Source organism: Chitinophaga eiseniae, assembly GCF_012641265.1.
Classification (GTDB): Bacteria; Bacteroidota; Bacteroidia; order Chitinophagales; family Chitinophagaceae; genus Chitinophaga; species Chitinophaga eiseniae_A.
This window is the reverse complement of record NZ_JABAHZ010000001.1, coordinates 1,211,103-1,326,445: the sequence shown is the minus strand read 5'-3', so window position 1 is coordinate 1,326,445 and position 115,343 is coordinate 1,211,103. Positions and strand designations below refer to the sequence as shown.

Genomic DNA, 115,343 nt, shown 5'->3' with positions numbered 1-115,343 from the left:
TGGACTTCAATAAAGTGTTCTTTACAGAACAGGACCTGGACAAAGTGTGGAGCACCAACTATTTAAAGGACGATGGCAGCGCCCTGAAAGTATTTGACCGTACCAGTGGCAGCGACGCCTATACCGCTACTGAACAGCTCAATGCCGGCTATGTGGCCCTCAGCCTCTTGCCGTTGAATGGCAAGCTGGACGTGTATGGCGGCCTGCGGGTGGAATATGACCGTCAGAAAGTGGCTGGCGCTATGCCTGGTTCCAACCAGGGTAGCATCAACTATCCGGTGCTGGTGGATAATAAGACCACCAATTATCTGCCCTCGATTAATATCAGCTATCGTCCCTCTCAGCAATTCGTGGTACGGACGGCATACGGGAAGACCGTGAACCGGCCGGAGTTCCGGGAGTTGTCGCCCTACGGTGAACTGGACCAGTTGAATAACCAGACCGTGCGGGGTAATCATCTCCTGAAACCAGCCAATGCCACCAACTATGATGCGCGGATAGAATGGTACCCCAAAAACAATGATAAAGCTGAAACTTTCAGCGTGGGTGTTTTTTATAAAGAGTTGACCAATCCCATTGAAAGAATGATTACACGCAGTCTTTTTTCCGGCGGTCCGGCCAACATCAGTTTTGGAAATGCGGATAAGGCAACCGTACAGGGACTGGAGATCGATCTACGCAAAAACTTTGGATTTATACCGGTGCCGTTTTTCAGGAATCTTTCCTTCATCGGTAACCTTAGCCTGATCAAAAGCGAAGTGAATAAAGGCCTCGATACTTTAGTGCTCAAAAATCCCGACCCGGCAGTAAACCCGCATTATACCCGTCAGTTGCAGGGGCAGGCGCCCTATACGGTAAACCTGGGCTTGTACTATGATAACGCTGGAACAGGAACCAAATTGGCGCTATCCTGGAACAAGATCGGGCCGCGCATTTATGCCGCTGCCAATGGCGCGCCGTTCAGCATAAAGTACCAGGGCGCCGTACCGGTGGTAACGCCCGGAAATCAGGGAAGCCTGATTGAACTGGAACGGGAGGCGCTCGACCTGGCGTTGACACAGCGTATCATCAAAAGCCTGCAGGTAAAGTTCAGCGCCCAAAATATCCTTAACCAGCCGATACGGATGGCGGAAGATGAAAACTTTACCTACAAGTATGAAAAGGCTTTCATTAAGCGGACCGGCGAGCCGTATCAAAGTGATACCAATGGCGACATGATCAGTAGTGAATACAAACCTGGGCCTCATTTTATTTTATCGCTGACTTATTCGTTTTAAAAAATTCAATTCTAGCTACATGAAGTATAGCATCATAAATCAGTTAACGGCGCTGCTGTTGGGTAGTTGTTTGTTGAGCGCCTGCTACAAAGCAGATAATTTTAAAAACAAGCTGGATGCCCTGCCACAGGTAAGCTATCAGACGGAATACAGCTATCGGGCCAGCTATACCGTGGGCGATACGATGACCATCACCGGCAGGCTGCAACCCAATAACGGTCTTAAAATACAGATAGGTAATGAAGAGGCGGTGATTGTAGCTGCTGATAGCCTTCATTTCAGGCCCTTCACCGGCGATACGGCCACAATTCCCATGGATTGGGTAAAGGTGCTGATAACCGATAACATGGGCTCCGGTTCCGGCATACCCGTCACCATTACTTCAGGCGGACATATTGTCAATGCTGCAAACATTAATATCTACGGCCGCTATGGAGAGGGTAGCTTTAAAAACAAGCTGGGGCTGGAGGTACATGCTGATATCACCAGCGCTTACAATGTATTTCTGAATTGTGTGAACGGAAAAGGCGACCTGTATTTTTATGAAGCCACTACCGGCAACCTGCAGCATATAAAAAAGGATGGCACCACTGAAACCCTGCTAACAAATGCGCAGCTCACCGCGGGGCTATATAATATCAAAACGTTTATAGCGGGTGGCGTCAATCCGCAGGGTACAAAAGCCTGGATATCTATACAGACAGATACTACCTACGCATTGGTGGAAGCCGACCTGGCTGCTAAAACCATTAAAGTATTAAACCATACTAAAACTTTCTCTGCGCCTTTTGTAGGCGGAATCGGCGCCGTGAGCATGAAAGCCAAAGCGGTTTATGCAGACAGCAAGGGACATGTTTTCCTTGTTACACCCGGTGTACAGTGGGGGCGGGAGACGGATTACGGCGCGGTGGCAAAATACAATAGCGCAGACGGTATGGTCAGCTACCAGTTCCGGGCAGGCATGTTACCGCCCGAATTACCAGGCGTAGATATGAGTGACCCGGATAATCCTTATACAACTGCCTTACCCCTGATTCAGGCCGAGGAATCGCTGATGTATTTGCCGGGTTATAACAAGTTAATGGTGTACGACCTGCAAAGCAGGACGCTGATCAAAACGGTAAAAATACAGGGAGAGAATTATGGTGTCTTACCTAACAGCTATACCGGCGCCTTTAATGGTATTAGAATAAACTTCAACAGTTATCTGGGTAACAACAGCGCGCCGGAAACAGGTTTTGGCTTTTTACCCAAGCCGGGCCAAAAGTTGGTCTTCCTGTTGTACCAGTATCTGAATGGGAGGTCCCTGGGTATGGACAATGGGAATATGGCGCCGTTAGTGGGCGGTCCTAAATGGATGGTCTTTGATGTTGCAGAGAACCGTACCTATCAATATGCACCGCAGGCAGATTTGTCTGATTTTGCCTTTGAGCCTTTTGATTCCCCGGGTAAACCGAGAAGTATATTTCCGGACCAGTTACTGAATTATGATGAAACAGGGCATTTGTATGCCACCGCCAATGGACGTAGAAAAATAGTAAAGACCATCTTAAAATAGCATCATGAGAACGCGTTTATATAAACTTGCTTTATGTGGTATGATTGCCAGCATATTTGCCTGCAATAAGGATGTACAGCCGGAAATACCAGCGAATGGGAACATCAGCAAAATAAATTTTTACTCTTCTTCCGATGTCCTGGCTTTGTACAATATGGGAGGTATCGGGTTGTTTATTGATTCACCGGTGGTTAAAAGAAACGGATTAATCCCTTTTTTTAATCTGAGCGCCAGCCCGCAAAAAAAGGAATATCCGACGGTATATAGTTCGATGCCCAGTATTGTATATACCAGTTTCCGGGATGGCAAACATCAATTCCGGTTTAACTATATGGTGCCTGATACCACCACAACGATGGAGGGTATACTGCCTCACAGGATGCTTATCGACAGTTCCATCTCTTTTGATCGCGGAAGGGAGATGTTGTGTTATCTCGCCGATAAGCCGTTGGTGGCAGAGGGGCAGGAACCGGCTTTTCAACTGCTCCATGTGCAGTTAGAGGGCACTGCCCAAAACGATGCCAATACCGTCTCCCTCTATATCCTGCACCAGGCTGCGGACGCAGGACTGCTCCGTTGCAGCAGTGTTCTTCCTGATGGTAGTCTGAGCACGGAGAAAGTACCTCAAAGCCTGGCATATGGACAAACCACCGCTGCCATCACGTTCAACACTAAAGACGCATCCAATGGCCTTTTTGGGCTACGCTTCTACGATGCCACCACAGGGCAGGAGCTGGTGAATACGGCTATACCGGCGAATGGCGGCCATGCCTATATACTCGCGATACAGGGCTTTAAAACCGCCCACCAGTTTAAGATACCCGTGAGTGTAAACCAGGATAAAACCGTTAACTATAGTACGAAAACCGTGACCGCCAATCTGCGCAGTGACCTGAGGCAATTATGGTAATAACAACACAAGTAAAATTGACATAAATGAACATCATACAATATAATAAGCAAATATTGGTGCTGGCTACTGTATGCCTGCTGTTAGCCGTAGCCTGTAAGAAGGAGGCCGCACCAGACCTTAGTCCGGCTTCCTTCGGGGCCAGGACCATTAGTATTATGGAGTTAAAAGCACTGAGTAAGGTCACTGAGGTGCGCGTGCCGGACGGTGCTGACGGAAGACAAATAACGGGGGTTGTGATCTCTGAGCGGGAAGGAAAAAACACTGATCCCAAAACGGTTGTCCTGCAAAGTGATGGTCAGGATACCGCCGGTATCGTCGTACAGCTGGATACAATTTCGCCTTTTAATCCGGGCGATTGGTTGTCGATCAACGCCTCCGGGCAGAAGTTACAGCAGGTGAACGGAGAAGTTGTTTTAAAAGACATACCACTTTCCCGTGTTCAGCATATTGGTAAGGGAGTTGTTAGGGTGATATCCGTTTCTGTGGCAGAAGCGCTTACGAATGCCGGCAGATGGAACGGCGCCCTGGTGCGGTTGTACGATGGACACTTAAGCGGAGGTAACGGAAAATACAGCGGTATCCTGAATTTTAAGGAAATGGACAGCAGTGCCGTTATCCAGTCGCGGGTATTACCTGGCGCCGTGTTTGAAAACAGGGCCTATCCGGCAAACATCAGCACCTTTACCGGTATTTTAAGGACCGATGGGGCCAATCCGTATATACAGGTCCGGAATGCCACTGATGTAAACAGTACGGAGGTTACCCGCCTGGTAACAGACGAGATGAATATCTATGGAATGAACAATCAGGACAATACCTGGCAAAATCCTAATATCACCTTCAGCACCCCAACACTTGAAACAGGGGTGACCAGGTATACGGTTGGAGATATCGTTGGCAATTTGCCTGCATTTGCATCAGACGCCGGTTTTCTGCCATCCAGGAAGAGCTATCTTTATCTCATGTTAAAGAAACCAGCTTATGTATGGGACTTTAAGAGCGCTGTGAATTTGGTGGCGCAGCCTGGTATCAAGGAAATCCGCGTTACCTTCGCCGGCAGTCAGGTAACCGGTTTAATTACTAAAAGCAATTATGGAGATGTACTGACTGTAAATCCATTTAACCCGGCAACCGATAGTTTTAAAGTGGCTTTACGTTATACTGTTGGCAGCTATGTCGCCGATACCATATCGGCTGCTTATTCAGAAACAGGTAAACTGTATACAGCGGTATTCCGCGTGCCTTCCAGGCAGCAACTGTTCGGGGCAGTATCGACATTGGACCCTTATGGGTACAAACTCCCGGTGGAGGAATTCCTCCAGGAACCTAAGTTCAGCATTGTTAACTACTCGGACCGGGTTGATCCTAATCCGGACCCATGGGCAATGCCAGCTTCAGCCCCTATTGTCATTACCAAGATAGAATATGGTTATTAGCGGGGATATATTGTGTATTGACCTTGCTATGCTACAAATGAAGCGTTGTTCCTTTTAGCAAAGGAAAAGGTTACCCTTTCACCGAGATGTTTTTCGGATATGCTGAAACATTTAGTGGGGTTAACTGCACAACAATACATTCATGATAAACTGATTGAACGCCCAGGTGGCGAATGAACCGGGATTAGAGAATCCCCGTTCATTCAATAAGCTGTTTCGGCAAAAGGTACAGATGTCTCTATCGGTATTCAGAAAATCGTTGCGATAGTCTTGCGATTTTTTCACTAACCATTTTGTCCGCTGATCACCGACGCTCTTATTCATACGTAGGTTATAGATGTGGTCAACTTTCCCTTGATGAGTGGTAGCAAAAAAAAGGAGGAATAAAGCAAAATAGCAGTGGTGGGAGATAGGTTGTACTTCTATCTTTATATTGAGTTGAGCAATTATGTGTTGCCTTCAAGGGTAATGATATTATCCCTTGTATTGGGCATATTGGGGGATTTGCATTAGGATTGAAAATTAAGAGGTGCCTGAGAAAAATAGGGTTATGAATGTTAAATGTTGGAAAAAATCACATGAGATATAAGATTAAGAAGTGGTCATTTCTGGGCCAATGTGCTTTCATTCTTTTGGTAGTTATTTATTCACCAGGTGCAATTGGACAAAACCTAAAGTTTTCCACCAGGTACTGCTCCATTACGGTTAATAACAAAGGCTTTATTACCAGTATCAAACGAAATCAGACAAAACAAGAGTATTGCCCTTCCAATATGTCATCAGCATTGATGGCTTTGGAAAAAGAAGGAAATTATTTGTTGCCTGTTTCGGCTCGGGCAAATGGGGAAAAAATAATACTGAGTTATGCTAATGGCTCGGTAGCTACTCTTAAAACTGAATCTAAGGGTGATTATCTTCGGTTTGAACTGGTTTCGCTTAAACCCCGCAATAACATCGACAACGTTGTGTGGGGACCATATAAGACGAACATATACCAATATATAGGTGACGAGATTGGTGTTGTGCATAATCAGGATTTCGCTTTTGGCGTTTTTTCTTTAGATGATAATACTACCGGAGGTTTGCCTTGTGATGGCGATTTATCTCAGGGATATTATTATGTTCATTCAAGTGATTCAGTGAAGCATCCGCTTCCTTCACATCTCAAAGAAGGACAACGCTTTCGTTTTGGGGGGGATGGAATAAGTGATGTAGACATGTCGTCACAACCGGAGGAATATTTTAAAATTAACGGCGGTATCGCAGCACAATTGGAACCCGCTTTTGGGTCCAGTGTTACAATGCACGCGCGGGATCGGAGAAAAAGGCATTTAGATTTTATAACCTTATTACCAGGATATGATAAAATGAATTTGCCCCGTCATCAATGGGTTGATTCGATTGATGCTGATTTAATGGGTTCTTCAATTGCAATGTTTGGCTGTCCGGATTCTGTCACCCTTCAATTAATAGAGAAAGTTGTTATCAATGAAAAATTACCTCATGTTAAGACGAATGGAGGTAAATGGATTAGAGATCCATCAACTTTTAAGACTGATATTGCCTGGTCAGGAGTACACGATAGCTTGATTAGTTATGCGCGGCAGCTAGGTATCCAATCAGTACAAGACGAAGGATTAGGCGAATATTATCCCAATCCGGCAAACCGTTGGGGGAATAAAAAGGTTGATTTCAAGCATAGCAACATGTCAATTGCTGATTATACAAAACAAACCAATAAACATGATATTGCTTACGGGTTACATACGTTGTGTGAATTTTTGCAACCGCACAATAGTGATGTATCACCAGTACCGAGTGATAGCTTAGTCGTACTTTACGCTACCTTTATAAGTAAGAATATTTCTGCGACTGATACGATTATTTATGTTTCTGATACTACATTTTTAAATGAATATGGCGGATGGGAGGGTAACCACACCAACGTACTCAAAGTAGGGAAAGAACTGATAGAATATAATGGGGTGACAGACGTTTCTCCTTATACATTGAAGCATGTAAAGAGGGGGTATTATAACACCATTGCTGCCTCCCATTCAGCAGGAGACAGGGTTGACAAATTGCAACCAAATTGCTATCGCGGATTTGCCCCCAATATTTATCTACAAGACAAATACGCTGAGTATTATGCGCAATGGTTGATTGACGGAGGTATGACTTATGTTGATTTCGATGGATTAGAAAGTTGTGCTTACCAGGCCCAGGGGACTTATTCATACAAAAGATTTTTCAGAAAGCTATTTGATACTTATCATTCTTTAGGTGGAGGATATCTTCGGGTAATGGGTTCAGGAATATCTGAGGGAAGCTGGTTATATATGAGTACTAACAACGTTGGAGGAAATAACAATATGTATAACCCAATTACTGATGCATGGGGAATTGAAGGAAAGGATATTCGTAATCTCAGTTTGAGTAATTACCTTCCTTGTACCTTTGGGATTCAAGATTTTCAAGCTAATTGGACGTTCAGGCAGGCGGATATTTTACAATCCAGGGCAATTGGATGGAATGCCATGTATATGCTTGGTTTAAGTGAATCCGCCGTAGAGAGTTGCAAAGATAAAATACAATTCTTTCAAACTTTTCGCGCATGGGAAAACGCCCGGAAAGCTAATGTATTCAGTCATACCCTTAAAAAGGAAATGCGTGAGGAATCAAATCATTTCCACCTGGAGCAGATTGATGCAAATACATGGAAATTATATCGGGTGGATGTATCGGGTAAATGGAGTACTCCTAAGATTCTAACAGCAAGTAATGCGTTGTAAATCCCTTAACTTATAAGGGATGCCCTGATAAGCTGCTCCTGTAAACCAAAGTTTAGCGCTTCCTGATAGTAATAAGCCTTCAAGTCCTAAGCCTTGAAGGCTTTTATATTCGGCTAATTTCTCCATTTCAGCATGCAATACTAAGTTCATGAACGGTAATATCCTCCCTCACTTCATTTAACTGACTGCCGATATACTGAGGGAACCGCATCACACCGCATCAATTCCCCATTGCTGCATGGCATCATTACTGAAAATCCGCAGCATGTCAGGGTCTACTATCCTCGCACGCGCTGCCAGAAATTGATCGAGGTTGGCGCCATACATCTGTCGTACACGTGTAGGCGTTAGCGTATTCATCTTCCCCCAATGAAAGGTAAAAGGAATGTTCAGCTGATCAAGCATATTCCAAACGGCTTCATAAAAGTGCCCGGTTTCGGGTGATAGTACGCCATCCAGTTCCAACACACAGGTAACAGGGGCAAAATGTGTGAATGCCATGGTGGCTTTGGAAGCTTTTACAAAGCGGAAAGCAAATAGTCCGGCAAACGGGCCATCTGTTTTATTCACCTGCAGCAATCCGGTTATTACCTTGTCTATTGCGGAAACGGGGAGGCCTACTGCTGCACTGGATACTTTACCACGGAGTGTGGTGTTGTTGAATATTTCTCCCAGCCGCCCGTATTGTTGTTCACGTAGCGTGAGACTTGTGGCCAGTACTTTATTGACCAATAGCGGTACGGCCGCGGGTAATACGCCTGCCAGTTTACCAATAAAGCACGGGGCATCGTCGCCTGGGCCGATCCCTGCGCCGTTTGGTTTGGGTTTGGTGTAGTCGTTACGGTAAGGACGCTTGTACATAGTGGTCATATAGGCGCCTTTGTCGAGGTCGTACGGATTGATAAGCGACTGAAAGTGGAAAGGGATAACATTCGGATAGGGCAAATGTGCATACGTGAAATCGAGGGTGGTTAGCTGGTGAATAAGGGCGTCGTCGTAGGGTACGCGGCGCAGATAGTATTCCAGCAGGTAATCATCTTCTGCTTCGATCATAACGCCATGTATAAAACCAAATGCGCCAAAGCTAACGACGGCGGCATTGAAAGCGTCGTCGTCACGCACTATTGCTGCTCCCAGTTTGTTGGCAAAGGAATCGGCCACAACAGGATAGGAGGCTCTTTCCAGCCAGATGTGCTTATCGGGGCCGGTAATGATATGCAAACCCACCACGCCTTCCTGTACGGCGCCAAAGCCAATGGCAGCGCCATGGGTGCCTGTGGCAATGGCCCCTGCAATCGTTTGGCCGTTGCTGGCGCCACAAGCCGACAGGGATAGCCCCCGCTGGTGGAGGAAGTCGTTCAATTCCCAGATCCCGTTACCGCATTGTGCAAGACAAAGTCGCCTGGCATCGCCGGTATAGGCTGGGGCAGTGCTGCTACGGTTAATGGTAAAACGAATATTCAGTGGCTTGGTGTTGAGCAAAATGCCTTTGGTGGATGCTATCGGAGAAAACGACCAGCTCCCGCCCAACGTACGAAGGGACGTGTTATTTTGTATAGCATCTTTGATGATTTGCTGAATGCCGCTGGTCGTATTATTGTAATTCTGTAACGTTGTGCCGGTCACATCATTGGCCAGGTCATAGAGATCGGTTACCTGTTGCGTAAAGGTATTATGCAGATTGCTCCAGGGAAAGCTGCCGTGCTTAACAATTTTCATAGCAGATGAATAACAGGGTGAGGAGATGAATTACAACGAATCTACCTGCGCACAGGGCTTGGCGCATTTCCATTCTATCCTGACCGGGCAATAAATGCCCAGCGTACAAATGGTCAGCACCGCATTGCCGAAATTAGTTTTGACCGTTACCTCTGCTACACCGTTTACACCCAGTGAGTCGCATACCGGTGTGCTGATCACCTGGGGGTTGTTAAGCAGGCCCCAGAACAGGCTGTAAGCCCGCTTGCTGTTTATCGGGGACGTATCTGTGGAGGGGAGCGCGTGGGACGCCACACGATAGGAATAACAACTGTTGATACACAGCATGCCGGCTATCAGCAGCAAAGGCATACCGTATCTATGGAATTTGGGGCTACACATAGATTTATATTTTCTTAAATATACTATTTGTAAAGGAAATACCTACTGCAGTTTCATCATTGAGCAGCCGAAAGCAGGTAACTATCCTGCGGTCGTTGAAAGAAAAAAAATCATCCCATAGGTCCTAAATCCTCATTTGCGCGTCTTATTACAAAAGGGGAATATTTCACGTTTGAAAAACACACCAAAATCGCCCCGTTAAAAGTTGTAAAACCAAATGAAACAAACGAAGTTTATCGGGTTATTGCTCATTAACCTGCTCTTGTGCCATCTTGCTTTAGCTCAAAATGTAAAAATCATTTTTGATACGGACATGGATTCGGATGTGGATGATGTGGGGGCGCTGGCCATGCTCCACGGTTTTGCCCATCAGGGAGATGCGGAAATACTGGCTATTATGGTATCCAGCCTTAACCCCTGGTCGCCGGGGGTAGTGGATGTAATCAATACCTGGTACGGCAGGCCAGACATTCCGATTGGCGCAGTGCAACGATTTGGGGTATACCATAAGTCCAAGTATGCACGCAGCCTTTGCGGTGAGTTTAAGCATAACCCCCAATTAGAAGAGAATACCCCGGATGCTACCATGCTGTATCGGAAAATACTGGCCTCCCAACAAGATACCAGCGTGGTGGTGGTTACAGTGGGGGATCTTACCAATCTTTCCAACCTGCTAAAGTCAGGACCGGACCAGTTTAGCGGGTTGAATGGCAGCGACCTGGTAAAAAAGAAGGTAAAACACATGGTTTGTATGGGAGGCCGATATCCAGCCGATCTGGATCCAAATCCTTGGGGCAATTTTAAACCAGACCCCCGTTCTACCCAGCATGTGGTGGCGGAATGGCCCACGCGCATATATTTCACCGGAGGAGGTGCTTTTGCTGATAGTATACAAACGGGGAGGATTTTTTTCCAGGAAAAATATAAACATACCCCGATGGCGCATGCATATAAACTTTTCCTGGAAGGCTGGAACAGGAGCTGGCACCACAGTGCCGACATTATTGCCGTGTATGTGGCTGTCAAAGGATATCTGCCTTATTTCAGGTTAGAAGACCGTGGCTATAACCATATTTTCGAAGATGGGACAAATGTATGGCGTTTGGCGCCAAGAGATAATCGGCATTATCTGATCAGTGAGTTTGCTGCAGGTATTGATCCCGGCAGGATTGCGGAAAAGTTCGATTCGTTGATGACGCCGTAAAGGTAGCGGCGTTGATGAGTGCTGAAAAAATGACTTTTCGCAATTTTTGCATTGCAAAGTATCAGTTAAATCAAACAGTATCGAAGGTACCTTTGCAGCATGAAAAGATCAATAGTTTCCCGCCCGCGGATCCATTTTACGTCTAACCACGAGTGGATCGATGTTAACGGATCAGTCGGATTTGTGGGTGTTTCTTCATTTAGATTAAAGGGTATTGAAAATATTATTAATATAAAATGGTTCAGTCCGAAAGGCATTATTGACCGGGGAACCGTGGTGGCTGAAATCCATACCCCCAACGAAATCATCCCTATACTTGCTCCTATTCCCTGCAAATATCTCGGACAGAACCAGCAGCTATCCGGAAATCTAAACCTGATCCTGGAGAGCCCACAAGACAAAGGATGGGTATTTTTTGTAACGCCCCTGAAATTTCACAACCAGGAACCTCTCTTGTCACCAGAAAACTACCAAAAGTTAATTCGGAGTAGCGTAGCGCATTAATTATTTCTAAAGAAAACTGCCAGCCAGGTAATAAGAGAAAGAAGATGAAAAGACATAGCATGAAGAAATCGAGTTTTATTTCAAGTATTCTAAAGAATAAATGCCCACGCTGTAGAAAAGGGAAGTTATTTAAGAACGATAATCCCTACGATTTAAATAAAGTACTGGATATGCAGGATAATTGCCCGGTTTGTGGCCAGCGAACAGAACTCGAGATTGGATTTTGGTACGGAACGGGATATGTAAGTTATGTGTTGGCAGTTATGTTTTCCATTTTTAATTTAACCTGGTATTGGCTGATATTTGGTATAACGTGGAGAGATAATAGTATTTTTCATTGGCTAATCGTGAATGGCATTATACTTACCCTATCAATGCCTGTGCTGATGAGGCTTTCCCGGACTTTATACCTGACCTTTTATATAGGTTATGATCCTGAGGCCGAAGATCGGCATTGATTTTTCCTGTCCCGTATTTTGATCCGGTGAACCATCTTTGAAAATCGAACACGGAATGCATCATAAAACATGGCAACGACAAGTGTAACGGAAGGGATGAAAAAAGTATAATATTTTAAATGTAGGAAGATATATCCTCCCAAAATACATCCGGTAAGAAAGAAAAATATGATCACCAGCCGTAGCATAATTTTCTTTCGAATGCTGCCATTATTTTTAGGTGATGTTGACATCAGCGCATAAAGGTCAATCCCCAAATCTGTAAACATGCCGGTTAGATGCGTAGTTCTAACTACATTGCCTGAGATGGTGGATACCAGGGCGTTTTGCATGCCCATCGCGAAAAGAAGACTGCCAGCAAAATATTCCGTTTTTATAATCGAACGATCAAAAGTATACCCGAAGCTACCTACGAGCACAAGGATAGTAATTTCAGCTATTATGGGAACTGTATAGCCCAATCTTCTGTTTTGTCCCGATCTTCCGATACAAAAACTGGAAAAGAATGCTCCGGCCAGAAAAAGTACCAGCCATAAACCCACCATACGGGCCGATCTCAGATCACCTGTGGCCAGTTTATGTGCCAGTAGTGCCGCATGCCCGGTTACATTAGTAGTTAATACGGAGAACGCAAATAGGCCGGCTGCATTCACCATTCCCGCGGTGAAGCATAGAAGTACTGCTAATCGTAAATTATGTCGGTAGTTCCGTTTTCTGCCTATATGACGAAGCATCTGTATTTTGCTTGTGCAATCTTACTGTTCTGATGGAAAAATTTAGCTGCTTATCCTCACACTTAATGCTGTTAAAGAGGGCTTTTTTATATAAATTAGCGCATAGCGAAAACATGCCCATTGAGTGCTGTTCCAATCAAGGGGAGACAGACGCTCTAGCCAGATCTGTAGCTGCGAGATGAAAGTTTTTTGTATTCCCTGGTATCCGGCATGTGCAATACCATTGAAGGCAGTTGAAATGATCAGCTCTACCTGCTCATTATTTTGGGCCAATTTCAATTTTTCCGTCACTGATAATAAATAACTATCCTTATCCGCTGTCATTATCTGAATTTTAATTATTAGTTGTACCTATCTCTTTATCCACATTTTTAATAAGAAGTCTACTGTAGCATCCACTAATTGATAGCTGGGAGGGATTTCATCTTCCATGCTGTGAAATGTTACCAGTCTTGTGCCGCTTGGTTTATTCTCCAGGGATTTAAACATATAACCGGCGTAATAATTATATAAGCTGGTGGAGTATTCTATTTGCTGATCTATCTGCCCTTCATCAACCAGGTTTTCAAAAAAAGAGTTGTAAAAATAGAAATGATCATATTCGTCAAAGTCTACCTGGGTGAAATTGCAGTTGATGAAATCAACATTTCCCCTACACGTTACTTCCCTGGCGGCCTGCGCGAAATGAAACAGTTCTTTTCGTTGCTCAACGCCCGAGAATGTTGCTTCGGGGAAAAAATATCCTCCTATTAAGCAAAACTTGCCAACACCACTTCCGATATCCAGGATTCTTTTTCCTGCCCCGCCGGACAAAAATTTAGCTGACTTTTTTGCAACCTCCATGGGCGTCCAATGCCGCTTTGATAATTGCTGTATCCTCTCCGGGTATAACCAGTCAAACGCCGCATCATTTGCATACCAAATGGGCTTCGACGACATATTGTCTAAAGTTGATTTGATCATAAATTCTGAGTAAACTGAATGTTAGCGTGAGCAATAAAAGGCAAGTGGCTACAAATGGTAACAGCAATTCATCAGGTAGCTAGCTTTCAGAACAATAACGCGGGGCAAAGCTAGGTTATATCTCTTCTCTTTTAATTGATACTTTTCAAGAGAAAAATTGAGAAAAATCAATTTTGACTCATTATTCTCATTTACCGGCAGGTTATAAAAAAAGTGTGCATGGCTGCGTTGAGAGCCATACACACTTTTTTTATAACCCGGGGGCATAATGACCTGGTTAGCGGCCCCGGTCAATATTTACAGCGCCTGAATATGCAGGTGATCGAGCGCATCGGCAAAGAGGTAGCGGATATTCACCCCTCGTCCCTGGGCATTATTGATGGCAGTGCGCAGGGTATTGCGTGATGTTTCATTGGTGATATGATTTAAGTCGGTAGCCGTGCTGCCGGTAGGCGAATGTTCGTTCCAGCGGTTAGGCAGGAAGAAGTTACCTGTGGTGGGCAGATCCTGGTACTGTGTCATCAGGGTAGGTGGGTGGGTATCGTTATACACCGTGATATGCCTGTTGTAGGTGGCAAAATCATGTTCTGCACCGGCTCCATCTGCATACGGCGGCCGCGGTAGCCCTAATGCGTAAGCGCCGGGAGCCAGGTTGTTAATGGCCACCACTACGGCATCCAGGCATTGCTGCTGGTTGCGGACGTCTATGCGTTTTCCGTCAATATGGCTGATATCTACGGCCGTGCCATTGGAGTGATGGGAGGACGCCGGACGTATATAGCTGAGGATACTGAAGGCCGGGTTAGCGGTTTTGTTATGATCCAGTGAGAAGTACATAATCTGCGCGATGCTTTGCAGCAGCGGGAGCGACGGCGTGAAGGTGTTACCATTCAACGTATAGTTGCCGTGATCCCTGACATATTCCAGTTGTTGCCGTATCGCCTGTGGGATAGATGCCCTGTTGGGGCCGGAAAGGATATCGCTGGCAAATTCCTGGATAGTGCTGCTGTTGGCTCCCGACACAGCTGGCGCGCCTGTGCTGCCGTTGCCGGCAGGCGCTGGTGTTGATGGCACATCAAAACGGGTAAGGTTGTTACGGTCAATGAGCTGCACAAGGGTGTCGCCATAATTGGGATCGGTGGCATATCCTGCCCGCGCAATCTCCCTGGCAAACTGCCGCCCATCGTCTGTATGGTTGAATGCTGGCCGGTACCGGCTGTTGTTGACAAGGAAATTGCCATGGTCAACGAAGCTTTCTGCAGCATTGGCGTAAGACCGGAAGGTATCTTTTACCCGCCACCGGTATTTGACGTTACCGTTGTTGTCGGTGAATTGTTCTATGGAGATAACTTCCGGGTAGGGGTGCCTGCTGCGGTCATTATCGCTGTGCACTTCTGTAGTGGTTAACAGCTGTGTGGCGCCTGTCCAGTGCGCGCCCGCTTTAATGCCGAAGAAGTTGAAGCCGGGTGCATGCCTGCCCCAGCCTGATTCCAGTGCGGCTTGTGCGAGGGTAACGGAAGCGGGTACACGTGTTTGACGCATACTATCTGTGGCATTCTGGCCATATTGCTGGATAAAATCGGACTGTACAGAAAAGTCTTCCGCAAAACGTTTGGCTTCGGCCATATAACTGGTATAGTCCAGGGAGAGCGACTGCGCAGCACCTGATACTGGCGTATTATACAGCGCAATTTCGGCATTGCGGCGGTTGATAAGCCCTTGTGAGTCCACCAGCGCACCATTCTGCCGTATCTTTACCCACTTGCGCATTTCTGTGGGAACGGCGCTGTAATTGCCCTGATTGAGCAGCCGGCGTAAGGTGGATCTCCGGAAATTATCAGTACCAATATTATATACAAAGCTCACCAGGGCATCAAACTGGTTCTGGTTGAGCGTTACAGTTACCTGTTGGTTAATTGCCTGCTGGAAGTCGTTGAGGCGGGCAGTAAGCAGTGCGGTAGCCCTGGCATCATCAATGCCGCTGAGATAAGGTTGTTCTGAAGGATCGCTACCGTTACAATTACCTTTATGGATCAAGGTGCCATAGCCGATAGTACAGTGACCGGCCTGGTCGTTGTACCGCTGTGCCCTGAATCCTTCCAGTCTTTTAATAAGATCTACGCCCCCTGATGAAATGACGGACATTATTTCCGTATAGTTATCATCCGACAGCGAATGAGCGGTAGCAGTTGCTGCAGCGAAATGTACGATTTGTATCCTGCCATCCCAGGCCTGGCTTACACGTACTTCTCTTTCAAATTTTACCAGGAAGTCGGCGAGCTTTTCCTGGTAGGTAGTGCCGCTTGCCGGGTCAACAATGGTAAGTTGGGTATCGTCGGCATTGCCATTACCGCGGATGGCGGTCATGAGACGCGCATGTATACCAAAGTGGGCGTCGGAGCCTTCGGCGGTAGTGACCCATATGGGGCCATAGCTGCGCAGCAGATGCTCCCAACCGGCAACAGTGAGACTTTGCGGGTATTCGAACTGCATGCCGGCAGCCGTCAGGAAGGGTATTTTTTCTGAGGCGCTAAGGCCCTGGTTGTTTCTGAATTTCGTGAGATACATGGCGCCAATGTTACCCATGGCTGTTTCAATGGAGAGAGACGCCTGCCGCCGCCAGCTGATCATCATGGTGGCAACAGTAGCCCAGCACACCATGCCGGTTGGCTGCCGTAGCGGGGCTACCAGGCCGGGTACGGTATAGTCTACAGCATCAAATGAATTAGCAAATCTATCTACAATAGATGCAGCACTGGCATAGCCATTACGCCTGCGCTTTGTGCCTATCTGGCTGTCTATTTCGATGAAACGGTTTTCCATTTTAAACGGATTGTATAACTGAGAAAATTAAATTGTTTTGCCTAGTTCAAAATGCATCCCATCTTTATGCCCGTTGAAGTGGCCTCCCCAGAAGAACCCATGTTGATTGGCGATAGCCACCAATTCTCTTACGCAGCCTGGTTGCCCCATCTGTGCAGGTTCCTGGCCAAATGGGTTTTGAGAGGCATTGATGTCGAATGCAGTGCCCCAGGAGTGATTGCTCAGCGGCCTTGGGCTGCGGTTTTCTGTGTGCCGTATAAAGCGTGCAGCATATCCACCTTCAAAGGAAAGCACCCTGTCCAGTAGTCCCGCGGCTTCCCACGCTGCCCAGAGGCGTTGTAGCCTGTCGGCTCCCGCGCGGTGGAAGAGGATAGAGCCATGTTGTATCGGGTGTCCGTTCGCCTGCTTCCCATTCAACTGTGGTATGCTCACACTCATGATGTTATCGTGTACCCAATTATCTGTTACGCGGATACCATCGCCATTGAAGGTAGTAGGGTCTGCCACATAGGCGAAGGTGCCAAATTCCGCGGCGCGTTCGGGTGTGTGTAACGGGCGTAAGTTGGTGGGCCTTGGAGGGAAATCCGCCGCAGTAGCGCCGGGAGGGCTCATCTGTGTACTGGGCGCCGGCTGCGCTTCAACAGTGGCTACAGGCTGCCCCTGACCTTGCTTACGCATTTCATCGAGGTCGCGTATGAATTCGGTGGGATCAAAGTCTTCCTGCTGGCTCACCGGGGCAGGTGCAGGAGCTGCCGGCGGGGCAGGAGTGGCCGGGCGTTTGGCCGGTGCTTCCGGTACTTTGTCGAAATCATTGAAACGATTATTCAGTTCTTCTGTATCTACCTGTATGGTGCCAAGATTGTAGGCATTGGCATACTTCATATTTTGCGCGATGCGGTCAAAAATAGCATGCTCGTTTTTGGCGCCAGGATCGGGCGCTGGCGCAGGTTTGTTGTCCTCAACAGATTGTTGCTTACCAATATCCTCCCGGTTGACCGTTTTCTTTGAAGCCGGATCATACACCTTTTTGCCGGAAAGTATGGCCTGCAGATCGTTCACTATTTCTTCCTCCCGCGACGACAAGGAGCCGCTGTTGTCGGCAGGGGCAATACTGGTTGGAGGGTTTTGTTGTTGCAACCCTTTAATATCATTGATCAGTGCATCTGTATCCGGTTTGTCGGAAGAAGGAGCGTCTGCGGCTTTTTCGGTGGATAGCGGATCCAGTACATCAGTTTGCAGGTCCTGGTTCTGGCTAACGGTGGAGGAAGTAGATATGAAGTCGGTTCCCTGGTAAGGGGATTCATAACTATCATCATTATACGAAAATGATTGCACTACATATTCTTCACCGCTATTATCTTCCGCAACGGAATAAGATTGTACCACGTATTCATCGAAAACATCTCCATCCTTATCCAGGGAGCTTGCCACAATATATTCCTGGAAAGGCTCGCTGTCTTTCCCGGGGAGTATTTCACCATTGTCAAAACTCATCGTCAGGGTCTTCCTTTTCTTCCTGGGCGGGCGATGACAGCCATAATAGCTGCTCAGCACATCATCGTAGCAAGTGTAAGGTATTTGTTTCTTCTTCTTCATATACGGTTAGCATTTTAGATCCGGATATTCATTTTTACCAGCGTATAAGGATCAAATGTCATAATCAGCTCCGATTCATTTTGTGTGATATGTTGTCTGTCCAGCAATATTTTCACCTCATGGGTATTAAACTCCATCACTTCTGCCAGCTGGTTGTTGATCACCGTTACTGGTGGATACCGTGGATCAAGTGTGAAGTTTTCGCCTTTTACATGCAGGTACGGACGCTTGTTGTCATCCAGCGAGAGGCTTACCCCATTTACTTTTGGAGGCGTCATGTTCCTCCTGGATTTCTGGATCTGGTTAGCCAGTGTTTTGTAATCAATTTCGTTATCGGATGCCCGCTGTATGTCTACCTGCCTTTTTTCTACCTGTTGCAGGTCATCAACAGAATTGACGCCCATCTTGCGTAATTTATTGCGTGTTTTCTCATCTACGCCTATATCGTCTATCTTGGTATCATTCTTCAATCCAGAAATTTTGGTGGTAGCCCGCACCTGTTGGTCGGTAATGGACCCCAACTGTATATTCACTTTGGATGCTCCCTGCTGCCCTGGCTGTGCGGTAATGAACCTGATCGTATCTCCATCAAAAGTGGGGAAGATGTTGAGATCAATAGCCAGGTCTTTCACCGTGTAGGTCAGCGGTTTATTGATAGCTTTGATGGCCAGCGTTTCGCGGGTTTTATCCAGCTCTACGACCAGCGAGTCGACAAAGTCTTCAAGATTCCAGTATTTGTTGTCATTCGCCATGTTCCGGTGCGATGTATTTTTCAGCTTTTATCGTAACACTATGGTAAGACGGCAGGAAACTGGTAGCCACCCGGTACATCGGAGGGATGCTGCCTATCGTCACTTTACCGTTTTCATCTACACTTACATCCAGTTCTATCGGCGTTCCTATTTCTATTTCATAGATGTAGGAATGAACACCATTTTCTTCATCGGTAAAATCTCCCGGGATATCCAGCAGTTTGTCCACGATTTCCCGGAAGGAGATGAATGCTTCGTCTATCATGATACTTTTATTTTTGTAACCGGGTTCAATACCACTTTTACATTTACTTCTATCTCAAAGCCTTCAAATTTGTAGGCATCCGCAGCATCATCCTGCTTTGTTTCGTTGCTGTCGTCGTCCGACAAACCATATATATAAGGGTAGTTCATATGCTTATTGATTATTTGATTTGAGGCCTAATATCCTGACACTTACCGGCAGTGGAAATTTTACTTTAGTGTTCGTCGTCTGGTTTACATATCCTTCCGGGCTGAGTGATTCCACCTTACCCAGCGTGATCTCGAAAAGCCTGAATACCGGTACTACCCATACCATACCCTGTTCGTAGGTTCTGCCTCTCAGCTTAATGTTATAGATCATTTCCGCTGTGTTGGATTTTGCAAATCCGGTATTCCGGATAGCGCTGAGCTGTTCGTTCTCCAATGGAGTATTGCCATCCCATCCGCCGAGCAGCTTGTTAAGCTCGGTGATACTCAACTCTATGCCGGCCTTCATCCTGCCGGAAGTCGTGTCGGTGAGACTTTCCTTATCCTTTTCATCGATTGACAGCTTCGTAGGGGTGATACCGTTAGCTGTATGATCGGCGGAAAGGGATACGGTGTACCTGGCGTCTACATTTAATTCCCAGAGCGATTTTGATTTTCCCAATGAGGGCGACTGCCATACTTTGTTCCAGAACGACCGGTATACTTTCATGTCGGTCAGTTCTTTTTCGCCGGAAACAGCGTCTCCCTGGCTTTGCACAAAATAGCGTTGTACAAATACCGCGGTGGTGTTGCCTATTGCTTTATATACTTTCTCCCCGGATGTTTTCCAGCGCATTTCCGCGAATATTTCGATATTCCTGTTCAACGGGATGCTGCTGATTTCATTTTTCAGGAATTCAAACTCCATAATGGTATTAGCTACAATATCCTTTTTCCGGAATGTTTTTTCCAGGAGAAGTTGTTTGGTAGCTGGATCCTTGAAGTAGAAAGTATAGATTGCCCGTGGTAATGGGTTTTTGGGAGATGAACTTACATTTAATTTTATTTTGAAGATGATTTTATCAGACTGTTGCAGTAGCAATACATCTTTGCCATTGTGCGGTGTAAGTTTCAGCGATTCGAAAGTAAGTATTACCCCGTTGCTGAGTGAATAGACGCTATTGTCCAGTGAAAGGGACTGTGCGGCAGCCGCCGGGGCAGGAGCCGGGGCTGGCTGCGGTTGCGCGTTCTGCAACTGGGCCAGTAATTGCGCCAGTACAGCGGGATTGATATTGGGCGTGCCTCCTGCAGCAGGTTGGTTCTGCATCAACTGTTGCATCATCATCCTGCGCTGCACATCGCCGGCCAGTGTGCTCATGAGCTGGTTGTTGGCCTGCAGCGTTTGCAGTTTATGCTGATTGGCGGCATTGATCAGCTGCGGCAGCAGCTGTAACCCTTGCTGGATAATAGGTCCGGCCATACTGGCCAGGAGCGCATCGTCAATACCAAATACGAACGGTTTCGAAAATTGGTTGTTGCCGGGCAGGTCATCGCTATAGTTGCCGAAACGGTTATCACTGTCAGCAGCATAGCTTATTGACTGTTGTCCGCTGAACCCGGGTATGGATGGCGCTACGGCGCGCAGTACGGCGCCGAGCAGGTTGGTAAGCATGTTGGTATTGCTGTTGTTGCCTGAAGCACCACTCCCCGGAGCAGCGGTAGTGGTTTGCGGGTTCAGGTAGCTGATGGCTGCCGGCAGTACCGCCCTGACAAGGCCTCCGAGGATATCCTCCACAGAAGTTTGCTGCGACAGCGACTGTTGCTCGGCGGTTATATTCCTTACGGGGTTGAAATCTGTAGTGTCCATCATAGTACTTGCTGATGAGGAGAGATTAAAGTGCATTGTATTGATCTGCTGCATGGCAACAGGTATCCTGATTACTTTGGAAACTGCCGGCGCTCTGCCGTTGCTGTCTTTGGCACTGCACAGCTGCACGAGGCAGTTTTCGCGGTCAAAATACTTTTTGGGTAGTGTTACTTCTTCTTCACTGTCTCCCAGGAAGGTGAGCTTCTTTTTTCGCTGGAAAGGCGTCACCTTCGAAATGTCATCCACCCATTGGATCCCGGCCCTGGTAATGATCTGCTTGCCTATCTTGAACTGGTAATATTCGTTGGTACCGATATCTATCTTAAAGTGATAGCTATGGTTGTCTGCCGATTCCCAATGTAAAATAGCCAGGCTCATATCCGAAAGTTATTAATGAGGTGCGCCAACAGCCGGCGCTGCAATAGCAGGGGTGTTACCAGCAGGTTTAAGGGCTGCCACGCCGCCGTCTGCGTACATATTGGCGAAGTTGTCCAGTTTGAAGTAGTCTGTTTTGAATTTGATGTTTACATGTCCTTTGAGGTTAGCGGTGAGGTCATCGGTCGCCTTTTTATCGGACGTGTTTACCTGGATATTGGTGTTGGTGATATCGGTGGTCATACTTGGTCCGCCGAATATAGATCCCAGTATGCCGCCATCTGCTTCCACATGCGTGTTCACCGTGTTGATGTTCTGATCGTCGTGGTGGGCAGTGCTGGCGCGGGTGGCTTTGATGCTGAATTCCACCTGTGCGTCTATTTCACCTTTTTCTACAACGAGGCGGGTTACGCCCATAAGTAATACTTCACGCAATGCGGCACGGTGTTCTTTCGCCATATTTATTTTGGCTTCCAGGATATGTTTTTTCACTTCCGCATCTTCGAGATCCTGTTTCTCGCCTTCGGGATTGGTGAGCGCCAGTTTGGAGCTGCCGTCGGCTTGCTTTTCAGTGGTTACGTTGTATTTATCGCTCCGTGATTCAGCCAGCCGTGCAAAGGTGTCGTCATCCTTTACTTTTTTGATGAAGTCGGCAGTAGATTTGGTGGCTTCCTTCATCAGTTTGATATAGCTGTCTGTTTGGCTTTTCATTACTTTGAGGTTAGCGTCGAACACTGCTTTCAGCAGGTCGGCCACAAATTTTGGGAAGTCCACAGAGTCCACCAGTTCCTTGAAAGACTTCGTGTCGCCCTGGAAGCCGGGGTCATAGCCTTTGTAGCCCATATCTTTTCCGCTGTCGGTGGCCATACTTTCTTCTATACCGTGTTTTTTCATCTGTTTGGCGGTATAGTCATCTATCAGTGACAGGTAGATGCTTTTCTGGTCTTCCAGGGGCATATTCCTGAACACATCGCTGCTGCCCAATACTTCTCTTGCCTGCGCCCTGGCAAATTCCCGGATCTGACCTTTGGATGGTATTACATTGATATCCATAGCTGGTTATACTTTTGAATGATTGATTAATTGAACAAATGCCTGGTCTGTCAAAAGTCCCACTCATCCTTGCCGGCAGGCGCGGTGGCTTTTTCCGGCGCTTTGTCGTCGCTGTCGGTATCGCGGTCCCTGTCACGGCCTTTGATACGTTTATGATCCTGGTCATCTTTGGTGCTGGTGTCGTCATCATCGTCCCTGTTTTGCAGTTGCGCCTGGCTGATGATGAAGGCATCCACATTACTGATAAAGGTGGAGAAGCGGGTGTCGTCTTCAAAGGTTACCGGGTTGTAATCGGCGATGGAGTTAAGAATAGCATAACCCAGTTTGGCTTTATTGTAGAGGATAGTTGTCTTCGGACGTTGGTGCTTCATGCCTTCATAGAGCAGTTCCACTACCTTCCACCAGTTGCCGCCCGCAGGTACCAGTTGTTTCACTATTTCAGGGTGACTGAGGATGCGTTTGATAACGAAGTACAGCTCATCGTAGATAATCGGTGATATCACATTAGCCATACCGGAGCAGTGGGTAGAGAGATTATATTGCAGATCTTCCACTGCCTGCATCACTGTTTGACGGGATACGTAGCTGTCGGGGTTTGGACTATCCTGCGCTTTCTGGATATACTTGGCTACTTCCATAATGAGTATACGCCAGTATTTTGGAAACTCTTTATTCACTACCACATCTTCTGTAACCGGTGCATTGCCGTAGTTGAACACCTGTTTGTAGAACATCATGCGCTCTGCAGGGCGGGTTCTGTCTACGATCTTGCCGGTTTTGGGGTTAGTGAATTTATTGGAGAAAACATACAGCTGCAGGTCTTCCCGGAGCTGCTGGTCGGAGATCTGTATATTTCCCCTGACCATATATTTGTGCGTGAAGAAATTAACCACATTAAACACATCCAGCTCGTCGCCCAGGGTCATGGAGTAGAACATCTGGGCCGCGCAGCGGATATTGTCGGAGAGGATCTGTACCACGGCATTATCTTCATCGAGGAAGGTAACGCTGAAGTCAGGCGCACCCTGGCTGGTGCTGGTATCAGTATCTGAAGTATCGTCCTGCCATCCGGGCGTATTTTCAATGTCGTTCATGAAAATGGGCAGGAGGGTATCGATATTGGTTTTGGTGACTGGCAGCACAGATGCTTTGATCATCCTGATGAGGCGGGGAATCATCGCTGCCGGTATATCATCATAGTATTTCGATATTTTCAGCAGATCCAGTTCTTTGCTGTTGCTCACATAGTTTGCTACCGTGGTTTGTATGAAGGGGTAGAAGGATTGTGAGGAGAAAGAAGGATTGTTTTTGAGGATATCCTGGATGATCTGGGCGGTGTCGGTATTGTATTCTACGTCTACTTTTTCTGCGTGGATATACTCGCGTGCGGCGCTTACCTGCCCGTAACTGATGATGTTGCGGTTACCGGATCTGTTGCCAAAAATGAAATTGGTGAGACCATTGATTTCCTGGTATCCTGCGTTATAGCCCATGGCCAGCAGGTAGTTGACGATACCGGAATAGTTGAGTATGGTGCGTGGATTGATGTCGAGGTTATTCCAGTTATTCATCAGCCTGTCGGAGAAATCGAACTTCAGCAGGGAGAGTTTATCTTCTGCATCGATGTATTCTTCGAGGCTGTAATGGACGGTGCTGCCGTTGTTGAGGTAGCTGTTGGCATTGATAGCCCTGTAGATATTGCTAAGGAGGCTACCTTCTTCCCATTGCAGTTCATCTTTGTACCTGCTGCCATAGCGCCTGGTTTTCAGCGAGGCAGTTATAAAGTCCTGGATAAACGTACCATCTGGTCCGGTCCATTCTCCATTGTCATCTTTCTGGTAGATGGGTTTACTGAGGAGATCGTTCAGATACACCAGCTGCTCTTTCACATTGGCATCAATATCAGCAGTGACGCCATTTGTTGTGACATTTGTTCTGCGTATTTTAACGCCGTTTGTAGGGAAAAAATTGAGCGTTGCCATTGACTTTTTGTTTAAAGAATTTATGATAAAATAGCGTTTAACAGTTTGAATGAGTCTGCGAGGTTAAGCAGGCCGAATCCGGCCTTCTGATCCCTTACTTTGCTGGTGAGCCTGTCAGATGTATTTCTCAGGATATAATTGATATCTGTATTTGTAAGCTTGCGGCCTTTTTCGTAGGCCAGTGATTTCATGAGGGCCACTGCTCCGCTCACGAACGGCGATGCCTGGGAAGTTCCGGAGGAGAGGGCATAGCCATTGTTGAGGTAAGAGCTGTAGATGTTGGAGCCGGGTGCTACTACCGTGATGCTGGCGCCATAGGAAGTGAAACCTGTTACCTGGCCGGAGCCATCTACTGCACCCACGGCAAAAACGCCGTCCAGCGCGCCGGGATAATATTTTTCATCAGTGCCATCGTTGCCGCTGGCGGCTACAATCGTTACGTTTTTACTAAGCGCATATTTTACGATGTCTTCATGTGGAAGTCCTCCGCCGGAATGCTTTATGCCCAGGCTCATATTGATTACGTCGGCGCCATGATCTACAGCCCATTTGATACCGTTGTTGATATTATCAACAATGCCCGCACCTACGATACGGTTGCCACTTTTCATAGCGGCGAGTACCCGTACTACCATGAGGCTGCACGAGGGGCAAACGCCTTCGTTCATTTTTAATCCTTTGGCCGCCAATATGCCGGATACGTGTGTACCATGGCCTACCTGGTCTTCGGGTAGCGCATCTACATTCAATACGTCTCCAATGAATGCGGAGGTATCGAGTCCTTGCAGATCGACGAAGTTTTTTCTGAGTACAATTTTATTTTCCAGCTCAGGGTGACTGAAGTTGGCGCCGGTGTCCAGCACAGCTACGCGCACGTCTTTCACGCCCCGCGTCCATTCTTTGGCATAAGGCAGATAGATCAAATCACCGGGATCGGTAACGGCCATGGTGAGCGTGCCCGCTACTTCGCGGGGAAGCTCGGTAGTGCCTAACAGCAGCGTGCGTACCTGCACAATGAACGGAAGTTGCCCGATCCGCTGTATCACTTCATCGGGTAACTTCCCATCTTCCTGGAGAATAATCCGGAAAGTGAGATGCAGGCCGGCGTGCATTTCATCAGCACTCCATTCCGCGGTATGCGGTTTATATTCCCGTGTGGTCCAGAACTTACGGTTCACATCATTAAAGATGCGGTCCACGTCGGGGTGGAATCTTTCCACTACAGTTGTTTTATCGTTGATAAAATCAATCCAGTAGGGAATGTTGGCCGGAAGTTGATCCCGGATGCTTCCTGCAACTTTAATAATGATATGCTCTTTCATAGAGGCAATGATTATCCGTGTCGTTTGATAATCGACAAGCTAATGATAATGATATGGTAATGTGCAACTATAGGGCAATAGCAGTAGGATTCAGGGGTAGACACATCTAAATAATCGACAACACGGTCCTAGCTACATAACGCCAGTACGATACGACTTGATTTGCGGTTAAAGTTTACAAAATGTTGAAATTAAATTGTACCAGATTCCGACAATTCAAAAAGATATGCTTTAAAAACACCAAACGCTGAAATTCTTGAGGTTACATCTCCAAAAACTATTGTAAAAAAGGGGCTCGAACTTGTATTGTAGGCTCTGGAATATGAAGCTAGGAAATATTAAGGATATCTGCAAAAAAAAAATGGACAAACGAAATTGTTTGTCCAAATACAGTAAACCTTAACCAGGTTATCAGCAAAAAATATTTACCCTATTCATCCATTAAACATTGGCCGGCCTGTTTTAATGATGAGGAGCACGCATTACCACTCATAGGTAATACCAAAAGACCAATAGAACTGGTTATGCAGAGGTTCTACTTTTACCGTTGATTCTTTGGTAGCCAGTGTTGTTAAGGTAAGTACTGCCGGATGCAATGGAATAGCATAAGTTGGTTCAAACGAGAAACTGAGCCGTTTATGAATGGTATAAGATATGGGTAAGCTCAGTTCATCATCTAAAATAGTAAAATTGGATGCATTGCTCATATCTGCTGTCACCGCAGGTGGTTGGCGTTGCTTCTTTTTCTTGCTTACATTTACCACAGGACTGAGGCGACGGTTGTTATAATAGTTATCATAATAATGTTGTGTTCCGGCATTAGCTGCTACGGTAGGGGTGATGTTCAGGTGATCGTTGAACAGGTCGAAACTATGTTCCAATGCAAGCTTTGTTAGATAGTCGTTTTTTGCCCCGAAATTCATATACCCGTCTGCTGCCGCTGTGATAATTCCATTGAAATCATAGGCAAGGCTGGCATGCGCATCACCCTTTACTTCCGACCGTACGTTATCACTCAGCGTATTATAGAAAAATTTGGAGGCACTGATTTCTCCATCAAAATTACCCTGTGAAAACATATATCCGGCTGTAAATATGCCGGCGTCCACACGGGTACTATTATTCATTAACATAGAAACGGCGCCCTCCGCGTATAGCCCGGATTTATGATAATAGCCTAGTGTAGCGGACAAATACGGGATGCGGGCGGCGTCTTTCCGGCCGGCATATACGTTGTCGCTCAGGTATTCCAGGCCCGCACCAAAACGTGGTTTGGGTCCTTCGTTGCGGGCTGTTATCATTTGTTCGTTGCCAGTAGTTGACAGCGAATCGTGTTGCTGCGCCAATAAAGGTATTGAAGGCAGGAACAGCAGGCATAGTGATAAAATTTTCATGTGCTTTTACAGATTATACTATATAGTGATTGTAGACTTTATTATAATCAAAAAGTTTAATCTGTAAATAGTTATTGATGTTATATGTTGATTAGAATTAGATTAGAAAATAAGCAGAGGAAGCATCCTGATCCTGTTAGAAACTTATATCCAGGAAATGTTTGCCCTGGTATTTGATATCGATTTTTTTTGAGAACCATCCCACTTTCCCTGCCATGGTACCAGAAAACGACACCAGCACAGAATCGGCCATATTGATGCCGCTATTGCCCAGCTTTGCAAAATCAGGCTCCTCTATCACAGGCACAGTGAAGGTAGCATGGGCAGGTATGTTCATCACGGTGTCGAGTTTTACATGTCCCAGGTAAAATGTATCCAGCCGGAGGTCCAGCTCTCCGCCGGTAAAGGTGAAGCCGTAGTTGTTGGGATTGTAGTATACACCCGTAACCCGTAGTGCTGCCCTTTGCGGGGTGATGTTGAAAACCTTAACAGCCAGCTTACGTGGCAGCCTTGCCTCCGGTGTTTTGAAAAATGAACAGGACGATAGGGCAATGGCGGCAGCCATTGCCAGGATTGTTATCCTGAATGTTCCCTCGCAAACTTTCATACGCTTATTAATTTTGGTTGATTAATGATATTGCAGTATAAAAGGCAAGCGTCACGGGAAAAAGGGTGAAGAGGACGAAAAAAAGCGCTATATAATTTCCCTGGAAAATATCAGCCCGGCAATTATTACCGCTACAATTATCCGGCAACTGTCAATAAGGGCGATCCGGCACACTGGTCTCCACTCCACCTTATAGGTGGAATAAGTCTGTAAAAGATAAGTACAGCTGATCAGTAACAAGGGAATGGCTGTTAACACAATAACAGGCTGTACAGTCCATTTTACCAGCAATGTTATACCTACACTCTGCAATATCTTCTCTGTCAAAACAGGTATAAATTTAAAGTCCTTCTTATCGCGGGCCACCAGGTGGAAATTTTGCTCAAACCATTTTGGTAGCAAAATGGCAAATACAACAGCTCCGCTGCCAAATAACCACAAAGAGGAAAGCAGGATAGATAATAAAGTTTGCATAAAGCATTTGTTTGTAATGGTAAAGAACGTATCAGTTTTATTTGATGATCTAAAGCTAGTACCGCATTATGACAACCCTATGTCAGGAGTGTGCCTTTCATTTTCCCGGGGATCAAAAAAGCATAGGCAATTATCAAATTAATGGCAGTAGATCTAAGCACAGGCTTGTAATTTCATTGATTGATCAGAAAAATGTTTAAAGCATGAACGTCGGCAATACACCTAGTTTTAGGTATGGGTTAGTTATTTTTTGGGTTTTATTACTGGAACTCCTTATTGCTGGCCAATTTCTAATGGCGCAGTTGCCTACTTATGGTACTGGTCAGTGGAATGAAAAGGAGTTTGGCGACCACCGGGCAGTAATAGAAGTCGGGAAACCTGGTAACGCGGTGAAAGTCCATGTACCGTGGCGGAGAAGGGATGATCCCACCAGAAAAGGTTTGATAATAGTGGATGCATTTAGCGGAAAGCCGGTGAAGAATGTTTATACCCTCACCATAAATGCGGAATATGGCGACATTATTTTTGAACCGGTCACAGGGCCTGGAGAGTATTACCTGTATTACATGCCATATAAATTGGGAGGGAGCTGGTATTTCCCCAGTACGGCATACCTGAAGCCAGATAGCTCCTATAGTACAACCTGGCAACAGCAGCTAAATATAAAAGACCTTCCCGACGCAAAAGTGTTGCGCTTTGAGGCGATTAATTCCTTTAACAGTTTCTATCCCATGGAGATTATGGCTACTCAACAGGAAGTGAAGGAGCTACTGGAGAAGAATAAAGAGAAGGACTTTCTACTGTTTCCTGAAGATAGAAAATTTCCGGTGAGAATGGACTCCGCTATCTGCCAGCGTTGGATAGAGAAAGGAGAAGGGGGCACATTTTACGGACTGGCATCGCGCAACGAATTTTATGTTTACCAGCTTGGCGTATTCGCGGCTTTTCATGCACTCAAAAACCTACGTCTTCAATTTTCAGATTTAGAAAATCCAACAGGTGGAAAAATTTCTGCTGCCGCTATCAGGTGTTTTAACCTGGAAGGTAAAGATTGGTTAGGCCAATCATTTAAAAAGGAAGTTTTGGTAGACAAAGGGGATGTACAGTCCCTATGGATAGGAGTGGATATCGCGAAAGATCAGCAGCCGGGTGTGTATCATGGACAGGTTAAAGTATCCGCAGAGGGTGTTAAAGAAAGAAGCGTCCCCGTACAACTAACGATAAAGGACATGATCCTTGAAGACAGAGGTTACAATGAATTACCTACACTCGCGCGACTGAACTGGTTAGATTCAGATATCGGGCTGGATGATAGTGTATATCGGCCGTATACACCTGTGGTAGTAAAACAACGGACGGTCAATATATTGGGAAGGACGCTGCGATTTGACAAGTATGGTTTCCCCGACAAAATAACCAGCAGCTTTACGGGATCTAACGACGGCGTTAATGGCCCGTCAAGAGACATCCTCAATGGCGCGGTAAAAATGGTGGTGGTACGAGATGGAAAAGAACTTGAATGGAAAGGGCCGGCGCCTGCCGTTCATCAGCCATCTGCCGGAGCAGTGAGCTGGGAAACGCAATTAGAAGGAGATGGGATTGTGCTGAAGGTTTGGGCAAAAATGGAATGCGACGGTTATATCAACTACCAATTAACAATGAAGGCGCTGAAAGATTGTATGGTAGATAATATGGAACTGAGAATTCCATATGCACGGAAAGCTGCTATTTATATGATGGGGCTCGGTTGTAAAGGAGGAGTACGGCCGGAGCGATGGGACTGGAAATGGGAAAAAAAGAAAGCCAACAATATGCTGTGGATGGGAGATGTGAATGCAGGATTACAGTGTAAACTGAAAAATGAGACACCGGACTGGGCTTTATACAATTTTGATAAAACAGGACCCTACAAAGACTGGAGTAACGATGGAAAGGGAGGGTGCCATGTCCTTGAAGAAGCGGACAAGGTGATGCTAACGGCTTTCACGGGGCAGCAGCAGCTTCGGGCGGGACAGATCATCCACCTGAATTTTGGGTTATTAATCACACCTGTAAAGCCGCTCAGCCAGGAGCATTGGAGCGAGCGGTATTTTCAGGCAGATCCGCCGCTGGCAAACTGGAGGAAGGAGGCATCAGAAAAGGGTGCTACTGTTATGAATATTCACCAGGGCAATATGCTGAATCCCTATATCAATTATCCGTTCCTGGCTACAGATACGTTAACGAAATATGTGACCGCTAACAGGAGTGCCGGAATCAGAACCAAATTATACTATACCGTTAGGGAGTTAACTAATTATACCCGGGAGATATGGGCCTTGCGTAGCCTGGGTGATGAAATTTTCTCACCAGGTAAAGGGTCACAATTGGCAGATCAGTTTGCAGATGATGGTGTCGGTGGAAATTTATTCTCGACTGGTGGGCCCTGGCTGGTAGAGCACCTGGGAAAGAACTACGATGCTGCCTGGCATACTCCTTTGGAAAATTCGGAATATGATATGTCCATCAGAACCCAGGGACTTAGCCGCTGGCACAACTATTACCTGGAAGGGCTGAATTGGTTGGTGAAAAATGTAGGCATAAGGGGTATTTACCTGGATGGAGTAGGATATGACCGGGATATTATGAAAAGGGTTAGAAAAGTAATGGACAGAGCGGCCGACAGTTGTTTGATTGACTTTCATTCCGGCAATAATTTTCATCCGAGTTATGGCTTGAACAGCCCGGCTAACCAATATATGGAACTATTTCCCTGTCTCAATAGTTTATGGCTGGGTGAGGGTTATAATTATAACGAAAACCCTGATTACTGGCTGGTGGAAGTATCAGGTATCCCATTTGGATTGTATAGTGAAATGTTGAATAATTGTGGAAATGCTTATCGTGGTATGCTATTCGGAATGACCTCACGACTGGGGTGGACTGGCTGTGATCCATCGGCACTCTGGCGGTTGTGGGACAGGTTTGATATAAAGAACGCCAGGATGGTTGGTTGCTGGGATCCCGCCCTTCCTGTAAAATGTAGCGACAGTAACGTAAAGGTCACTGTCTACCGCCAGCCGAAGAAGCTATTGATCGTTTATGCCAGTTGGGCAGAAAACAACACGAACATCAGGTTGGATGTTGACTGGAAATCACTGGGATGGAATCCTAAGCAAGTAAGCATTTATTTTCCGGAAGTAGAAGGTTTGCAGAAAGGCCCATTAGTTGGTAACTTGACTGACATTAAAGTCGAAAAAGGAAGAGGTGGATTTATAATCATCGAAGAAAAATAGGTTTAAGGGAAATATTCTCCCGGCATAAAACGGCTTGTAAGCGATCGCTTACAAGCCGTTTTACATCACACTCAGGCCGGTGTATTTCCTTTTAAGCAATAATCCGGAGAGCACCTTTCTAGTATAAAGGTGCTAAAGATTGTTGAAGCAATATTTCTTTGCCGATTTTTTCGAGGTTGCGGTAAGTCGCTTTGTATAAAAAGCCCGCCATGCTAATGCGTTTGACGCCACACGCGGCTAATATTTCAACAGATGAAATTTGGGGGAGCCCCACCACATTTACCGGTAAAGTAGTAGCAGTCACTATTTTTTTGATAGTGGCAGTATCTTGCAGGCCTGTTACAAATAGCCCGTCAGCGCCCGCATCCTGGTATCGTTGCGCCCTGCTGATAGTGGTTTCCAGGGGAGCTGGCAATTTTTGTAAAAAAGCATCTGTCCTGGCATTGATAAATAGCTGCTGATGAGTTTTAAGCAGGTAGTTTTTAATAGTGCTCAGTTTTCTGAGATAAATATCTTCGCCTTCATGATCTTCCAGGTTTATACCCGCAACACCTGCATCTATTAATTGCCGGATGTTTTCAAGGAGTACTTCCATATTATTTGTATAACCTCTTTCCAGGTCCACAGAAAATGGGATGGAAGTGCTTTTTTTGATGCGTTCAACTATGTAGCATAGTTCAGCAAAAGGAATTTGCTCGCCATCTTTGTAACCAAGTGATTCAGCAATGGCGCCACTTGACGTTGCCATTGCTTTAAAGCCACAGTTTTCCACTATTTGTGCGCTTCTAACGTTCCATACATTGGCTAAAATAAAAGGGGAGGACTGATGATGCAATTGATGAAATTCCATATGGTAATTATTTTAGTATTTTTTCCCATTAACTATCGCGGATGATATTTGTCCGCAATGGTGTGCATTATGAAAAAGGATGATGGAATAAAGCCTTATTCTTGGAATTTTTCCAAACCAGGGTGTGTCAATTTCTTCCAACCAGCTGTTAACACTCGTTGTATGAACAAGTTTTCTAAGTATATCGTAGCCTTTTTCAAATAATGCTTTACTGGTGGTTAAATCATACTCCTGACCAGTATCTGGTTTTCCCATCGTGGTACCTTGAACATCAGTTGGAACGCCGAGAAACTGTGCTAACAAATGAATGGTCTCGCCTATATGTCTGTAATTGAAACCAACAGATCGCGTATTTTCTGACAAGCGAAAAGATGCATTTTCGGTATGGATGTTTTGTAAGGTGCTAAGGCATTGTGCCTGGCTTTGTTCCAATTGTAACAATAAGATGTGCTGTTCCATTGTGATCTTTTTTATATTATGTAACTTTTAGGTTACAAATATATGCGTAACTTTTAAGTTACTCAATTTTTTATGCAATTTTTTATTCTGATACGAAAAAGACCTGGCAGTTTTAGCTGACAGGTCTTTTTATTTTAGCGTCGTTTTTAACTTCTCGTGAAAACGTTAAATGGTATGCTAGTGCCGGTAATCTTCAACACCACAACCCCATGTGGTGGCAGTTGGTAAACAGGTGGTTTGCCAGGAGAAAGCCTTGCCTCTTCATGTTTCCAAAGATCGCGTACGGTAACCGGTTTATCGGGGTTTAAGCCGATGGTGCCAATACTCAGCTCCGCCGTTACCGGCATATTGGTGGTGTTTAGCAGTGCGACCGCCACCTGCCCGTTGCTCACGCTGATCAGTGGCTTGGCCCAAATTTGCACGCCCAATGTATCGCGAAATTTCCTTGCCTGGTAGCAGAGTGGATCCTGGTTTAATGCAATGACTTCCTTATTGGTAACGATAGATAATGTTTGTGAGGAGATCTTCCGGAGATCGTTGCCGAGCAGCAGGGGAGAGTTCATGATACACCACATGGAGAAATGGCTTTTGTCTTCATCATAACTCATACCGCGACCTACCTGTAGCATGTCCATATCGTTGAAATGTCCCGGGGAGCAGTAGGACCAGAGGTCAGCATTGAGTGCAATGATCCTGAGAATGGACGCGAAATTGTTGTCGATATCGCCGGAGATCCGCCAGGAATCGGCCACCAGCGGCGCCCATTTGCCGGGAAATTGCCAGCGGCAGATGTTGTAAACCACCTCTGGTTTGATGACCCTGATCCAATTGGAGATCTGTGTATAGCGCAGTTGCTCATCGAGGCCCAGGTCTTTCCCGCCACACCAGTCTACTTTCAGAAAGTCGTATCCCCATGTTTTCAATAACAGGGTCAGGTCTTTTTCATCGTGTCCATAGAGCCCGGATCCCGATCCGATGGTGTCCTGGTCCCAGATAGATGCGCAGGTGTTAACGCCGGCCTCCGCATAGATGCCTGCCTGCAAGCCTTTGCTATGTATATAATCCGACAGTCGCTTCATGCCACCAGGAAAGCGCTGGGCATTGTATTGCAGTTCCCCCTTTTCATTCCGGCCGCCAGAGAAGCCATCATCAATGTTAATGTACCGGTAGCCAGCTGCTTTCAGCCCGTTTTGCGCCATGGCATCGGCCTGTTCCCGGATAAGCTTTTCATTGATGTGGACGCGGAAGTTGTTCCAGCTGGCCCAGCCCATAATAGGTGTCCGCGGTTTGGCCGGCGTATTTTGGGCAACGGCCATGAGGGAACACCACATCAGGCAGATAGCCAGTAAAGCCCCTTTAATTTTCTTATTTATCATTGTCGACTGTTTATTCCGGGTTGGATATTTCAGCTGGTATAGCACTACATTTGAAAGATATTGAACTTATGACCGTCCGGATCAGCAAACACGAAACCGTAATAACCTTTTCCAAATTCCGCTGGCCTGGAAACAATTGTTCCACCAGCTTGTTGCACTTCTTTTTCACAACTATCCACCTCTTCCCGGGTAGCAACAGCAAGGGTAAATATAATTTCATTTCCAGTAGTTGAATCAATAATTGGTCCCATCATGGCGGGTTCAAGTATATCTTTCAAAAAGAAATGGATGATAAAGTTTTCTTCACCAAAGAAGAAGCTGGTCAGTTGATCCGATGCGCCGTTGTGTTTAAACCCAAGTTGCTGGTAGAACTTAGTGGTACGTTCTAAATCCTGAACGCCGAAATTAGCCCAAATCTTTTTTGTTTTCATATACTGACGGTTTTATGGTTAACAGCTTTTTTATTCGATACGCTGCAGCGAAGTTGTATACTGGCTCGTCAGCGTTCTCAAAAATAGCCTATAAACTCGTCAAACAAGGTAGTTGTTTACGAAATTTTTCGGGGCATTTCCGTCATTCGTATGATAGGATAGAAGTTGATCCCTTCTTAATTTTCTTAATAGGACAGTAATAAAATAAATTACTCCCGGCCCTAATTGCCGGGAGTAATTTATTTTACCACTATTTAGTGACACTTATTGAAGATCCGTAGGTTTGTAATAGTTATTTTTCTGTATAGGAAAATCGTTGGCAGTAAGCATAGCGCTCCAAACCCGGCCAGTAGGTACCACTGCGCCATGGTTGTCTTTGGGGTAGGTCATCGTTGAGGTATGACCGTAACCGAGCATATGTCCCATTTCATGGATGGTAATAAAGCAGGGGCTGGAGCTGAGATATCCGCCCAGTACGCTGTTACCTACTCCGAATACGGACCCGCCACCAAGGCCATCAACATGCGTAACCACGCCCGTTTTCATGAAGGATATATCCTTGTACTTCTGAAACAGGGTCTTCTTTTTGTCGGCGGTTATAAATGTAACGCCATCATTTTCTGTAATCGGTTCATCGACATATAATCTTTCCAAAGAGTCATTCATGAAATGGTAAGCCATATTGATGAACAGACCTGTATATCGGCGAAAGTCTTTTGCTGTGGGCGCGATTTTCCAGTTTGAAGCAGGATCCTGGCTGGTATTATAATCGTTGAATCTTATTACCCATTTGATACTATCTATCTTTTTGAGTTTTTTTATCAGGTCTGTTTCGCCATCAAAATCAAAAGATGCGTTGGCCGGAGGTATCCCAGTTGTTTTATAGGAAGACATATCTACCTCCTGGTTATTGGTGTTCAGGCATTTCGCAGTACCGGTCATAAATGGATACCGGATCTTTTGAATCGCGTGCGCCCTGATAGCTTTGATATGCAGCAGGTGGAGAGGGGTAGGCATACCGCTTACGGTCATCAGGATTGAAGCGTCAGTAATGTCTGTCGGCGCAAAATTGGCTATTTCTATAGTATCGGCGGTTATTGCTCTTACCCGAATGATTTTAGCTACTTCAAACTGCCTGTCTGTCGAGGTCATTACCGACAACGGCTCATTATCCTGGAACATCAAACCGGAATTATTGTCACTGTCAAATGAATATTCTGGCGTTTGCTGTGTGTGGACCGGATCTTTTTTACAAGAGAAAAATGCAACAAGGCAAAGAAGCATTAAACATTTCTTCATAGAAATTTTTTGCGGTGGTTAATGTTTTAGTCGTAGGAAGTGTATCCTATAATCATTTTTTAACATGTCATAGGATAAAGGGTATGGAAAATAGGATGAGTAAAGATAAGGGAGGTTTCAATGTACAAGGGGGTAAAAAGATGTTTATTTTGAGAAGTACGTTTCTACGCTGTAGCGGACAATTACCCCTGGCGCGAGGGCCAGGGGTAAATTATGATGTGATTATTTAATGCCAATAACAGTTATGGCCGGCGAGAGCCCTTCGCCCACTGCTTTCACAACGAGTTTACCTTTTGCGCCTTTCTTTGCTTTCACGATCACTTGTGCCATGCCATTAAATGCCGGACGGTCGTGGCTTTGAAAGGGCACGAAAGAAGTAGGGTCACCATTGTCTGTAGCAACGATTTCGCCAGGTCCTTCTACTGAAAAAGTAACCAAGGGGTGAGAGCGGGGCACCATAATACCGTCTTTGTCCTGCACGCGGAGGGTTATATAACAAAGGTCTTCACCATTATTGACAACACTTTTGCTTTCAGGTTGTAGGGAGAGTTTGACCGCGCTGCCAGCAGTTTTTATTACATCCGTTGCCCAGGGCTTACCATCCTTGTAAGCCACTACTTTCAATTCTCCGGGAGTATATTTTACATCATTCCAGATCAACCTGAAATCTACTCCTGGTTGCTTCGCTTTCCTGCCCAGGCTTTTACCATTTAGGAATAGTTCCGCTTCGTCGCCCGAAGTATATACATGAACGGGAACAATAGAATCTATCCTCTCCGGCCAGTTCCAATGCGGGAAGAGGTGCGCCATGGGAAGATTGGGCCGCCAGTGCGCCTGGTAGTTGTAGAAGCGGTCTTTCGGAAACCCGCAGAGGTCCACGATGCCAAAATAACTGCTACGGGAAGGAGGATTATTTTTCCTGAGTGCTTCCAGCGCTTTTTCAAGTTCTGCACGCTTGTTTGGGTCATTGCGGAAGTTGAGCAGATTGGTTTCATCTGAGTTATAGGGAGTAGGTTCGCCGAGATAGTCAAAACCGGTCCATACAAATTCGCCCAACAGGTGCGGATATTTGGCGTTGGTGCGGAATTGCTCATCGGGTGTGCATCCCCAGCCGGGTTTAGCATTATCATAGGAAGATACCTGCCAGTTTTTATAATCTCCGTCAAAGAAATATTCGCCACGTGTGCTCACACAGGAAGAGGTTTCGCTGCCCATGGTGGGCATGTCTTTATACCTGGGATCGGCGTCCCATTTAGCCTGTTCGGAGAAGAAATAGTTGACGCCCATCAGACCCAGGGCCATCGCAGCACCTGAATCACGGCCTCCGTCGGGGTCGTTGTAAGCATTGGATACGGGTCGTGTGGAGTCTTCTTTACGTACAATATCTGCCAGTTCTTTGGTGATGGCTACATCCCTTTGGTCCATCACTTCATTGCCAATAGACCAGATGACCACGGACGGATGATTGCGATCGCGGTGAACCAGCGCCTGCAGGTCCTTTTCCCGCCAGTCGGGGAAAAGTTTGTTATAGTCATTTTTTCTTTTTCCATGCTTCCAGGCATCGAAGGCTTCGTCCCATACCAGGAATCCGAGCTGGTCGGCCAGCTCCAGCAACTCTGGTGCAGGAGGATTATGCGAAGTACGAATGGCATTACAGCCCATTGCGCTTAATATTTTTAATTGCCGGGTCAAGGCGCTTTTGTTGATAGCAGCGCCCAGGGCGCCCAGGTCATGGTGGTTACATACGCCTTTTATCTCTACCCGCTTTCCATTCAGCCGAAACCCGTCCCGGGGAGTGAATGCGATGGTACGTATGCCGAACGCCGTGTTATACGTATCCACCGTTTTGTTGTTGACCGTAACAATGGTTTGCGCCAGGTAACGATGAGGGGTTTCAATGCCCCACCGTTTAGGGGCAATGACATTTGCAGTAGCGTTAGTCATGGCATTATTGCCTCCAGCAATGGTGATAGCAGCTGGCAAGGTAGCCGTAATTTTCTTTACGGGTTTATTGTGGACGTCCAGTTCGTAGATATCCGTATGTACTAAAGCCTTTACGGGTGAGCCCCCCTGGTTATCTATGGTTACCTTCACCTGTACGGACGCTGCTTTATCTGTTACCGTAGGGGTGGTGATGAAGGTGCCCCAGTGGGCTACGTGTACCTCGTTTGTTTTCACGAGCCAAACATGGCGGTAGATCCCGGCGCCGGGGTACCAGCGCGAATCCCAGCTCTCCGTATCTAACCTTACGGCTATCACATTTTCCTTGCCCACATGGAGGTAGGGGGTAATATCCATCCTGAAGGAATTATAACCATAAGGCCAGGTACCCACGTACTGGCCATTCACCCATATTTTGGCGTAGGCCATGGCCCCATCGAAGTCCACAAAGATGCGTTTGCCGGCGTCGGCAGCGGGTATATTGAAATGTTTTCTATACCAGCCAATACCTTTCCAGGGCAACTTACCGGAATTACCGTCGAGCTCTATACGGAATGGTCCTGTAATGGCCCAGTCGTGTGGTAAGTTAAGCTGTTGCCAGGCGCCATCCGCGAGGTGTTCATCTTCCAGGTGCGCCGGTTCTTCTTTACGGGAACCATCAGCCTGTAATCCAAAACGGGAGAACAGCCATCCATTGTCAAACAAGTGGGTGTTGGCAGCGCCCATCCTCGCTATGGAGGTCTGTGCCTGGACGGATGTGCCGATGGTTAACAGATATAACCATCCTGTCAGTACCAGGCGGAAAGCCATACGCTTATTCATTGTTCTATCAAATTAATGTGGTTAAATTACCTGTATCCTGCCATTTATCCTTAGAAAGCCGGTATACAATTGTTTTTGAGGAACAGGCATCCTGCAAAGGAAGGAAATATCCGGCGGATGGGGTGCTACAGTTTTAGCTTTTTCTGGCGTTATATTGTCCAGTTTCTTTCACCACCATTACAACAATCGGTTACAATGGCCCGCCTTAAAAATTTTGACAAAATCCTGTAACCTTTTATAACCTCCTCTCTCTAATCTTATACAAACAAAAATCTAATACTATGGTTATCATATAACCATCAAATACCAGGTAAACATGCAGACAGATTTTGCGAAAGAACCGATTGTAGCACACAGTAATATAGCATTGACAAGCGAAGAGAAGATTAAAGTGATCCGGTATCACTTCCGTGAGATTATGCTGGCCCTTGGCCTCGACCTCGAAGACGACAGCCTGAAAGACACCCCGGGCAGAGTAGCTAAAATGTTTGTGAATGAAACTTTTTCGGGCTTGAATCCTGTGAATGAGCCTTCCGTAACGCTGTTTGAAAACAAGTTTAAGTACAACGAAATCGTACTGGAAAAAGATATTCCCTTATACTCTTATTGCGAGCATCATTTCGTTCCCATCATTGGCAAGGTGCATATTGCCTATATTTCTAAGGGTATGGTCATTGGTTTGTCCAAGTTGAACCGGATCACGGAATACTTTTCCAAGCGGCCGCAAGTCCAGGAACGGTTAACTATCCAGATCGCCGAATACCTGAAGAAGGTGATGGCGACGGAAGACGTAGCTGTCATCGTTAAAGCAGCGCACCTATGCGTAGCTTCCAGGGGTGTTAACCATACTGGCTGCTCCACGGTTACACAGAGTTTGCATGGCGAATTCCTTAAGAAGGAACGTAGCAGTGAGCTTTACAGTCTACTGGCTATTTAATTCATTATTTAACAGCGAAATTGAATGATGGCCCCTGCAGACATGGGATTGTGTATCTGCAGGGGCTGATATTATTTTTTTACCGCCCAGAGGCCCGTGGTGCCTGGTTTCCTTTCATCCGTCGCCTTTTTCAGTAATGTATCTCCGGCAGTTATATTACCAAATATTTCCACGCCGGCGTCAACAGTCATTCCCTGGCGGACATCTACCCATTCTGCTTTTCCGTCTTTTACACGGATAACAAATTTCTTTTCCTGCGTGGTGGCCACCGATGAGAAGGGAACAACAAAAGAAGGTGCATTTCTTTCCAGTGGAATCTTTACATAACAGAAAACACCTGCTTTTAACCGGTGGTCGTTATTATCTACTTTGAACTCCCATAACTCAGTGCGGGTGTTAGGATCTATTGTTTCTGATTTGCGGGCAAGCGCTGCTTTAAAACGTTCTGTGGGGTAGGCATCTACCCTGAAGTCAATATTCCTAATGCCCCCGGCAGTGGCGACATATATTTCAGGAACGGCTACACGTAAACGCAGTACATTGTTGTTCTGCACGGTCAGTAACATGGCGTTGGTGCCTACCAGTGCACCGGGATCTGCTTTACGGGCGGTAACTACGCCATCGAAAGGAGCGATGATGTAGAGATATCCTGATACCGCTTTATAGGATTGGGCCTGCCGGCCTGCCGCTACGAAGGTGGCGCTGTCGGCCTGCATTTGGTTGCGGCTGCGTTCCAGGTCTACCGGGGCAACAATACCCGGTGTATTGGCCTGTGATGCCCGGTACAACCTTTCGTAATTATCTTTACTGGATGCCCATTTCGATTTAGCTGCCTGCAGGGCGGCTTCAGATTCAGCCAGCCGGCTGTTTACCTCTGGCGCTTCGATCACTGCCAGCACCTGGCCTTTCTTCACCCGGTCGCCCATGTCTACCTTCACTTCTTTGACAAAGCCCTGGACTTTCGCAAACAGTTCGGCGTTTTCATAAGGTACCAATTCGGCGGTAAATTCTGCTGTTTTTTTCAATGTGTCCTGTTTCAGGATAAATACCGGCACGGTATCCGCAGCGGGCGTATTTGTACCGGCATCCGGCGCGGGCGTGTGCTGGCCACATGCCGAAATAATGAGTAGTAAAGAGAAAGAAGCGATTATCCGCATATAATTGATTGATGTGTTATGATTGTTTGTCATAGTAAGTACTTTTTTCATCGTCAGGATCCAGGGAAACATATTTGTATGCTTTTCTTCCGGCCACCCATTGGTAAACATGCGGAAGAAAGAACAGTACACTGATGGCAGAGAATAATAAACCTCCTATTACCGCAATGCCCAGGGGGGCAGTTTGATCGCCGCCTTCCGATAGTCCCAAAGCCATAGGGATCATACCGGCAATCATAGCGGCGCTGGTCATGAGAATGGGCCGGAGCCGGTTTTCAGCCGCCTGCAGTTGTGGGTGCTCCACGTTATTTTTCCGGTAATGCTCTGCATTGGTAATAAAAAGTACGGCGTTGGCAATGGCTACGCCCACCGCCATGATAGCTCCCATGTAGGATTGTATATTCAACGAATTACCGGTCAGGAGTAAAAAGAGCAGTGCACCCGCTACCACCGCCGGAATAACGGATAACACGGTGAAGGCTACACGAAATGATTGAAAATATACCGCCATTACCAGGAAGATGACCAGGATGGCGATCAGTAAGCCAAACTGCAGGCTGGTAAGGGTTTCCTCCAGGAGAATGGGTTGACCGCGCAAAATTATTTTGGCGCCGTTGGGCAGTTGCCCGACGCTGGCTATTGCCTGTTTTACCTGTTTAAAAACGGAGCCCAGGTCCTGTTTATGAACGTTAGCCGTGATGGTGATGTAGCGTTGTTGATTCAGCCGGTCGTATTCTCCCGGCATGGATACCCGTTTCCAGCTGGCCACTTCGCTTAGGTAGTGCGTGGTGCCATTACCGCCGGAAACGGGGATGGCTTCCAGCTGACTGGTGCTGTTCATTTTAAATTCAGGATACTGTACCTGCACCTGGTAGGCGGTACCGGTGGCTTTGTCCAGCCAGTAGTTAGGTGTTGTAAAGCGACTGGAAGAAGTAGCGGCTACGGTAGACCGGGCAATTTGTTCGGTGGTCAGCCCCAGTTGGCCGGCCTTTACGCGGTCCACTTCCAGCCGGATAGCCGGATAATCTGTAGGCGTGGCTATCTGAAGATCACGCAGGGAAGAGATAGCAGAAAGCTTTTTCAGCAGCTGTTCCGCTGTTTTTTTACCTTCCGCCAGGTTCTTGTTCACCACCGCAATTTCTATGGGGTTGCTGCTGCCGAGGTTTAACACTTGTTCTACGATATCGCCGGGTTCAAACGATAGTTTAGCACCGGGAATAGCTGCTATAGCCGCTGCTCTAAATTTCTCCCGGAAGGTGGCGATAGGCATTGCCCCCCGGTTGAGTTTTATTTTTAATACCGCTTCCTGTGGCCCGCTGGTCCACAGGTGAATGTAGTTCACCGGGTAGCTGGAGGGCTGGGTACCTATGAAAGCGGAGGTGATAGCTACGTTTTGTTTTCCTGCAATGCTGTCTGTCAGCGATAACAGTTTCCGGGTAGCATCCTCTGTTCTTTCAAAGCGGGTGCCGACGGGCAAGCGCAGCCGCACTTGCGTTTGTCCGCTGTCGGTTTGCGGAAATAATTCGGTACCGGTGAAGGTGAAAAGAAGGATTACTCCTCCGATAGAAACCAGGAGGAATAAGACGGTATCTAACCGGAAGCTGAACTTCCGGCGTTCACCGGCGGAAACATAACGTTGTTTTAACCGGTCGAAAAATCCGGGTGCTTTTCTTTCCTGCTGTGGTAATGATGGTTTGAATAACCAGTTGGCCACTACGGGTACAAATGTTTGCGATAAAATAAATGATGCGATCATCGCAAAACCTACGGCCAGTGACAACGGCATGAACATCGCCCGGGGAACCCCATTCATGAACATGGCGGGAACAAATACGGCCAGGATACTCAGCAGGATCAGTAATTTTGGACCGGCTATTTCCATGCTGGCATCGGCAATGGCGCGGGCTTTGGTTTTCCCCGTTTCCATATGCCGGTGAATATTTTCTATGGTAACGGTGGCTTCATCTACCAGGATACCGACGGACAACGCAAGGCCGCCCAATGTCATGATGTTGATGGTTTGCCCGGTGAGGTACAACAGGATCGCCGAGGAAAGCAATGCCAGGGGAATGGTCATGATCACGATGAGGGCGCTGCGTTTGTCGCCCAGGAAGAGCAACACCATTAAGCCCGTAAGGATGGCGCCCAGTCCACCTTCAAACAGGAGGCTTTTCAATGAGTTAATCACGTAGCCCGATTGATCGAAAGCATAAGTCACTTTTATATCAGGGGGGATGGCCGCCTGCATGTCGGGCAATGCCGCTTTTACCCGTTGCACTACGTCCCAGGTGGAAGCGTCGGCCCTTTTGGTAACGGGGATATATACGGAACGCTTCCCATTCACCAGGGCATAACTGGTAGTTACATCGGCGCCGAGGCTTACGTTGGCAATGTCTTTTACGTATACCGTTGGTCCGGCGCCTAATTGGAGCGGCGTATTCTGCAGGTCCTGCAATGATTCAATCACGCTGTTCTGCGGCGTAATGTAGGTAGAGTCGCCGATGCGTACATTACCGGCGGGAGAGATGGAATTTGATTTTGCGATGGCCTGTACCACCTGGTCGGGCGCCAGGTTATAACTACGCAGTTTATCAGGATCTATTGTGATGAGCACTGTTTTCTGGTTACCACCGAAGGGAGGCGGCGCCGATACGCCGGGTAAGGTAGCGAACATGGGACGGACGCGGAACAGGGCGAGATCAGATATTTCACTTAACGAGCGGCTATCGGAACTGAATACCAGCTGGCCTACGGGAACACTGCCGGCATCGAAACGGGTGATAAAAGGCGGCACGGTACCAGGAGGCATGAAGGCCCTGGCACGGTTTACATATCCTACCACTTCTGCCATGGCCTGGCTCATATCGGTGCCTTCGTTGAACTCAATCTTGATGAGTGCCGCGCCTTGTATGTTCCTGGAATCGACAGATTTTACACCGGTGATATACAGGAAGTGATATTCGTAGTAAGAGGTAACAAAGCCCTCCATTTGTTCGGGTGACAGTCCTCCGTAAGGCTGTGCCACATACACCACCGGTAGTCCCAGGCGGGGAAAAATATCCACCTTGGCCTGACGGATGGAGAGGTAAGAGAAAAACACAATAAACAACACAGCTACCAGGATGGTGACCGGATGTCGTAATGCCGAGCGGATTAGCTTCATAATGCTTGCTTATATCGTTATTTCAGATTGTCTGTAAAGGTGGCCAGCTGGCCATTTGCCACGGCGATGTCCAACAGGGAGCGCCAGGCTTGCAGGAATGCGGCTGCTTCTCCTGTCTCTGCCTTCAGCAGATCATACTGGCCTTGTATCAGGCGGGTAAAATCTACCAACCCGCTGGCGTAGCTCAATTTCAGTCCTTCAAAGGCAAAGCGTGCTGCCTGTGATTGCACCACAGCTTGTTTGGTGATCAGGATATTCTGGTCGTAGTTGTACCGGGCCATTTCTTTCTGCTTTTGCAGGTTGAGTGTAACCTGGTCCAGCTGTGCTTCATCGGCTTTCAGCATAGCGCTGTACTGCTTCTTTTTCAGGTGTACTTCTGAGAACTGAAGGATGGGGAAACTGATTTGAACGCCCGCGCCATAATTTTTGTGGGAGAGGGACCAGCCATCTGCTTTATCGATGCTGCCATCTGCTTTAATACCAGAGCCTCTCGCGTAGGCATTGGCCCATAGATCGAGTTTTGGTCTCCAGGTGCGTGTTACTTCTTTCAATGATGTTTGCGTCACTTCTTTTTTCACCTGGTAGTATTGATATACGGGGTGGGGGGATGGTCCGGCAATCGTGTCGGCCATTTGCGGTAATTGGTTGAGCAGCGTGGTGTCGGCCAGGAATACCTGGTCGGGTAGATCTGGCATTCCCGTTATCCTGGTGAGCTCGGCCAGTTGGGCGTAGTATTGTCGCTGCACGATCAACAGGTCTGTTTTGGCCTGTGCTAATGCTGACTGAAACTGGGTGGTGTCTATGCCGGGCCGTAGTCCTTCCCGGGTAAAGACCAGCGATTGCTGTAGTCCCGCATCGGTGCGGTCGATATTAGCCCGGTAGGTTTGCATCAGCTTTTGCAGGTATACCGCGTCCAGGTACACAGATAAGGCCGCATATTGCTGGCGAAACAGCGCATCGTTGTAGGTGCTGTTGGCCAGTTTGTACTGCGCAGTAGCTTTTTCGATGGCGGCATTCCGCTGGCCAAACGTGAGGGGATTCCATTTCAACATAGCGCCGGCAGCAGTACCGGGCACCGGGTCATAAATATTACCGGTTGTTGGCGGACCGCTGATAGGTAGTATTAACCCGGGATAGCTCATACCCGTGATATTATTGTACGTGGCGTATCCTGCCTGGTAGCCGATATTTACATCCGGCAGCAAAGTGTTTTTTGCCAGCCGGATATTATATTGACTGCTTTTGGCCTGTTCTTCATAGGCCTTCATTTGCGGTTGGGAGGATTGCACGAGTATTAGTACATCCTTTATATACAGCGGCTTCTGTTGCGCGTAAACGGGGAAAAAAAATAGGAGGACGCTGCCAAGGATGATCATCTGTCTATAAGAAGCATTCATTCATCAAATATATTTATATAACGAACTATATCCATATTAAAAAATCGTTCTCGCCAGGAAGCCCATGCCTGCGGCCACTGCAATGATAAGCGGTTCCGGCACCTTCTTGAACCGCCACAGGATAAATGCGGTTAATGCGGCGATACCAATGGTATAAGCATCTATGAGCGATCGTTTCGTAAGCACAACAACGGCACCGGAAATAGCGCCGATAGCGGCAGCGGTAACACCGTCTACAAAAGCCTTAATCCCCGGATGCTTGCCGTATTTTCTGAAATAGGGAGCCGGTAATACCGTAAAGAGATAACAAGGGAAAAAAGTGCCCAGGGCAGCGATACAGGCGCCGGGAAAGCCTGCCGTCAGGTACCCGATAAATCCTACGGTAATCACCACCGGGCCGGGTGTAATCATGGCCACCGCTACTGCATCCAGGAACTGTTGTTCATTCAACCAGCCGTATTCCTTTACTACACCGCCATAAAGAAAGGGTACGATAGCGAGACCACTGCCAAACACAAACGCACCTGCCTTGGTAAAGTACAAAAGTATTTGCCAAAGTGTTTTCCCCTGGGTAGCCGTTGTGATGTGCAGTAATAGGGAAGGAGCCAGCGATTTCGGTATTGCCGCGTTTTTTCGGAGGAAAGATAATTTGCCCGGAGGCGCTTTTAAGAGCCAGTAGAGGATACCTGCGCCCAAAAACAGCCAGATGTTTTCGTTTTCCTGCCATACGGTATAAGCCGCGGTAATGATATAGATCGCCAGTAGCACTTTATTGCTGCCTACAGATTTACGGGTTAGTTTCCAGGCGCTGGTGCCGATAATGCCAATAACGGCTGCTCCAACGCCGTAAAAAACTGCCTGCATCCAGGGAATGCCCTGCCAGTGCACGTAGATGAAGCCAAGGCCCAACACCATGAGGAAAGAGGGAAATACAAACGCTAAACCAGCAAGCGTGGCTCCCAGCAGGCGGTAATGAACATATCCCATGTATATGCCGAGTTGTGCTGCCAGGGGGCCGGGCGCCAATTGTGCCAGCGTGAGGCCTTCTTTGTAATCTTCTTCACTGATCCATTGTTTATCTTCAACCAGGTCGCGGTGCATATATCCGGCCAGGGCTACGGGACCACCGAAGCCCCAGGTGCCTAGTTTCAGAAAATAAAGGATGAGCTCACGCAGGCTATATGGCACAGTGGTGTTGCTATGGTTCATTTTGAGGGAATGTTTGGGTCCAGGTATGTTGTTCAGATTGCCGGTATTTTGCCCAGCTGTAAAGGGCATCATATATCTTCCGGCCAATTTCCAGCATCTCGGAATCACTGTCATGGTTATACGAAAGCCCGGCTGAAATGGCCCACAGCCCTGCCGCCTGTGGGGCAAGGTCGAAGCGGTTCGTATCTGCCGCGCGGATGATTACCGCCAATTGCAGCAGGGCCGGGTCATCCAGCTCATATCTTTTAAGGAAATAGTCGAACGAGCAAAATTCCCCTTCGTGAGAATGCGCTACACCTGGAATGTCGAAAGGAATGGCGTCATATTCCTTTGCTTTTGCCAGTACCTGGTTGGCTGGTACATAGATAATTTCCGCTTCGGGATCGATAAAGCGGCCTATCAGCCACGGACAGGCAATACGGTCTATTTTAGGACGCTCGCGGGTAATCCATTTCATCATGTTGGATTTATACCTGCAAGTTCATACTATAGATATTGGGAAAATAGAATGAATAATAAGGTTTAGTCTGTTTTTTACTTTTGACGGAAATTATTTGTGGCCTCCAGCTGTCTGATCCAACGCAGCTTTGAATCCTCTGGCCAGTTTTTCTGCCGGGCCCACTCCCCAATAGTGCAGGAAAAAGATGCGGGGTTGTTCGTGTACCATGTGATTGTGTACAGCCACTACTTCAATCCCGTTTTCAACCAGTGCTTTGATAACAGGTGCTACTTCATTTTCCAGCATGGTAAAATCGCCCGCCACTGCGGCCTTTTCATCTGTGCCCTGCCAGGCCGACCAGGTATTGAAACCCATGAAGCTGCTTACGGGGATGCCATGTTCCTGCAATGCCACATCCGGCCTGCCAATGGTGTACTTATATACGCCTTTGGCCATCTCTCCCTTATGTCCGATGATGCTGTCGAGACGGGCAATGTTGATGGTATTCTGCACGCTGTCGGCGTTGCCGGCTTTAGGATCTTTGCCCCTTACTTCCTTTACTTTGTCGAAGATGGCTTTCACGTTGGCTGCTACCTGCTCCGCTTTGCCTCTGCCATCTATGTGCATATACATCACATTAGGATGGTTGCGAACAAAGTGGTTATGAATAGCAGTGATCGTAAAGCCCTGGTGTATCACTTCCTGCTGAACGGGCGCCAGGTCGGTTTCTGTAACGATGATATCACCCATCACCATTACGCTGTCGGCACAAGGGGTGAACGCGGCCCAGCTTCCCAGCCCCATTGGCGCGATTATCTTAAATCCATCTACCACTACGTTCAGGTCATTTTGAGGAACCGTTATTTTGTATTCGCCATTTTTGGCTACGCCTTTCATGCCGGTTACGGCCTCAATTTTCTGCACATCCAGTTTGCTGCTGCCCGGCGGGCATAGGATATTATTGCGTTTACTGCTGTCTGCTTTGTTAGCAGGTTGAGACGGATTATTACAGGCCGCCGCCAGTAATGTGGCCATGGAGGCGGTGACAAGGAGATGCGAAATAACGCGTTTCATAACAGGTGTATTACAGGTTTAATCAAATGCAAATCAGTGCTCAAACTGCAATTTCCAATTCCCGGATGCCAAAAAATAGAACGAAAAATAAGGTTTAGTCTATTTTTTACTTTTTCATCAATCCCTTTTTATAAGCAGAAGGACTTTTACCGGTAAATTTCTTAAAAATCCGGGTAAAATGGCTCTGATCTGAAAACCCCGTCAGGTAGGCAATTTCTGTCAGAGAATGATCTGTGGTGCTTAACAGCTGGGTAGCTTTATCGATCCGGAACTTACGGATATAATCACCAAAGGACAAATCATCGAAGTATTTTGAAAACTCTCTCGACAAATAGGCCGGATGCACCTGAAGCGTTTCTGATAAGCCTTTCAGGCTCAGATTAAGGTTGGTATCGATCTGGTCCTGGATGATTTCCTTCAGTTCTTTGGCCCAACCGGGTATTTTCCTGCTTTCTTTTTCCTGTTGGAGAAATTTTTTAAAAATATCGATCAGCTGGTTTTCAAATGGCTGCTGGGTATGCTTCACGTGCTGGAGATATTTGGCCCAGCTGTAAAGCGCATCATAAAGCAGCATGCCTTTTTCGAGCAACGCCTGGTCATCAGGTTCGTTGTAGGCCAGTCCCGCGGAAATGGCCCATAGCCCAGACGCCTGCGTGGCAAGATCGTGGCGGTCGGTGTCAGCACCCCGCACAATAGGCGCCATGATGTGAACGGCCGGATCTTCAATTTTATGTTTCTTCAGGATATAGTCAAAGGTGCATTGGTCCTCATAATGTGTATACTCCACACCGGCAATATCAAAAGGAGTCGCACGTTCAGCTTCTGCGCGGGATAACACCTCGCCGGCAGGTACATACATAAACTCCGCGTCCGCATCCACGAAACGTTTAATTAGCCATGGGCAGGCAATCCGGTCTATTTTAGGGCGTTCACGGGTGATCCATTTCATAATAGCAGGTACTTGATACCGGCCGTAAGTTAGTATTGTTTTAACAATTTAATAGGACGCCTGGTATCGGCTAAATGAGAAAGGACCGGTAAGCGGCAACTTACCAGTCCTTTCGTTTAGTTGAAGACAGTTTGTTTAAAGCGATAAAATGTATCTCACAATTTTCCGGGCATCAGCTGTGCTAAGTGCCGGATGCGGTATCATCGGAGTGGTGCCCCAGTTCCCACTTCCGCCGGCAATGACCTTGCCGGCCAGCTTGTTAACGTTGATGTCGCTGCGCTTATACTTTTGTGCAATGGCTTTGTAGGATGGACCTACCAGTTTTACATCCGGCCGGTGACATGCGGCGCAATCGAGTTTTGCAAGTAGTTGCTTTTCTGTAGCAAATGCAGATGGCGTGACAGTTCTTTTCGGCGTAGCTGTTTCCTTCTTTGCCACCGTTGTTGATGTAGCAACTACCGTGGCAGACTTTTCTGTTGGTTGAAAATTTTCGAGTTCTGAGATCGTAAATAATGCCGAACGATTTTCTGTCAATGTCCTTATTTTTTTGACCTCTTCCGGCGTTATTACCGTAAAATCAGTACGGGATGGTCTGAACCGGTAATGCACGTAGCTGAGTACATTCGACACCCATTCATCGCTGTTGGCGGCGCCGAGTGGCGCCATCACATCGGGATAGGTTTTACCGTCTATGGGCCCGGACAAACCATGCAGGAGAATGTTGATGAGCATATTAGGGTTGCCGGTCCGCGGTGAGTTAGCTAATGGCGGGGCCGCCATAGGAGCACCGCCAATGGAAATGCCTTTCCCGTTGTCGCCATGGCAGGTGGCACAAACCTGCTGAAAGGTTTCCTGTCCTTTAAGAATGACCGCCTTTTCATTTGCAGGAATACCGGCCAGATCAAATCCATACATTTTTTGATTCCTGTTTTTTTCTATCAACGACGCAATAGCCACCAGGTTTTTGGTATTGCCTCCCGATTGCGCAAAATGCTCCTGTATCTTTTTGGATTCACCGGGTGCATAATAGGCGAGGGTAGCCACCAGCTGTGCCTGTACATCGGCGTCGGACTCGCTTCCCTGGCCTGTCAGCAGATCCTTTACACCCGCATCATGGAGTTTGAGAAACGGCTCGCTGATAATAACCGCTGCTTTACGAACCTGCGGACTGGCATCTTTCATCGCTGTTGCCAGGATGGATGAGTTAACGGCATGCAGACCTTCCAGTGTCCATAAAGCATGCAAACGGGCCAATTCATTGGTATGTTTCTCCAGCATGCTAACCAGTGCCGGCAGCACAGACAGATCCTGGCGTACAATCAGCTCCTTTTGTGCATTATCTCTCCACCAGCCATTGGCATGGGAAAGGTAAGACACCAGGGTGTTTCCATCCTGTGCTAGCAGGTTAGGTTTAGGGCCAGGCCGGTATCCATCATGTATCAGGCGATAAATTCTTCCATGGCTGATATTCTTATCCAATCCGCGTTTCAGTATCTCCGGTCTCAGGTAGCTTCCTTTACGGGTCCAGTTACCTTCCTGGATAATGCCTCTATGCATATCTACGATATATAAACAGCCATCCGGTCCATTGGCCGTATTCACCGGCCGGAAATTCATATCGGTAGCGGCAATGAACTCTTCCTGCTGATAGGCATTCTGCAAAACCCGGATACCTTGCTGGTTGGTGACTTTGGCGCGGCGGATTAACCGGCCCACGGGTTCACAGATAAGAAGATCGCCTTTCAGGTCGTCCGGGAGCGCATTTCCCCGGAAGATGGATTGCCCACAGCAACCGGTAAAATGATTCAGCGTGCTATCGGGGCGTAGCCTGCCTGGTCCTCCCTGCACATCCGGTGTGGCGATAACAGGCCATACGGCGTTGAAGCCATCGGCTAGTTGTTCGGGAACATCATACCGGCCATAGAAGGGGTTTAGCTGGAAGCCATAGGCAGGCACTTCGCCTCCGGCGGCAGAGAAATATAGCCTGCCGTAATCATCGTTGCCAATGCCCCATTGTCCATACCCGGTAAACATCGTATCTGCAACAAGTTTATCGTTGCTATACCGGTACCGGAGATTTTCATAGGTAACGTATATCCTGTTGTCAATATTCCAGATAAGGCCGCTGCGCTGGTGTTCCAGGTTGCCGCTGTGCGGGGTGCTGTTACCGAATACCTGTACTTTCTTGTCTGCTTTGCCGTCCTGGTTTACATCTTCATAAGACCAGATGTTGTTTGTATAGGTTTCGCTCACCAGGAGCTTTTTGCCTACACAAAGGATCATACGCGGTAGTACCAGGCTATCGATATAGATGGTGCTTTTATCCATCACACCATCGCCGTTGGTATCTTCCAGCAGCGAAATCCTTGACAGGGGGGCGTTCTCGTTTGATCCATCCACATCCTGCATATAGGTAAGCATTTCGGATACGAACATACGGCCGTTGCCATCCCAGGCGATGGCCACCGGTTCCTTCACCATCGGTTCACTGGCCACCAACTGTAAATGGTAACCATCCGGTACATGAATAGCTGCAAGGCTTTGTTCGGTTGATAAATAAGCGCCATCGGGGTTCGACTGTACTATTATTTTCCCTGAAGAATCCCTGGGCAACTTTTCTGTGGCCGTTGTTGGCGCAAATGCTGCATGTCGGGGAATACTGCAATGGTAAATTAGCAACGAGGCGCCGGCAAGTAAAAATGTAACAACAGATCTTTTTTTCATAGCTAAAAAATTACAGCTGTCGATTGGCAGCTGTCCGCTTATATTTTTTATGGAGGTGATGAGCCAGTTTATGCAGAAGGCTAAATTCCTGTTATTCAGTTAATTCTGCTACCGTAAAATTGACTATTATCAATGCTTTTTTTTCTTCGCCGGCCGGGTTTTATAACGTGGTCTTGTCAAGTCAGTTTCGGTACATTAAATATACAAAAAGGAACAGGAAGGTAAAAGGAGAATGAAAATGTGGGGTTTAATGCAAAGTTTATTATTGATACTGGATATACACTGGTTGCGGATAAAGTGCCAGCACTTCCGCAGGTTGCATCAGGTGTCGTCCAGTTGCTATATCGTTTTTATAAAACAGTTTAAACCCTGTAAACTGAACAGGTTCTCCGGATATCCAGCACTGATAACTGTCTTTCTTCCGGGCTACATCGCCAAATCCATCCATATTCATGACCACCTGTACTTCCGGTGTAAGATGGATGTTCTTGTAATTAGTGACCATCCCCTGGGTAAAGCGGTGTACAACCAGTATTTTAGGGGGAAGATGATGTTGCTGTACGAGGGCTGTCAGCCAGGAAATGGCATAGTTAATATCGGCTGCATCAAAAGTGCCAATAGATGAACAGGGTGGACGCTGATTTTTCATGGAATATTCGGGATCTATGCCCAGGTGGACATCCGGGCGCGCCAGGTATTTCTCTAATAGCGGCAGTTCGTCTGTTAAAGTACTAAGCCCAACCTGCACATCAAGGAACACGATGGCATGGGCTTTTGCTGCCAGGAGGAGTACTTTGTTAATTTCGCTTTCAGGCATACGTTGCCGGTACTTTCCGTCTTTCCCGGGATTGCCCTGCGCGGTTACTACAATGTAGTGTAAAGCCGGCATAACAGGGATGCAGGTATCGGCCATCTTCCACTTGTGCACTTCTTCGTCCAGTTGCTTCAGCATACTGTCGACTGGTAAGGCACCCAAAATGCCCATTTGAGCGGAGTACAGATTACCATAAAAGGCCACCACCCGGTGGTAAGGTAATAATGCACCAGGTAAGGGATACGCGGTTCTTACCGGCCATTTTGCAGAGGGCTTTTGGTGAACCAGGTGAAGCAGGAGGGTATTGTATTGCGAGGTGTCGGTGGCGGGATCATGACTATTTTCCAGCTCCATGGCTGCCAGGGATGGAGGTATCCTGTCCCGGTGCGGTTTTCCTGTAAGCTTCACATCTTCCCATCGCCGGAAGGATAACACATCAATATCGGTAAAGGCGTATAGTGCCAAAGCAGCCAGCCATAGCGCTGCTATTGTAATAAGCAATCCATTCACCAGTTTCTGTAGTATCATACCCATTTTTTAAGATCTTAATCAGCCCAAATTTCTTACTGCTAAATTAGGTGTTTAAAGGGCCAGCGATAATGACATCGCTCATTGCCCGCGTTGATTATTGTCAGGTTTTTAAACAGGCAGATACATGACCACAATCAGGCAGCCGCCTAATGGAAGTCAGGTAACAACTGTTGGCTTCAGCATAAATTAGTGGTTGAAATAGACCAATTATGAAGCCCACGCAACCATCCATATTTGTAACAAAGTCCAACGGAGAGGTCGTACCGTTTTCACCGGAGAAAATCAGGCAATCACTGAGTAAATCCGGCGCAGGGCCGGAATTGATCGAAAGCATCATCCAGGAGTTATACAAGCAGGTATATCCCAATATGCCTACACGGATGATCTACCGGATTGCCTACAAATTATTGAAAAAGTCGTCTCGCCCGGCGGCAGGCCGTTACCGGTTAAAACAAGCCATTTTTGAGCTGGGACCTTCCGGTTTTCCGTTTGAGCAGTATATCGCTGCGCTCTTCAGGCAGGCTGGCTATACGGTTACTACCAACAACCTGATGGCCGGGCATTGTATTACACATGAGGTGGATATTTATGCCGCTAAAAACAACCGGGCTTTCATCGTTGAATGCAAATACCACCAGCTACAGGGAACGCATTGCGATGTGAAAATCCCTTTATACGTACAATCACGTTTTAAGGACATCGCCTGGAAGATGAAAGAAGCGAATGTTGACGGCGGACAGGAATACCGTGGCTGGCTGATTACTAATACCCGTATTACTCCCGACGGCACACAGTATGCGGTTTGTATGGGATTAAATATGTTGTCGTGGGATTACCCGGCAGGGAAAGGGCTGAAAGATATTATCGACAGGTCTGGCCTTTACCCGGTTACCTGTCTTTCAACGCTCAGCCGTCACGAAAAATATACGCTTTTAGAGCAGGGGGTGGTGCTATGCCGTACCCTGTTGGAAAAGCCGGAATTACTGGCTGAGGTAAATATCAGCGGCCCCCGGTTAGAGAAGGCGATGATGGAAGTAAAACACTTGTGTGAACATATTTTGAAAATGGAATGGGTTTGATTTCCTTATCAGCAAAAACGAGTTTATATGAAAACGCGTGCAAATACCAATGTAATTCCCGGCACACTGGAGCAATTGACAGATATTCGGGGCATTACCGCAGATAAAGTAAAGGACATTTGCCAGCAGCTTGGCGTGTGTAATTGGCGGGAGTTGACTACTGCTGTTACGTTGGAACAACTCGAAGGTATTCCCTCGCTGACGCCTGAAAACAGGAGGAATATCCGGCGGGCTTTAAAGCTCGATAAAGATGCAGACCATCGTCTGCAGTTGTGGGATGCCATGATACAGGGCAAAGAGATACTGCATAGTATCCGGCAGTTTCCCGAAGTAAAAAGAGCATCTTTTGCCGGCAGCCTCCGGAGAGGTAAAGACACTATTGGCGATATTGATATTGTAGTACAGGTAGCCGGGACCGACAGGAAAAAACTGCTGTATAAAATTGACCGCATGCCGTTGACAGACCGCATCATTGCTGCGGGAAAGTCCCGGATTTGCATATTGTTACATAATCAGCTGCTGGCATATTTCTATCTCACTGATCAACAACATTATGGAGCCACCCTGCTTTATTATACTGGTTCCAACCGCTATAACTTTTCCCTGGAAAGCGTGGCCGCACAGAAAGGATACCGTTTTGAGCCAGACGGCTTATTTGACCTGAAGAACAATCAGTACCTATCCACTGAAAATGAGGAAGAGGTGTTCCGTCATCTGTTGCTGGATTACACACCACCTGAATTAAGGGAAGGGCAGGAGTTAATTCCTGCTGCCAACCAACATAAGTTGCCTTCCCTGGTTACTTTCAATCAGGTTAGGGGTGATATGCAAATCCATACCAGTTGGAGCGATGGAGAGGAAAGTATTGCACGTATGGCGCACTATGTATTCAGCGTATTTCCGCATTACCAGTACATGGTTGTTACCGATCATGCGTCCCGTGAGCGGACAGGTCATGTGTTGCGACCCGATGATATTTCGCGTCAGGCTGCCGAAATAAAAGATATCAACGATGCCATGGGATATGATTATGTTAAGAGGGGAGTAGAAGTAGATATACTGGAAAATGGGGAGCTGTCGTTGCCCGATGACCTGTTGAAAACGTTTGACTGGGTAATAGCATCGGTTCACAGCCATTTTACAAAGGATAATACGGCCAGGCTATTAAAAGCCTGTGACAATCCTTATGTACATTGCATCGGCCACCCCAGTGGCCGGCTGATCGGCTCCAGGCAGCCTTATCCCGTTGACTGGGACCAGGTATTCGCCAAAGCCGCTGCCACCGGCACGGCCATGGAAATAAATGCACGTCCCAACCGGCTGGATTTAAATGATACATTGGTAAAGCAGGCAATTGCCAATGGCGTAAAATTAGTCATTGATACCGATGCCCATACGTTGGCACAATTCGATTTTATGCAATTGGGTATCTGGGTAGCCAGGAGAGCAGGTTGCTGTCATGCCGATATCCTGAACACTTTTACCTGGGAGGAGATTGAAAAATTTAAACATTCAGGGCGGAATGCCATCGCCTAGTTGCTTCCATATTGTTCCCCAAAAAAGAACGTCGCTACCAATTGATAGCGACGTTTCCTTTTATATCACCCAAATTGCTGTTATGGATGTGTTACAAACACGGGAATATTGGTAGTGCGTAATATGCTGTCGGCATCACTGCGATGGAAAAAGCGGGATATGCCGCTTCTGCCAAAGGCGCCATAGGTCACTATACAATCATCTCTACGGATCAGCAGTGCCAGGAATTCAGTAGCAGGCTCTCCATTCAGAATGGCATATTCTACTTTAGAGTAATGAGCGTCCAGGTAAGTTTTTAAGTCGTGTTTAAATGGGATGGCGGCCTGGTCATTTTCCGCCACATATACCACTCTTATTGCTGTATCGGCGTATTCCGGGAAGAGTAGGGTAAATTGCCGGATGGCATATATAGAAGAATAAGTTCCATTATATGCGAATATTATTTCTTTGACAGGTACAGGTATATCTGGTAATACCATCACGGGACACTCGGCTTCGGCCAGAATATCTTTTACGAACCTGGGTGGATTGCTATCGGATAATGCAGCAAAGGAAGTGCTGTTGCTGACTAGTATAAGATCTGCAAACCTGCTGGCATTCACGATTTCTGTCACGGGGGAACTCACCGATTCTTTTAGGATAATATTAATATCATCATTCCCGCAAAGCTGGCGCAATTGTTTGGTATTTTGAGTGATCTGCCACTGCAGGGCCACTCTTGCTTCAACGCTGATCTGGCTATACCCGATAACGGAAGGCTCAGGGAATACACTTGCCGGCACCGCAGCAACGCCTGCGGTAAGGTTGTCGAGGCAAATGACGGTAAGTTGACTATTGGTTTGCCGGGCGAAGTATTTGAACCCTCTTACCTGGTCGTCGGAAAAGTGCAGGATATCTATCACTGCTATCACTTTTTTCATAAAATAGTTGATTAATAGTGTGCAATAAATACAGGCTGATTTACGAGGTCTATTATTGGTGCTGCCGGGTTAGGAAGTATGATAGTAGATAACAGTCCCCGCCCATATGCACCCATTACAATAAATACTTTTTCTCTGCCAAAGAGATATTCCATTAACGCGCCGCGTACATTGTCATCCTCAATCATCATCATCTCTACCTGGTCGTAATGTATATGCAGCCATTCGTCAAAGAGATCGTTATATCCTTTCACTGGCCGGGCGGCTTCCGTAATTCCCAGCACGGTCACTTTCTTTTGACGCAGGGCGGGAAACAGGTGAGCAAATTGTTTGATGGCAAACATGGATGATTTACTGCCATTGTAAGCGAATACTATTTCATCAATACCATCAAACTCAGTGGGGGCGATCACCACAGGACATTCAGATTTTTCCAGCACTTCCCGGGCAAAAGCAGTGGGCGTATTTTCTGGTTTCCAGGAGAAGCTGGTGGTAGCGTCCATTACCAGCAGATCGGCATAGCGGCTTTCTTTAATTACCTCGGCGGCCGGCATACCTGTATTGGTATGTATCTCATAGGTAACACCACTGGTGGTACAAATGTTTTTGAATAGGGACACATTTTCGTCCCTGTATAATTGCTTTTGTACCTCCAGGGGAGTACCGGGAACAGGAGCACAAGCCGCCATTTCCTGTAACGCTTCTCTCGACCGGAGTTCCAGTTCCTGGTTTTCCAGGAAAACACCAGTTATTTTTGAACGGGTTAGGTTGCCCAGGTAACAGGAGAAGTTGAGGCATTGCCTGCTGAGGGCCACGGCATCTGAGATAAACAGTATCTTTTCCATAAGAAAAATTTTAATCAGGCTCGATAAAACCACCAGGGAGCCATGACTACGACGGAGGACGTTTGTAAAATGGCAACATTGTCGTAAGCATGCTCCTTTTGATAATGCTAAATTATGACGTTGCATCCGCGGAAAAAATGATTGTTCTCACTGCGTTTACTGACAGAAATCATGAAAGGCGGAAACTGCCTGAAATCATACTGGGTAATGACCTGCGTCATATTTCCGGTGAGTGAGATGGACTTATCTTTAAACAAAAAACAGGGAAAAGAGTTATTTTAGTATAAAAAACAATGCTATGTTAGGTGAATTAAATAATGAAGAAATAGACCAGGTTTTAGCCAATAATGTTACGGGGCGCATCGGATGTACGGAAGATGGGAAGGTGTATATTGTGCCCATCAGTTATGCTTTTAATAATACCTACATTATTGCACATTCCAGGGAAGGTATGAAGATCGATATGATGCGGAAACATCCACTGGTTTGCTTCCAGGTAGATGAAATGACGGATCTCAGCAACTGGCGCAGTGTGGTGCTATGGGGCAATTACGAAGAGATAACAGATCCAAAGGAAAGATACTATGCCATGAAATTCCTGGTGAGCCGTTTGGCGCAGCTGCCGGTAAGTGAAACGGCGGGTGTTGCACAGATGCACCAGGAGCTGCAGGCGGAAGAGAGTACTGCTCATATTATCCGGCCGGTAGTATACCGGATCCGTATTAAAGAAAAAACCGGCAGATTTGAAAAAGGATAATCAATCTGCCAGCAATAGTCAATTTGGAGGCCGGCAATTGCCGGCCTTATTTTATTGCATCAGTCTTCCGTTTCCGGCTCTTCTGGTAAGTTAAAAGTAGGATGCTTGGCAGGCTTCCCCGCATTGTTCAGCTCTTCCAGCGTCCAACCGTCCGTGCTGGTAGTTTCCAGCCATAGAGTGCCTGCCCTGCGGAGAATTTGTGCGCTCAGTCCATATTGATAACTCAAATCATGTTCCACAGCAGCAGCTGTTCTATAGTAGCTGATATCCAACCAGCCAAAGCTGTGAAGCATCCTTATTTTTTCAATGGGAGTATCAGGAGATATTTTCTCCTTCTGAGGGGAGCCTTCTCCCTTAATATGTGCCCTCTTGAAGAATTCCAGTTTCAGGTAGGGATACATTACCTGGAATCTGTCCTGTATGTCCCTTATCACCGCTTCTTCACTAATATATATATGCATAACATGAGCTTTTAATATCCAATACAAGTATACTATCATTCAGCCCGCCGGAAAATGAGTGTCATCAGGGTGTTATATGACAGCCGTCATATACCTGGCCGGCAGATAACAGGAAATTGACCTTCTAATATTTCAGGTATGTCGACTACCAATATAAACACAAAAATAACCGCTACAGCGCAGGAGTTACCGGGTGGCATACGAACGCTGGAAGAGTTTTCTGCGGCGCTTACCTTGATATAAACCCATAAAATCCTTAACTTTCCCCCGGCGGGGAAAGGATTTCGCCGCCGGGTATTTTTGGGAGAATAGAGATTTCATTATTACATTATATCACCTGACTGACATTATGAGTCTATCTATTGGCGACCTGGACATAGATTTTCAGTTAAGCATATTTGCCGCAATATTGGAGAATGTCCCCGGGCTTGTAGCCGTCAGGGAGTTGGAAAGCGGCAAGCTGATTTATATTAACGATACCGGGATTAAAATGTTGGGAACCGACGATTACCCGTCGCTGGAACTCATCATGGATCAAAACCAGGTAGGCATAGGATCCAGCATGGCGGCTAAAGAGCGGGATCTGAAAAATATAACCGGGGAAACCTTTAAAGGAGTCTACGAAGAAATCCTGCTGAAACACCAACACAAGAATTATTGTTTCTTCCGGATCACCGATATGTTATCTGACCGGCATTATAAACAACAGCTTAATAAAGAACTGGCGCGGTTTGGCGCCCTGTTTGATTATGCCAGTATCGGGATCCTGGTGGCGGGCCAACAGGGAGAAATTGTGCTTATTAACGACTTTGCACTGCACCAGTTTGGCTATGAGCGGGAAATGCTATTGGGAAAAAAGGTGGAAATCCTGATTCCTCATCATGTTCGTCAGCGCCACGTGGGCCATCGGGAAAAATACAATGCTAACCCGCAAAGCCGGCCAATGGGTATTGGCCTGGATTTGTACGCCGTACATAAGAATGGGAACGAGTTTCCCGTAGAAATCAGCCTCAGTCACTATTCCAACGAGGAAGGAAACTTTGTTATCGCCTATATCAGCAACATCACAGAAAGAAAAAAGGTGGAAGAGCGGCTGGAGAAAGTTTACAGTGAACTGGAAAAGATGGTGGAAGACCGGACTATCCAGTTGCGCAAGGCGCTGGAGGAGCTGGAAATATCCAAAGAGGAATTAACAGTCGCCCTGGGCAAAGAAAAAGAACTTGGCGATCTTAAATCGCGTTTTGTGTCGATGGCTTCCCATGAATTCCGTACCCCCCTGAGCACGATTCTTTCCTCGGCTTTCCTTGTAAAACATTATGATACAGATAAGGACCAGCCAGTCCGGAACAAGCATATTCAGCGTATCATTAACAATGTAAGCCTGTTGACCGATACCCTCAATGATTTCCTTTCTGTGGGGAAAATTGAAGAAGGTAAAATACAGGTGAGAGAAATTGAATTTGATATCGAAGAGCATTTCAATACCATTATCCAGGAAATGCAGGGCATCATGAAAGAAAACCAGTTGATTGATTACCGGCATAGTGGTGAGCAAAGTTTAGTGCTGGATCCCTCGCTGACAAAGCATATTGTGATGAACCTGCTGGGGAATGCCATTAAGTTTTCGCCATCTGGCAGCCAGATAACTATTGAAACCGTTAAAACACCAGAAACCTTCAAACTGGTGGTAAAAGACAATGGAATTGGGATGTCTGAGGAAGACCAGGAGCATCTTTTTGAACGCTTCTACAGGGGCGGTAACGTTAGCAACATCCAGGGAACAGGCCTGGGGCTGCACATCGTTCAACGATACACTGAGATGATGAAAGGAAGCATTCAATGTGAAAGCGAATTAAATAAAGGCACTACCTTTACTATTATTTTCCCTGATAACCATGACAATCCCTGATAGCATGAAGAGAATATTGCTTATTGAAGACAACGACGAATTACGAGAAAATACCGTAGATATCCTGGCCATTGCCGGCTATAGCGTATTAACGGCGAATAATGGTAAAACAGGGGTGGAAATGATCCTGCAACATCACCCGGACCTGATCATATGCGACATTATGATGCCGGTACTGGATGGTTTTGGCGTTTTACATCTCATGCAGCAGCATGAAGAAGTAAAAGATACGCCCTTCATTTTCCTGACGGCGAAAACCGAGCGGGCGGATTTCAGGAAAGGTATGGGCATGGGGGCAGACGATTATATTACCAAACCATTTACCGGAACGGAGCTATGGGATGCCGTGGCCAACAGGCTTAGAAAAGCGGCTATCCGGAATCAGCAATTCTCTCCCAATCTCCAGGGACTTAACAAGCTAATGTACGAAGCAACCGGCAAGGAATCCCTGAAAGCGCTGGCAGAAGGCCGGAATATCGACAAGTACAAGAAAAAACAAGTCATCTATACAGAAGGTAATCATCCCTCCAGGTTATTTTTTGTTCAGAAAGGCAAAGTCAAAACCTGTAAAACCAACGATCTGGGTAAAGAGCTGGTCACCGAAATTTATGGTGACGGCGACTTTTTTGGGTATACCGCTTTACTGGAAGGATCTGTTTATAAAGATACGGCAATAGCCATGGAGGAAACGGAAATTGCTGTTATTCCTTCAAAGGACTTTGAAGAACTACTCCATAATAACTATGAGGTGGCCCTGCAATTTATCCGCATGTTGGCGAAGAATGTAGCTTCCAGGGAGCAGCAGTTGCTGGGACTGGCCTATAACTCTCTCCGGAAAAAAGTTGCAGAGGCCATCATTAATCTTCACAAAAAATACAACCCTAAAAACGAACCTCCTTTTATTGTGAAAATAAGCAGGGAAAACCTGGCCAATATTGCAGGCACTGCTACAGAATCGTTGATCCGTACATTAAGCGATTTCCGTGATGAGCAGTTAATAGATATCAAGGAAGGTTCCGTTGTCATCCTGGATGAAAAGAAGCTGGCCAATTTGCTGTACTAATTTATGTAAGTGATTGGCGCAGGTACCTGCTGAAATCTGATGCCAGTTCGTTAAAACTTTGTTGCAGCCGCTCTACCTTTACCGCCACCCCCTGTTGCAGCGCGGTAACGCTTGCCGGCAGGGGGGCGGCAATGGCCTGCTGCTGTATAATTTCCTGCAATTCCCTTACCTCATGCCGGAGCAGCACTACCTGTTCATCCATCATCAGAAACCGGTGCTGGAAAATTTCCAGGTCGCCCAGGTGGCTTTTTTCGAAGTCATTGGCAAGCACCCTGGCCAGCTTGGTTTTGAAAAAAATCGTTTCGTCTTCTACCACGCTTAGAATATACTTCCAGGATTCGTGCTGTGAAAAATGGCCGTTCAGATTATCATGCATTTGTCAGATTATTTAATCATTAAAGAGCTAAGGTATTGCCAAACAAAGCCACCGTATATGACCGGGATCAGTATTCTTACTGTTTATAGTCATAACTTGCAATAGTTACCGCGACAATATTTCCGTTGACAGTTTATGCCTAAACTGGTTATCTATCCATAGCTAATTCTTTGGTTCAAAAGTAGCGTCATGGCAATAAACGATATATGACCTCCGTTAGCGTCTTACCTGATTATCGTCATCACAGGGATAGTGACAGGAATCAAGCACAGATATGACCGCTATCATTTGTCCGGAGCTGCTACCGGGTTAGCTTTAGATTAAGAAATAATCACTTCTTCCACCACCTTTAAATACCTGGTACGATGCATGCTAATATCTTTTCTTTCACTTACATGGTATCCAATACGGTTGGTTTAATCATGTTGATAGCCGCCATTTTTGCGCCGTTGCTGGCCCGCTTCCTGATGGTGCTGATATTTGTAGGGGCTGCTGTTTTCAACGCTTTTATGGCTATCCGGTCGCCGGAACTTTTTATGGTATATGGTGCCATGACCGTTTCACCGGTTTATGAACAGTTCATTTATGGCGCCTTTCGCAATAATATTACCGCGATTGTCGTGTCGATTTCGGTATGCCAACTAGCAACGGGGATTTTCATTGCGGGTAAAGGCCCATTGCTGAGGCTGGGGCTGGCCGCCGCTACCATTTTCCTGGTGGCAATAGCTCCTCTCGGCGCCGGGTCGGCTTTCCCATCCACCATTGTACTGGCTATCGCTGCCATTATATTGCTGTTCAAGGAAAAACGCCTTTCCGCCCACCCGGTATGGCACGATATCAACTATCACCACCCTAAAATTTCTATTCATGAAAAAGGTACTTCCCGCCATTGACGGAGATAATTTCCCATAACAAGATGGCCAGTAAAACACTTTACTGGCCATTACTGTTTTATCGCTGCATGGTTCTATTCCGCCAATGAAATCAGCTATTAAGCATCAACGATTGTTTTTGGCATACTTCCCTGAAAAGCAGTTGCACATCCTCTTTCTTACATAAGGCAGTGCCAGGATTTAAAGTAGCGGCGGTGCCGCAGGCAACGCCAAATTGTACAGCTTCAAGAATGTCAGTGCCCGCAGACAGGCTATACACAATGCCGGCCAGCATACTATCGCCAGCGCCTACAGTGCTCACACGGCTTACGCCGGGCGCCGGCACTTTTACGGCAAGGTCGGCGGTTACCAGCATAGCGCCTGTTTCTCCCATGGATACCACTACCACCTCACAGCGGTGTTTATGGATAATTTCTTTAGCCACATCAACAATACCGGTTTGACTGAGGGTATCCACCCCTGCAAAGCCCGCTAATTCCCTAATGTTGGGCTTTACGAGGTAGGCGCCTTCACGCAACGATTGCTTTAGTGCTTCGCGGGATGTGTCTACGATAAAACGCGCGCCCTTGATAGCCGCTATAGCACCAAAGGATGCAAATATATCCGGGGGGATGCCGGGAGCCAGGCTACCACTTGCCACGATATAGTCAACATCATCTATTTCCCTGATCTTTTCCAGCAAATGTTGCCATTCAGCCTGATCTACCCAGGGCCCGGGCATGTCCAAACGGTATTGTGCATGAGTGCACATATCGGTTACAATGAGGTTCTCCCTGGTATATCCTGCAATAGGAACAGATAAGGCAGGCACGCCCTCTGCCTGTAAAAGCGCGTCGAAAAATTTTCCGGTATGGCCTCCCGCCAGGTAAACAGCTTTGGCGTTTCCTCCTAATTGTTGAATGGCCCGGGCCACATTAACGCCGCCGCCCCCAGGTTCGAAGATCGGCGCAGTACACGCCAGCTTTCGCTCTGGTACCAATTGCTGTACAGTGGTGCTCTTATCGATAGCAGGATTTAATGTAATGGTGATAATTCCAGGCATATATTGTTATTTTAGTATTTTATATTGCTTATTCAAAGGTACCTGCTACCTTTCCCGGCCACAATGACGGATGTTAGCTGTAATACTGATCTTCGTCAGAAATAGACTGGCGGCCATCCCCGGCAGATCATTTAAAAAACATTATTATTGTTTAATATTTACCAATGATAAAAAGAGCATCCATCATCTTAGCATTGGCTACCTCCTTCAGCGCCGGTTTCGCAGTCAATGCTGTTTTAACCAGGTCCACGAAAAAACAAATCAACATGAAACGAGTAACAGGTATCGGGGGCATTTTCTTTAAATGCAACGACCCCGAAAAAATCAAGGAATGGTATAAAACCCACCTCGGGTTTAACATGGACGCCTATGGCGCAAAGTTTGAATGGCGGCGGGCAGATGACTCCACCCAAAAAGGATCTACGCTGTGGAGCCCTTTCCCCGACAAGACTAAATATTTTGAGCCCTCTTCAAAAGACTTTATGATCAATTACCGGGTAGACGATCTGGAAGCCCTGGTAACAGCGCTGAAAAGTGAAGGCGTGACAGTGTTGGATAATATAGAAACATACGACTACGGCAAGTTCGTTCACATCCTGGATGTAGAAGGCAACAAGATCGAGTTGTGGGAGTCTATTGAAAAAAAGTAACCAATTTTGCAGCAATCTGCTGCAAAATTGTACGCTGGTCCATGGTATTATTCTCCCGTGGAACGGAAACTCGGCGCACTGGCATTACTTTCCTCAAAGGCCTTGCGATATTCCCTGGGAGACTGCCCCTGGTAAATTTTGAACTGCCGGTTGAAATACGAAATATTATCAAACCCGCAGGCATAGCAGATATCCGCGATACCATGATCGGTGCCGATCAACAACTTGGTAGCGTGGCTAATCCTGGTTTCATTCACAAATTGAGAAAAGGTTTTGTTAGTCCTTCTTTTGAAGTAACGGCAAAACGCTGCTTCACTCATACAGGCCAGCGACGCGGCCGATTTACTGTCTACCTGTTGATGGTAATTTTCCAATACATACTTGAAGATGGAAGTCAGCTTTTTTGAATCCACATCTTTATAATGTATTTTCTTCGGGTCCTCCGTCAGTAATGCCACATGCTCCCGGTCCTGGTGCGACAGTTCGTCCAGCAGCTGCAACAATATAATGAGGTTTTTCATTTGCTGGTTGGCCTGGAACTGGAAAAACAGGTTGCTGAAAGAAGCCGGTATTTTCCTGAATTGCAACCCATGCTCAGAGAGCTGCATAAGCTCTTTTATCCTTTTCAATTCCAGCTTGTCAAAAAATTCTTTGCCCAGGAAATCTTCTGTAAACTGTACAATAATGGCATGGGCTACTGCTTCGCTGTCATCTGCGGGAGCGTTGTCGTTACAAAAACAATGCACCAGGCCCGGACCAAACATATAAATTTCTCCCTCGCTAAAGTTCATCACTTTGTTGCCCGCATATACTTTCCCGAAACTTTTTACAATGAGGATCAACTCATGTCCATGATGAAAATGAAAGGTATTGGTAAACCGCGGCTGACAAAATTCCTTGATCACAAAGCTGGCATCTTCCGGGGTAGAGATGTGCCGGTAGGCAACTTTCATAGCGGTACTTTTCTCCGGAGTAGAGATATGTCGGTAAGCAACTTTCATAACGCTGGTTTTAGTACACTATTTATTTTATAACAGTGGAAATTGGAATTATGGTAAATATAGTATCAATATTCTGCAAATGAAGTACTTTTATTTCAACGGTAGTCTGAATAAGTTTGTGAAACAACAGTGAGTTATAAAAATTTCCGTTATGAACCCAACCAGATGGCGCTGTACTGTTAGCTGTTCTTCCCGGAGAATGGTTTATCAACAGCCGTATTACCTGCATACATTCTAAAAACCACTTTATAAACCTGATACTTGATGGAATTAGCGATACACAATTGGATGAGGTCCGAAACGATTGAAACAACCATACAACGGGTAGCTGGTATTGGGTATACCAGGCTGGAAATTGCCGGGAACCCGGAACAGTATGATACCCAAAGCATCAGGAAACTGATGAAAGACTATGGCCTGTCCTGCTGGGGCTCCGTAACGCTGATGCTGGGAGAGCGCAACCTGCTGGCCAGGGATGAAGCCCAGCGCGCCCGGTCCATACGCTACGTAAAAGACGTAGTCAGGATGGTAAAAGAGCTCGATGGCCACATGGTATCAGTGGTACCCGGTACCGTTGGGAAAATTGTGCCCGATGGAAGACCGGAAGAAGAATGGAAATGGGCGGTGGAAGCACTGAAGGAAATTTACAGTTATAGCGAAGGCGCCGGCGTATTGTTGGGCATTGAGCCGATCAACCGGTTTGAAACCTATTTCATCAACAGGGCAGAACAGGCGCTGGCACTGGCAGCAGCGGTAGGGCCGAACTGTGGCGTTTGTCTTGATACCTTTCACATGAATATGGAGGAGGAAGATATGTTCGCCTCCATCAGGAAAGCCAAAGGGAAGCTGGTAGGCTTTCATGTGGCGGATAACAACCGGATGGCGCCGGGAATGGGGCATCTCAACTGGGAAAAGATTGTAGCTACGTTGAGAGAAATTGGTTACAACGATGTGCTCTCTGTAGAATTTTGCGCCCCACTGGATCGTACACCCGCTAATCCTTACCCCGATGCGGTAGATGAAAATCCTGAAAACCTTTCTCCGGAACAGGCAAAATTCCTGGTGGATCATGGCAGCAGTTCCGTTACAGACGCGTTTTACACCATGCTGACGGCCAGGTCATTTAATACTTTATCAAAACTTATTTAAAGAACAGATGAAAATAGCTAATGTAGAGGCATTTTGGTTACGCTGTCCCGTTCCAAAGGAAAAACAACATACGTCGGACTATGGCTTACTGGCAAATTTTGATATGACATTGGTAGTGATCACCACCGAAGACGGACGACAAGGATTTGGAGAGGCCAAAGCGGCGGTAGGATCTTCAGGGGTATGTGCTTCTATTGTCAATTGCATAGAAAATGAATTGAAGCCTTCTTTGATAGGCAAGCGCGTCAAAGATATTACCCGTCTCTGGGAAGAAATGTATAATGGTACGCGCGATCATTATGCTTTGTCGAGAGGCCGCAAATTCCCGGTGCTGGGCAGAAGGGGATTGACGGTATCGGCCATGAGCGGTATAGACACCGCTTTATGGGATCTGAAAGGGAAAATGCTGAATGTACCGGTAATGGATTTGCTGGGCGGCGCCTGCCGGGACGCTATGCCAGCCTATGCCAGCGGTGGCTGGGCGGATGCAGACAATATCGGCACACAATTGAAAGGATATGTGGAGAAAGGTTTTAGAGGCGTTAAAATGCGTGTAGGCGTAATGGATAACACCGTACAAAATAGCATAGCCAGGGTAAAAGCGGCGAGAGCGGCGCTGGGACCAGATATTAAGCTGATGGCAGATGCACACGGTACTTTCAGCGTGCCGGAAGCAAAACAATTTTGCCATGGCGTGCAGGATTGCAACCTCTATTGGTTTGAAGAACCCATCAGTCCCGATAACCGCACAGGCACAGCAGAAGTGAGAGCGTCTACCCATATCCCTATCGCCGCGGGTGAAAGTGAATACACCAGTTTCGATATCAAGGAGCTGCTGGATATAAGGGCCATTGATGTGATACAGCCGGATGCGGCCATCATTGGCGGTATTTCAGAGGCAGCGCGCGTAGCGCACCTGGCCAGTGTACATCAGCTGGAACTGGCGCCGCACTGCTGGGGGTCCGGATTTTCTTTTATGGCAGGACTCAATGTAGCATTTGCCTCGCCTTCTGCTACCATCATTGAGTTTTCCCTGGGTGGAAACCCGATGATGTATGAACTGGTAAATGAACAGATTACGGTGACCAATGGTATGATTGCAGCGCCCACGGCGCCCGGATTAGGCGTATCACCCAACTGGGACTTTGTGCGGGAGTTTACACAGAAAGTTTAGATTAGAAGAGGTACCTGAAAATAATGATGTATGGCTAAAGCACTTAAAATTAACCACGTAACGCTGATCGTCGACAACCTGGAAAAAGCAGGAACGTTCTATCAGCATGAATTAGGCTTAACGCCGCTGGCAGCCTTTAGATTTGATTACCCGGTGATGTTTTTCAAATTCAATGAAGAACAGCAGCTGCATATTTCTGAATGGGAAGATAAGACCTCTTTCCGTGGACATATCTGTGTACAGGTAGATGATTTCAACAGTATTTTTTTCCGTATGAAAGAACTGAATGCGATTGATATTCATCCCTGGGGAAAGGTGAGAAAACTGCCCGATGGCGCCATGCAGATGTTTGTACGCGACCCTGCGGGCAACCTGGTGGAAATTTCCTCTAAACCCGGCGACGACATCGATCCCCGGATATTGGCAGACGAGCTGTATGAAGAAGGACTGTATGTTTCCAACAGGAACGATTTCCGGGGATATAGATCCGATGACGCTACTTTATATCATAAATAACAGATGAGAAAAAACGTATTGCTGCTGGAAACAATCGCGGAGGAAGCGCTGATAGCCCTTCAGGCAGCCGTAAATGTATTCACCGGCTACGATGAAGCAAGCCTGAAAGTAGCGCTGGAACATGGCAACATTCATGCGATCATTACGCGGGGGAAAGGCTTGATCAGCAAGCCCCTGATGGATGCCTGCCCGCAATTGCAGGTGGTAGCCAGGTGTGGAGTCGGACTGGATAATGTAGATGTGTCCGCCGCCACGGCGCGGAAAATCCTGGTGATCAATGCACCGGGCAGCAATGCCGCCACCATGGCCGAACATACCCTGAGCCTGATGTTGATGGGCATGCGTAACATGTATGAATCTATAGCCCAGGTGAAACAAAACAACTGGAGCTGGCGCAATCAATATGCCGGAGATGAACTGAACGGCAAAACCCTCGGCATCCTGGGAATGGGCAATATCGGCCAGCGCGTTGCCCGCCTTGGAGAAGCGTTTGGAATGGAAGTAGTGTATTGGAGCAGATCCGCGCATGACCTGCCATATCAACAGGTAGAGATAAAGGAACTGTTGCAACGGTCGGATGTAGTGAGCCTTCATTTGCCTTTCAACAACGATACCAGTGGGATCATCGGTGTGGAGCAGTTGAGCCTGATGAAACCGAACGCCTGGTTGATCAATACGGCAAGAGGAGCCCTGGTAGATCATACTGCCTTGTTAGAGGCATTGCATACACAAAAAATCGGGGGGTATGCTGCCGATGTATTGCCGGAAGAACCGCCAGCACAGTCGCTCCCGGTGGTACAACATCCAAGGGCTATTGTTACGCCGCATTCCGGCAGTCTCACGATCGCCACCTATAAAAAAATCTGCCAGCTAACGATCAGTAATGTAGTGGCTGCACTCACGGGAAAAAGCCCCGATCCCAATAGTATCTATAATCGCCATGCGTTGTGATGAACAACACTGGTGACGACCGTTATAAAAAACTATAGCCAATAAACGCTGTATCATGAGAAAAATTTGCCTTTGTTTATTGTTGATCATCACGACCACCGGTTTACTCCTTGCACAGTCTTCGCCGAAGAAGCAGCCGCTGGTGGTTTTCGTTACCGGTGATCATGAGTACAGCAGCGAGGAAACGATGCCGCTGATAGCTGCCGCGCTGGAGAAAGATTATGGCATGAAAACCATCGTGCTCAAAGCATCCCCGGATTATAACAGCGAAGAAAATATTCCTGGCCTGGAAGCACTGGACCAGGCAGATCTGGCCGTCTTCTTTTTGCGTTGGCGCAGGCTGCCGCCGGAGCAGCTGGCCCATATTGAAGCCTACCTGAAAAGTGGAAAGCCGGTAATGGGTTTCCGTACCACCACGCATGCGTTTCATTTTCCGGAGGGACATGCCAGTGAAAAATGGAATGCCTTTGGTGAATTTGCCTTAAATGCCCCTCCGGGTTGGGGAGGCGCCGCTAAACATACGCACTACGGACATGAGAGCAGCACAGATGTAAGTATCATTCCCAAACAGGCCAATAACCCGGTATTGACAGGCGTAGCAAAAAATTTTCACGTGCGTTCCTGGCTGTACCGCGTGTTACCGGACTATCCCACAAAAGGTTCCACCTGGTTACTGATGGGAAAGGCCGTAAACCCGGATAAAGCTGCCATCGAAAACCCCGTAGCATGGACAGGTACCAATAGCTTCGGCGGCCGTGTGTTTATGACCACTATGGGCCATCCGGAAGACTTTACACAAGAGCCCTTCCAGCGATTAGTGATCAATGCGATTCATTATGAACTGGGATTAAAAGTACCACGAAAATGGAAAGGAAAAATTGATATACAGGTGCCTTACCGAGTGGCAAAATAAGCAGATAACGTTTCCTGATTCCCGTAAAAATTGTTAAGATGCCCAGCGTATTTAAAATCGGTGCGCGCGTACCGTTGATGTCCATCCTATTGGTAATAATAATACTGGATGCCTGTAAACCCAAGACGCCGGCGCCACTTGCGGTGTCCGAAGGAACACATATTTCCCTGATTGGAGGCAACCTGGGATCACGAATGACGTACTATGATAATTTTGAAACGGAGCTATATGTGCGCTACCCGGACCATCATCTTCTCATTCGCAACATGTGCGATGGGGGAGAAACCCCTGGCTTTCGGCCGCATGCCGGCAGGAATACGCCATGGGCATTTCCCGGTGCAGAAAAATTTCGTCCTGAACTGGCAAAGGAAGTTGCCGCAATGGATAATCCCAGCCAGGGCCGTTTTGAAACTCCCGACCAGTGGTTAACCCGGCTTAAAACCGATATCATTGTGGCCTTTTTCGGCTATAGCGAATCATTTGAAGGGAAGGAAGGACTGGACAACTACAAAGCAGAATTAGACGCGTTTATAAAATGGACGCTCAAACAAAAATATAATAGCACCTCAGCGCCGCAGCTGGTCCTGGTGTCGCCCATTGCGTTCGAAGATCTCTCCGATAAATATGATCTCCCCGATGGCCGCAGGGAAAATGAAAACCTGGCGTTGTATAGGGATGCCATGAAGGAAGTAGCAGCAGCCAACCAGGTATTGTTTGTCGATGCTTTTACGCCTACACAGCAGTGGTACAAGGACACCAAGGAACCTTTAACCATCGATGGCTCCCAGCTGAATGAAGCCGGCTATAAAAAGCTGGGACTCTTGTTGGTGGACCAAATTTTTGGCAAAGCCGCGCCGAAAGCGGAAGCTAACCGGGTGCTCGTGCACGATGCCGTAAAAGAAAAGAACTGGATGTGGCTCAACGATTACAAAATACCCAATGGCGTACACGTGTTTGGCCGCCGGTACGATCCTTATGGACCAGATAACTATCCCGCTGAAATAGAAAAGATCCGTGAAATGACGGCTATCAGGGATACCGCCGTTTGGTTGGCGGCTTCCCAGGGAAAGAAAATGGATATGGCTGCTGCCGATAAAAATACCAAAGTATTGCCGCCGGTTAAAACCAACTACAACCCTGCTAACACCAAGAATGGGAGCCTCCGGTATCTCAGTGGAGCAGAAGCGGTGCATAAGCTGAAAGTGCCGCCCGGCTATAAGGTGGAGCTGTTTGCCTCCGAAGAACAATTCCCTGCCCTCGCTAAGCCCATGCAAATGTCGTTCGACAACAAAGGCCGGTTATGGGTAGCGGTAATGCCGAGTTACCCGCATTATAAGCCCGGTGATGCCAAGCCCAATGATAAAATTATTATCCTGGAAGATACCGACAATGATGGGAAGGCCGATAAAGAAACGATTTTCGCCCAGGGCTTACACCTGCCTATTGGCTTTGAAATTTCGCCGGAAGGCGTGTATGTGGCGCAGGGTACCAATCTTAAATTGTTAGTAGATACTGATGGCGATGATAAAGCAGATAAGGAAGAAATCCTGCTGAGCGGATTCGACGATCACGATACCCACCACAGCAGCCATGCTTTTACAGCCGATCCATCGGGCGCCATCTATTCCGGCGAAGGCGTTTTCCTGCACACACATGTGGAAACTTCTTACGGCACTATTCGCGGATCTAACGGGGGCTTTTACCGCTTTGATCCCCGGCGGCGGAAGCTGGAGCGCACGGCGCAACTGCAAATTCCTAACCCATGGGGCATTGCCTTCGATGATTGGGGGCAACCGTTTTTTGCCGAAACATCCAGCCCCGATATGCGCTGGATGCTTCCCGGAACGGTGTTGCCTAAATATGGCCAGCATACACATAAATCGATACAGCTGATTGAAGAGAAGCATAAAGTACGGCCCACTTCCGGGCTGGAGTTTGTGTCCAGTCGCCATTTCCCCGACTCGCTGCAGGGCGACTTCCTCATCAATAATACCATCGGCTTCCTTGGAACAAAAGAACATACCCTCCAGGACGATGGCACCGGTTATAAGAGTCATCACCGCATGGATTTGCTGGTAAGTGAAGACCCCAATTTCCGGCCGGTGGACCTGGAGTTTGCGCCCGACGGCTCTTTATACGTGATCGACTGGCATAACATCCTGATCGGGCATATGCAACATAATGCCCGCGACCCGCTGAGAGATCACTCGCACGGAAGAATATATCGCATTACATATCCGTCGAGATCACTGGTAAAACCGGCGCATATCGCCGGGGCCAGTATAGAAGAACTGCTGGACAATCTTAAAGTACCCGAATACAGAACCCGGTACAGAACCCGCCGGGAACTGAGAGGACGCAATACTGCCGATGTATTGGCTAAACTGAAAACCTGGGTAGCTAACCTGGACAAAAATGATCCCAGGTATGAGCATCACCTGCTCGAAGGCCTTTGGGTAAGCTGGGGACTGGATAAGGTAGACCAGGACCTGTTAAAACAAGTGCTGAATGCCAAAGACTATCATGCCCGGGCCGCAGCCGTGGAAGTAGTGCGCTACACCGGGCACCAGGTAAAGGACCAGGCAGATTTACTGATGAAAGCCGCACAGGACGAAAATAGCCGCGTACGCCTGATGGCCATTGTAGCCGCTTCGTGGATAGGCAGGGAAAAGGGCCTCCCTATCTTAGCCGCCGCCAAAAAAATGCCGTTGGACGAATGGATGGTCCACGCCTATGAAACGGCCGTCGCGCACTTAAAAGGGGAGAATGTAAAAGATGAGAAAGAAGAAGGCGGCAACACCAAACTAAAAGGCGCTGAACTGGCCTTGTTTAACCAGGGACAAAAGATCTACTCCATAGAAGGATATTGCCGGACCTGCCATCAGCCCGATGGTAAAGGGCTACCCGATTCGGGATTTCCACCGCTTGCCGACTCCCGATGGGTGACCGGAAGTGATGAACGGCTGATTAAACTGGTGATGAAAGGCATCATGGGACCAATAGAAGTAAACAATAAAACATACCCGGGACAGGTGCCCATGACACCTTTCGGCAGCCTGTTGAAGGACGAAGAAATTGCCGCCGTACTTACCTATGTCAGAAATTCATTCGGAAACACCGCCACCGCTATTTCTCCTGAGAAGGTAAAACAAGTAAGAAAAACCATAGAACATAAGAAGGATTTTTATTCTCCCGGAGAGCTGTTGAAAGAGCATCCCATGGAAAAGAAATAACAAATGCCCCGGGCACTGATATAATAGAGCAGGCAACAAGGCCCGGGGTAAATTACTATTTTATTTAGCGAAAATATTATAAGGAAATATTAGCAAGGATATTTAATATTGTTAGGATATCTAATTATTAAAAAACTGGTAGGTAGTCGTCAACCAAAAAACTTTATTTAACTTTTCAGGCAATGGATAGGCGGCCCCCGGGAGGGCACAAGTATCCACTGTAGCGACCCTTGGCTTTCCACGAAGAAGCAGGCCAATCATCTTCCTTTATTTTAAAACACGTGTTATTGTTCAGCGGCGTAGCGGCCGTTGCGTGCCCTTTTTGTCCTTAGCAAACGCTTCTTAATCATGTATCCGGAATAAAATTTCACCTGTTAATTTTTTAATTATGAGACAGTTTTCCACGGTAACTTTCAAGATCATGGCGCTACGCCAGAAAATTATTTATACCGCCCTGGCGCTGCTGTTGGGAATAGCCAGCCAACTCCATGCGAAGGCCCCCTCGCTCATCAACGTGCATGGGAAGGTGTTGGAAGAGAACGGCGCAGGCGTGCCGGGAGTGAGCATTAAAGTAAAGAACGTTGATAAAGCCACCACAACAGACGGCGAGGGCAATTTCACTATTAAAGGACTTCCCGACGATGCGGTGCTGATCATTTCTTATATAGGCTATGTCACGCAGGAGGTGAAGGCAACGGCGGCAGATATGGTAATCAGACTGGTGCCACAGGTAAAAAAAATAGACGAAGTAGTGGTAGTGGGATACGGTACCACTAAAAAGTCAGACCTTACCGGCGCCGTTGGTACGGTGAAGGCAGAAACGCTGCAGGAACGCCCGGCATCTTCTCTGAACCAGAGTTTATCCGGCCGCGTCTCCGGGGTGAACGTATCATCCAACTCCGGGCGTCCCGGAGGTAGAACCAATATACGCATCCGCGGATCCAGCTCGCTCAGTGTGTCCAATAATCCGTTGTACGTTATTGATGGGGTGATCCTGAACCCGGTAGATTTACGGAATGGGAGCACGCCTATCGACTATATCAATCCCAACGACATTGCTTCTATCGAAGTATTGAAAGACGCTTCTTCTACGGCCATTTACGGGGCCCGTGGCGCGAACGGCGTTATCCTCGTTACCACCAAAAGAGGCACCTCGAATGGAGGCAGAATTACCTATGATCCCGATTTCAGCATCGGCGTATTGCCCAGGAAACTGGAGCTGCTGAATGCAAAAGAGTTTTTGGCGGTAGAAGACCTGGCCTATGCCAATGCCCAGAAGTATGATCCCGTGGGATGGGCTACGGGCACAAAATATACCGATCCCAGGAAAAAGCGTACCAACCCCAAATTATTTGATGCGCAGGGAAACCCGCTATACGACACAGATTGGCAGGATGAAACTTTCCGTAATGCCTTTACACAAAATCACCAGCTGGGATTTACCGACGGAGATGAGAAAAGAAGTATAGGCGCTTTTTTAAATTATCGTACGCAGGACGGATTGGCCAGGGGCTCCTGGCAAGACAGGTACGCCGGCCGCGTGGTATTCGACAGCAAGATAAAAGACTGGTTAAAGATTGGTGGCACCCTGAGTTATACAGATCAGCGGGAAAAGCAAGTGGACCAGCTGGACGGTGGCGGCATCACCATGATGCGGCAGGTATTGGAAGCGCTGCCTATCATCCCGGTAAAGTATGCCGACGGCAGCTGGGCCAGCAACCGTGACTACCCCGGAATGGAAGGAGGAGATAATCCTTTAAGAGTGGCGGCCGACAGGATCTCTATCCTGCACACGCAAACCCTCCTGGGTAATATGTTTGCCAATGTACACCTGGCGCCCGGACTGGAATTGAAATCTACCGTGGGCGTTAATGTCATTAACCAACGGGAAGATTACTTTGCTGCCAAAGGCATGCAATATATTTCCGATAATGGAAATGCCTCCGTTAATAACAATCGCTATAACTCCTGGCAGTTTGAAAACTACCTGACCTATACCCGCGAGTTTGCGAAAGTACATTCGCTCAATGCCATGGCAGGGGTATCCTGGCAGCATATCGACCGTTTTGAAAACCAGGCCAGCACGGAGGGATTCACCGATTCTTATTATAAGTACTATAACCTCGGAGCCGGCTCCAGTCCTCAGCCGCCGTCTTCTGTAGGCACCGCCAATGGGCTGAACTCCTACTTTGGCCGTATCAACTATGGATTCCGCAACCGGTACTTAGTCACCTTTACCGGCCGTATGGACGGCTCTTCAAAATTTGGCCGGGATAACCAGTTTGCTTTCTTCCCGTCTGCAGCACTCGCCTGGAGGGTAACGGAAGAAAACTTTATGAAAGGGATTGCTGCTATTTCAAATTTGAAACTGCGTGCCAGCTACGGCGCCACTGGTAACTCGGAAATTCCCGCCTACCGTGCATTGGCAGGCCTGGGCAATTATAGCGTTGTTTTTAATGGCGCACGTAATTCCGGCGTGGGTATCGATCGTATCGCTAACCCCGGTCTGCAGTGGGAGAAAACGAAGCAGATAGATTTCGGAATGGAGCTGGGCTTGTTTTCCAACAGGCTAAACCTGGAACTGGATCTATACCGCAGGAGAGTAGATGGTATGCTGCTGGATGCGCCGCTGCCATATACCACCGGGCGCGACAAAATTTTCTCCAACGTAGGAAGTATGGAAAACAAGGGGATTGAGTTTGGTATCAACTCCACCAATATTCAAACCGATCATTTCTCCTGGAGCACCACCTTCAATATTTCTGTCAATAGAAATAAAGTGCTGGCACTGGCCAATGGTGACATACTCATGGGCAATGGGGTGATCCGCGTAGGAGAGCCCGTTGGCTCTTTCTTTGGAAGGGTCACCCTCGGAACATGGGGCGCTAAAGAGGCAGATGAAGCAAAGAAATACAACATGCTGCCCGGCGACATCAAATATAAAGACATCAATAGTGATGGTATCATCAATGACCTCGACAGGGTGATTATCGGGAAAGGTATTCCCGACGGATATGGCACCTTCCTGAATACCTTCCAGTATAAGGCCTGGTCGCTTACGGTAGACCTGCAGTTTATGTATGGCAACGATGTACTCGACCGGAGCATACACTCCGCCGAAGACCGGCAGGGCATTGCTAATAGTTACAAAACCGTGCTGAATGCGTGGACAGAAACGAATCAAAATACACAAATAGCGCAGATACGCCCTATCAACGCGTATTATACTACCAACAACGATAGCCACAAAGTAACCGACGGTTCGTTTATCCGTGGCCGTAACTTGCTGTTGGCATATGTGTTCCCGTCAAAAACGGTATCTGCACTAAAACTCAGTCGCCTCCGGGTATATGCTTCGGTGCAGAACTTTTTCCTGGTCACCAAATTTAAAGGCTACGATCCGGAAGTATCCAACTCCAGCTCACCTTTCGATCAGGGCCTTACCTTGTACGACTATCCCAAGCCAAGGGTATTTATGCTGGGACTGAATGTGGGGTTATAATATTATGCAACCATTTAATCGAAAGTTATGAAATCAATCATCATAAAATACGGACTGCTGGTAGTAGCAACCGGGGCATTATGCCTGGCAGGTTGCCGGAAATTTTTGGATGAAACAGATCCCAGCAATTATACAGAGGATACTTATTTCACAAAGCCCGAACATGCGAGGAGCTCTATCAACGCTATTTATGCTAGTCTGCGGGATCCTATGAGCGGCGATTTCAACGGGGCGGCCTGGACGATGACGGAATTTGCTACCGGGCAGGCGGCTACCGATCTTGGACAGGCGGTGAACAGCTACTACATAAAAGACCTGCATAACACCGCCGATAATGCCTACGGCGAAAATTATTGGAGAAATTATTACAAGGGTATTACCAATGCAAACCTATCCATCGCCAAAATACCCGGCATTAATATGGACCAGGCAGAAGCCAAACGACTGCTGGGAGAAGCTTATTTCCTGCGTGCCTGGTACTACTTCAACCTGGTACAAATGTTTGGCAACATCCCTTTGATTACGCAGCCCGTTGATCTGAAGTCCGACCAGCTAAGGCCCAAACAGGCCACGCCGGAGGAAGTATACAAATTGATTGTAGACGATCTGACCACCGCTGAAAATGCGGGATTGCCCTGGACCGATGTCAGTGGTAAAGTCTCTTTGGGAGCAGTGAAATCATTGTTGTCAAAGGTATATCTCACCATGGCCGGATACCCATTGCAAAAGGGAATCGCTTACTTCGACCTGGCCGCCAAAAAAGCAGGAGAGGTGCTGGCTTCTAAACAATTTAAGTTGTTCGACACTTACAATGACCTGCATAACCCGGCAAAGAAGAATATCGAAGAGAACATTTTCATGATCCAGTATAAAACACAGGTGATACCTGGCAGCTGGCAATCGCTCATCATTCCGTACAACAAAAATATTTCCGCCTATTCTGCTGAAACGGGAGGTATCTACGCTACCGCCGACTTCGTAAAATCCTACGATCCTGCAGATTTGCGTGCTAAAGAAGGGCAGTTTTTTTTCACAGAATTCACTAACCAGGATAACAGGAATCAAAAGGTAGACCTGGGCGGATATTTCCTGTATAAATTGTTCGACGTAACGGCACAAACCACCACCGCCAACAGCGATCTTAACTGGTCATTGATCCGTTATGCAGATATCTTGCTGGTATATGCAGAAGCGGCCAATGAGGTGAGCGGTCCTGGTGCAGCGACCTATGACGCCGTAAACCAGGTTCGGAAAAGAGCCAAGCTGCCCGACCTCGCAGGGCTCACCCAGGTGCAGCTGAGAGAAGCCATATGGCACGAACGCTGGTATGAACTATGTTTTGAGAATGTTACCTGGTTTGATATGGTCCGGTTGCGCAAAGCATTTAACGTAAGTACAAAAGGTTTTGATAATTACGTGGGGCATAAATTTTCCTATGGACCGGTGTTAACAGAAAGAGAGCTGTTATTTCCTATACCCAGCAGGGAGCTGAGGAACAATCCTAATCTGGTGCCCACGAAAGGGTATTAGCAAATGCGATAATCTGCTGGTCAGGCGAATGTTTTTCTCGCAGAGACGCAAAGCAGCAAAGGAGAGGAGATAAGAGCGAATTTTAAGCCGCAAAGCGGGTAGACTAGGTAATATAAAAGAATATACTACGTTATCTACCCGCTTTGCGGCTTAAAATTCGCTCTTATCTCCTTATAAATTCTTTGCTGCTTTGCGTCTCTGCGAGAAAAACATTCGCTTAGTAATTCCACTTCAATCGATGGACATCAAATTCCGGTACCTGCAAGCCGTTGTTTAAAAAAGCTACTCCGGTAAAAGTATCCGGAAGGTACGTGGCTGGTACCCTGATCTCACCGGTTATTTACCCAGTCGTTCTTCCAGTATATTTTCCAGCAGCGTCATGTCCTTATCTCTTATTGAGGTGGTGTTGTAAATAGGGCGGCCGGATTTATCAAGCAGGTAAAGTTGCGGAATGGGCCCATAAGCCATTGCATCATACAAGCGCTGGTCGCCAAATACCTGTGGCCAGTCCATCCCGTATTTTTCAACGGCACGTCGAAAAGCGGTACTATCCTTATCGATGCTAAAGGAAATCAGTTCAAAGTCTTTGCTTTTATATTTGTCGTAATACGCTTTTAAGTTAGGCAATTCTTCCCAGCAGGGCGCGCACCACGAGGCCCAGAATTGAATCAGTACATATTTACCCCGTAGCTTAGCAGATGATATTTTATTGTTTTTAGTATCTGTAACAGCAAAATCAGGAAACGCAGTATGTGAGGTAATATTGATTTTATTTTGGATGATGGAAGCCAGGTGCTGACCGGCGGCGGTGTTCTTATATTTGGCGGGGAATAGCTTGTAAAGCTCCATGATCTTTACAGGAGGTAGCAAGAGTGTTCTGAAAGTACTGGTGAGGAAAGTCCAGAATGATATATAGGAATCCGGAAATTGCCGGATGAAATCCATTTCCCTGTAGGAGAGGGTATCGCCAAGCCTGAATCCTTTTGCCAGGGCTGCGGTATCCGTTCCAAATCTGTGCTTGTTTTCATAATAGTAATGAATGAATATATCAAAACGCTCTTTTACAAAGGCATCGAATGCTGCGCCACCTGCTTTATCATAAGGAATAATATGGGGAGATGCCTTTTCGTCTATGGTAAAATATTTCAGGCTGTCGGCAGAGGGAATTACGTTGATGGGCACTTCTCCTTTGTCGAAGAAAACCTTGCTTAACAGGTAGGTAGTATCGCTGTTTTTATAACTGACTACAATAAATCCGTAAGGCGCATTAAGTTTACCCTGCCAATAAGGATGATGCACTACGTCAACAGTATGTTCGTTGATGCCGTCATGCACAGTTACAGTAAATTCGTTGCTGCGCAGCGGAGAAGCGAAGTCGAATCGGATGTAGGTAGAATCAGTTGCTGAAGCGGAAATACCAGCAATCAGCAAGAGCAGCGTGAGGATAGTTCCCAGGTTAAACTTCATGTGGCAGTAAATTTATGCGTGAATGTATTCACAAAAAATCAGGTGATTGCTGTAGTAATTGTTAAAACGATATCACGATAATAATAACTGCCACCAATGCAAACTGCCACCGGGATTACCGGTGGCAGTGCTTTATATCTGCTGTATTGGAGTGCTTGCCTACTCTGATTTCAGGCTTCCTACGGGGTTCACTAAGGCCGCTTTGATCGACTGAAAACTCACGGTAATGAGTGTAATAACAATGGCGGCCAGCGCGGCCAGGATAAATACGTCTGGCCCAAGTGTAATGCGATAGTCGTATTGCGACAGCCAGCGTTGCAGGAAGTAAAAGGCCAGTGGCGCTGCCAGCAGGCAACTGATCACTACCAGTATAACAAAGTCCCTGGATAGCATTACCCATATCTGTGATGCGGAAGCGCCCAGTACTTTACGCACACCTATTTCCTTGGTGCGCTGCTGCGCCGTAAACGCTGCCAGTCCAAATAAGCCCAGGCAGGAAATGAGAATAGCTAACACGGCAAAGATGCCGGAAAGTTTGCTGGTGCGTATTTCCTGCTGAAACTTTTGGCCGTACACCTGGTCTACAAAATCATAGTCAAACGGGAAAGCAGGATTGTATCGTTCAAAAACTTTGGCGATAAGCGGAATGGTAGCATGCAAATCGGCGCCGGGCGCAAAGCGGCACATCATAAATCCCCGGGTACTTGGAAGAGAATGTCCGAACGTAATAGGTTCCATGGCGGCGAAAGGTGATTCCAGCAACGCATTTTTAACCACGCCGATGATATTGATTTTCTGGCCATCCATTGTCAGCAATTCATTCAGCGGATCTTTGAGCCGGAGCCTTTTTACGGCCGCTTCATTCAGGATCACGTTGGCAGTATCGCTATCGGGGTTGGTCGAAAAATTGCGGCCGCTGACCAGTTGCAATCCCATGGTTTTGAAATAATCATTGTCGGCCAGGATAACGCCCATTTCTACCGTTTCACCCGGCAGCTTGCCCGGCCAATAGTCCAGGTCGCGGTGCCAGCCAATAGCCGTTGCCGGGCTGGTAGAAAGGGTGACGGATTGCGCCAGTCCACTTTGCAGGAGTTCATTTTTTAATGCCGGATAGTTATGTATCATCTCCTCATTCAACCGGGTCATAATAAGGTTGTTGGGATCATAGCCGGTAGGCCGGTTCCGGGCATGCTGCATTTGCCGGTAAATCACCAGCGTGCTGATGATCAGGGCTACAGAACAACTAAATTGTACTATCACCAGCGCCTTGCGTGAAAATGCGGCCGATTTCCCGGATTGCAACGTGCCTTTTAATGTTTTTACAGGGTTGAAGGAGGAGATGAAAAAGGCAGGTTTGCTGCCGGCTAATACCCCTGTCAGGAAAGTGCCGGCGCCCACAAGCAACCAGAAGATCCCGCTGTCAAATGGAATATGCAGCACTCTACCGGCGATGCCGTTGAATGCCGGTAGCGAAAGCTGTACCAGCAACAGCGCAAATAATAAAGCAATAAAAGCAGTCAATACCGACTCGGTCAGGAACTGTATAATCAGTTGACGACGCTGCGAGCCAATAGCCTTACGGATACCCACTTCCCGGGCCCGTTTTTCAGAACGGGCAGTGCTGAGGTTAACAAAATTGATCCCCGCAATGACCAATACCAGCAAGCCTATAACGCCAAACATCCTGACGTAGTCGATAGCCCCGCTGCTGTCTTTTCCATTTTCATAGCGACTGTACAAATGCCAGCGATCCAGCGGTTGTAATACCACGGCGGAGTTCTGGGAGTTGACATTATCTTTCTCCGATAACTCAATATCGCGGATCTTCGCAGCTACTTTGGAATAATCAGTTCCTGCCTTCAACTTCGCAAATATCTGGTAAGCATTACCAGAAAAGGAACCTTTCCGGTTGTTTCTCACCGCCTCCTCGGTTTGTTCAAAGTAGCTGAAAGGAATCAGGTATTTAAAGCTGAAAGAGCTATTAGAAGGTAAGTCTTTTAAAACGCCGGCTACCCGGACATCATGGCGACTGTCCAGTCTTAGTGTTTTACCCACTGCGCTGCCGCTGCCAAACAGGCTCTCAGCGAGCGATTGGGTCAATAAAATTGAATACGTATCATCCAATGCATGAGCGGCACTCCCTTCTATGAGCTGGAAAGGAAAGATTCGGAGAAAGTCACGTTGTACCATCATCCCATCTGCCAGCAATTTCCGATCGCCTACCATTAGTCCATGTGAATTCATCCAGGAGGCTTCCGACACATATTCCATTTCAGGAATTTTACTCCGTAAAGCGTCTGCCAGCTTCAGCGAACAGGTCGTAAAGTTGAGCGTATCTCCGTTGCTGTTGAAATTACGCCTTACCTGGTAGGCCCGTTCATGGTCAGGTAAAAACTTATCATAAGAATATTCATGCACTACCCACAGCACAATAATCATCGCCACGGCCATACCCATCGCTAATCCCAGGATGTTAATAGCACTGTAAACTTTGCTGTTCATCAGGTTACGCCAGGCAACCTTCAAGTAATTTCTGATCATACAATATGGATGTTGCCAGTACAACCTAATAAAAATGCCAGAATGAAGGGTGACTATCTATCAGTGGGAAAGGTATATTTAAAATGTTTATATGTTCGGTTTTGACACAATGGTTTGTTCAGTTATGAAAACCCGCCTACACCAGTAACAATAGGGGCGTCACCCTGTACTTTTCTATTTAATAACCAGTTCCTTTATTTGCCTGCAATACATCATCTATCCAGTGAATGATCATCTTTTTCTGCAAATTGGACAACCTGGCGCCGGCATGCATCCAGGTATATGAACGTAACGGCATCTGGTTGGTAGCAATCTGTTCCCGGATTCTTTTCAGCTTATTCAGCTGCCGTTTGGCGGAATAACTGCCGTATTCACTGAAGTTCAGTTCTTGCTTACCATCCCTGGTATGTGCCGCCATTATCCATCCAACAGGCTGGATGTTAGTATACCATGGGTACCTGGTATAGTTGCTGTGGCAATCATAACAGGCTTCCTGTAATAAATGCAGAACGGGCGATGGAACGGGATACAACCGTGTAATGTCATCTGCAGATTTTCCGGGGTGTTGATTTTTGACAGGCCGGATAAACTGTATAATCACCATCGCAGACAGTAATAAGAAAAAGGTGAGCCGAAATATTAGTTTCATTTTTTTCGTGCTGAACTTCTTTCTGCAGCGGCACCGCCGCAGAAAGAAGCGGGAAGTTATTTAATCATTTCTTTTACACTGCCACAGGAAGTCATGCCTGCCATGTACGGATTTTTGACGTTTTTTTCTTCACTCAACCAAAGTGCGCCCTTATTATTGTCATACATAGGACAATAGTCATGATACAATGGACGGCCACCACCATAAGCTTTTACGAGTGCGTAAACATCTTCGCTCATCGCGGCAAAATGCTCCCGTTGATGGGCAATATTGCCTTCATTTTTACCAATATGTTCGGCATGTTCCTTCAGGTCATCCGCATTGTCAGTAAAAACTTTTTGCTGCTCAGGCGTCAGCAGGCTGGGATTTACGCCGGCAAGGGCTTCGGCCATTGCCCTACCACCGTTGGCAGCATCGGCTGAGTTATCGTCAGCCAGCCCATTTTTAATATGGAGATACTGGTCTACCACCATTTTCAACGAAGTAGCCACTTTGCTATCCAATCCACTGAATTGGGGCGTAAGGGCTGTAACCGGCGCGCTGTCTGCAGCAGCAGTGGAGGTGTGTTCCTGGGAGACGCTGTCAGGTCCAGCCTGCGATGGCTGTCCGGCGTTATTGCACGCCGCCAATAAAAACGCGATAGCTAACACGCCTAAAATAGTTCTTTTCATTTTCTGTTATTTTTAAGTGATAGGTAAATTAGAGATGGTTGTTTGTTATTGCAAGGTTTCCTGTACGGATCCACAGGTCGGCATTTGCTCGCCGAAATAGGGATTTTCGATGATCTTGTTCCTGCTCAGCCAATACGCCCCTTTATCCTGCTGCGCCATGGGGCAGAAGTCTACATACAATGCACCGCTCTTTAACCCCGATTGCTTCACCAACGTAATCATATCCTTACTGAGTGCGGCAAAACTATTCCGCTGGGCTTCCACATCTGCCGCAGTTGTAATCTTGCCTGCAGCATCCACTACAGCCTGGCCATTGTTCACTTGCCCGGCGCCAAGCATTATCGCATTGGCTGCTATTTTTGCGGCCGCCATATCGCCATTCACGAGTGCGGCTGTCAACTGTTCGTATTGCTGGAACACCGCCTGCAGTTTATCATCTTTGATCTGTAAACCCTGGGCAGGAGCGGGGGCACTGACCTGCTCCGGAGCTGTGGCGCCGGTAGTAGGTGAGTTGCCGTTATGATTACAGGCAGTAAAGAAAATTGCGGAGAGTACAGGTAATGAGATTCTAAGTAACATGTGTTTGTTTTTTGATTTTTTGTGAGAATAATAATAGTGAAACCCTACTTACTCATCCCGGCCATGGGATCAGCGCCTTTTTTGAGAATAAATTCTGAATAGAGGAGATAAGCCCCGGTTACCACCACTTTGTCGCCTGCCTGCAGTCCGCCAGTAATTTCCACTACATCGGCGTTTTCCATGCCAATGCTCACCATCCTCGGCACAAACTTTCCATGGGCTTTTTCAATCCATACCTGGGTGCCTTTCCCATCGCGGATAACGGCATCTACAGGCACGCTCAGCACATTGCCTTTACTGTTGACGGGGAGGAAAATACTGGCTTGTAAACCCGGCTGCCAGCGCTGACCAGGATTCGGAATAGTGCCACGTACCTGTACCAGTTGACTACCCGCCTGTAAAGCAGGATTGATAAACTGGATGGTCATGGTTTGTGGTTCATTTTCCCATCCCGCTATCACTACTTTTACCGGTTGGCCAGTTTGCACGAGCGAAACTTCCGCCGGGTATACATCGGCTTCCACCCATAAATGATCATAGCCTTCTACACGCATCACGACGCCGCCTTCGGATACATATTGCCCTTCCGATACAGTTAATGCTGACACGATGCCGGAAATGGCCGCCGGGTAGGTAACATATGGATTTACTTGTTGTGATTTTAACAATTGGCTGATCTGAGCTTCGCTTTGGTCATATAATGATAACTTTTGCCTTGCCGCTTTTTCAATTTGCTGAAACCTGCTGTCGCCGGGGAATTGCCGCAACTGCGCTACGGCCAGTAAGTACTCCTGTTGCAGGGAGGCCAGCTGCTCTGAATAGATTTTGTAAAGCGGCTGTCCTTTGGTAACCCGAACCCCTGTTTCTTTTACATACAGCACTTCTATACGGCCGGCCACCCGGCTGGAAATGACAGCCGTTTGTTCCGGGTCAGTTGTCAGCCGGCCATTCAATTGTTTGTGATTGGCCAGCGCGCCCGCGCCAATGGTCATGGTGGTAATATTCGCCAGTGCTACCTGGTTATCGCCTAGCGTGAGTTCGGCGGTTTTATTGTTTTTGTCGAAGGGTACCAGTTCCATTCCGCATATCGGGCAGGTGCCGGGCTGGTTTTGTACAATCTGCGGATGCATCGGACAGGTGTATGTTTTGACAGCTCCTTCCGCAGTTTTCCTCCGTCCGGTATCTTTGCAGGCAGCCAGTAAAAGCGCCGGCGCCAGTGATACGACCGCCATGGTCCGGATAAATTTTTTTCTTTCCATCACCTTATTATTGCTGGTTATTAACTGTTTTAATAAAGCTCTCACTGTCTACCAGGTAGGAGGCATTGGCCGCTACCATCCAGTCTGCCACCGGTGTTAGAATTTGTATCATCCCTTCTACTGACGTGCCGGTAGCCACTGCTACAGGTTTGAATACATTGTTTTCTTTCCGGAAAACCACCGCCTTGTTGCCTAGTCGCCATACGGCTTCTTTCGGTACCCACCATCCTCCGGTGTACATCACAGGGATGTATGCCGTGAGCAATTGTCCGGGCTGCAGCCCGGAATGACCAAGATATACCCGGCCCAGGGTGAAGTTGCTGCCATCACGGAATACCGGCTCGATCAGGCCGATGGTAGCTGGCTGCAAACGTTTTTTGTCGGCCCCCGGGTAAAATAACAACTGCTGTCCTTGCCGGATATTGGCCGCGATCTGTGAAGGAAAGGAGAACTCAGCAACGAGGTTTTGCGCCTGGTAAATGGTGAACAGCGACTGCCCTGCGCTCACATATTGTCCTTCTCTCAGCAACACCGGGCTGGCTGCTGGCGCCGCGGGAGCGGGAAGGGGTGTGGCGCCGATGCCGCCCTCCATGCCACCCATCCCCTCTGAAGAGGCGGCAGCAGTACCAGCAGCAGGAGGTGTTGGGGCGGCAGCTGCCGTTTTCTCCAGGATATAGCCGTCACTGTTACTATACACTGGTATACGATACAGGATATTGCCTGTTTTTAATACCTGGTCTATTTGCAATGGTGGCATCCCCAGTAGTTGTAGTCGCTGCCTTGCAGCAGGAAGCAGGTCCGGTTGCTGCCTGGCTACGTATAGCAGTTCCCGTTGTGCCGCTGCCAGGTCGGGCGAATACACTTCCATAATGAGTTGCCCCTTTTTCACCGGCTGATAGTTATATTTAATGAGCAGCCGCTCTATCCGGCCAGCCACCCTGCTGGCAATGCTGGTCTCATGGCGGGTATCGTAGGTAACTACGCCGTAGGCGGTCAACGAATAAAGGCGGCTGCCGCTTTCAGGCCTGATAATCTGGATGCTGGCAATAACCTGTTCATTCACCGGGCGGGCCAGCCGGGCAATGTTGCTGTCTATCACCGGCTCGTGGTACCCTTCGGCATGCTTTGCGGTACCCGGTTGTCCCTGGCAGGCCACCAGGCCACATGCCATTAGCGCCATCCCGGGCAGGAGGCTAGCGATATAATTGTTTCTCATAGTCTACAATCATTTCATAGAGTTTTAATTTTTCATCCAGCAGGCTGGATTGCATCATGGTGAGCGCTTCCCAGGAATCGATCACGTTGCTCAGCGCCAGCTTGTTTTCCTGGTAATTCAGGAAGTTGGCGTCCAGCGCCTGTTGCAAAGCGGGGATGATTTTCGCTTCTATTGCCGCAATCCGTTGCTGCATAGACTGTATCTCATACTGCATCCCATAGAGCATGCCCTGTGTTTCCTGCAGCATAGCCGATTTCTCTTTCTCCATCGCTTGTACATTATACTGCATGGCCTTTATTTCCGACCGGTACATCTTCGACGACCAGGGGGCAATAGGGATGCTGACCATGCCCATGGCGCTGAAGGCTTTGGGCATCATATCTCCCAGGGGCGACATATGATCAAACCTGATCCTGAAATCAGGTTTTTTCTCCCGCTGCATACTTTCTATGTTCAGCTGCATGGAACGGATGCTCTCATTCATTTTAAGTACATCTTTCCTCACGGTAGCCAGTGAAGCCGTGTCGTACGTGGGCGCAGCCTGGAACCGGAGCTGCCAGGCAGTGTCGATATCAAAAGCCTGGTTGCCGGGCGCATTCATCAGGCTATTGAGCCAGGACCTCGCTTTGGCGATATTGCCTTCCTGCATACGGATCATGTTGCGGTTGTCTTCAATTTTCGCATTGGCTTTGAATACGCCGCTCAATTGTGATTGATTGTACGGATACCTTACTTCTTCTATTTTCTTCATCGTTTGCATGATCTTTTCATTTTCACGCAATACGTTTATCCGTTGCTGTGCAATGAGCCAGCTTACATACAATCGTTTGGCCTGCGCCTTCAGTTCATTGAGGGTGACCGCCCTGGTGGCGTGTTCGATGTTTCCCTGCGAGGCGATGTATCGCTTCCTGGCATTGAGTTTGGCCGGGTTGGGGATGTCCTGCTCCAGCTGCAGCATCAGGCTGCCTTTGTCGCGTTCATCCATTACCTGTTGACCGGGATAGGGCGTCATAAAGGTGCCTATCCCCACCATGGGCGCCATCCAGGCGGTAGCTGCCACGGCGCTCTGCTGGAAACCGGCGGCTTTCAGGTCGTACGATTGCAGCAGTATATTATTGTTGTCTACCCGTTGTAATATCGTATCCAGCGATAACACCGGGATATTTTGTGCTGCCAGCGACAGGGGCGCCACCCCCAACAGTACTGCCAGGATATGTTTAGTGATGTGTTTCATGAATTTCCAGTTTACCATACTTGCGCAATTCATATTCTTTCGACATTAAAAAAATCAGGGGAGTTACCAGCAGGATATGGGTAGAGGAGGTGAGTACCCCGCCTATCATGGGCAGCACAATGGGCCTCATTACATCGGTGCCTACACCGGTGGCCCATAGCACGGGTACCAGTCCAAACAGCGATACGCATACCGTCATCAGTTTGGGCCGCAGGCGCTTCGCTGCGCCGTATATCACATACTGCCGCAGGTCGTCCTTCGTAATGGTGGCTGCCGAATTACCCTTTAGCTGTACCAGCTGCTGCATGGCGTCGTTGAGATATATCACCATCACAATACCGGTTTCCACGGCAATGCCAAACAAGGCGATGAAGCCCACGGCTACGGCCACCGACAGGTTTACGCCCCAGAAATAGATCATATAAGCCCCGCCGATAAGGGCAAACGGGACGGTAATCAGGCTTAAAAACGCTTCCCGTACGGAGTGGAAGGCGAAATAGAGAGAGAAGAAAATGATGACCAGCACCACCGGCGCAATCCACATCAGCGTTTGCTGTCCCCGTATCAGGTTTTCGTATTGCCCGCTCCACTCCAGGTAGTAGCCGGCAGGTAGTACCCCTTTCGCCTGGCTCATCTTGTCAACGGCCTCTTTTACGGTACTGCCCAGGTCGCGGCCGCGCACATTGAATAATACGGCGCCGCGCAGCATCGCATTTTCGGAGGTGATCATCGGTGGGCCATCTACAAATTTTACATCTGCTACGGCCGACAAAGGCACTTCTCCCGAAGCTGCCGACATCAGCGGAATGCGTTGTATGCGCTCCACACTGTTGCGATACTCCTGTGCTAAACGCACACTGATAGAAAAACGTTGCCGTCCTTCTATGGTATTGCCCACGGAAGCACCTCCCAGCGCGGTTTCTACGGTTTGGTTCACATCGTCGGCAGTAAGCCCATAGCGTGCCAGGTCGGCTCTTCGTATATCTATGCTGAGATATTTACCCCCCGTTACCGGCTCTACATAAAGATCCATGATGCCCGGTGTTCCCTCCAGTACCTGTTTTACACGCTCCGACACAGCGGCAATGGAGTCCAGGTTTTGCCCGTATACTTTCACGCCCACGTCGGTACGAATACCGGTGGCCAGCATGTTGATGCGGTTAATAATAGGCTGGGTCCAGCCATTCACTACGCCGGGGATCTGCAATTTGGCATCCAGCTCGTTGATGATATCTTTCTTGGTTTTTCCTTTCCGCCATTGCGATTGCGGCTTCAGCATAATAATGGTTTCAATCATGCTGATAGGAGAGTTGTCGGTGGCAGTGCTGGCACGGCCGGCTTTCCCCAAAACCTTATCCACTTCCGGCACCGACTTGATGATTTTATCCTGCACCTGCAGGATGCGCTTGGCCTCTGCATTGGAAATATCCGGCAGTGTAACGGGCATAAACAAAATGCTTTGTTCATCGAGAGGTGGCATAAACTCGCTGCCCAGGCTCTTTAACAAAGGGATCGTGATCACGAGCGCAATGATATTGATGGCAATGGTGGTCTTTCTCCATTTCAGTATGACTTTTATCACCGGTTCGTATATACGTTCCAGTACCCGGTTAATCGGGTTATCATGATCGGGACGGAATTTTCCTTTCATGAAAAAAGAGATGAGCACCGGCGCCAGCGTAATCACCAGCAGGGCATCTACGATCATGATAAACGTTTTCGTATAGGCCAGCGGGTGAAAGAGCTTGCCTTCCTGTCCTGTTAACATAAATACCGGCAGGAACGAAGTGATGATAATAATGGTGGCAAAGAAAACGCCCCGGGATACCTGTTTGCTCGACTGCTCAATAATCTGCAATCGTTCCTCTTCGGTAATCCACGAAGGTGTTTTTTTAAATATTTTTTTGATCCGGTTCATGATTTGCTGATTTATACTTGTTGTTTTTCCTGCCATTGGGCGTATTTTTCCGCGAGATGCTTATAAGCGTTTTCACTCATAATAATCCCGTTGTCTACGATTACGCCAATGGCGAGTGCAATCCCGGTGAGCGACATGATGTTGGAAGAAATGCCGAAGGCATTCAGCAGGATGAAGCTGGCAGCCAGCGTAATGGGAATTTGTATAATGATGCTCAGGGCGCTGCGCCAATGAAAAAGGAATAGGATGACCACCACCGATACCACGATCATTTCTTCGATCAGCGTGTGTTTGATGGCATCTACCGATTCCCGGATCAGTGCGCCCCGGTCGTATACGATGTCGAATTTTACGCCATCTGGGAACCCTTTGGCCACTTCTTTCATCCTGGCTTTTACTTTATCAATCACGGCGTCGGCATTTTCACCATAGCGCATCACTACGATGCCGCCTACACGCTCTCCCTGCCCGTTCTGGTCAAAGATGCCCAACCGGGTTTCGCCGGTCATCTGTACAGTGGCTACATCGGCTATCCGTATAGGAATGTTGTTCTGGGTTTTCACCGGGATATTTTCTATTTCAGCCACCGACTTCAGGTAGCCGGATGTTTTGATAATATAGCCAATGTCGCTCAGCTCAAATTTGCGGCCACCGGATTCGTTGTTATTGGTCCGGATGGCATTGAGCACGGCAGCTACCGGTAGCCGGTAATACAACAGCTTATTGGGATCTACGGTGATTTGATATTGCTTTTGAAAGCCGCCGAAGGAGGCAATTTCACTGACGCCTGCTACATTTTGCAGGGCAAATTTGATATACCAGTCCTGTAAGGCGCGTTGTTCGCCCAGGTCCATTCCCGGTGCGTCGAGGGTGTACCAGAGAATATGCCCTACACCGGTACCATCGGGCCCCAGCTGAGGCGCTACGCCGGCAGGCAGGGTACGGGCAACGGTGCTAAGCCGCTCCAGTACCCGTTCCCGGGCCCAATAGATATCAACATCATCCTGGAAGATGACATAAATAAAGCTCATGCCAAACATAGAGGAGCCACGTACATACTTGATGCGCGGAAGTCCCTGTAAGTTGGTGACCAAGGGATACGTTACCTGGTCTTCTATCAGCTGAGGGCCTCGTCCCATCCATTCTGTAAAAACGATGACCTGGTTTTCCGAGAGGTCGGGGATGGCGTCAACGGGATTCTTTTTGACGGCGAAAATTCCCCAGGCAAACAGGGCGGCTGCCATTACCAGCACAATAAACCGGTTGCGCAACGACCATTCAATAATTCGATGTACCATATTTGTTCATTTCGAAAAAGACATAGATAGCCTGTCATCCATACCTATGGGCCGGAAGAAGGGAATGCTATAAACGTAGCGGGAGATGATGGCGTACAGGAAGATAAGTAACGGGAGTACGCGGGGCTAACGGGGAATCAGATACGAAAAGTACAATGCAGTATATGGGAAGGCACCTTGTCGTTATAAGGTGGGGCATGTGTGATCGGAAAGGCAATAACCAGTGGGGTAACATAAGCCTGGGCAAATTCGAATGCCACTACAGGAACAGCCCCCGCAGCCAGGTATTGCGGCTGCGCGGTATTTTCTGATACTTTATGGTCCTTATCGAGTTTTACAGTCTTATACTTATCTTTACAACAGGGCTTGGTACATGACTTTTCGGGTGAAGGTCCACACTTACTACAGGGGCTATCCTGGTGCCAGAGCTGTACCGTTACCAGCTTATCCATGCAGTAGTGCAGGTGGAAAGTGGCGCCTGTAGAAGATCCCAGGTAGAGTATAGCCAATAGGAGTGTGAATACCTTTTTCATGCAATACAAAAGTAAGGGTAGGAACGGCATCTTTTGTTACATAATTTTTGGGTAGTTTTATATTTTATTATGATTGACCCGGCAGGCAGGTAGTTCGCAATATTTAACCACCTATCTACTCATTTTAACCTGACAACGCTTTATTGACGTTTGTTACCTAAATTTAACCGGTAATATTTAATCATCCATAAAACCATTTTGACAGTGTTTTCACAGGAAACTTATATCAACAGGAGAAGCCGGCTGCAAGCCGATATAGGCAGTGGCGTTATTTTACTGCCTGGAAACGACGACAGCGGCATGAACTATAAGGATAACATCTATCCCTTCCGGCAGGATAGCTGTTTTTTATATTTCACGGGTATTGACCAGCCGGGACTTACATTTGTTATTGATATAGATAATAACCGGGAGATCTTATTCGGCGACGAACTAACCATCGAAGCAATCATGTGGACGGGGCCGGTGGAAACGATCGCCTCCCTGGCAGCTAAGGTGGGCATTAAAGATGTGCGGCCCACTTCCGCCTTGCCCGACTTTCTTGCCCGCGCCCGCAGCAGCAAACAACCCGTACATTTTGTGCCTCCCTACCGGGGTGATACCATCGTTAAGCTGAGCGAATGGCTGGATATCCCCGTGGCTGCGATTCCGCAACAGGTATCAGTTGCACTCATAAAAGCGATCGTGCGTCAGCGCGCTATTAAAACAGCCGAGGAAGTACGTGAAATAGAAATGGCCGTAAACACTACCATCGACATGCAGTTGAAAGCCATGGAGCTGGCGGCGGCTGGCGTTACCGAAATAGCGATTGCCGGCGGCATCCAGGCAGTGGCTATTGCCGGCGGAGGAAATATTTCTTTCCCGGTGATCCTCACCGTTAATGGGCAAATCCTGCATAATCACCCGCATGACACGCCCTTACAAAACGGGCAACTGGTATTGTGCGATTGTGGCGCAGAAAATGCGATGCGCTATGCCGGGGACCTGACACGTACGCACCCGGTGAATAAGAAATTTACCACCGCCCAAAAGGAAATCTACGACATCGTACATCATGCCTATCAGTCGGCTGCCGATGCCGTGAAACCGGGTATCCGCTTTAAAGATGTACACCTGCTGGCCTGCGAAAAGCTGGCGGAAGGCCTGATAGCTTTGGGGCTGATGAAGGGCAATGCGGCAGAGGCAGTAGCCGCCGGCGCGCACACGTTGTTCTTCCCCTGCGGCCTGGGACATATGCTGGGGCTCGATATTCATGATATGGAAAACCTGGGCGAAGAATATGTAGGCTATACCGATACGCTGCACAAAAGCAAGGAGTTTGGTCTCAAATCATTGCGCCTGGGAAGGGAGTTGGAAGAAGGCTTTGTACTGACGATTGAGCCAGGCATTTACATCAACCCGATACTCAACGACGCGTGGCAGGCAGCCGGTAAACATACCGCCTTTATCAATTACGAGAAACTGGCGGCCTATAAAAATTTTGGCGGCGTGCGCGTAGAAGATAATTTCCTGATCACTGCCGATGGAGGCCGCAAACTGGGCCGGCCATTTGCCAGTACAGCCAATGAAATAGAACAACTGATTGCCCGCTAAATAATACCACGATATGAAGAAACAACTATGGGCATTGTTGCCTGTGATACTATTTGCCTGTACCATGCGTATGCCAAAAGCAACAGATAATGGGAAAGCGACCCTCGATAAACTCGCTGAAAAATATGTGCGGTTGGGATTAGCCATTGGTCAGTATGATCCTGATTTTGTAGATGCGTATTATGGCCCGGATTCGTTGAAGCCCGTGGGTAACAAATCCATCACCTTTCCGAAAGACAGCTTTTTGAAAGAGATAAGATACGTGAGGTTACAACTGGACGACATAGCCAAAAACACTACGAATGATACCATCCGTACCCGGGCAAACTGGATGGACACACAACTCACTGCCTTCAGCCGGCGCATTCAAATCATCACCGGCGTGTATGCTCCTTTTGATGTGGAGTCGAAAGATTTATTCAATGCCATGGCGCCCATTTACGCGGAAACACATTACCAGTCGCTGATCGCCTCACTGGATAGCCTGCTGCCCGGGAAAGGCCCGGTAGCTGCCCGGTTTCAGCAATTGGCCAATCACTTTATCATTCCTAAAAATAAACTGGATACCGTTTTTAAAACGGCGATAGCGGAAGCGCGTAAACGTACTCTATCGCATTACCAGTTGCCGGCAACAGAAAGCTTTACCCTGGAATATGTGACCGGCAAACCATGGATGGGCTATAACTGGTACAAAGGCAATTACAACAGCCTGATCCAGGTAAGCGTGGATATACCGATTTTTATAGAGAAAGCCATAGACCTCAGCTGCCATGAGGGATATCCCGGACACCATGTCTATAATATGTTGCTGGAAAAGAACCTTTACCGCGATAAAGGCTGGATCGAAATATCGCTGTATCCACTCTTCAGCCCGCAGTCGCTGATTGCAGAAGGTAGCGCCAATTACGGTATAGAAATGGTTTTCCCCGGTGAAGAAAAAATCGCGTATACCCGCGACGTATTGCTGCCACTGGCAGGCCTGGATACCACCGGTATCACCACTTATTTTAAAGCACTAGCCATCAAAGGAGCACTCAACTATGCACGTAACGAAGTAGGCAGAGGCCTGGTGAATGGCACGATGTCCGACTCCATTGCAAGCAGGTGGCTGCGGGACTATACGCTGCTCAACGAGGAATCTATCGCCAAAGGCATTCTGTTTATTAAAAAGAACCGTAGCTATGTAATTAACTACAATTACGGGCAGGACCTGGTAAAACAATATCTTGACAACCATTACGGCCAGCAGCCGGATAAAAGATGGGAGGGTTTTGGCTACCTGCTGAGCAACGAAATGACGCCTAAAAACCTGTTAGAATCAGGGAAATAGGATTAAACAACATCGCTGTCATATAACAGAGGCTGTCTCCTGGCTTTATAAGCATAGGAGACAGCCTTTTAAATATCCAATATATCTGGTTATAATTGTGTCATGGATTTATTATGATCCTTCGTTATTTTAATATCAGTTTCCATGAAATATCTCTATCCAGGTTTATTATTTGTATTTTTTTCGATGATAAGTTCAGGTTGTTTACCGAATTTCATTCATTGTTCCAACAAGTCTCCTATATTATGCTGCATAAAAATGGAATTTACAAAATCATTTAAAAATGAAATAGTAGATGCTGATAGCCTGATTCATTTTGATGGCTATTATTACAGATCTGATAACAACGGTAATGGCAATTATATAGTATTTTATAAGAATGGATTAGTGGGTTATGGATGTGGGGTTAATTATCTAAGAGATTTATCACGACCCAATGAACTTCTTCAATTTTGCAGTTCGTGGGGTACCTACTCCGTGTCATCAGATACAATAAAGATCAGATGTTCAGGTAAGGGAACCTGGATGGTACCTTATGACGCTATTGAGCTTTGGTTTTTGATCAAGGATAAAGAGCATTTTGAAATGTTAGTTTATAAAGACATTTGTTATCCTGACTACCCTGGTATTCGAACTTTGAAGTTTACTGCTGTGTATGTGCCGAGTAACAAACTGCCAACGTATGAAGACTGTTGGCTTTTAAAAGAAAAATGGTTTTGGAAAAATGAAAATGATTGGAAGCGGTTTGTCGATAACCTTAAAAAGCCAAAATAATTTTCAGACCATATAAAAAAGGATTTCTTAAAAACAACCTATACCCGTGTATAAATAATATTAGTCAACCATATGAAGAAGAAGTTTTATCATTTTATCGCGATACCAGGTTAATATCGGCAAAGAAGCTATCAATTTTGGCGTATACTTTTCAAGGGTATTCTTCTAAATTCGTATATAACAGCAGCATTCGAACAGCGCCACATTCCCGTTTATGAAGGTCCTTGCAGGACACGGTGTTTCAACCAAAACAGAATCAGATCAACGGTGTTGAATTTTCTATGACCCGCAGACGAAAGCCCTTATCTCCAATTCTCCCCGTTCGATTTATCAGCTCATCTGTAAAACCATTTTTATGAAGTAGAATTTTTGCGCCTTATTCATACAGCTAATTCAGTAGCTGTCACAATTTTACCGGCAGCAGGCTTGCTACCGGCAGGAATTCTTTTACCCTTATGTTTAAATCATTTATATGTTACAGTTATCTCAACGGATAATAGCGGCACTGCTTTGCCTCCTGGTGAGTGGAGGAGTAGCGGCGCAGCAAAAAAATGCGCCGGCTCCCTCGCCCGACCACTGCTCGTCTTCCAGGGCTATGCAGGAGCTGTATAAAAAGCACCCAGCCTCCTTGCAGGCTGCCCGCAAACAGGAAGCCTATATCAGCAGTATCGTGGCTAAAATGCGGGAACAACGGCGTACGCTGGCTACCCAGCCGGTACAATATACTATCCCGGTAGTATTTCATGTCAACGACCCGGTAAATCCTTATAAGGTAACCATGGAGCAGATCCGCTCTGCCATGGATATCCTGAACCAGGACTATAACCTGGCCAATGCAGATTATCCCCAGATTGATCCCCGCTTTATCGGGCTGGCGGCTAACCTGCACATTACCTTTCGCCTCGCCGATATCGACCCGCAAGGGAATCCTACTACCGGCGTAACCTATCACTACAACGACCTGGATGGCCGTTCTCCCGATGGATCCGGTGCTGCGGTGAAAAGCGTTTCCTACTGGCCATCGGAAAAGTACCTCAATATCTGGATCGTTAGTGAGGTGGAACAGAAAGGCGTGTATAATAATTCAGGCTGGACCTACCTCCCCGACGACTGGGTAGCGGCCAATCACCTCGATGGGGTGGTCTATAACTGGCGCTACCTCGGCGCGCCCGGTGTCGGTTGCTCCGAAAACGGTTACCCCTATATGAAACGGGTACTGACCCATGAAGTGGGGCATTTCTTCAACCTGGAGCATACCTTTGAAAATGGGTGTAATGCACCAGGAGATGGGGTCGACGATACACCACCTACTTTATCAAACTATGGCGGGTGTAATCTCAACGCCAACTCCTGTGGTCCGGTGGCCAACGTAGAAAACTACATGGACTATTCTTCCTGCACCAAGATGTTTACCATCGGGCAAAGCGACCGGATGCTGGCGGCGTTGACCAGCACCGTTGCGCATCGTAATAACTTGTGGTCGGCCGCCAATCTCGATGCCACTTTGCTACCCGATACTATCAAACGACTGGTGCCCGGGTTCACTTTATTCAACGAGAGCGATGTGAACAATGGTGCGCTAACAATGGCCGATACCCTGAAGTTGCTGGGTGGCGCTACGTTTGCCCTCAGCAGCGGCAACCTGGTGCAGGGCGTGCATTTCACAGTACAACAGCTGCCGGCAGGTCTTACCCCGGTGATACAGGTGATTAACAGCACCACTGCGGTATTGTCGTTTACCGGCAATGCCACGCAACATAGTGCGGCCAACAGCAGCGACAGCGTAAAAGTTACGTTCCTCAACGCCGCCGTCCAGGGTGGGGTGGGCGCCTTATACCGGCCATATATCAGCCTGGGTATTCATTTCATAGATCCATATAAGATCGTGTATAACGATATCCCGGATATTGTGATTAACAGTGCAAACATATGGACCTACTTCAGTTTCAACGTGGGGGACGGTAATTTTGGGGGGTGGCTCAACAGCGGTAAACTCCGGTTGGAAACCTATCAGAAGTCAGTCATTTGCGAAGGCAGTTCCCGGAACATCTCCCCACTGCCGGTGAATACGCTGATCGGCGATACGTCCAATTTCGTGGCTGGTGGTGCTTATCCCGATGAACATGATATTTACAGCAACGCCTATACGAAATGGGCCGGCAAAACGGCTTATATAGGTGTTAAATTTACGTTGAATGGTAAACCCCGCTATGGCTGGATTCGCATTACGGTAGCCGCCGATGGCAACAGCTATGTGATTAAAGACTACGCCTGGAACCAGGCGCCCAATGGCAGCATTGCCGCAGGTAACGCCGGCGCACCCACGCTTTCCTGGTCCCGGCTGCAGTTCCGCGAAACACTGGCTAACAACGGTGCCTTCAGCGATACCGCCGAAGTAGGTATCCTCGGTAACACCTTTGCTATCAGCAGCGGTAACTTTACCCGCAATACGCACTATACGGTCAGCAACCTGCCGGCGGGGCTAGGAGTGGAGCTGAAAGCGCTGAACAATACCACGGCGCGTTTAGCCTTTACAGGTAGTGCCACCAGTCACGCGGCCGCCAACAGTGCAGCTGTTACCATCAATATATTGCCCGCCGCCTTCAGTAATCAACAGTTGGCCGACAGCAGCCAGAAACAGTTAGCACTGAGTTTCCGCGACCCATATACTATTAAGTATATGGACGTAAACGATACGGTATATACAATTAATGCCACCAACAACTGGTATTATTTCCTGGTAGATAATATCCCCGAAGCGGCCTATGGGTTGTGGTCCGACAGCGGGAAGCTGCGACTGGAAACCTATCAGCAGCCTATGGTTTGCGATGGGGCCACCAAAAACATTTCCCTGCTGGCGCCAAATACCGTTATCAGCGATACCTCCCATTTTGTAGCAGGTGGCGCTTACCCCGATGAACATAACCTGGTAACCTCCACCTATACGACGTGGAAAGGCAAAACCGGTTATGCCGGCTTTACCTTCACTTCCGGTGGCGAGCATTTCTATGGCTGGTTCAGGTTTAAAGTAGCCACTAACGGCAGCAGCTATACGCTGATGGATTACGCCTACAACACCATGCCCGGCGGCAGCATCAAAGCCGGTCAGTCGGCCCCGGCAACCGCCGATACCAGCGTACACGTACAAGACTATTGTACCGCCAGCACCGCACTGGATTATAACACTATTACCCGGGTACGGTTGGCCAATCTCGACAACAGCTCCCAATGGGACGGCTACAAAGACTTTACCGCCCAATCGGCCACTGTCACAGCCGGCGGCTCTTACCAGCTGCAAATCAACCTGGCCGTGGAATACTGGCCGGATATTTCGGTGGCGGCCTGGGTAGACTGGAACGGGGATAAACAACTGAATGATACCACGGAGAAAATATTTGTGAAACGGGGCAGCGGTCCGTTTACCCAAACCATTACCGTACCAGCCAACGCTAAAACCGGCGCCACCCTGCTCCGGGTAAGAATGGGATATGGCAGCAACGTGAAACCCTGTGGGGTAGACTCCTACCAGGGAGAGGTGGAAGACTATACTATCAAAGTAACCGGTGGAACCATGCTGGCAAAAAAACTGGATGCCAACATCAATACTAACCGGCTGAATGCTACCAGTCCGTTTACCAATAAAATCAATATCACCTACCAGTCGCCGGTAGCGGGTACAATACTGGTACGCATGTATGATATGAACGGCTATATACAGAAGGAACAACAAAACCAGGTGGTGAAAGGAAACAATCATATACAGCTGGACAACCTGTCGCTGTTGGGCTCCGGCATTTATATCATTGATATTTCCAATGGTACAAGTCATCGCACTACCAAGGTGGTGAAGTAGGGCGTGGAATGCTGCTCACGCAAAGGCGGTAAGAAGCAAAGAAGCAAAAGAACAATATATGTCTTAGCTTCTTTGCTTCTTACCGCCTTTGCGTGAGCGTGAAGGTTAAAATATGTATACTTGAGGTTAATTTTTACATAGGTTACTCACAGGAAAAATAATACTTTGGCGGCTCATAACCTGTTCCCGGTGGCATTGTCTTCTCCACATAAAAATATAGCACCTTTGCCTGTGCCTGACAGCAAACCTGCTGCTGGAGAAGCCCTTGCCGTTTTCTGGACCGAATTTCAGCAACATAACGAACATGGCTTGTATAAGATCTATCATGAACTATATGATAACCTGTATCATTATGGAATATCCGTGGTGCTCGATCAACAAATGGTAAAAGAAGCCATCAACGACGTTTTCGTGGAGCTGTGGAAGAAACGGGAACAGCTGATCATGCCGGATCATATACCCAATTATATCTTTATCTGTTTCAAACGCCGCCTCAGCAAACTGCTGGGCAAAGAGCATAAGCGCTCTGCCAAATACGCCGGACAGTTGTTCCAGGAGCCGGAAGAGCAGCCGTACGAAGCCGTGCTTATCGGTATGGAAGCTGATATACAGTTACGCCATAAAATGGAAAAGGTGTTGGCCCAGTTAACCGCCAGGCAAAAAGAGTTTATCCGCCTGCGTTTTTATGAAAATATGAGCATGGAAGAAATATCCCTCAAAACTTCCGCCTCTGTACGCACTATTTATAATACCCTGCATGCCGCCATGGTACAGCTTCGCAGGATTTTGTCGTTCTTCTCATTCACCTTGCTGTGGTATTTGGTAAAATAATTTTCATTTTCTTTAGTAAAAAAGAAAAGTACCGGTCCTCTTTACATTAAACGGGCAATTCATGAACCTACAGGCCTTCATGGCGGAAGATTTTATGCTGAACGAATCCTTTGTACGTTACTGTCTGCAGAGTAACGACGAAGATGTTGCTTTTTGGAACGACTGGATTGCACGGAACCCTCATAAACGGCCGGAAACGGAGAAAGCGAGGGAATGGGTGCTGCGCCTGGGTGTACGACTCAACGCTTCCGAGAAGCAGGAAGAATTCAACAAGCTTCGCGCAATGATTGAAACAGACCGTGTCCAGGTAACGCGCCGTAAAAACTACCTGCCGTATGTGGCCGCGGCAGCCATGTTTGCAGGAGCTATCGTGGGCGCGTGGCTGTGGAAAAAACAACCGCATACGGAGCGTAGCGCCGCCATGGCGTACACCACGTACCATGCGGATAGTGTTCGTAAACAGGTAATACTGGCAGACGGGAGTACGGTGATCCTGAACTGCAACAGTACATTAAAAGTCCCTGCCAGCTTTAATCAGCAGGAACGCCACCTGATCCTGCAAGGGGAGGCGTTGTATGATGTACAAAAGGACGACAAACGGCCATTTACGGTAACCGCCGGGCAGGCAACTGTACAAGTGTTGGGCACCGTTTTTAAAGTAAGGGCCTACCTTTTTGAAAACAATGTACAGGTGTCATTGCTATCCGGGAAAGTGAACGTGGCCGCCAACAACGCGGCAACTGCACTGTTACCCGGACAAATGGTGAAGACCAGCCAGGGCGGGCTGATTGCCGGCACATTTGATACTGCAAGGGAATCGGACTGGCGCAGTGGACGATTATTATTTAAAGATGCTTCCCTCCAGGAAATAGCCAACTTACTGGAGTATTGGTACGGTGTTAAGGTGCATGTAGCACCCCGCAATTATCAGGCTATTCACTTCAACGGCCAGTTCGTGAATAAGTCTTTATCTGAGGTGATGGCCTCTATTACTTACATCACTAATCTTAAAATTAATATCTCCGGAAACGAGTTATTTATCAACCAATAGTGAGCGCAGCAAGGCTGCTATTCCATTCTAAACTATAAACTTTCTGACGTTATGAGAAAGCAAAGCATCTCTTGTCATTACAAGAGTATAGCCCGGCGTGTGTGCTGTATTGCGCTGGCAGTATGTTTACTGTCGTGGGTACAGATCCCCGAGGGACTCAAAAACAAAGTCGAAATAGGATTTTCTCAGTCGAGTGTACTCAACGCGCTTCGCTACCTGGAGAAAAATACCGCGTTAAAATTCTCCTATAACCGCGACGACCTGGAACGTACCGGCAAATTTTCTATCGATAAAAAAGTACGTACGGTGGAAACACTGTTAAAAGATATCTGCGCCGCCGCAGGCCTGGAATACCGGGTTACCAATGATATTATCCTGGTAAAACGCGCCGCTGCACCACCGGCGGTAACAAACCTGGAGCAGCAAAAGGAGGAGGACCTGCAGGGGATCGTAAAGGCTGCCACCGGCGAACTGATTCCCGGCGCCACCATTAAGGTAAAGGGCAGCAACAAAGGCACTTTCACTACGGAAGACGGAAAGTTTAAACTGGCCGGCGTACCGGAAAATGCGGTACTGGAAATTGCCTACATCGGCTACGAACCACAGGAAATTGCTGTGGGTGGCCGCAAAGAGTTCAGCATCACCCTGCAGGCGTCCGTGAAAGTACTCGACCAGGTGGTAGTAGTGGGATATGGTACGCAAAAACAAGGCAACGTTACCGCCGCCATCTCTTCCGTAAAAGGCTCCGCTATCCAGAACATGGCTACCAACAACCCGGTAGACGCCCTCCAGGGAAGAGTAGCCGGCTTGTCGGTAACCAGCACCGGTGGCCAGCCTGGCGCCATGGCCGATGTACGCATCCGTGGCCTCAGCACATTTGGTAACCACCGGCCACTCTTTATCATCGATGGTTCTCCCGGTGATCCCACTTACCTGAGCAATAACGACATCGCTTCCATGGAAGTGCTGAAAGATGGCGCCGCGGCCTCTATTTATGGTTCTTCCAGTGCCAACGGCGTAGTGATCATCACCACCAAAAAAGGAAAGAAAGGCGTACCGGTGATCGACTTCAACGCCTACTACGGCCTGGTAAGTCCCACCAGTAAATACAAACTCCTGGATGCAGACGGATATAAATCGGTACTTAAAATGATGTACCAGAATGCCGGCCGCAATTTACCTGCCTACGTCACCAAAAATACCGGCGTTAATACCAACTGGCAGGATGAAATCTCCCAACAGGGTAATGCCGAAAACTATAACCTCAACCTGCGCGGTGGAGGCGATTATATTACCTATGCCCTCAGTGGAGATATTACCAATGAGAAAGGTAATTTCATCGGATCTGATTTTAAAAAGAAAACGGTACGCTCCCGCAATGAATACAAAAAAGGTATCCTAACGGTAGAAGCTAACCTGACCTACTCCGAAACTAAAACACAGGTACAGAGATTTTCCCTTCGGGAAGCCTATTTCCAGTCGCCTTTACTCCCCGTGCTCGACAGCAGCGAGAAATACGGATATGGCCTGACAGTAAACGGTTTGCCCAAATACCAGAACCCCGTAGGCGCCGATCATTATTTCCAATCATACAACACTACGCAGTATTTCAACGTAAATACCCGCTTAACCCTTGATTTGTGGAAGGGATTGAAAGCGGTAACAAACCTCAACCTGGTAAATGCCAACAACTTTGATTTTGCTTTCCGCCCCGCTGTACGGATCAACGCCAACGATGGCGCCGTACCCTATGCTTATCTCTATAACCAGCGTGCCAACAACCGGCAACGCCTGATGGAAAACCTGCTTTACTACGATTTCAATAAAGGAAAACACGCACTCAATGTACTCGCGGGCTATACGGCACAGGAAACTACCAGCGATTGGCTGAACGTTACGGCCGATGGTAAAACCATTGTACGTACCATCCAGGACGGTCAGTTGGTAGAGAAAACAGTGCCCGGTGGATTCCTGGATCCCTCTTTCGTTACCATGGACGGCGCACTCGGAGGCACTTTCGGCGCCGGAGGCAGCAAAACAAAATATGTGCGCCTGTCTACGCTCGGCCGCATCAACTATGCCTACGATGATAAATATATGATCCAGGTATCAGTGAGAAGGGATGGTTCCTCCAAATTCGACCTGGCCAAGCGTTACAGCGTATTCCCTTCTGTAGCCCTGGGATGGAATATCCAGAAAGAAAACTTTATGAACAATATTAGCTGGCTGGATATGTTGAAATTGCGCGCCAGCTACGGTGAACTGGGAACAGAAGAAGCATTGCTGCCCTATGATCACCTGAACCTCATGTATGTCGACAATACCTGGTTAGGCGGCTATGTACAGGGTAGTGGCAGCACACCGTGGACCGGTATCATCGGGCAGGACCTGCTGGGCCGTGAACTGCATTGGGAAACCAGCCGTTCTTCCAATATAGGCGTCGACTTTGCCCTGCTCCAGAATAGACTGAGCGGCTCTTTCAACGTTTTTAACAATAAAACGGATGGCTTACTGATCACCAAAGAAGTACCGCCTTCCTCCGGTGTAAATAATCCTACGCTGAATGTTGGTAAAATCAGCAACCGCGGATGGGAACTGGAGTTTACCTACAGCAACCACGAAAGCGCCCTCCAATACAGCCTTACCGGTACGCTCAGCAGCGTGAAGAATAAAGTGGTAACACTGGCCAACGAAGGGCAGACGTTATATGGTACCGGCCTGAAATTCGGCGCAGACCATATTGCCAACCAAACCCGTGTAGGTAAAGAAGTAGGGGCGTTTTACCTGTATGAAGCAGATGGTATATTCCAGTCGGATGCAGAAGCCGCCAACTATAAAAATAAAACAGGCGATCCCCTGCAACCTGCCGCCAAAGCGGGTGATATCCGGTTTAAAGATACCAATGGAGATGGCGTGATCGATGAAAATGATAAAACCTACCAGGGATCAGGATTTCCGAAATTGGAGTATGGATTCAATATCACGCTCAATTACAAAGGGCTCGACCTGGTACTGTTCCTGCAAGGCGTAAGCGGCAACAAGATCTACAATGGTAACCGCTTTGAACTGGAAGGCATGGATGCCGGCCGTAATTTCCTCACTACTACCTTAAATGCCTGGACACCGGATAATACGCATACAGACATGCCACGTGCTGTATTGGGCGACCCTAACAGGAATGCCCGCGAATCTACCCGCTTCCTGGAAAATGGTAACTACCTGCGCATGAAAACGATCCAGCTGGGGTATACCTTCCCACAAAGCATCCTGGGTCGTTATAAAATACAGAAACTGCGCCTGTTTGCCAGCGGACAAAACCTGTTAACGTTTACCCATTACAGTGGGCTGGACCCGGAAATAGGCAGAACCTCTGTACTCAATACCGGTATGGATCGGATGGCATACCCTCAGAACAAGAAAGTGATACTGGGTGCGCAATTGTCTTTCTAAGCATAAAATTATTCAAGATGAGAAAATTACATGTCTATATACCACTGATACTTGCCCTGATGGCGATTGCGCCAGGTTGTAGCAAGGATGTATTAAACCAGCGTTCCCCCGATAAACTGGAAAGTGACTTGTACTGGACTTCCAAAGAGAGAGCCCTGTCAGGCCTGGCCGCCGCCTATTCACAAGTGGAAGGATTTATTTATTGGGATAACTACGTGGAAGCCCGCTCTGTGCGCGAATTCTACCGGGAGGACTACGTGGAAGCCGGCGATGATGCCTATAACTATTCCTGGTGGATAGAACACTTTAACTTCAATTTTACCTCCGGTAACTACGCCATAGATTTATTATGGAGAGAAAATTATCGCGGCATTTACTACACCAACCAGGTACTGGAAAACGTGGCCGCTATGCAGCCTTCCATGATAGACGATGCTTCCCGCAGGCAGATCCTGGGAGAAGCCCATTTCCTGCGCGCCTATTATCACTACAAGCTCCTGGTGGATTTTGAAAAGATCATTATCCGCGATAAAGTACCACAGAAAGAAGCAGAGCTGCCCAAAGGCTTATCTGATCGCAAAGAAACATGGGACTTTATCTGTAACGAGTTAAAAACCGCGGAAGCGGCACTGCCACTGAGAAGCGAGCGCCCCGATGCAGAGCTGGGACGCGCCACCAGGGGCGCTGCACAGGCATTCCTGGGTAAAATTTACCTGTACCGCGCTGGTGAAGATAAGGGCGCTGCACCTGCACTGCTGGCAGAATCGTCCGACTGGTTCAGCAAGGTACTGTCTTCCAACCAATATCACCTGGAAGATAACTATATGTCCATGTTCAATGGCGTTGGTAAAAATACCGCCGAGTCTATCTTTGAATTGCAGCAGTCTTCCGACGTAAACAACGGCGCTTCCTATGGTTCCTACCTGGCCGATTGGATGGCAGCCTCACAAATGGGCGGCTATGGCGAAATATACGGCACGCCGCGTTTACTCACGGAAATGCTGAAAGAAGGAAAAACGGCTACTGATCAGCTGTACGATCATCGCGTATATGCCAACCTCGTTTTCAATGATCCTTATTTCAACGATGCCAATAATCCCCGCGCCTACGGATATACGTACAACCAGATTTTCGAGGCAGGTACCAGCGTGATTGCCTTCAGGAAATGGATCCCTGCATCGCTCGATCGTTTAGGGAACGACAATGCCCTCAACGTACCATTGATCCGCCTGGCTGATGTAATGCTGATGCAGGCAGAGGTGCTTAATGAACTAGGTAAGCCAGGCGCTATGGCACTTATCAATGACGTAAGGGCCCGTGCAAAAATGCCGGCGTTAAACCTCACCATCAAGGCTGATGTCTTCAAACAGATCATGCATGAAAGAGTGATGGAGCTGACCCTGGAAAACTGCCGCTATTACGACTTGCGCAGATGGGGACTGTTGGAAACAGAAATGAAGGAAGCCGGTCGTAAATACGCTGCCGACAAAGCCTTCTATCCGCTTCCACTGAAAGAAACAGTGAATAATCCGATGGCTAACTAAGGGAAAGTATGTATAAGAAAATAGGTTTGTTATTCGCGATATGCGCCGGTGTTACTACCGGTCACGCACAAACGAATGATTGGGAAAATCCGGGAAAAGTAGCGCAACATGTTTTAGCCCCGCATGCCCATTTCATACCCTATACCAACGCAGCCGCAGCTGTACGCCGGGATTCCGCGCGTGCAGCTGTTATGCTGCTCGACGGTACCTGGCAATTTCATATGGCCCGCAACCCCGGCGCCAGGCCCGGAGATTTTTACGGCAACGATTTTGATGTCTCTCAATGGAAAAAAATACGGGTACCGGAAAACTGGCAGACAGCAGGATTTGACAGCTACATTTTTACAGATGTAGAATATCCTTTCAAACCGGATCCCCCCAAAGTGCCGGCAGACTTCAACCCGGTTGGTTCCTACCGCCGCAATTTTGAACTGCCCGCTAACTGGAAAAATAAGCAGGTATGGATACACCTGGGCGCTGTAAATTCCTTCTTCTACCTGTGGATCAATGGGCACTACCTGGGTTTCAGCAAAGACAGTAAAACTCCCACGGAATTTGATATCACGCCTTACCTGGAAACAGGCGCCAACAATGTTTCCATCCAGGTGTTCCGCTTTAGTGATGGATCGTACCTGGAAGGACAAGATATGTGGAAGCTCAGCGGGATTGAGAGGAGTGTATATCTCGTGGCCCGGCCTAAATTGTGCTTATATGATTTCTTTGCCAAACCCTTGCTGACCAACCAGTACAAAGATGGTAACCTGGACCTGTTGCTGCAACTGAACCGCCGGCCTTTGCCGGCAGAAGCGGGGCAACGGATCAGCGTGAAGCTACTGGATCACGATAAAACGATCCTGACAAAAGAATGGCAGATAGGAAAGGATAGTACCTGGGAGATGAATGCGCTGTTGAAGGACATCAGGTCCTGGAATGCGGAACGCCCTGCCCTGTACACTTTGGTGATGACGCATTACGACCGGAATGGCGCCGAGCTGGAAAGTATAGCCCATCGCATCGGCTTCCGTACCGTTGAAATCCAAGGTGGACAGCTGCTGTTAAACGGCGTACCTATCCATATCAAAGGCGTTAACCGCCATGAACACGATATGTACCGTGCCCGCGTGATATCGCATGAAGGCATGCGCCATGATATTGCAGTCATGAAGCAATACAATATCAACGCCGTGCGCAACAGCCACTACCCGGATACGGAGGAATGGTACGACCTCTGCGACGAATATGGTATTTACCTGGTGGATGAAGCAAACATAGAATGCGACGGCATGTCGCTGACACCACTGCAAACATTGTCAGATAAGCCCGAATGGGAACAGGCCTACCTGCATCGCACCAAACGCATGGTGGAAAGGGATAAAAATTATTGTAGTATCATTACCTGGTCGCTGGGCAATGAAAGCGGTTTTGGCAATAACTTCATCTCCACCTATAAATACATCAAGGCAAAAGACAATACCCGGCCGGTGCAATATGAAGCGGCTGGCTCCAATCCATGGACAGACATCATTTGCCCGATGTATAAATCGATCTATACGCTACAGCAAAAATACCTGCCGGCAAATGACCCACGTCCCATTATTCAATGCGAATATGCGCACATGATGGGTAATGGCGGTGGCAACCTGCAGGATGACTGGGAGCTATTTTACCAGCATCCCCGCTTGCAGGGCGGCTTTATCTGGGATTTTGCTGACCAGACCTTTTTAAAAACGGATGCCAATGGGCGGCAGATCTGGGCTTATGGCGCCGACATGGGCACGGTGGGTGCTACCAGCGATACCAGTTTTTGTGCCGATGGCATGCTGGCGGCCGACCGCACACCGCATCCCCAGGCGTTTGAAGTCAGAAAAGTATACCAGAACATACAAATTAGACCAGCAGGAACTCAATGGCGTATCATTAACCGGTTTGATTTTACTAACCTGCAAGCCTATACGATCCGATGGAAAATCAGGGGAGATGGTGCGGACATCGCCACCGGCGTAGTGCCGTCGCTGGCCCTGGCGCCGGGTAAAGATACGCTGCTAACCATTGACCTGGCCGGTTTTACACCCACTGCCGGTACGCACTATTACCTGCATTTTGAAACCTCGTCGCCTGACCAGGGCGTAGTGGCCACGGAGCAATATCCATTACCCACCTATATACCGGTGGTAAAACAGGTGATGGATGGGCCATCCTTGCAGGTAACGGAAGATGGTACAATCGGCAATACCTTGTTCAAAGCCAGGTTTAACAAAACTACCGGTTGGCTCGACAGCTATACCTCCGGCAACCAATCCCTCCTGCAAGGCCCTTTGCAGCCTAATTTCTGGCGGGCGGCCACCGATAATGATATTGGCAACAGCGGGCAAATCCGTTGCGGTATCTGGCAACATGCGCTGCAAAACGCGGAACTAAAGCTGCTGAAAATTACACCGGTAAATGCTACCCGTACGGAGGTGAAAACAATACATTACCTGCCGGCAGTAAAGGTAACTTATACCACCACCTATACGGTGTTTGTAAATGGCGATATCAACGTGGCTACTGAGTTTATGCCGGCAGATACTACCTTGCCTGAACTGCCGCGCATGGGCATGCGCATGGTCTTACCGGCCAACTACGACCAGGTAAGCTGGCTGGGACGGGGCCCGTTCGATAACTACCAGGACAGGAAATATGCCGCTAACATCGACGTATATACGATGCCGGCAGATGCGCTGTTCCATCCTTATCCCCGTGCGCAGGAAAGTGGGCACCGCACCGATGTGAGCTGGATGGCCATGCAGGACAAAGATAAATCCGGCTGGATGTTCCTGTCAGATACGTTGCTCAGCGCCGGCGTGCTCCATTTTGACATGGCACAATTGGACTTCGACCGCCGGCAGAATAAACATGGCCATTCCATTCTCAATGAAAACGGGATATGGTGGGATATCGACTACCTGCAACAGGGAGTAGGGGGAGATAACAGCTGGGGCGCTAAACCGCATCCACCATACTTATTACCCTGCCGCCCATATCGATATTCATTTACATTAAGAAGATTAACGCCCGGCATGAACGCGGTACAACAAGCTAAACTAAGATTCGAATAGTATGAGGAAATGGTGGTGGTTATTGTGTTGCAGCACCCTTGGGGTAAAAGCGCAAGAGGTAGACAGGCAGCAGTTTACAGACGTATTGGATATAAAACATTTTGTAAAAAACAATGCTGATGTAGCCGTTAATTTTTTTTCAGACATGGGGGCCTGGCATGCTTACGCATTGCCCGCACGCAGCGTCGACTACGGCGGTTTTATTGGCCCCCTGCTGATGGAAATGAATGGACGCTGGATAAGCAACAGCATCGCGAAATTGCATGTGTCGGCACAGGGCAGAGAGTGGCATCCGGAAAACGGCACTGCACACTACTACCCGGGCCTGATCGAACAAAGTTACCGGCTGAGAGACATACAGGTGCGCATGCGGCTCGTCTTCACGAGTCGCACCACCGCCATGCTCCAGACGGAATTGATCAACCTGGGCCGCAAACCCCTCCGGCTGCACCTGCAGTGGGAGGGAAGCGTAGCCCTGCCATCAAAAGAATGGCAGCAGCATGGCCAGCAACTGAGTACTAACGTAAACGGGCATACGTTCTATATCGGTTATTTATCTGCCGGCAAATGGGATATCCATTTCACGGATACCGGCTATACGTCGGCAAAAACGATACTACTGCCGGCAAAAGGCCATTGGCAGGAAACGCAGCGCCAGAGCTACCGGCAAGAGGACACCACCACTACCGGCTTTGACGTGGCCTTGCAGCAAAACCGTTCCCGCTGGAATGGCTACCTGCAATCATTGTTGGGTGCCGATACCACCTTGCAGCGCCTGAAAGTAAAATGTCTGATGACATTAATGACCAACTGGCGCAGTGCATACGGTCACCTGAAGCATGATGGTATTTTTCCTTCCGCCAGCTACCAGGGCTTCTATGGCTTCTGGGCGTGGGATAGCTGGAAACAGGCTGCCGCCACCTGCTTATTTCATTCTGCATTGGCAAAAGATAATATCCGCGCCATGTTTGATTACCAGCAACCCGATGGGATGGTGATCGATTGTATCTATGCCGATAGCAGTGAAAACAACGCCCGCGATACCAAGCCTCCATTGGCCGCATGGGCTGTATGGGAAGTATTCCGGCATACCGCCGATACCGCTTTTGTAAGAGAGATGTACGCACCACTGGTACGTTATCATCAGTGGTGGTACGCCGACAGGGATCACGACCGGGACAGCCTTTGCGAGTACGGCGCTACCGATGGCACCCGCATTGCCGCCGCCTGGGAAAGCGGCATGGACAATGCGGTACGGTTCGACCATGCCCGTATGCAGCAAAACCACGACCATGCCTGGTCGCTGGATCAGTCATCGGTCGATTTGAATGCTTACCTCTATGCAGAAAAACAGTATCTTGGCAAAATGGCCGCCCTGTTGCATCTGGAAGATACCTGGACGGCTCCGGCGGCGGCGTTGAAAGAAAAAATTAATCAGCAATATTTTGATACGGCTACGGGGTTTTATTATGATAGTCACGGTTCCCTGGTAAAAATACAGGGGGCGGAAGGCTGGATACCGCTGTGGGCGGGTATTGCCACGCCGGCGCAGGCAGCGGGCGTGGCGGCCGTCATGCAGCAGCCGGCGAAGTTTAATACTAAAGTGCCCCTGCCGGTACTGGCAGCCGATCATCCCGCCTTCGATCCCCTCAAGGGCTACTGGCGCGGACCGGTATGGCTGGACCAGTTTTATTTTGGTATCATAGGGTTAAAGGCATATGGATACCAGCAACAGGCAGATGCCCTGTTAACAAAGCTGTGGGACCATGCAGAAGGAATGAAGGATAATCATCCCTTGTATGAAAACTATCATCCCCTCACCGGGAAAGGGTTGAATGCAAAGAATTTCAGCTGGTCGGCAGCACATATATTATTGTTATTACAGCGTAAATAAAGTATTATGGAGATATCGGCAATGAAAGCGCTCCTGCAGCAGCATTATGGAATGGACGTCAGCGTACAGGCGCTGGATGGTTATGAAGAACGCAACTATCTGCTGAAAGATAGTGCCGGTCAGCAATACGTTTGCAAGGTAGGGAATGCTGGAGGTGACCTGCATCTGCTGGACGCGCAGATAAAAACGCTGGAACACCTGGCTAACTCCCCGGTAGCAGCAGGTTTCCAGCAGGTAAAACCCAATGTACGTGGGGAAGTAATCACTGCTATTTCGACCGGGTATATGCGGGTACTTACTTTTCTCCCCGGCAAAATATGGGTAGAGGCGCAGGCACATACCCCCGCATTGTGGAACAGCCTGGGTAACTTTCTCGGAAAAATGGACAAAGCATTGCATGGTTTTGCGCATCCCGCGGCTTACCGCATCTATAGCTGGGACCTGCGGAATGCCCTGGCTGCCCGGGAACACCTGGGTGCTATCAAAGACCATGAACGCCGCCGTATGGTGGCCTATTTCCTGTTGCAGTTTGAAACGGAAATGGTGCCACAATTATCACAGCTGCGCATGGCAGTGATTCATAATGATGCCAACGATTATAACCTGCTGGTCAATGGAGAAACAGTAACAGGTCTCATCGACTTCGGCGATATGGTATACAGCCAGCTGGTCAACAACGTAGCCATAGCTTGTACATACGCCATGTTACACCAGTCCGACCCACTGGTGGCGGCCGCGAAAGTAGTAGCAGGTTACCACAAAGAGTGGCCATTGACATCAGCCGAAATCAGCAGCCTGTACTACCTGGTCGCTGCGCGTTTATGCATTAGCGTTACCAACGCTGCCAAGCAGGCAGCTGCAGGCAGTAATAACAATTTTCATTTTATTACCGAGAAGGGCGCCTGGACATTATTGTATCAACTGATCAAAATCAATCCCCTGGCGGCAGAAGACGCCTTCAGGATAGCAGCCGGCCTGCCTTCGCTGATAAACACCAGCGATGATTACAAGCCCTTGTTGGAAGAAAGAAAGCAACACATTGGCCGTAACCTCAGTATCAGCTACCAACAGCCACTCAAAATCTGGAAAGGAGCACTGCAATACCTGTATGATGAAAAAGGCCGCACTTATATAGACTGCGTAAACAACGTAAGTCATGTAGGGCATTGTCATCCTGCTGTGGTAGCGGCTATCCAGCGGCAGGCCGCCAGGCTTAATACCAACACCCGTTACCTGTACGACGACCTGGTAGCTTATGCCAAAGAATTGACCGCCACGCTGCCGGGAGAGCTGAAGGTGTGTTACTTCACCAACTCCGGTAGTGAGGCCAACGACCTGGCGATCCGCATGAGCCGGCACTTTACCAAACAGAAAGATGTGATTGTACTGGATCATGCGTACCATGGTACTTCCACGGTGGCCATGGAGTTGAGCCCCTATAAATTTGATGGCAAAGGTGGTTTTGGCAAACCACCGCATACGCATAAAGCGGTGAATCCCGACCTGTACCGCGGCGAGTTCCGCTATGGGCAGGAGAATGCCGGCGCAGCTTATGCAGAAGATGTGGCTAATATTATCGCTCGCTTGTCGGCAGAAGGAAAGGGCGTAGCCGCCTTTATCTGTGAAACCCTGTTGGGCGTAGGGGGACAAATTCCGCTACCTGCCGGCTACCTGGAAAAAGTATATCAACATGTGAGGGCTGCCGGCGGCGTGTGCATCGCCGACGAAGTACAGGTGGGCTTCGGACGTGTGGGCAGTTGCTTCTGGGGCTTTGAACTACAGGAGGTAGTTCCCGACATCGTGGTGTTGGGTAAGCCTATTGGCAATGGACATCCCCTGGCAGCGGTAGTTACCACCCCGGCTATTGCAGCAGCATTCAACAACGGCATGGAATACTTTAACACCTTTGGAGGAAACCCGGTATCTATGGCCACCGGAAGAGCCGTGCTAAAAGCCATACAGGAAGAGGAAATGCAACAGCATGCCCTCGATACCGGCGCGTATTTCTTGAAAGGGCTGAAACAACTGATGCAAAAGCACCCGATTATCGGCGATGTACGCGGACATGGATTATTCATCGGGGCGGAGCTGGTGCGCAGCCGCGAAACGCTGGAACCAGCCGTACCGGAGATAGATGTGGTGGTAGAGAAAATGAAAGACCGGGGCTTCCTGATCAGCACAGACGGACCGTTACATAATGTGCTCAAAATAAAACCACCATTGGTATTTAATAAAGAAAATGCAGATGCACTGCTGATGCATCTAGACATGGTGCTGGGAGAACTCTCTTATCCCGGGAATTGATTCATAACGGCTACCACATGTTGAATCTCCGCTTCGGTATGAATAACAGAGCAGGGAAGACTCAACGTTTGCTGGTGAATACGCTCAGCAATGGGGTAATGATAATGAGGAAGGTGTCCCTTCAGTGCTGGCTGGTCATGCGGCGCTACCGGGTAATGAATATCCGTAGCAATATGATGATCAGCCAGGTATTTTTTCAGCTCGTCTCTTTTCGGATGGAGTACGTTGTAGATATGATAGACGTGAAAATAATCCGGGTCTACCACAGGTTTTATAAACTGATCATCCAGGCCGGCGGCATAAATGGCTGCCAGTTTTCTTTTATGTTCGTTGATGCTGTTGAGGGCGGGAAGTTTAATTCTTAGGAAAGCTGCCTGTAGCTCATCGAGCCGGGAATTATACCCGATAACACCGTTGTGATATTTTTTTTCTGAGCCATAGTTCCGGAGTTGCCGGAGCTTCAGGTAGTCGGCTTTGGATTTACAGATAATCGCGCCGGCATCCCCAAGGGCGCCCAGGTTTTTGGTAGGATAGAAGCTGAAGGCGCCAAAGTCGCCGAAGGTGCCGGCCAGTTGTTGTTTATACCGGGCGCCATGTGCCTGGGCACAGTCTTCAATTACTTTAAGGCCATGTTGGGTGGCTATATCCATCACTGGTCCCATATTACAGCATTGTCCGTATAAATGTACCACCATAATGGCCACCGTTTTCGGCGTAATCAGGGGTTCAATAGCGGCAGGGTCTATATTATAGGTGCGTATGGCAGGTTCGGCCAACACCGGTACCAGCCCGCAGTGAATGATAGAGAGAATGGTGGCAATGTAAGTATTGGAAGGGACAATGACTTCGCTGCCTTTTTCAAAGCCGCAGCACTGGAGGGAAAGGATCAGGGCATCGAGGCCATTGGCTACACCTACTACATATTCCTCCCCGTGATAGTCGGCAAATTCCTGTTCAAAATGGTTTACCTCTTCGCCCAGGATATACCAGCCCTTTTCCAGGACATGCGCCAGTTGCTGTTTGAATTGCTCTTCAAAAGGATGGTTAAGCCGCTTCAGGTTTTCGTATGGAATGGCATGGCTCGTAGCGCTATGCTTTTGAGTAAACGGCTGTTCATATGGCATCATATGGCTCATAAATGTAGTCTTTTGGGTCAAAGGACGTAGATGCCAATACTAACAGGATGGCATCGGGCGAAAAATTATGCATGACGTGCCAGTCTTCGGGCATTAACAACAGGCATTTATCAGGACGGTCCAAGACAAATTCTTCTTCGATTTTACTGTTATGACTGCTGATCTGGCAGGAACCCTGGATGCAGATGGCTGCTTGTTCGGTAGTATGGTGGCGGTGGCCTCCCCTGGAGGAGTTGTCTACGGAGTAAATATAAAAAAGCCTTTTTATCTCAAAGGGTACCACATCGTCCAATACTGTTAATGATCCTCTATTGTCTTTAAACGTTTTTATATGAATTAATTTTGCCATCGGTCGGTA

Annotated in this window: 88 protein-coding genes (2 of these 88 cut by a window edge); 35 read left to right on the top strand and 53 right to left on the bottom strand. The window is 47.7% G+C overall.

What is annotated here, in order from left to right; translation table 11 throughout:
* The 4 genes in view from HGH91_RS05195 to HGH91_RS05180 are tightly spaced (at most 26 nt apart) and all read left to right on the top strand, a layout consistent with a single transcriptional unit that may run on beyond the window.
* On the top strand, positions 1 to 1,277 hold the 3' portion of the coding sequence (locus HGH91_RS05195) for a TonB-dependent receptor (RefSeq protein ID WP_168737362.1). 2,221 nt of this gene lie to the left of the window's left edge; the window shows 1,277 of its 3,498 coding nt (coding positions 2,222–3,498); its start codon lies off the left edge, out of view; its stop codon occupies positions 1,275 to 1,277.
* Between the two features lie 19 nt (positions 1,278 to 1,296).
* Positions 1,297 to 2,835, top strand: coding sequence for a hypothetical protein (locus HGH91_RS05190; protein WP_168737361.1), 1,539 nt, complete (start codon positions 1,297 to 1,299; stop codon positions 2,833 to 2,835).
* 4 nt (positions 2,836 to 2,839) lie between these two features.
* Positions 2,840 to 3,745 (top strand): hypothetical protein, encoded by a 906-nt coding sequence (locus HGH91_RS05185; RefSeq protein ID WP_168737360.1) that lies wholly within the window; start codon positions 2,840 to 2,842, stop codon positions 3,743 to 3,745.
* 26 nt (positions 3,746 to 3,771) lie between these two features.
* Positions 3,772 to 5,184 carry a DUF5689 domain-containing protein gene (locus tag HGH91_RS05180; RefSeq protein ID WP_168737359.1) on the top strand — a complete coding sequence of 471 codons (1,413 nt, stop codon included), beginning with the start codon at positions 3,772 to 3,774 and terminating at the stop codon, positions 5,182 to 5,184.
* A 120-nt stretch (positions 5,185 to 5,304) separates the two neighbouring features.
* Here HGH91_RS05180 and HGH91_RS05175 read toward each other — a convergent pair whose 3' ends face one another.
* Positions 5,305 to 5,508, bottom strand: a complete 204-nt coding sequence (locus tag HGH91_RS05175) for a hypothetical protein (protein WP_168737358.1) — start codon at positions 5,506 to 5,508, stop codon at positions 5,305 to 5,307.
* A 254-nt stretch (positions 5,509 to 5,762) separates the two neighbouring features.
* On the opposite strand from HGH91_RS05175, the gene HGH91_RS05170 reads away from it, so the two are divergent.
* Positions 5,763 to 7,976 (top strand): hypothetical protein, encoded by a 2,214-nt coding sequence (locus HGH91_RS05170; RefSeq protein WP_168737357.1) that lies wholly within the window; start codon positions 5,763 to 5,765, stop codon positions 7,974 to 7,976.
* A 210-nt stretch (positions 7,977 to 8,186) separates the two neighbouring features.
* Here the strand turns inward: HGH91_RS05170 and HGH91_RS05165 are convergent, their stop codons facing one another.
* Positions 8,187 to 9,695: an FAD-binding protein gene (locus HGH91_RS05165; RefSeq protein WP_168737356.1), complete on the bottom strand. Its 1,509-nt coding sequence runs from the start codon at positions 9,693 to 9,695 to the stop codon at positions 8,187 to 8,189.
* A 30-nt stretch (positions 9,696 to 9,725) separates the two neighbouring features.
* Complete coding sequence (locus tag HGH91_RS05160) at positions 9,726 to 10,046, bottom strand: Bor/Iss family lipoprotein (protein ID WP_168737355.1); 321 nt, start codon at positions 10,044 to 10,046, stop codon at positions 9,726 to 9,728.
* 247 nt (positions 10,047 to 10,293) lie between these two features.
* Here HGH91_RS05160 and HGH91_RS05155 point away from each other — a divergent pair, with 247 nt between their 5' ends.
* A complete protein-coding gene (locus HGH91_RS05155) occupies positions 10,294 to 11,280 on the top strand; it encodes a nucleoside hydrolase (protein WP_168737354.1) in 987 nt (328 codons plus the stop codon).
* 99 nt (positions 11,281 to 11,379) lie between these two features.
* The gene (locus HGH91_RS05150) at positions 11,380 to 11,784 is read left to right on the top strand and encodes a hypothetical protein (protein ID WP_168737353.1); all 405 of its coding nucleotides are present in this window, start codon (positions 11,380 to 11,382) and stop codon (positions 11,782 to 11,784) included.
* Between the two features lie 427 nt (positions 11,785 to 12,211).
* On the opposite strand, the gene HGH91_RS05140 is transcribed toward HGH91_RS05150, so the two are convergent.
* From HGH91_RS05140 to HGH91_RS05070, 15 genes are all read right to left on the bottom strand, one after another.
* On the bottom strand, positions 12,212 to 12,976 hold the full coding sequence (locus HGH91_RS05140; RefSeq protein ID WP_168737351.1) for a YoaK family protein: 765 nt from the start codon (positions 12,974 to 12,976) through the stop codon (positions 12,212 to 12,214).
* 42 nt (positions 12,977 to 13,018) lie between these two features.
* Complete coding sequence (locus HGH91_RS05135) at positions 13,019 to 13,300, bottom strand: hypothetical protein (protein ID WP_168737350.1); 282 nt, start codon at positions 13,298 to 13,300, stop codon at positions 13,019 to 13,021.
* A gap of 27 nt (positions 13,301 to 13,327) precedes the next feature.
* Positions 13,328 to 13,939, bottom strand: coding sequence for a class I SAM-dependent methyltransferase (locus HGH91_RS05130; protein WP_168737349.1), 612 nt, complete (start codon positions 13,937 to 13,939; stop codon positions 13,328 to 13,330).
* 297 nt (positions 13,940 to 14,236) lie between these two features.
* Positions 14,237 to 16,762: a glycoside hydrolase family protein gene (locus HGH91_RS05125; protein ID WP_168737348.1), complete on the bottom strand. Its 2,526-nt coding sequence runs from the start codon at positions 16,760 to 16,762 to the stop codon at positions 14,237 to 14,239.
* A 27-nt stretch (positions 16,763 to 16,789) separates the two neighbouring features.
* On the bottom strand, positions 16,790 to 18,358 hold the full coding sequence (locus HGH91_RS05120) for a M15 family metallopeptidase (protein ID WP_168737347.1): 1,569 nt from the start codon (positions 18,356 to 18,358) through the stop codon (positions 16,790 to 16,792).
* A gap of 14 nt (positions 18,359 to 18,372) precedes the next feature.
* Positions 18,373 to 19,110, bottom strand: coding sequence for a hypothetical protein (locus HGH91_RS05115; RefSeq protein WP_168737346.1), 738 nt, complete (start codon positions 19,108 to 19,110; stop codon positions 18,373 to 18,375).
* Positions 19,100 to 19,375 carry a hypothetical protein gene (locus tag HGH91_RS05110; RefSeq protein WP_168737345.1) on the bottom strand — a complete coding sequence of 92 codons (276 nt, stop codon included), beginning with the start codon at positions 19,373 to 19,375 and terminating at the stop codon, positions 19,100 to 19,102. Before HGH91_RS05110 ends, HGH91_RS05115 begins: the two co-directional genes overlap by 11 nt.
* Positions 19,372 to 19,524: a hypothetical protein gene (locus HGH91_RS05105; protein WP_168737344.1), complete on the bottom strand. Its 153-nt coding sequence runs from the start codon at positions 19,522 to 19,524 to the stop codon at positions 19,372 to 19,374. The genes HGH91_RS05110 and HGH91_RS05105 overlap by 4 nt, the downstream gene beginning before the upstream one ends.
* Positions 19,525 to 19,528: 4 nt before the next feature.
* On the bottom strand, positions 19,529 to 21,586 hold the full coding sequence (locus HGH91_RS05100) for a hypothetical protein (RefSeq protein WP_168737343.1): 2,058 nt from the start codon (positions 21,584 to 21,586) through the stop codon (positions 19,529 to 19,531).
* Between the two features lie 12 nt (positions 21,587 to 21,598).
* Positions 21,599 to 22,636 (bottom strand): hypothetical protein, encoded by a 1,038-nt coding sequence (locus HGH91_RS05095; protein WP_211092202.1) that lies wholly within the window; start codon positions 22,634 to 22,636, stop codon positions 21,599 to 21,601.
* Positions 22,637 to 22,686: 50 nt separating this feature from the next.
* A complete protein-coding gene (locus HGH91_RS05090) occupies positions 22,687 to 24,618 on the bottom strand; it encodes a hypothetical protein (RefSeq protein ID WP_168737342.1) in 1,932 nt (643 codons plus the stop codon).
* A 20-nt stretch (positions 24,619 to 24,638) separates the two neighbouring features.
* Positions 24,639 to 25,940 (bottom strand): S8 family peptidase, encoded by a 1,302-nt coding sequence (locus HGH91_RS05085; RefSeq protein ID WP_168737341.1) that lies wholly within the window; start codon positions 25,938 to 25,940, stop codon positions 24,639 to 24,641.
* Between the two features lie 482 nt (positions 25,941 to 26,422).
* A complete protein-coding gene (locus tag HGH91_RS05080; RefSeq protein WP_168737340.1) occupies positions 26,423 to 27,334 on the bottom strand; it encodes a hypothetical protein in 912 nt (303 codons plus the stop codon).
* 136 nt (positions 27,335 to 27,470) lie between these two features.
* Positions 27,471 to 27,941 carry a hypothetical protein gene (locus tag HGH91_RS05075; RefSeq protein ID WP_168737339.1) on the bottom strand — a complete coding sequence of 157 codons (471 nt, stop codon included), beginning with the start codon at positions 27,939 to 27,941 and terminating at the stop codon, positions 27,471 to 27,473.
* An 87-nt stretch (positions 27,942 to 28,028) separates the two neighbouring features.
* The gene (locus HGH91_RS05070; RefSeq protein WP_168737338.1) at positions 28,029 to 28,415 is read right to left on the bottom strand and encodes a hypothetical protein; all 387 of its coding nucleotides are present in this window, start codon (positions 28,413 to 28,415) and stop codon (positions 28,029 to 28,031) included.
* 293 nt (positions 28,416 to 28,708) lie between these two features.
* On the opposite strand from HGH91_RS05070, the gene HGH91_RS05065 reads away from it, so the two are divergent.
* Positions 28,709 to 31,690: a glycoside hydrolase domain-containing protein gene (locus HGH91_RS05065; protein ID WP_168737337.1), complete on the top strand. Its 2,982-nt coding sequence runs from the start codon at positions 28,709 to 28,711 to the stop codon at positions 31,688 to 31,690.
* A gap of 118 nt (positions 31,691 to 31,808) precedes the next feature.
* Here HGH91_RS05065 and HGH91_RS05060 read toward each other — a convergent pair whose 3' ends face one another.
* The 6 genes from HGH91_RS05060 to galB all read right to left on the bottom strand — a co-directional run bounded on the left by HGH91_RS05060 (position 31,809) and on the right by galB (position 38,868).
* Positions 31,809 to 32,540 carry an isocitrate lyase/phosphoenolpyruvate mutase family protein gene (locus tag HGH91_RS05060; RefSeq protein WP_168737336.1) on the bottom strand — a complete coding sequence of 244 codons (732 nt, stop codon included), beginning with the start codon at positions 32,538 to 32,540 and terminating at the stop codon, positions 31,809 to 31,811.
* Between the two features lie 12 nt (positions 32,541 to 32,552).
* Positions 32,553 to 32,999 (bottom strand): DinB family protein, encoded by a 447-nt coding sequence (locus tag HGH91_RS05055; protein ID WP_168737335.1) that lies wholly within the window; start codon positions 32,997 to 32,999, stop codon positions 32,553 to 32,555.
* A 146-nt stretch (positions 33,000 to 33,145) separates the two neighbouring features.
* Positions 33,146 to 34,375: a glycoside hydrolase family 27 protein gene (locus HGH91_RS05050; protein ID WP_168737334.1), complete on the bottom strand. Its 1,230-nt coding sequence runs from the start codon at positions 34,373 to 34,375 to the stop codon at positions 33,146 to 33,148.
* Positions 34,376 to 34,419: 44 nt separating this feature from the next.
* Positions 34,420 to 34,806 carry a VOC family protein gene (locus HGH91_RS05045; RefSeq protein ID WP_168737333.1) on the bottom strand — a complete coding sequence of 129 codons (387 nt, stop codon included), beginning with the start codon at positions 34,804 to 34,806 and terminating at the stop codon, positions 34,420 to 34,422.
* A 264-nt stretch (positions 34,807 to 35,070) separates the two neighbouring features.
* On the bottom strand, positions 35,071 to 35,988 hold the full coding sequence (locus tag HGH91_RS05040; RefSeq protein ID WP_168737332.1) for a hypothetical protein: 918 nt from the start codon (positions 35,986 to 35,988) through the stop codon (positions 35,071 to 35,073).
* A 339-nt stretch (positions 35,989 to 36,327) separates the two neighbouring features.
* Positions 36,328 to 38,868, bottom strand: a complete 2,541-nt coding sequence (gene galB, locus HGH91_RS05035; protein ID WP_247651651.1) for a beta-galactosidase GalB — start codon at positions 38,866 to 38,868, stop codon at positions 36,328 to 36,330.
* A gap of 316 nt (positions 38,869 to 39,184) precedes the next feature.
* Between galB and folE the strand changes: the two genes are divergently transcribed.
* A complete protein-coding gene (folE, locus tag HGH91_RS05030) occupies positions 39,185 to 39,805 on the top strand; it encodes a GTP cyclohydrolase I FolE (RefSeq protein WP_168737331.1) in 621 nt (206 codons plus the stop codon).
* 71 nt (positions 39,806 to 39,876) lie between these two features.
* Here the strand turns inward: folE and HGH91_RS05025 are convergent, their stop codons facing one another.
* The 9 genes from HGH91_RS05025 to HGH91_RS04985 all read right to left on the bottom strand — a co-directional run bounded on the left by HGH91_RS05025 (position 39,877) and on the right by HGH91_RS04985 (position 53,259).
* Complete coding sequence (locus HGH91_RS05025; RefSeq protein ID WP_168737330.1) at positions 39,877 to 40,995, bottom strand: efflux RND transporter periplasmic adaptor subunit; 1,119 nt, start codon at positions 40,993 to 40,995, stop codon at positions 39,877 to 39,879.
* Positions 40,979 to 44,125, bottom strand: a complete 3,147-nt coding sequence (locus HGH91_RS05020) for an efflux RND transporter permease subunit (RefSeq protein WP_168737329.1) — start codon at positions 44,123 to 44,125, stop codon at positions 40,979 to 40,981. The genes HGH91_RS05025 and HGH91_RS05020 overlap by 17 nt, the downstream gene beginning before the upstream one ends.
* Before the next feature lie 17 nt (positions 44,126 to 44,142).
* Positions 44,143 to 45,522, bottom strand: a complete 1,380-nt coding sequence (locus tag HGH91_RS05015) for a TolC family protein (protein WP_168737328.1) — start codon at positions 45,520 to 45,522, stop codon at positions 44,143 to 44,145.
* A 36-nt stretch (positions 45,523 to 45,558) separates the two neighbouring features.
* Entirely contained in the window at positions 45,559 to 46,731 is a 1,173-nt protein-coding gene (locus tag HGH91_RS05010; protein WP_168737327.1) for a chromate transporter, read from the bottom strand.
* Positions 46,721 to 47,191 (bottom strand): chromate resistance protein ChrB domain-containing protein, encoded by a 471-nt coding sequence (locus HGH91_RS05005; protein WP_247651650.1) that lies wholly within the window; start codon positions 47,189 to 47,191, stop codon positions 46,721 to 46,723. Before HGH91_RS05005 ends, HGH91_RS05010 begins: the two co-directional genes overlap by 11 nt.
* A gap of 90 nt (positions 47,192 to 47,281) precedes the next feature.
* A complete protein-coding gene (locus tag HGH91_RS05000) occupies positions 47,282 to 48,244 on the bottom strand; it encodes a DUF1259 domain-containing protein (protein ID WP_168737326.1) in 963 nt (320 codons plus the stop codon).
* Positions 48,245 to 48,350: 106 nt separating this feature from the next.
* Positions 48,351 to 49,193 (bottom strand): chromate resistance protein ChrB domain-containing protein, encoded by an 843-nt coding sequence (locus HGH91_RS04995; protein ID WP_168737325.1) that lies wholly within the window; start codon positions 49,191 to 49,193, stop codon positions 48,351 to 48,353.
* Positions 49,194 to 49,328: 135 nt separating this feature from the next.
* Positions 49,329 to 51,917, bottom strand: a complete 2,589-nt coding sequence (locus HGH91_RS31060) for a c-type cytochrome (protein WP_211092201.1) — start codon at positions 51,915 to 51,917, stop codon at positions 49,329 to 49,331.
* Positions 51,918 to 52,179: 262 nt separating this feature from the next.
* Positions 52,180 to 53,259: a hypothetical protein gene (locus tag HGH91_RS04985; RefSeq protein ID WP_211092200.1), complete on the bottom strand. Its 1,080-nt coding sequence runs from the start codon at positions 53,257 to 53,259 to the stop codon at positions 52,180 to 52,182.
* 212 nt (positions 53,260 to 53,471) lie between these two features.
* On the opposite strand from HGH91_RS04985, the gene HGH91_RS04980 reads away from it, so the two are divergent.
* Together HGH91_RS04980 and HGH91_RS04975 are read left to right on the top strand one after the other, a co-directional pair.
* Entirely contained in the window at positions 53,472 to 54,341 is an 870-nt protein-coding gene (locus tag HGH91_RS04980; protein ID WP_168737323.1) for an ATP cone domain-containing protein, read from the top strand.
* Positions 54,342 to 54,368: 27 nt separating this feature from the next.
* Positions 54,369 to 55,877 carry a DNA polymerase/3'-5' exonuclease PolX gene (locus tag HGH91_RS04975; RefSeq protein ID WP_168737322.1) on the top strand — a complete coding sequence of 503 codons (1,509 nt, stop codon included), beginning with the start codon at positions 54,369 to 54,371 and terminating at the stop codon, positions 55,875 to 55,877.
* 80 nt (positions 55,878 to 55,957) lie between these two features.
* On the opposite strand, the gene HGH91_RS04970 is transcribed toward HGH91_RS04975, so the two are convergent.
* Both HGH91_RS04970 and HGH91_RS04965 read right to left on the bottom strand, forming a co-directional pair.
* Positions 55,958 to 56,797 carry a universal stress protein gene (locus tag HGH91_RS04970; protein ID WP_168737321.1) on the bottom strand — a complete coding sequence of 280 codons (840 nt, stop codon included), beginning with the start codon at positions 56,795 to 56,797 and terminating at the stop codon, positions 55,958 to 55,960.
* 11 nt (positions 56,798 to 56,808) lie between these two features.
* A complete protein-coding gene (locus tag HGH91_RS04965; RefSeq protein ID WP_168737320.1) occupies positions 56,809 to 57,642 on the bottom strand; it encodes a universal stress protein in 834 nt (277 codons plus the stop codon).
* A 298-nt stretch (positions 57,643 to 57,940) separates the two neighbouring features.
* Here HGH91_RS04965 and HGH91_RS04960 point away from each other — a divergent pair, with 298 nt between their 5' ends.
* Positions 57,941 to 58,399 carry a pyridoxamine 5'-phosphate oxidase family protein gene (locus tag HGH91_RS04960; RefSeq protein ID WP_168737319.1) on the top strand — a complete coding sequence of 153 codons (459 nt, stop codon included), beginning with the start codon at positions 57,941 to 57,943 and terminating at the stop codon, positions 58,397 to 58,399.
* A gap of 59 nt (positions 58,400 to 58,458) precedes the next feature.
* Here HGH91_RS04960 and HGH91_RS04955 read toward each other — a convergent pair whose 3' ends face one another.
* Positions 58,459 to 58,860, bottom strand: a complete 402-nt coding sequence (locus HGH91_RS04955) for a hypothetical protein (RefSeq protein WP_168737318.1) — start codon at positions 58,858 to 58,860, stop codon at positions 58,459 to 58,461.
* Positions 58,861 to 59,209: 349 nt separating this feature from the next.
* On the opposite strand from HGH91_RS04955, the gene HGH91_RS04950 reads away from it, so the two are divergent.
* Together HGH91_RS04950 and HGH91_RS04945 are read left to right on the top strand one after the other, a co-directional pair.
* Positions 59,210 to 60,769, top strand: coding sequence for a PAS domain-containing sensor histidine kinase (locus tag HGH91_RS04950; RefSeq protein ID WP_247651649.1), 1,560 nt, complete (start codon positions 59,210 to 59,212; stop codon positions 60,767 to 60,769).
* A gap of 4 nt (positions 60,770 to 60,773) precedes the next feature.
* Positions 60,774 to 61,832 carry a response regulator gene (locus HGH91_RS04945; protein ID WP_168737317.1) on the top strand — a complete coding sequence of 353 codons (1,059 nt, stop codon included), beginning with the start codon at positions 60,774 to 60,776 and terminating at the stop codon, positions 61,830 to 61,832.
* 1 nt (position 61,833) lies between these two features.
* Here HGH91_RS04945 and HGH91_RS04940 read toward each other — a convergent pair whose 3' ends face one another.
* Positions 61,834 to 62,208 (bottom strand): hypothetical protein, encoded by a 375-nt coding sequence (locus tag HGH91_RS04940; RefSeq protein WP_168737316.1) that lies wholly within the window; start codon positions 62,206 to 62,208, stop codon positions 61,834 to 61,836.
* 365 nt (positions 62,209 to 62,573) lie between these two features.
* Between HGH91_RS04940 and HGH91_RS04935 the strand changes: the two genes are divergently transcribed.
* Complete coding sequence (locus HGH91_RS04935) at positions 62,574 to 63,101, top strand: hypothetical protein (RefSeq protein WP_168737315.1); 528 nt, start codon at positions 62,574 to 62,576, stop codon at positions 63,099 to 63,101.
* A gap of 91 nt (positions 63,102 to 63,192) precedes the next feature.
* On the opposite strand, the gene HGH91_RS04930 is transcribed toward HGH91_RS04935, so the two are convergent.
* On the bottom strand, positions 63,193 to 64,143 hold the full coding sequence (locus tag HGH91_RS04930; protein ID WP_168737314.1) for a 1-phosphofructokinase family hexose kinase: 951 nt from the start codon (positions 64,141 to 64,143) through the stop codon (positions 63,193 to 63,195).
* Between the two features lie 266 nt (positions 64,144 to 64,409).
* Here HGH91_RS04930 and HGH91_RS04925 point away from each other — a divergent pair, with 266 nt between their 5' ends.
* Positions 64,410 to 64,793: a VOC family protein gene (locus tag HGH91_RS04925; protein WP_168737313.1), complete on the top strand. Its 384-nt coding sequence runs from the start codon at positions 64,410 to 64,412 to the stop codon at positions 64,791 to 64,793.
* 47 nt (positions 64,794 to 64,840) lie between these two features.
* On the opposite strand, the gene HGH91_RS04920 is transcribed toward HGH91_RS04925, so the two are convergent.
* The gene (locus tag HGH91_RS04920) at positions 64,841 to 65,794 is read right to left on the bottom strand and encodes an AraC family transcriptional regulator (RefSeq protein WP_168737312.1); all 954 of its coding nucleotides are present in this window, start codon (positions 65,792 to 65,794) and stop codon (positions 64,841 to 64,843) included.
* Between the two features lie 264 nt (positions 65,795 to 66,058).
* On the opposite strand from HGH91_RS04920, the gene HGH91_RS04915 reads away from it, so the two are divergent.
* The 8 genes from HGH91_RS04915 to HGH91_RS04880 all read left to right on the top strand — a co-directional run bounded on the left by HGH91_RS04915 (position 66,059) and on the right by HGH91_RS04880 (position 78,762).
* Positions 66,059 to 66,943 carry a sugar phosphate isomerase/epimerase family protein gene (locus tag HGH91_RS04915; RefSeq protein ID WP_168737311.1) on the top strand — a complete coding sequence of 295 codons (885 nt, stop codon included), beginning with the start codon at positions 66,059 to 66,061 and terminating at the stop codon, positions 66,941 to 66,943.
* Positions 66,944 to 66,950: 7 nt separating this feature from the next.
* Positions 66,951 to 68,117 carry a mandelate racemase/muconate lactonizing enzyme family protein gene (locus tag HGH91_RS04910; protein WP_168737310.1) on the top strand — a complete coding sequence of 389 codons (1,167 nt, stop codon included), beginning with the start codon at positions 66,951 to 66,953 and terminating at the stop codon, positions 68,115 to 68,117.
* A gap of 30 nt (positions 68,118 to 68,147) precedes the next feature.
* A complete protein-coding gene (locus HGH91_RS04905) occupies positions 68,148 to 68,633 on the top strand; it encodes a VOC family protein (RefSeq protein WP_168737309.1) in 486 nt (161 codons plus the stop codon).
* Between the two features lie 3 nt (positions 68,634 to 68,636).
* On the top strand, positions 68,637 to 69,584 hold the full coding sequence (locus HGH91_RS04900) for a 2-hydroxyacid dehydrogenase (protein ID WP_168737308.1): 948 nt from the start codon (positions 68,637 to 68,639) through the stop codon (positions 69,582 to 69,584).
* A 55-nt stretch (positions 69,585 to 69,639) separates the two neighbouring features.
* Complete coding sequence (locus tag HGH91_RS04895) at positions 69,640 to 70,497, top strand: ThuA domain-containing protein (RefSeq protein ID WP_168737307.1); 858 nt, start codon at positions 69,640 to 69,642, stop codon at positions 70,495 to 70,497.
* 38 nt (positions 70,498 to 70,535) lie between these two features.
* Positions 70,536 to 73,730, top strand: a complete 3,195-nt coding sequence (locus tag HGH91_RS04890; RefSeq protein WP_168737306.1) for a PVC-type heme-binding CxxCH protein — start codon at positions 70,536 to 70,538, stop codon at positions 73,728 to 73,730.
* A gap of 388 nt (positions 73,731 to 74,118) precedes the next feature.
* Entirely contained in the window at positions 74,119 to 77,232 is a 3,114-nt protein-coding gene (locus HGH91_RS04885; protein ID WP_168737305.1) for a SusC/RagA family TonB-linked outer membrane protein, read from the top strand.
* Positions 77,233 to 77,259: 27 nt separating this feature from the next.
* Positions 77,260 to 78,762, top strand: a complete 1,503-nt coding sequence (locus HGH91_RS04880) for a RagB/SusD family nutrient uptake outer membrane protein (protein WP_168737304.1) — start codon at positions 77,260 to 77,262, stop codon at positions 78,760 to 78,762.
* A gap of 336 nt (positions 78,763 to 79,098) precedes the next feature.
* On the opposite strand, the gene HGH91_RS04875 is transcribed toward HGH91_RS04880, so the two are convergent.
* From HGH91_RS04875 to HGH91_RS04825, 11 genes are all read right to left on the bottom strand, one after another.
* Positions 79,099 to 80,229 carry a TlpA family protein disulfide reductase gene (locus HGH91_RS04875; RefSeq protein WP_168737303.1) on the bottom strand — a complete coding sequence of 377 codons (1,131 nt, stop codon included), beginning with the start codon at positions 80,227 to 80,229 and terminating at the stop codon, positions 79,099 to 79,101.
* Positions 80,230 to 80,388: 159 nt separating this feature from the next.
* Entirely contained in the window at positions 80,389 to 82,770 is a 2,382-nt protein-coding gene (locus HGH91_RS04870; protein WP_168737302.1) for an ABC transporter permease, read from the bottom strand.
* A gap of 178 nt (positions 82,771 to 82,948) precedes the next feature.
* On the bottom strand, positions 82,949 to 83,419 hold the full coding sequence (locus tag HGH91_RS04865) for a heme-binding domain-containing protein (RefSeq protein WP_168737301.1): 471 nt from the start codon (positions 83,417 to 83,419) through the stop codon (positions 82,949 to 82,951).
* Positions 83,420 to 83,475: 56 nt separating this feature from the next.
* Positions 83,476 to 84,090, bottom strand: coding sequence for a DUF3347 domain-containing protein (locus tag HGH91_RS04860; protein ID WP_168737300.1), 615 nt, complete (start codon positions 84,088 to 84,090; stop codon positions 83,476 to 83,478).
* Between the two features lie 45 nt (positions 84,091 to 84,135).
* Positions 84,136 to 84,669 carry a DUF3347 domain-containing protein gene (locus HGH91_RS04855; RefSeq protein WP_168737299.1) on the bottom strand — a complete coding sequence of 178 codons (534 nt, stop codon included), beginning with the start codon at positions 84,667 to 84,669 and terminating at the stop codon, positions 84,136 to 84,138.
* 44 nt (positions 84,670 to 84,713) lie between these two features.
* Complete coding sequence (locus tag HGH91_RS04850; protein WP_168737298.1) at positions 84,714 to 85,928, bottom strand: efflux RND transporter periplasmic adaptor subunit; 1,215 nt, start codon at positions 85,926 to 85,928, stop codon at positions 84,714 to 84,716.
* Between the two features lie 7 nt (positions 85,929 to 85,935).
* Entirely contained in the window at positions 85,936 to 87,144 is a 1,209-nt protein-coding gene (locus tag HGH91_RS04845) for an efflux RND transporter periplasmic adaptor subunit (protein ID WP_168737297.1), read from the bottom strand.
* Entirely contained in the window at positions 87,122 to 88,378 is a 1,257-nt protein-coding gene (locus HGH91_RS04840; RefSeq protein WP_168737296.1) for a TolC family protein, read from the bottom strand. Before HGH91_RS04840 ends, HGH91_RS04845 begins: the two co-directional genes overlap by 23 nt.
* Positions 88,362 to 90,296 carry an efflux RND transporter permease subunit gene (locus HGH91_RS31385; protein WP_168737295.1) on the bottom strand — a complete coding sequence of 645 codons (1,935 nt, stop codon included), beginning with the start codon at positions 90,294 to 90,296 and terminating at the stop codon, positions 88,362 to 88,364. The genes HGH91_RS04840 and HGH91_RS31385 overlap by 17 nt, the downstream gene beginning before the upstream one ends.
* An 11-nt stretch (positions 90,297 to 90,307) precedes the next feature.
* Positions 90,308 to 91,594, bottom strand: coding sequence for an efflux RND transporter permease subunit (locus HGH91_RS31380; RefSeq protein ID WP_168737294.1), 1,287 nt, complete (start codon positions 91,592 to 91,594; stop codon positions 90,308 to 90,310).
* A 137-nt stretch (positions 91,595 to 91,731) separates the two neighbouring features.
* On the bottom strand, positions 91,732 to 92,127 hold the full coding sequence (locus tag HGH91_RS04825) for an HYC_CC_PP family protein (protein WP_168737293.1): 396 nt from the start codon (positions 92,125 to 92,127) through the stop codon (positions 91,732 to 91,734).
* Between the two features lie 204 nt (positions 92,128 to 92,331).
* On the opposite strand from HGH91_RS04825, the gene HGH91_RS04820 reads away from it, so the two are divergent.
* From HGH91_RS04820 to HGH91_RS04770, 11 genes are all read left to right on the top strand, one after another.
* Entirely contained in the window at positions 92,332 to 93,720 is a 1,389-nt protein-coding gene (locus HGH91_RS04820; protein ID WP_168737292.1) for an aminopeptidase P family protein, read from the top strand.
* A gap of 13 nt (positions 93,721 to 93,733) precedes the next feature.
* On the top strand, positions 93,734 to 95,050 hold the full coding sequence (locus HGH91_RS04815; protein WP_168737291.1) for a hypothetical protein: 1,317 nt from the start codon (positions 93,734 to 93,736) through the stop codon (positions 95,048 to 95,050).
* Between the two features lie 258 nt (positions 95,051 to 95,308).
* Positions 95,309 to 95,824, top strand: coding sequence for a hypothetical protein (locus HGH91_RS04810; RefSeq protein ID WP_168737290.1), 516 nt, complete (start codon positions 95,309 to 95,311; stop codon positions 95,822 to 95,824).
* A 472-nt stretch (positions 95,825 to 96,296) separates the two neighbouring features.
* Positions 96,297 to 99,677 (top strand): M43 family zinc metalloprotease, encoded by a 3,381-nt coding sequence (locus HGH91_RS04805; protein ID WP_168737289.1) that lies wholly within the window; start codon positions 96,297 to 96,299, stop codon positions 99,675 to 99,677.
* A 165-nt stretch (positions 99,678 to 99,842) separates the two neighbouring features.
* Positions 99,843 to 100,508 carry an RNA polymerase sigma factor gene (locus HGH91_RS04800; protein WP_168737288.1) on the top strand — a complete coding sequence of 222 codons (666 nt, stop codon included), beginning with the start codon at positions 99,843 to 99,845 and terminating at the stop codon, positions 100,506 to 100,508.
* 61 nt (positions 100,509 to 100,569) lie between these two features.
* Positions 100,570 to 101,559 (top strand): FecR family protein, encoded by a 990-nt coding sequence (locus HGH91_RS04795; RefSeq protein ID WP_168737287.1) that lies wholly within the window; start codon positions 100,570 to 100,572, stop codon positions 101,557 to 101,559.
* Between the two features lie 51 nt (positions 101,560 to 101,610).
* A complete protein-coding gene (locus tag HGH91_RS04790) occupies positions 101,611 to 105,009 on the top strand; it encodes a SusC/RagA family TonB-linked outer membrane protein (protein ID WP_168737286.1) in 3,399 nt (1,132 codons plus the stop codon).
* Positions 105,010 to 105,026: 17 nt separating this feature from the next.
* The gene (locus HGH91_RS04785; protein WP_168737285.1) at positions 105,027 to 106,553 is read left to right on the top strand and encodes a RagB/SusD family nutrient uptake outer membrane protein; all 1,527 of its coding nucleotides are present in this window, start codon (positions 105,027 to 105,029) and stop codon (positions 106,551 to 106,553) included.
* An 8-nt stretch (positions 106,554 to 106,561) separates the two neighbouring features.
* Complete coding sequence (locus HGH91_RS04780) at positions 106,562 to 109,651, top strand: glycoside hydrolase family 2 TIM barrel-domain containing protein (protein WP_168737284.1); 3,090 nt, start codon at positions 106,562 to 106,564, stop codon at positions 109,649 to 109,651.
* A 1-nt stretch (position 109,652) separates the two neighbouring features.
* Entirely contained in the window at positions 109,653 to 111,545 is a 1,893-nt protein-coding gene (locus HGH91_RS04775) for an MGH1-like glycoside hydrolase domain-containing protein (protein ID WP_168737283.1), read from the top strand.
* Between the two features lie 6 nt (positions 111,546 to 111,551).
* Positions 111,552 to 113,849 (top strand): aminotransferase class III-fold pyridoxal phosphate-dependent enzyme, encoded by a 2,298-nt coding sequence (locus HGH91_RS04770; RefSeq protein WP_168737282.1) that lies wholly within the window; start codon positions 111,552 to 111,554, stop codon positions 113,847 to 113,849.
* Here the strand turns inward: HGH91_RS04770 and HGH91_RS04765 are convergent.
* The 3 genes in view from HGH91_RS04765 to HGH91_RS04755 are tightly spaced (each overlapping or abutting the next) and all read right to left on the bottom strand, a layout consistent with a single transcriptional unit that may run on beyond the window.
* A complete protein-coding gene (locus HGH91_RS04765; protein WP_211092199.1) occupies positions 113,834 to 114,985 on the bottom strand; it encodes a DegT/DnrJ/EryC1/StrS family aminotransferase in 1,152 nt (383 codons plus the stop codon). The two genes, HGH91_RS04770 and HGH91_RS04765, sit on opposite strands and share 16 nt — an antisense overlap.
* Positions 114,963 to 115,334, bottom strand: a complete 372-nt coding sequence (locus HGH91_RS04760) for a sugar 3,4-ketoisomerase (protein WP_168737281.1) — start codon at positions 115,332 to 115,334, stop codon at positions 114,963 to 114,965. The genes HGH91_RS04765 and HGH91_RS04760 overlap by 23 nt, the downstream gene beginning before the upstream one ends.
* On the bottom strand, positions 115,303 to 115,343 hold the 3' end of the coding sequence (locus HGH91_RS04755) for a beta-1,6-N-acetylglucosaminyltransferase (protein ID WP_168737280.1). Its footprint extends 835 nt past the window's final position; 41 of the gene's 876 nt are visible here — the last part of the coding sequence; its start codon lies beyond the right edge, outside the window; its stop codon occupies positions 115,303 to 115,305. The genes HGH91_RS04760 and HGH91_RS04755 overlap by 32 nt, the downstream gene beginning before the upstream one ends.

What these genes read in the sequence shown, in the direction of transcription:
- HGH91_RS05190 (WP_168737361.1), top strand. Translation starts at nt 1,297, where the DNA reads ATGAAGTATAGCATCATAAATCAGTTAACGGCGCTGCTGTTGGGTAGT.
- HGH91_RS05185 (WP_168737360.1), top strand. Translation starts at nt 2,840, where the DNA reads ATGAGAACGCGTTTATATAAACTTGCTTTATGTGGTATGATTGCCAGC.
- HGH91_RS05180 (WP_168737359.1), top strand. Translation starts at nt 3,772, where the DNA reads ATGAACATCATACAATATAATAAGCAAATATTGGTGCTGGCTACTGTA.
- HGH91_RS05175 (WP_168737358.1), bottom strand. Translation starts at nt 5,508, where the DNA reads ATGAATAAGAGCGTCGGTGATCAGCGGACAAAATGGTTAGTGAAAAAA.
- HGH91_RS05170 (WP_168737357.1), top strand. Translation starts at nt 5,763, where the DNA reads ATGAGATATAAGATTAAGAAGTGGTCATTTCTGGGCCAATGTGCTTTC.
- HGH91_RS05165 (WP_168737356.1), bottom strand. Translation starts at nt 9,695, where the DNA reads ATGAAAATTGTTAAGCACGGCAGCTTTCCCTGGAGCAATCTGCATAAT.
- HGH91_RS05160 (WP_168737355.1), bottom strand. Translation starts at nt 10,046, where the DNA reads ATGCCTTTGCTGCTGATAGCCGGCATGCTGTGTATCAACAGTTGTTAT.
- HGH91_RS05155 (WP_168737354.1), top strand. Translation starts at nt 10,294, where the DNA reads ATGAAACAAACGAAGTTTATCGGGTTATTGCTCATTAACCTGCTCTTG.
- HGH91_RS05150 (WP_168737353.1), top strand. Translation starts at nt 11,380, where the DNA reads ATGAAAAGATCAATAGTTTCCCGCCCGCGGATCCATTTTACGTCTAAC.
- HGH91_RS05140 (WP_168737351.1), bottom strand. Translation starts at nt 12,976, where the DNA reads ATGCTTCGTCATATAGGCAGAAAACGGAACTACCGACATAATTTACGA.
- HGH91_RS05135 (WP_168737350.1), bottom strand. Translation starts at nt 13,300, where the DNA reads ATGACAGCGGATAAGGATAGTTATTTATTATCAGTGACGGAAAAATTG.
- HGH91_RS05130 (WP_168737349.1), bottom strand. Translation starts at nt 13,939, where the DNA reads ATGATCAAATCAACTTTAGACAATATGTCGTCGAAGCCCATTTGGTAT.
- HGH91_RS05125 (WP_168737348.1), bottom strand. Translation starts at nt 16,762, where the DNA reads ATGGAAAACCGTTTCATCGAAATAGACAGCCAGATAGGCACAAAGCGC.
- HGH91_RS05120 (WP_168737347.1), bottom strand. Translation starts at nt 18,358, where the DNA reads ATGAAGAAGAAGAAACAAATACCTTACACTTGCTACGATGATGTGCTG.
- HGH91_RS05115 (WP_168737346.1), bottom strand. Translation starts at nt 19,110, where the DNA reads ATGGCGAATGACAACAAATACTGGAATCTTGAAGACTTTGTCGACTCG.
- HGH91_RS05110 (WP_168737345.1), bottom strand. Translation starts at nt 19,375, where the DNA reads ATGATAGACGAAGCATTCATCTCCTTCCGGGAAATCGTGGACAAACTG.
- HGH91_RS05105 (WP_168737344.1), bottom strand. Translation starts at nt 19,524, where the DNA reads ATGAACTACCCTTATATATATGGTTTGTCGGACGACGACAGCAACGAA.
- HGH91_RS05100 (WP_168737343.1), bottom strand. Translation starts at nt 21,586, where the DNA reads ATGAGCCTGGCTATTTTACATTGGGAATCGGCAGACAACCATAGCTAT.
- HGH91_RS05095 (WP_211092202.1), bottom strand. Translation starts at nt 22,636, where the DNA reads ATGGATATCAATGTAATACCATCCAAAGGTCAGATCCGGGAATTTGCC.
- HGH91_RS05090 (WP_168737342.1), bottom strand. Translation starts at nt 24,618, where the DNA reads ATGGCAACGCTCAATTTTTTCCCTACAAACGGCGTTAAAATACGCAGA.
- HGH91_RS05085 (WP_168737341.1), bottom strand. Translation starts at nt 25,940, where the DNA reads ATGAAAGAGCATATCATTATTAAAGTTGCAGGAAGCATCCGGGATCAA.
- HGH91_RS05080 (WP_168737340.1), bottom strand. Translation starts at nt 27,334, where the DNA reads ATGAAAATTTTATCACTATGCCTGCTGTTCCTGCCTTCAATACCTTTA.
- HGH91_RS05075 (WP_168737339.1), bottom strand. Translation starts at nt 27,941, where the DNA reads ATGAAAGTTTGCGAGGGAACATTCAGGATAACAATCCTGGCAATGGCT.
- HGH91_RS05070 (WP_168737338.1), bottom strand. Translation starts at nt 28,415, where the DNA reads ATGCAAACTTTATTATCTATCCTGCTTTCCTCTTTGTGGTTATTTGGC.
- HGH91_RS05065 (WP_168737337.1), top strand. Translation starts at nt 28,709, where the DNA reads ATGGCGCAGTTGCCTACTTATGGTACTGGTCAGTGGAATGAAAAGGAG.
- HGH91_RS05060 (WP_168737336.1), bottom strand. Translation starts at nt 32,540, where the DNA reads ATGGAATTTCATCAATTGCATCATCAGTCCTCCCCTTTTATTTTAGCC.
- HGH91_RS05055 (WP_168737335.1), bottom strand. Translation starts at nt 32,999, where the DNA reads ATGGAACAGCACATCTTATTGTTACAATTGGAACAAAGCCAGGCACAA.
- HGH91_RS05050 (WP_168737334.1), bottom strand. Translation starts at nt 34,375, where the DNA reads ATGATAAATAAGAAAATTAAAGGGGCTTTACTGGCTATCTGCCTGATG.
- HGH91_RS05045 (WP_168737333.1), bottom strand. Translation starts at nt 34,806, where the DNA reads ATGAAAACAAAAAAGATTTGGGCTAATTTCGGCGTTCAGGATTTAGAA.
- HGH91_RS05040 (WP_168737332.1), bottom strand. Translation starts at nt 35,988, where the DNA reads ATGTTCCAGGATAATGAGCCGTTGTCGGTAATGACCTCGACAGACAGG.
- galB (WP_247651651.1), bottom strand. Translation starts at nt 38,868, where the DNA reads ATGAATAAGCGTATGGCTTTCCGCCTGGTACTGACAGGATGGTTATAT.
- folE (WP_168737331.1), top strand. Translation starts at nt 39,185, where the DNA reads ATGCAGACAGATTTTGCGAAAGAACCGATTGTAGCACACAGTAATATA.
- HGH91_RS05025 (WP_168737330.1), bottom strand. Translation starts at nt 40,995, where the DNA reads ATGACAAACAATCATAACACATCAATCAATTATATGCGGATAATCGCT.
- HGH91_RS05020 (WP_168737329.1), bottom strand. Translation starts at nt 44,125, where the DNA reads ATGAAGCTAATCCGCTCGGCATTACGACATCCGGTCACCATCCTGGTA.
- HGH91_RS05015 (WP_168737328.1), bottom strand. Translation starts at nt 45,522, where the DNA reads ATGAATGCTTCTTATAGACAGATGATCATCCTTGGCAGCGTCCTCCTA.
- HGH91_RS05010 (WP_168737327.1), bottom strand. Translation starts at nt 46,731, where the DNA reads ATGAACCATAGCAACACCACTGTGCCATATAGCCTGCGTGAGCTCATC.
- HGH91_RS05005 (WP_247651650.1), bottom strand. Translation starts at nt 47,191, where the DNA reads ATGATGAAATGGATTACCCGCGAGCGTCCTAAAATAGACCGTATTGCC.
- HGH91_RS05000 (WP_168737326.1), bottom strand. Translation starts at nt 48,244, where the DNA reads ATGAAACGCGTTATTTCGCATCTCCTTGTCACCGCCTCCATGGCCACA.
- HGH91_RS04995 (WP_168737325.1), bottom strand. Translation starts at nt 49,193, where the DNA reads ATGAAATGGATCACCCGTGAACGCCCTAAAATAGACCGGATTGCCTGC.
- HGH91_RS31060 (WP_211092201.1), bottom strand. Translation starts at nt 51,917, where the DNA reads ATGAAAAAAAGATCTGTTGTTACATTTTTACTTGCCGGCGCCTCGTTG.
- HGH91_RS04985 (WP_211092200.1), bottom strand. Translation starts at nt 53,259, where the DNA reads ATGATACTACAGAAACTGGTGAATGGATTGCTTATTACAATAGCAGCG.
- HGH91_RS04980 (WP_168737323.1), top strand. Translation starts at nt 53,472, where the DNA reads ATGAAGCCCACGCAACCATCCATATTTGTAACAAAGTCCAACGGAGAG.
- HGH91_RS04975 (WP_168737322.1), top strand. Translation starts at nt 54,369, where the DNA reads ATGAAAACGCGTGCAAATACCAATGTAATTCCCGGCACACTGGAGCAA.
- HGH91_RS04970 (WP_168737321.1), bottom strand. Translation starts at nt 56,797, where the DNA reads ATGAAAAAAGTGATAGCAGTGATAGATATCCTGCACTTTTCCGACGAC.
- HGH91_RS04965 (WP_168737320.1), bottom strand. Translation starts at nt 57,642, where the DNA reads ATGGAAAAGATACTGTTTATCTCAGATGCCGTGGCCCTCAGCAGGCAA.
- HGH91_RS04960 (WP_168737319.1), top strand. Translation starts at nt 57,941, where the DNA reads ATGTTAGGTGAATTAAATAATGAAGAAATAGACCAGGTTTTAGCCAAT.
- HGH91_RS04955 (WP_168737318.1), bottom strand. Translation starts at nt 58,860, where the DNA reads ATGCATATATATATTAGTGAAGAAGCGGTGATAAGGGACATACAGGAC.
- HGH91_RS04950 (WP_247651649.1), top strand. Translation starts at nt 59,210, where the DNA reads ATGAGTCTATCTATTGGCGACCTGGACATAGATTTTCAGTTAAGCATA.
- HGH91_RS04945 (WP_168737317.1), top strand. Translation starts at nt 60,774, where the DNA reads ATGAAGAGAATATTGCTTATTGAAGACAACGACGAATTACGAGAAAAT.
- HGH91_RS04940 (WP_168737316.1), bottom strand. Translation starts at nt 62,208, where the DNA reads ATGCATGATAATCTGAACGGCCATTTTTCACAGCACGAATCCTGGAAG.
- HGH91_RS04935 (WP_168737315.1), top strand. Translation starts at nt 62,574, where the DNA reads ATGCATGCTAATATCTTTTCTTTCACTTACATGGTATCCAATACGGTT.
- HGH91_RS04930 (WP_168737314.1), bottom strand. Translation starts at nt 64,143, where the DNA reads ATGCCTGGAATTATCACCATTACATTAAATCCTGCTATCGATAAGAGC.
- HGH91_RS04925 (WP_168737313.1), top strand. Translation starts at nt 64,410, where the DNA reads ATGAAACGAGTAACAGGTATCGGGGGCATTTTCTTTAAATGCAACGAC.
- HGH91_RS04920 (WP_168737312.1), bottom strand. Translation starts at nt 65,794, where the DNA reads ATGAAAGTTGCTTACCGACATATCTCTACTCCGGAGAAAAGTACCGCT.
- HGH91_RS04915 (WP_168737311.1), top strand. Translation starts at nt 66,059, where the DNA reads ATGGAATTAGCGATACACAATTGGATGAGGTCCGAAACGATTGAAACA.
- HGH91_RS04910 (WP_168737310.1), top strand. Translation starts at nt 66,951, where the DNA reads ATGAAAATAGCTAATGTAGAGGCATTTTGGTTACGCTGTCCCGTTCCA.
- HGH91_RS04905 (WP_168737309.1), top strand. Translation starts at nt 68,148, where the DNA reads ATGGCTAAAGCACTTAAAATTAACCACGTAACGCTGATCGTCGACAAC.
- HGH91_RS04900 (WP_168737308.1), top strand. Translation starts at nt 68,637, where the DNA reads ATGAGAAAAAACGTATTGCTGCTGGAAACAATCGCGGAGGAAGCGCTG.
- HGH91_RS04895 (WP_168737307.1), top strand. Translation starts at nt 69,640, where the DNA reads ATGAGAAAAATTTGCCTTTGTTTATTGTTGATCATCACGACCACCGGT.
- HGH91_RS04890 (WP_168737306.1), top strand. Translation starts at nt 70,536, where the DNA reads ATGCCCAGCGTATTTAAAATCGGTGCGCGCGTACCGTTGATGTCCATC.
- HGH91_RS04885 (WP_168737305.1), top strand. Translation starts at nt 74,119, where the DNA reads ATGAGACAGTTTTCCACGGTAACTTTCAAGATCATGGCGCTACGCCAG.
- HGH91_RS04880 (WP_168737304.1), top strand. Translation starts at nt 77,260, where the DNA reads ATGAAATCAATCATCATAAAATACGGACTGCTGGTAGTAGCAACCGGG.
- HGH91_RS04875 (WP_168737303.1), bottom strand. Translation starts at nt 80,229, where the DNA reads ATGAAGTTTAACCTGGGAACTATCCTCACGCTGCTCTTGCTGATTGCT.
- HGH91_RS04870 (WP_168737302.1), bottom strand. Translation starts at nt 82,770, where the DNA reads ATGATCAGAAATTACTTGAAGGTTGCCTGGCGTAACCTGATGAACAGC.
- HGH91_RS04865 (WP_168737301.1), bottom strand. Translation starts at nt 83,419, where the DNA reads ATGAAACTAATATTTCGGCTCACCTTTTTCTTATTACTGTCTGCGATG.
- HGH91_RS04860 (WP_168737300.1), bottom strand. Translation starts at nt 84,090, where the DNA reads ATGAAAAGAACTATTTTAGGCGTGTTAGCTATCGCGTTTTTATTGGCG.
- HGH91_RS04855 (WP_168737299.1), bottom strand. Translation starts at nt 84,669, where the DNA reads ATGTTACTTAGAATCTCATTACCTGTACTCTCCGCAATTTTCTTTACT.
- HGH91_RS04850 (WP_168737298.1), bottom strand. Translation starts at nt 85,928, where the DNA reads ATGGAAAGAAAAAAATTTATCCGGACCATGGCGGTCGTATCACTGGCG.
- HGH91_RS04845 (WP_168737297.1), bottom strand. Translation starts at nt 87,144, where the DNA reads ATGAGAAACAATTATATCGCTAGCCTCCTGCCCGGGATGGCGCTAATG.
- HGH91_RS04840 (WP_168737296.1), bottom strand. Translation starts at nt 88,378, where the DNA reads ATGAAACACATCACTAAACATATCCTGGCAGTACTGTTGGGGGTGGCG.
- HGH91_RS31385 (WP_168737295.1), bottom strand. Translation starts at nt 90,296, where the DNA reads ATGAACCGGATCAAAAAAATATTTAAAAAAACACCTTCGTGGATTACC.
- HGH91_RS31380 (WP_168737294.1), bottom strand. Translation starts at nt 91,594, where the DNA reads ATGGTACATCGAATTATTGAATGGTCGTTGCGCAACCGGTTTATTGTG.
- HGH91_RS04825 (WP_168737293.1), bottom strand. Translation starts at nt 92,127, where the DNA reads ATGAAAAAGGTATTCACACTCCTATTGGCTATACTCTACCTGGGATCT.
- HGH91_RS04815 (WP_168737291.1), top strand. Translation starts at nt 93,734, where the DNA reads ATGAAGAAACAACTATGGGCATTGTTGCCTGTGATACTATTTGCCTGT.
- HGH91_RS04810 (WP_168737290.1), top strand. Translation starts at nt 95,309, where the DNA reads ATGGAATTTACAAAATCATTTAAAAATGAAATAGTAGATGCTGATAGC.
- HGH91_RS04805 (WP_168737289.1), top strand. Translation starts at nt 96,297, where the DNA reads ATGTTACAGTTATCTCAACGGATAATAGCGGCACTGCTTTGCCTCCTG.
- HGH91_RS04795 (WP_168737287.1), top strand. Translation starts at nt 100,570, where the DNA reads ATGAACCTACAGGCCTTCATGGCGGAAGATTTTATGCTGAACGAATCC.
- HGH91_RS04790 (WP_168737286.1), top strand. Translation starts at nt 101,611, where the DNA reads ATGAGAAAGCAAAGCATCTCTTGTCATTACAAGAGTATAGCCCGGCGT.
- HGH91_RS04785 (WP_168737285.1), top strand. Translation starts at nt 105,027, where the DNA reads ATGAGAAAATTACATGTCTATATACCACTGATACTTGCCCTGATGGCG.
- HGH91_RS04780 (WP_168737284.1), top strand. Translation starts at nt 106,562, where the DNA reads ATGTATAAGAAAATAGGTTTGTTATTCGCGATATGCGCCGGTGTTACT.
- HGH91_RS04775 (WP_168737283.1), top strand. Translation starts at nt 109,653, where the DNA reads ATGAGGAAATGGTGGTGGTTATTGTGTTGCAGCACCCTTGGGGTAAAA.
- HGH91_RS04770 (WP_168737282.1), top strand. Translation starts at nt 111,552, where the DNA reads ATGGAGATATCGGCAATGAAAGCGCTCCTGCAGCAGCATTATGGAATG.
- HGH91_RS04765 (WP_211092199.1), bottom strand. Translation starts at nt 114,985, where the DNA reads ATGAGCCATATGATGCCATATGAACAGCCGTTTACTCAAAAGCATAGC.
- HGH91_RS04760 (WP_168737281.1), bottom strand. Translation starts at nt 115,334, where the DNA reads ATGGCAAAATTAATTCATATAAAAACGTTTAAAGACAATAGAGGATCA.